Source organism: Vibrio sp. MOR3 (genome assembly GCF_001557775.1).
GTDB lineage: Bacteria > Pseudomonadota > Gammaproteobacteria > Enterobacterales > Vibrionaceae > Vibrio > Vibrio jasicida.
The window spans coordinates 115,343-230,685 of record NZ_LNRD01000005.1; the positions used below are offsets into that span (position 1 = coordinate 115,343).

Sequence of the window (115,343 nt, forward strand, 5' to 3'; positions counted from 1 at the left end):
CGGTATAACTATTAATAACGTTTGGATCGTTGCCGTCTCGGCCATCTTGATAACCTACCTTGTACCAGTTCGCCGTCTTGCACTCATCCGGAGACATGCTGGCGCAACCAGAGAGCAAAGTGAGTAAAGCTAGGGGGATTAGCGCTCTTTTCATCAGTTACTGTCCTTTAAACAAAATCGAATTGATAACTCGAGTGTAAAATGAACACTGTTCATATCAATGGTTGAAATCATTGTATTCACAATTGTAGTGACTCATCAGTGTGAGTGATAAGTTCACCACGCTGAATGAGAGGGTGTTTGATTAATATTATTCACGGATTTTGCCTTTGTGGTATCAATTCGATAGCCTTTGCGCCAAAGTAAGTGAACAAGATGTGTATCTAAACAAGTATCGTCAGTGAGGTTAGAACATTGAGCGACCAATCAACCGTCGTCATTATTGAGGATGAATCTTCCATTGCAGAGAACCTGATTCATGTATTAGAGATGGATGGCTACCACGCAGAGTGGTTTGCAACGGCAGGAGAGGGCTTAGCCTTTTTGCAGCATAACTCCGCAGCGTTACTTGTGTTAGACGTAGGCTTACCGGATGGTAATGGTTTTGAATTGTGCAAAACCATCCGCGAGTTTTCTGATATTCCCATTATCTTTCTCACCGCAAGAAACGATGAAATTGACCGCGTAGTGGGCTTGGAGATTGGCGCGGATGATTACGTGACTAAGCCATTTAGCCCGCGTGAAATGCTGGCGCGCATTAAACTTCGAATCAAAGCTAAAGCGCCAATGATGGAGCACAAACCAGAGCCTGTGGTTGTTCCAGAACAACCTCACTTGAGCCATGATTTGGTTGCGCAAAACTTCGACTATGGTGTGGGTGGGCAAATGCTTGGGCTGACCGCGGTCGAATTTAAGATCCTCGATAAACTGATTTCTGTTTCTTCCAATGTATTGAGTCGAGAGCAGCTCATGGTCGCTGCAGATATGGCGCCAGAGGCTGCATACGAGCGCAATATCGATACCCACATCAAAGCTATTCGCCATAAGTTGAAGCCGTTTGAGATGTCTGAACGCATCTGTACCAAACGTGGCTTTGGTTACTTTTACTGCATTAAAGGTGAATGATGAATCGCTGGCCGAAGATCCCGCTTGGACTCAGACTGTTTTTTCTCTACTTCATCTTAGTCGGAATGACGGCTTACATGGTGAGCAAAACGGTCGTCCAAGAACTTAAGCCAACCGTGCGTCAAACCACCGAAGAAACGCTGGTGGATATGGCGAACTTACTCGCGGTATTGGCGGAAGAAGACGTCGCGAACGACAAGTTGTCTGAGAGTCGCTTCTCCAAACTATTAACGGCTTATGGACAGCGAGAGCCTCAAGCGCGCATTTGGGAAATTGGCAAAAAAGCGATTAATCATCGAATTTACATCACCGACAAACAAGGCATTGTGATTGCGGATTCTTGGCAGCAAGACGTAGGCAAAGACTACTCGCAATGGAACGATGTTTATCTCACGTTGCGTGGTCAATACGGCGCGCGCAGTACCATCGAAGACCCGAAAGATCCACTCTCAACCGTTATGCACGTTGCTGCGCCCATTTATCACAAAGGCGAAATCATTGGCAGCGTGACGGTGGCAAAATCCAATCGCTCAGTACAACCCTTCATCGATCTTTCTAAACGCAATGTGTTGTTTTGGATGGTGTGGATGAGTGGGTTAGTGCTGCTAGCAGGGGCATTGTTTGCTTGGCGAATTCACTCGGCACTGAACAAGCTAGAAGACTATGCGACCAAAATGGGTGAAGGCGAAAAGGTTTCTAAGCCGACATTTCGTATCTTCTACGAGTACGGCACGCTAAGCGACGCATTGGAGAAAATGCGCAATCAGCTCGATGGTAAACAATATGTGGAAGAGTACGTACAGACGCTGACTCATGAGCTGAAAAGTCCGTTATCAGCGATTAAAGGCGCGAGTGAAATATTGCAAATGCCGTTGCCTAAAGAAAAGGTCACACGCTTTGCTGGCAACATTGAGCGAGAAAGCGATCGCATGCAGTCATTGATTGATAAGCTGCTAGAACTGGCTCGTCTTGAAAAGCGCCCCGAGCTAGAGCAAGTCGAAGCTATCTCGCTAAAACAAATGGTCAATGAAGTGGTTGAATCGGCGGATGCGCGTTTGAGTGCTAAGTCGGTCACTGCCAACATCCAAATTGATGACCATCTCTCCGTGCTTGGTGATGCCTTCTTACTGAAACAAGCCGTTTTTAACTTGATGGACAATGCGCTGGATTTTGTTGATTCAGAGGGATGCATTGAATGGAAAGCGGAGGTCACAAAAGAGAAGGTGTGCTTGTCGATTTTCAATTCAGGTCCTCACATTCCCGACTACGCGATGTCGCGTTTGACCGAACGCTTCTACTCCCTCGCTCGGGAAAATGGCGTTAAGAGCACTGGGCTCGGGCTGAATTTTGTTGAGCAAGTGATCAAGCTGCACAAAGGTCAGTTGCAAGTAGAAAACGTCGATTCTGGCGTGAGAGTTACCCTGATTTTACCAACTCCATAGAAACTCCACATTAGCTCCATTCGTTCTCCAAATTGCTGATTTAGATTACTCCCATCAGCAAATGGAGAATGAAACATGAAAAAGATCCTCAATAACCAACTCGGCACGAAGTTCGCCTTCGTGCTGTTTTTGTTTGTCTTACTGCAAATCCCGCTTTCAATGGTCACAGGGTTGATCTCAGAACGCTCATATCGCCAAGATGAAGTCAGAAACGACATCGCACGCAGCAGCAGCGGCGAGCAGCGCATCATTGGTCCATTCATCATGGTTAACTACACCGAAACCAGTTACCGAGATGACAAAGTACAGATTAAAGAGCGTCGTAAATTTCTTTTACCTAGCACTTTTGATATGAGCGCGAATCTGGACAGTTTTGAAAAGTACCGAGGCATTTACCGTGCGCGTTTATACAAAGCACAAGTAGCACTGAAAGGCACTTTTGATGCAGACGATCTCGCGGCGTTGCAGGGACTTGATATTGAAAATATGAGCCTAGTGGTTGGCATTGAAGACAGCCGTGGATTGATTCGTTTGGATGACATGACCATGGCGAGCTCTGATATCGAAGTCGCACCGGGAACAGGGTTAGACCAGTTGCCACAAGGCTTCCATAGTGATCTGACACTTGCAGACCTAAACCCAGCACAACCTTTGGCTTTCGATCTTAACTTCTTGCTGCAAGGGATGGGTCAGCTTCAAGTCACACCAATCGGCAGTCAAACAACGGTTGAACTCTCTTCAACTTGGGCACATCCGAGCTTTATTGGTGATTACTTACCGGTGTCATCAGAGGTATCTGAAGATGGATTTAATGCACAATGGGCGAGCAATAACTTCTCTACCAATATCGCGCAGCTGTTCCAAAGCTGTTTGTCATCGAATCACGCTTGTCACGAGCTTGAACAGCGACAAATGGGCGTAGATTTGATTGATCCTGTGGACCACTATCTGAAATCTCACCGAGCTGTGAACTATTCACTGTTGGTTATCACATTAGTATTCGCGAGTTTCTTCTTGCTGGAGCTGTTCCAAGCGCGTCCGGTTCACCCAGTGCAATACGGTTTTATTGGTCTGGCTTTAGCACTTTTCTATCTATTGCTGATTTCGATGAGTGAACACCTCGGCTTTAACTGGGCGTATGTGGTGTCAGCAGTCGCATCGACGGGGCTTTTAAGTGTGTACGTGAGCGGTATGTTGAGCAACACCAAACACGGCGCGATATTCGGAGCGTGTTTGCTCACTCTCTACGGATTACTGTTTGGCTTGCTACAAGCAGAAAGCTACGCATTGGTTATGGGGACATTGCTGTGTTTCGCGATTTTGAGCTTCACTATGGTTATTACACGCAACATCGACTGGTACGCACGAAATAAGAAAGCAGAAGAAAGTGCAAAGGCGAATCATGAAGATGTTTAAGCGAGCAATTCTCACTGGGCAGCCAAGCAATATGGTGGAAGAAACGTGCGCTATCCACCTGCGATTTTCGGTAAAAAATGGACTGAAAAGCTTGGTGTGTTTTATCGCATTGGTCGTTATTGCACTCTATGTTCGAGACAGCTTTATTCGTCCGACATTTGGTGATGTTCTCGTTGTGGTTTGGCTCTACTACTTTCTTGCAAGTATGTTCTCTATGCCCGTTAACTGGCTGGTTTCATTGGTGGTGTTGATTGCGTTTGCTGTTGAGTTAGGGCAACTGCTTCAGGTCGCAGCTTGGCTTGGTATCGAATCTTCATCGCCTCTGGCTGTAATTTTTGGCGCCACATTTGATTGGAAAGATCTGCTGGCTTACTGCATCGGAGGTCTACTGTGTTGTTGGATGGAAAAGAAATGAAAACCGAGATGAAAGCCATCGCGCTTCCAAACCGACTCCGCTATTCCAAACGAGGTATTCGTAAGAGGCTCAAAATCAGTTTACTCAAGCGCGTGTACCTTTGGTCACTGACCAATAGAGAGCTGCTGTAAACCTCACCTCTTTATATGAAATACAAAAGGGAATCTTAAACTCACCGGCGCACAGGGTGAGTTAAGATTCCCTCTATTGTTAACTAAGAAGTCTACCTGCTACTTTTAACTAGCTTTCAAATGAAAGTTTATCGCCGAACGTCTCTTTCCAGTCTTTATCGAACTGTTCAACCGCAGGTTTTACTGCTGGATGTGCGAACATTTGTGCTGCCACATCGGTTGGCAATGTAATGGCTTCGATGCCCAGTTTCATCACCTCCATCGCTTGTTGAGTGTTCTTGAAGCTGGCTGCCAAAATCTTCGCTGGTAGTTGGTTTTGATCGAGCAACAATTGAAGATCCGCGACCACTTCAACACCGTTGCCGTTCATCGCATCAATGCGGTTTACGTAAGGTGCTAGGTAGTCTGCACCGCACAGTGCCGCTAGGAAACCCTGTTGAGCTGAATAGATAGCGGTAGCAAGAACCTGAATTCCCTCTTTTTTCATTAGCTTAATTGCTGCTAAGCCGGTTTCTGTTGCTGGCACTTTTACCACCATGTCGTAAGGCAATTCATTCAATTGGCGTGTTTCTGCCACCATACCTTCGACGGTTGAACTCACGACTTGAGCGTGAAAGCGAGGTGCACCGCCAAGTGCTTCTTGCATGCCTGCTAGGGTTTCATTCAGTCCTTGTTTTGACTTCGCCAAAATGCTTGGGTTTGTCGTCACGCCTTTTAGCGGTAGGCACTGGTTAAAGCGTTTTACTTCTGCCACATCAGCAGTATCTAAATAAAGTTCAATCATGGTTTCTACCTTAAACAAAATCTTCGTTTTGATGATGGGATCACTATAGATCTGACAATCGAACGAGATCTTGATTTTGATCAATTGAAATTTCATTTGAAACTATAATAATTTCATTAAATGAAAGCTAAGTGAAACTTGTAAATGCTCAAATGAAGCTTTCAGTTCGAACAAAGAAAAGCCGTTCATAAGACTTAACCAGCACAAAAAGAAACGAATTAAGTAAAAGCGGTAGCACAGACCAAGAGGCAAGCAGAGATGTATTTCAATATTCAACGATTCTCTACCCATGATGGCGATGGCATTCGTTCCATTCTTTTTCTTAAAGGATGCAGCTTGTCTTGCCCTTGGTGTCAAAACCCAGAAAGCCGCAGCGAAAAGCATTCACTGTTGTTTGATCAGCGAAGCTGCATGGAAGATTGCCAGCTGTGCGTTTCTGCTTATCAAGCCACAACTCAATCTACAGCGGATAGTGAAACGGTGGGTGATGGTATTCAACGTATCGATAACCAGATCATCATTAATCGCAAAGCCATCAAAGAAGACCAACTGATCGCGCTGCGAGACGTCTGTCCTACGCAAGCACTGACCGTCTGCGGTGAAGAGGCGAAATCAGACATGCTGTTCGACACCTTAATGAAAGACAAACCTTTCTATGACCAAAGCCAAGGTGGCGTGACCTTCTCCGGTGGTGAGCCTCTCATGCAAGCGGATTTAGTGGCAGAACTCGCACAGCGTCTGCATGACAACCAAGTCTCTACCGCCATTGAGTCGTGCATGCATGTGCCGTGGAAGAACGTCGAAAAAGCCGCGCCGCATATTGATTGCTGGTTGGCGGATTTAAAACACACCGATGAAGAAAAGTTTCTTAGTTGGGCGAAAGGTTCACTAAAACGCATCAAAGACAATTTCCGAAAACTGGCACCTATCGCGAAACGCATTGTGATTCGCGTTCCCGTTGTGCCGGGGTTCAATGACACCATCGAAGAGTTGAAAGACATCATCGATTTTGCGGCTTCACTAGAAAGCTGCCAAGAACTTCACTTGCTGCCGTACCACACGCTCGGCATCAATAAATACCGTTTGCTCAATATGCCTTACGAGTGTTCTGACAAGCCATTAAACAAACCAGAACTGCTAGAAAGCGCCATGCAATACGCAAGCGAAAACACCCAACTTAACGTGATTGTCAGAGGTTAACTATGGACCTGAATTACCTTCCTGAGCGTATCAAAGCGCACAAATCGGCACTGGTAAATATCGTAACGCCACCTGTCTGTACCGAGCGTGCAGAGGCATACACTCGTGCTTATCAAGCAAACGAAGACAAACCTGTGATTGTCCAACGTGCGCTAGCACTGCAAGAGCATTTACGCACTCGTACGATTTGGATTAAACACGATGAGTTGATCGTCGGTAACCAAGCGAGCAAAGTGCGCGCTGCGCCTATTTTCCCAGAATACACTGTACGTTGGATTGAAGCGGAAATTGATGAGCTAGCCGACCGTCCTGGTGCAGGCTTTGCTGTCACTGAAGAAGATAAGCAAAACATCCACAGCATCACACCGTACTGGCGCGGTAAAACCGTTCAAGACCGTTGTTATGGCTTGTTTACTGATGAGCAGCAAGAAATCTTAGCCAGCACCATCATTAAAGCCGAAGGCAACATGACTTCGGGTGACGCGCACCTTGCGGTGGATAACGAGAAAATCTTGAAGCTAGGCATGAACGGCTTGTTAGAAGATGTTCGTCAGCACCGTGCTAACAATGATGTTTCGACCTTTGAAGGCTTGAAGAAAGAGCAGTTCTACAAATCGGTCGAAATTGTACTGCTTGCCATTCAAGACCACATGGTGAGCTACGCTGAATTGGCGGCAAAAATGGCGTTAGAAGAGACACGCCCGCTGCGCAAAGCTGAGTTAGAAAGCATTGCGGCAAACTGTCGTCATGTCGCGAGCCACACGCCAGAAAACTTTTGGCAAGCACTGCAATTAAGCTACTTCGTTCAGTTGATGCTACAAATCGAATCGAACGGTCACTCGGTTTCTTTTGGTCGTATGGACCAATTCCTCAACGAATTTTATGTTCGCGATATCGAAAACGGCACGATTGAGAAAGACTTCGCACTAGAGCTTTTACAAAGCTGCTGGTTGAAGCTACTTGAAGTAAACAAGATTCGCTCTGGCGCGCACTCGAAAGCCTCCGCAGGTTCTCCGTTGTATCAAAACGTGTGTATCGGCGGTCAGAAGTTGAATGAAAAGGGTGAGCCTGAAGACGCAGTGAATCCTCTTTCTTGGGCGATTCTGGAATCTTGTGGTCAGTTACGTTCGACGCAACCTAACTTGAGTGTGCGTTACCATGAAGGTTTAAACCAAGAGTTCTTAATGGGCTGTATTGAAGTGATTAAATGCGGCTTCGGTATGCCAGCGTTCAACAACGATGAGATTGTTATTCCTGAATTCATCAAGCTTGGTGTAGAGAAAGAAGACGCTTACAACTACGCATCTATCGGCTGTATCGAGACCGCAGTTCCGGGCAAATGGGGTTACCGTTGTACGGGCATGAGCTTCATTAACTTCGCCCGTATCTTGCTAGCTTCATTGAACGAAGGTGTGGATGCAACAACGGGTAAAGCTTTCTTGCCACACGATAAGTCATTAGCAAAAGGCAACTTTGAGAACTTTGAGCAAGTGACCGCTTCTTGGGCAGAGCAAATCCGCTACTACACCCGTAAATCGATTGAGATTGATACTGTAGTCGACAGCGTACTTGAACAGCAAGCTCAAGACATTTTCTGTTCAACGCTGGTGGATGACTGTTTGGCTCGCGGTAAAACCGTGAAAGAAGGTGGCGCGAAATACGATTGGGTATCTGGTTTGCAAGTCGGTATCGCGAACTTGGGTAACAGCCTAGCTGCCATCAAGCACCTTGTTTTCGATGACGCGCAGATTACTCAGCCTGAGCTAGCAAAAGCATTGGCAGAAGATTTCGATGGCATGGAGAACGAACAGTTTCGCCAACGTCTTATCAACTTTGCACCAAAATACGGTAACGATGATGACGCAGTAGACCAACTACTGGCAGACGCTTACCAAGTGTACATTGATGAGCTAGAGCAGTTCGTTAATACGCGTCATGGGCGTGGTCCAATTGGCGGCGGTTACTACGCAGGTACATCAAGTATCTCGGCAAACGTCCCATTTGGCGCTTCAACCATGGCAACGCCAGACGGTCGTAAAGCGAAAACGCCATTGGCAGAAGGTGCGAGCCCGTCATCTGGCTCAGACCGTTTAGGTCCAACAGCGGTATACAACTCGGTTGGTAAGATTCAAGCGAATAAGATCCTTGGTGGCGTGCTGCTTAACCAGAAGTTAAGCCCGGCAGCGGTTGAGTCTGAAGGGGATAAGCTCAAGCTTTCTATGTTGATTCGCACCTTCTTCAACCACCACAAAGGTTGGCACGTGCAGTACAACATCGTCTCTCGCGAGACCTTGTTAGCTGCGAAGAAGAACCCTGAACAATATCGTGACCTTGTTGTGCGAGTTGCAGGCTACTCGGCCTTCTTCACTGCACTATCACCAGATGCGCAAGACGACATCATCGCACGTACTGAGCACGAGCTGTAAGTACACCAGTTTGAGACGTTTATACGTCTTGGCAGAAGCGCCTAAGCATGCTGTGCGGAACTTAAAAGCTCGCGAGGCGCTTAAAGTGACATATTAGTAAACGCGTTAGAGCGTCACAAAGGCACCGATTGGTGCCTTTTTCTATTTGAGCTGTATCGTGTTTAGTTGCATAACTGATTGATTAATTGGGTGGTTTAAATAGGGTGGAAGAAAATTAAAAAGAAGGGTAGAAGAACGGATGTTTTTACTCATCGCAATACTTGCAGGGGTAGCGGCGTTAATTTGGTTTTATCGAGAAGGGCAAGTCATTGGCTTGAACCGGATCCTCGGCATACTTTATTTTATTACTTATGCTGTGGTGTATTTGTACGTTCCACCATTTCTCGAAATGGGGCATCAATACATTAGCAAAATCTACGAGCTGATCCCCATCGCCTGCCTTTACGGCATTTTGTACCCAGATCCTGAGGAAGCAACGACTGAACAGAAGGCGATAACCTTTTTTTCATGGTGTGGCTTGATCTTTATCAGCTGTTTCTTGTTGTATTTCAAAATGAATGTCTGGTGAGAAACTAAACACTAAGTGCAAGGAAGATAAATGATTTATGAATTATTTATCCTGTTGATTTTGTGAGAAGGATTATTGAGGTGTTGAATTAAAACTGCCAGAATCCAATATTCGATGCTGATTATTCATTTGGCGTCATTGGTTGTCATTTAAAAACAGAGAAAAATATGTTTAAAAAAGCACTCGTTCTGGCTCTTCCGGTTGTATTAGCAGGTTGTTCTGCTCCTAAATTCACTGCTGAGCCTATTGCACAGTCGAATCAAAGCAAAGAAATCACTATCGTAAAAGATGATGCGACAAGGGAAGTGTTCATGGATTCGTTGCAAGAATGGTGCTTAGACACAGCACGTAAATGTACTGTTGTAAGTGACGGTACAGCGCCTAAGACAGACGAACTGACGTTAACTTATGTTTCACGTTGGAGTTGGGATTTGAGAACGTTTATCGCTGATGCAAAAATTAACGCTTACAAGAATGATCAGAAAGTCGGCCACGTTGAATTTAAAGCGTCCAACAATGGTAATTTAGACAAATTTGGTGACGATACAAAGCGTATTGAATCGATGATTCAAATTCTATTTGGTGAGCAAACTATTAGTGACGCTCAGCAAAAAATTAAATCTGGCGAAATCTAAGCACACAGTTTAAAAATGTAAGAGCATCGATACTCTAGTAAAGCTCAAAAGTAATGTTTTTCTTTTGAGCTTTATTTTTTATGTCATTTAAGGCGCATATGAAATAAGCCTGAATAAGTGGAATGATATGGAAATAGCTAAAGCTAATCTCAGCCATTTTGAAGCGTTTGAGCAGTATGTTGAAAAGTGTGCTCAGGCGGGAATGGAAATGTACGTCGCCGCCCAACGCGACAGTGACGCGCTGCTGAAAAAACGAATTGGATACGCGAAAGGCGAAGGTTTGCCGGAAGGTTGGACGCCGTCTTCGACTTACTTTTGTATCAAGGAGGGGATGATACTTGGTTCGATTCGAGTTCGTAACGGTAATAACGACTACCTTGAAAATGTGATTGGGCACATTGGTTACGAAACCGCGCCAGATGCTCAAGGCAAAGGCATCGCCACATTTATGTTGAACTGGGTGAAAGCTGAGGTTCTTGAAGGCAGCGCAATCGTCACTTGTGACGTGAACAATATCGCATCAAGACGCGTGATCGAAAAAGCGGGTGGCGAGTTCCTCAATACGTTTTATTCAGAACAAGATCAATACGAAGTGCGCCGCTATCGATTGTCGGCAGAGTAAACTCATTGAGATGAACAAACGCCCTCGTGACTGAGGGCGTTTGTTATTGAGAATGTTCCATTCTGAAGTGAGAACCTAGAACTCTTCTTCTTCAAAGCGTCCTGTGTTCTCTAGCCATAAACCATTGATGACACCAAAGGCGCAGGCGAGTAACACGCCAAGTACCCAACACATGTACCACATACATGCCTCCTTAATAGAGCGATGAGCTGTTGCTGCGGATGTAGTTGTTATCCAAACGTCCGAACATTTTGTAGTAACACCATGCGGTGTAGCCCAGAATCACAGGTACAACGATGATGGCAACGATAGAGATAATGCCGAGCGTTTTTTCACTCGATGTGGCATCCCATAACGTTAAGCTGTGCGATGGGTTGATGCTTGATGGCATGATCATCGGGAATAACGTGACGCCTGCGGTTAAGATGATGCAAGCGATCGCAATACTCGACATAGTAAACGCCACCCCAGCGCGGCGAGAGACCGTTGCCCAAAAGCACACGAGTAAGCTCGTTACCGCAGTGAATGGAATCAACCAAAGTTGCGGCATTTCGCTGAAGTTATGCAATAAATCACCCGCAATGCTCACCACTTGTTTGTTGAGTGGGTTTGAAATGCCATCTTTAAGCATTGCGCCTATGATGATGTAACCCGATTGCGATGCCGCGAACAAACCGCCAAACATAAACAGCAACATGGTTGCCCCCGCGCCCCACAACGTGATGTTTTGTGCTCGAGTGCGTAGCTCATGTTTGGTTTTCATTTGAAGGAAAGCAGCACCTTGTGTCACCACCATGGTTAAGCTCACCAAGCCACACAGAATTGGGAATGGAGTTAGCAAGTCAAAGAATCCACCTTGATAATCGAGCATCAGCAAGTTGTTTAACTCGAACGGCACACCGACTAACAAGTTACCGAAGCCAACCCCAAAGATAATCGGTGGAATCACACCGCTGATGAACAAGGCGATATCACATGCGTTGCGCCATTGCGGATTATCGATTTTAGCTCGGTAATCCATACCGATAGGACGCAACCAAAGGGATGCGAGCACCAACAGCATGGCAATGTAGAAGCCGGAAAACGCTGCGGCGTATACCAAGGGCCATATCGCAAAGATGGCACCACCTGCGGTAATTAGCCAAACTTGGTTGCCGTCCCAGTGTGGCGCGATAGCGTTAAGCATTACGCGACGTTCGAGGTTCTTTTTCCCCATAACTGGGAGCAGCGCGGCCACCCCCATATCGAATCCGTCAGTGATGGTGAAACCAATCAACAGCACACCAACGATCGCCCAAGTAAATAGGCGTAGGTTTTCGTAATCAAACATAGTGCCTCCTTAGTGCTGATCAATCAGTTTGAATGTGTCGGATTGTTTGTCTTTTTCGTTGTTCTCTTCATGGTGATAGCGACCCGTTTTAAGCACGCTTGGTCCACGTTTGGCAAACTTCACCATCAAGAACATTTCTACAATCAAGAACGCTGTGTAGAGCACATAAATAAAGCCGAGCGAAATCCAAATGTCACTTGGTGCGAGGTTAGATACTGCCATATTGACTGGAAGCACCTCACCAATTGCCCATGGCTGACGTCCGTATTCGGCAACGAACCAACCTGCTTCACAAGCTATGAAAGGCAATGGAATCGCCCATAGTGCCGCTCTCAATAACCAAGGGCTCGAACCTAATTTTCTGCGGCAGACTTGGACGAAAGACAAACCGATAATGGCGAACATTAATACCCCACACGCCACCATGATTCGGAAGCTCCAGAACAGTGGTGCTACTTGAGGAATCGTGTCTTGCGCCGCTTGCTTGATTTGGCTTTCGGTCGCGTCGGTGACGTTATCGGTGTATTTCTTCAAGAGCAGACCGTAGCCGAGGTCTTTCTTCATCTCATCGAATTGAGCGATGTTTTCAGGGCTGTCGTTACCTGCGCGAAGTTCCTCTAGCATGCCGTAAGCTTGGATACCATCGCGGATACGATCTTCGTTCTGCGCCATCAGATCGCGTAAGCCCATCACTGGTTCATCCAGCGAGCGAGTTGCGATGAGCCCCATTAGGTATGGAATCTTAATGGCGTAGTCGGTTTCCATGGTTTCTTGGTTTGGTAAGCCAAATAGCGTGAATGAGGCGGGTGCTTCTTCCGTGTGCCATTCGGACTCAATTGCCGCGAGTTTTACCTGTTGCACGTCGCCAAGCTCGTAACCCGATTCATCACCCAGCATCAATGTCGACACAATCGCCGCCATACCAAATGCGGACGCCACCGCAAACGAACGGCGAGCGAACGAGATATCTCGACCTTTGAGTAAGTAGTAAGCACTGATGCCCATCACAAACAAAGCACCTGTGGTGTAACCGGCAGCCACGGTATGAACAAACTTCACTTGCGTGACAGGGTTAAACACCACATCAGCAAAGTTGATCATCTCCATTCTCATGGTCTGGTAATTAAATTCTGCGCCGACTGGGTTTTGCATCCAGCCATTCGCCATCAAAATCCACAACCCAGAGAAGTTAGAACCTAGCGCTGTCAGCCAAGTGACCGACAAGTGCTGGCGTTTTGATAATCGATCCCAACCGAAGAAGAACATGCCGACTAAGGTGGATTCGAGGAAGAAGGCAATCAAAGCTTCGATGGCAAGCGGCGCCCCGAAAATATCGCCCACATAGTGAGAGTAATACGCCCAGTTGGTACCAAATTGAAACTCCATGGTAAGACCGGTCGCGACGCCCACGGCGAAGTTAATCCCGAATAACTTACCCCAGAACTTGGTCATGTCTTTGTAGATGGTTTTTCCCGTCATGACGTACAAAGACTCCATAACGGCCAGCAAGAAAGACAAACCTATGGTCAGTGGGACGAATATAAAGTGATAGAGTGCGGTACTAGCGAACTGAAACCGCGACAGATCAACGACATCTGCAAACATAAGGACTCCTTCCCGCTACCAGAGTAGCGGGTTAGATAAGGTTATTATTAGTCTGTTTAATTAAGCGTTAAAGCTTGATGCGCTTGAGTTACGCTTTTGCTGGTGTGCGAGAGAAAGGTTTTCTCAACCAGTAATCCAAGCTTACGTAGCGACCACCTCCGTAGAAGAACAGCACCAGCAACATCACAAAGTAGGTCGCTGCGAACTCCATACCGTTGTTGAGCATTACTGGGTCACCCAATTCGGTGATGTAGTTGTATCGACCTGGGAAGTTGGTTGCTAACCATTCAATAAAGCCGTTCAAACGTACCGTTGCCTCCATGCCGCCAGTGGCGATGGCATCCCAACCGTGTTTCCAGTGCACCATTGCGCTCGCAACACTCATCAAGAAAATCATCGGAATCGACATCACTCGGGTAAACAAACCCAATGCGATACAAATACAGCCAAGCACTTCCGTACCTGCGGCAAGAAACGCTAACAACTCGGGAAATGGTAAGTTCAAACCACCATCTGCGGTGGACGCGCCAAACCACGCGACGGTGCCAGAGAAACCCAGCACCTTAGAGCGAGCGCCAACAAAAATGACCGGAATGAGGTAGAGACGAATCGCAAGTAACGCTAAGTAATCGTATCTTTTGCATTTCTCGACGAGACCGTCGAACCAATTGAGGGCTGACTTAATCATAATTTTTCTCCTGAAGGGCGGACGCTGACGAGTCCTAGTTCACTGAAGTGTTGAGCCCACTCCATGAAACTGAATCTGGCGAGTTGCTGAGCAATCATTTGTTGTAGTTGCGCCAGAGTCAGGTTTGGTTGCTGTTGTAATAGCTGAATCAATGCGACATCCACTTCTCTGAGCTTTTGCGATATCACATGATGCTGTGAGTTCCGAAACACGCCATAAAACACAGGGTGACGGCTGTCAGTTAAGAAGGTCACGGAGTCTTGATGCAGCAAGAAAGGCACTTCGACCAGCTTTAATGTTGGGTTGAGTTGCAGCACTTGATTCTCTTCGAATATCGGATTCGAGGGTGAATTGAATGCCGCGACTAAGGTGTCAATTTCTACATTGAACGCCACCCATTCATATTCCAATAACGCCTTCTGATCGGCAGAGATGGAGCTGGAATCTTGATGCGCTTTCTGCTGCAAAAACTGAACAAACTCGGTGGCAATATGATGAAACTCAGGCTCGGACGCGCCATGCATCACCACAAAGTCATCCACCATGCGTTCAAGTTGTTCATCAGCGAACTGCGAAGAAAATAGAGGGAACGTATTCGCAACGACACCCAAGATGTTGTCGCGGATAAATTCGCTATATCGACACAGCGCATGCTGATTCATAGGCGTGCGAATTAGAGCCGTTAGGGACTCGGTTTGCGCGCGCATTTTGCTCGGAGGATTAAGCATTGAGCACCTCCTTACACAACACTTCGAGTGTTTGACTGAAATCCAAGATCTCGCCATGAATGCTGCGAAGCTCTTCAGCCAGAACAAGCAACGACGGCACATTGTGGTCGCGCTCAAGCAGTAAAGGTTTGCTGCCATGCACCGAGTAGGTGTAACGAGCCAGATCAATCACTTCATCAGGCACTGGCTTTCCATGGGTATCGAGCAAGAAGTCATCACGCTCTTTCAAGTGACCCGCAATGTGGTAATAACGAATCGCGTCGCTTGGTAAAGTACTCAGCATGTCGTAAGGGCAGAAATGATGATTTCGGCTGTTGACGAACACATTGTTGATGTCGATAAGCAGCTCACATCCACTGCGGTCACTCACTTCAGCGATAAACTCGCCCTCTGGCATTTCATGTCCGTAATCGTGGTAGTAAGAGATATTCTCTAACGCCAATGGACGCTGAATAATGTCTTGCACGCGTTGAATGCGTTCGACCAAATACGGAATGTTCTCTTTATGTCGAGGGATCGGAAGCAGTTCATACAAATAGCCCTGATTGTCTCTAGAGAAACTCAGATGTTCGCTATAGATGTCGATATTAAATTCATCGAGAAAGCGTGCGACGTCTCGTACAAAAGACTCGTTTAACGGTTGGCAATCACCAATCGATAAGCTCAAGCCATGAGCGACAAGCGGATAATATTTCGCAATGTCTTGCAGCTGTTCACGTTTCAAGCCGCCAATATTCATCCAGTTTTCCGGTGCCAATTCGAGGAAATCGATATCTGGGTGCTCGGGCAACTGACACAGCAAATCAACGTGTTCGCTGCGCAGCCCAATCCCTTTTGATGTATCGGTTATTGTCCGCATACCCCACCTGTGATTTTGCTTTTGGTTAATTTGATGGTTTCAGCCGAAGGGTTAATGCCCTCGCCAGTCACGCCACATTTGCCGTCACGAGCGCGTACCAAACGGCCTTGCGGATCATCTTTTAACTCTTGTTTCTCAAAGCGTTTCTCTGTACCACATTTACCAGCCGCACACTTACCGCCATGTTGAGAGCTGGATTGAGCCTCTACGGGAGCTTCGGTGGGTGCATCGGCAAACGCCATGCCTGAGTTCAAAGTAATGACAGACGTCATCGCGATAGATAGAGCGAGTTTATTGTTCATGAGACATCTCCTTCGCTGCGCTCATTGGGTAGCTAGATAAGTCGTGACCAGCGATAACTTGACCGCGGTAGTACTCTTTAACGATCTTGATGGAAGCGGGTTTGAGTTTTAAACCTAAGCCCATCCAGTGGTTAAGCACCAAGAGTTTTGGATTTACTTCTGCGGCGATCTTGCCGACAACCGATGGCTTAGCGTGCATGAATGACGAGACTTCGTCGGCTTCTTCATGAATGGCTAGTGGCATCAATAAAATGTCCGCACCTTTAGCAAAGTCGATGAAGTCAGGGTTACTGCCGTTTTGGTCGGCGGAAATCACCATCACGCCTTCGGCACTTTCGATTCGGAAAGCGAGACAAGGTACGTCGCCGTGTGGGATGCCGAGAGCGTAAATGGTCAACCCATCTTGCTCGTACACCTTGGTGCCTTGGGAAGTTTTGTATGGCACATCAGTAATGGTGACTGGGAACAAGCCATCGCTGCCATCAAACAAACCGTTCAGATATGCGTAAGCACCTTCATCACCGTCGAAAAGCGCTTTCATATAACCGGTTAAGCTAGGAAATGCAGAGCCTGCTTCTGGGCCTGCGATATCGAGGGGATCTTGACGATCAAAGAAGTAGCCACCTTTTAATAAGGCAGGAACGTCAGCGACGTGGTCGGTGTGAAAGTGGCTTAAACCAAGGAAGTCTAAGTCTTCCAGTTTGCCGCCCGCTTGACCAAAACGCAGATAGACACCGCCACCGGCATCGATCATCACGCGTGATTTTCCTTTCCACCAAATCAGTTCACCAGACGAGGCACGCAGGTCATCAGAGATTGGTCCGCCGGAGCCGAGTAGCTGCAAAGTAAAATCTTTTTCGAGCGGTTCGACAGTTAATGCGTAACAGTTAGCTGCACCTAAGGATAACCCTAGAGCCAGCACTAACGCTTTTAAAGGCTGTTTCATATTGAATACCTATGAGTTTGATTTTTCTTATTTATTTTCTTTGGGTGAGCATCCAAAGAAGTGTTGAAGAGGCAGGAAAAACGATTTGTTTTTGATGTCCGTCAAAGCACGGGAATAAGATATCCAATATGAATGGTTAATTATATCTAGTAATTTTAAAGTTTCGTTCAGGTAAATTGAACGTTATTGGTTTGAGCTGAACAAGCATCAGAATGTAAAAAGGCACCGCGAAGGGTGCCTTTTGTTTGTGTTTTGCAAGAACAATCAGGGCATGCATTGTCGTTTTACCATGAAACCGATAAGCTGTTTGGCATCTTGCCAAAATAGCAGTATTAGGAAGCGCATCATGGATCTCGATATCTACCAAGTGGACTCTTTCACCACCGAACCTTTCAAAGGAAACCCTGCAGGAGTCTGCCTCTCACAAGAACCGTTACCAGAAGCATTGATGTTCTCTATCGCTGAAGAAATGGCGGTATCAGAAACCGCTTTTCTCTGTTTGAAAGACATGCGACTGCGTTGGTTCACACCTAAAGTAGAAGTGGCGCTATGTGGTCATGGCACATTAGCCACAGCGCAAATCTTAAAAGAACAAGGATTGGCGAAGGTTGGCGATACCATTGCCTTTCAAACTCTCTCTGGTGAGCTTCATGCAAAAGTAAACGAGTCGACAATTGAGCTCGATTTTCCTTCGACTCATCTTGAAATGGATGTTGAGCAAGATGCTACGTTACTAGCGGCGCTTGGATTGAAAGCGGAGCAGGTGGTTTCTTACGCTCAGTTTGATAGCAAGGGCTTTATTGAAGTCGACAGTGAACAAACCGTGTTGGAACTCGAGCCTAACTTTGATGCATTAAAGAACATTCAAGGGCGCGGCGTGGTGGTCACTGCTCAATCGAACTCCCCAGACCTCGACTTTATCTCGCGCTATTTCGCTCCTTGGGTAGGCGTGAACGAAGATCCTGTTACAGGCTCAGCCCATTGCGCACTGACTCAGTTTTGGGCGCAGAAGCTCGGTCAAAATCAGTTTAGAGCTTATCAAGCCTCAGCGCGTGGCGGCCACTTACAAACCGAGTTGTTAGAAAACGGACGCATTAAACTGATTGGCTCCGCAAAGACGGTAATCAGCGGAAAACTCAAGGTATAACGCGATGAAACAATCCATTATCCATATTGCTTTGGTCGTAAAAGACTACGATGAAGCGATTGATTTCTATGTGAATAAGCTGAAGTTTGAGCTGGTGGAAGATACTTACCAACCAGAGCAAGACAAGCGTTGGGTTGTGGTTTCTCCACTGGGTTCTAATGGTGTGACATTATTGCTAGCCAAAGCGTCTAAGCCAGAGCAGCATGACTTCATCGGTAATCAAACCGGTGGACGTGTGTTCCTATTTTTGAATACCGATGACTTCTGGCGTGACTACAATCGAATGGTAGAGCAGGGCATTAAGTTTGTTCGCCCGCCAGCGGAGCAAGACTACGGCACAGTCGCTGTATTTGAAGATCTCTATGGCAACCTGTGGGATTTGCTAGAAATGAGTCCAAGCCACCCAATGGCTGCGCGTTCATAGATTCATACTAATTGATATTAACAGCGTCTTTCGGGGCGCTTTTTTGTTTCATGTGTCCGCCTCTTGCATTTCTTTCTTCTTCTCCTATTTCGCTTCACTTTGCCTATCAGCTTCATTCTCAAAATGATAATGATAAAAATATTTAAATAAGATTTTGTTTTTTAAGGGTTTAAACTCGGCACTATATTTGCGTTATCCCCCTTACAACCAACGATTCAGTTGACGAGGGGAATAATATGAAAACAAGGAAAATGTTCGTGCTAACGTGTTGTTGTGCATCTGCGTCAGCATACGCACTTACTACCAGTGATTTGACATATGAATCTGGCAGCGATAGCTCAAACTACTCGCTAAAAGGCAAGCCGAATAATATGTATTCTATTTCTGGGACATTGCCACAAGATACACTCAGTAATGTTTATTCAATGCTGCCAGAAGGTACAGCCGTCAACAATGCCTTTATCGCACCAGAGCGTTACTCGAACATCGATATTGACGATGAACTCGATGGAGCCCCTTATGCGACCGCCTCAATTACGTTTCTGAATGAAGGGGCTGGTTATAGAAATGCATTAGGGTACTTCGTTTACGACACTGATAATCCACCGTCAAACAAAGACGAAGTTAACGCACATGTGATTGTATTCCCTAATGCTTCCAAGGCACCAGATGGTGAGATGGCTGAAGGTGATACGATTGACCTCAATGTGCAGTTGACAGCAGGTCAAACATTGGCGTTTTTCGTTATCCCAAATGGATGGGGAGCCAGTACTTACAACAATATTTTGAATTTAGGTCCTTGGAACACGCCTTTCTATAGTTATTCGAACCTTAACCCTGAATCAACAGCGCTCTATCGTAGACATAATGTTGCGTTTATCGATACGCAAAACGAGTTTCTTGTGTTGGGGTTCGAGGATCTTCTTCGCCCCTATGGTGACAATGACTTTAACGACTTACTGTTTACCGTTGATGTTTCACCATTCTCCGCAGTAGACGGTGTAAACCCGGATGGAACGACGGATTCTAAATACGAAGTGCTGGTACAAGAAAACGACCCAGATGTTACCGTTACTTCTGTTTATCCAAGTTCTAATTCTTATGCGACCATGGCCTTTGAAGATCGCTGGCCATTAATGGGCGATTACGATTTTAACGATGTGGTGTGGCGCTACCGCGTGACTGAACTGTTGAATGGTCAACGTGAACTGAAAACCATCACCGTGGATTACACCTTACAGGCAATGGGAGCAGGGTTTTCAAACGGCTTTGCTGTAAAACTGCCGAATGTTGACCCGACAAACGTTGCTTCTGTTACGCTCACGAAAAATGGGCAGGCGGTTGAACATACGGTCTTACAATCTGGTAGTGAAACGATTCTTGTGGTTTCAGAAGATCTACGAGCAGAGTTGGAATCGCTTGGCGTGCTCAGTGAGACTTGTACTTATTACCGAACGCAAAGTGGTTGTTTGAACCAACAAGCTGCTGAGCTCCTCGCATACCAACTTGTTGTTGAGTTAACCACTCCTGTGGAGAGAGATTTGGTTGGCTATCCACCTTATGACTCTTTCATTTTTGCGGCTGAAAATACCTACCATGGCGACTTTGTGGCGACATTCCCTGGTATGACATGGCAAACGCACTTTAAGTCGTTCTCCGGTACTGCTGAGATGAACAATGCAATATTCAATATGCATGATGACGATACGGGTGGTTCGGAATACTTCCTGACCGATAACAACATGCCTTGGGCGATCAACATTCGTGCTGAGTGGGAGCATCCTATCGAACTTATGGACATCAGCCATGCTTATACCGGTTTTCCAGCGTGGGTATCGAGCAATGGTGAAACGGATACCAGTTGGTATAGCACGCCAGTAAGCGGAAAAACCATTTCAGTAGCGGAATAATAAGGAGCTTCACATGAAAATTTCAACAAAACTGCTGACCATCATGTTCGTTCCTGTGTTTATTGTCGCTTGTGGTGGTGGAGGCGGCGGTGGTGGTGGTTCTTCAACGCCTGCACCAACGCCCACTGTTGAAACCATCGATAACACTCAAGATATTGTGGCGGAACGTGATTTTTCATTTGATGTCGGAGAAACCATTACTATATCGATGAACTATCAAGGTTCTGCGGATGGCGCTTTACACCTTTACACCAAAGCGGCATTTACCACAGAAAATGGTGTGGTCGTGGCCGATCCAATGTCGCGCATTACCACCATTTATCCAACACGAACCAGCGAAGTGGAGTTAGAGGTAAATGGTAACTGGAGCCAGTTGTATGCTCAGTGGGTACCCATGAGTGCGAATGAATCAGAGAAGAATTGGGTCGTATCATTAAATCAGTCCAACAATAATTACCACATCGACTTTTAATAGTGATGAGTAGAAAAAACGAAAGCGCGGCAAATGTCGCGCTTTTTGTTTTTCGAAAAATTCGGCGCAATATGAATGTGACCTATATCACCTTATGAATGAATCATATAGAATGGCGGCCACATTCAATATGACCTTTTTTAACAGTATCTCGAAAGTAAATTAAGAGCTTGTTATTAAAAGAAATTTACTTCGAGGGCACTGCTATCATTAGTACAAACAACATCACCATGCAATTTGGTGCCGAGCCATTGTTCGAAAACATTTCCGCTAAATTTGGCAACGGTAACCGTTATGGCCTGATTGGCGCGAACGGTTGTGGCAAATCTACGTTCATGAAAATCCTGAGTGGCGCGCTCATGCCAAGTTCAGGCAACGTTTCTATTACTCCAGGATTAAAACTTGGCGTATTGAGCCAAGATCAGTTTGCGTTTGAACAATACAGCGTGATTGACGCCGTGATCATGGGTGATCGCAAATTGTGGGAAGTGAAACAAGAACGTGACCGCATCTATTCATTATCAGAAATGAGTGAAGAAGACGGCATGAAAGTCGCTGAGCTTGAAAGCGAGTTCGCAGAAATGGACGGCTATACAGCAGAAAGTCGTGCTGGCGATATTTTGCTGCAAGCGGGTATTGAAGAAGGCCTGCATTTTGGTTTGATGCAACAAGTTGCTCCGGGCTGGAAACTGCGCGTGCTTTTGGCGCAAGCTCTGTTTGCTAACCCGGATATTTTGTTGCTCGACGAACCAACCAACAACTTGGACATTCATACCATCAACTGGTTGGCAGAAGAGTTGAACCAACGTAAGTGTACAATGATCATCATCTCGCACGACCGTCACTTCCTAAACTCTGTGTGTACTCACATGGCAGATATCGATTACGGCGAACTGCGAATTTACCCTGGTAACTATGAATACTTCCTTGAGGCATCTGGTCTTCGTCGTGAACAGCTATTGGCTTCTAACGCGAAGAAAACCGCTGAAATCAACGAACTTCAAGATTTCGTAAACCGTTTTGGTGCGAACGCATCGAAGGCGAAACAAGCCAGTTCGCGCGCTAAAAAGATGGATAAAATCCAACTCGACGAAGTGAAAGCAAGTAGCCGTGTTAGCCCATCGATTGATTTCGGTGAGGGTAAAAAACTGCATCGTTTAGCCTTGGAACTGCAAGACCTTGGTCACTCGTTTGGTGATGAACTGTTGTTTGAAAAAGGCAATTTGTTACTTGAAGCGGGCACTCGCCTTGCGATCATCGGTGAAAACGGTGTGGGTAAAACGACCTTGCTGCGTTGCCTAGTGAACGAGTTAGAGCAAACTCAGGGCGTAGTAAAATGGTCTGAAAACGCTTCGATTGGTTACTGTCCACAGGACAGCAGTGCAGACTTCGATAATGATCTGACCATCTTTGAGTGGATCTCTCAGTGGCGTACCGTGAAGCACAATGACCTAATGGTGCGTGGCATTCTGGGTCGCTTGTTGTTTACCGCTGATGATGCCAACAAAAAAGCGAAAAACTGCTCGGGTGGTGAGAAGAACCGCCTTCTGTTTGGTAAACTAATGATGCAAGACATCAACGTTCTGGTGATGGATGAGCCAACCAACCACATGGATATGGAAGCGATTGAAGCGTTAAACAGCGCATTAAAAGACTACACTGGCACTTTGATTTTTGTCAGTCATGACCGTGAGTTCGTATCGTCATTGGCGACGTCGATCATTGATGTGAAAGACAAACAGTTAGTGAGTTTCCAAGGTACGTTCGAAGAGTACATGGCACATCAGCAAAAAGTGTTGAGTGCCGCGTAACCAACGTAGCTAAGCCATATAATTGTGAACAAGCCAAGAAGGTATACCTGTTAAACAGAACTTTGATGGCTTGTTCACTATGATGAATTAATCTAAACCTGATAGAGGTAAGGTAGTGAGTACCATGCTCGCTACCCATAATTAAGGAGCCGTTCATGAGCCATGAATTTATGACCGACGAAGAACGTATTGAACTGCAGAAGAACAACCCACTGCACGGTCTAAAATTGGAAGACATGTTGCAACAGCTTGTTGACCATTACGGTTGGGAAATCCTCGACACAGCAATGCGTATGAACTGTTTCAACACCAAGCCAAGCATTGCGAGCAGTGTTAAATACCTGAAGAAAACAGAATGGGCTCGCGAGCGTGTAGAAAACTTCTATCTATACCGTTACAAGCGCATGCCAAAGGCGTCTGAATACGAGTACAACCTGCCACCACGTGCACGTACTTTCCGTCATGGATTGGAGCCGCGTGAGCCAATGGAACTGACGGTTGAATCGATCCTGGCTTCACAAGCGAAGGCAGCATCTGCCCACAAAGAGCGTTCGTCTAAACAGCGTACAGATCGCGCTCGTTTTAACAACCGCCGTCGATAAACTTTCAGTTCTCTTGTTCTGTAGTCATCAGGTACAAGAATGATTTTGATGAAAAGCCAAACTATTTAGTTTGGCTTTTTTATTGCCTTTTCTTTGGCTAAATATTTTGCTCAAGACCCTAGCTTGATAATCGAAGAGTACATCTGCTGCGGATCTGACTGACGGTTGAATCGCGCTTGGAAGCTCTCCACCACATAATCAATAAAGGCTCGTAATTTTTGCGATTGCTCTTTGTGGTAAGGGTAAACGATGTACAGCGCGTGCTTTTCCATCTGCCACTCAGGGGTAATCTCGACCAATTCACCTGAAGCTAACTGAGGTTCGACAAAGAAATCTGGTAGTAATGCGACACCGAGTCCGGCGCATGCCGCTTGGGTAAGCGCAAGACCACTGTTGACCATATAAACACAAGGCGGAATCGCAACATCTAAAATCTGATTGCCGTTATTAAAAGTCCAACGACGTGATGCCGATGACAGGCTGTAACTCAGTAGGCGATGATTTACCACATCACTAGGCGAGAGGAAGGGCGCAGATGCTTCCAAGTAATTAGGAGAGGCACAAAGCACACGCCGAATGTCTAACAGCTTTCTCGAACGTAAAGTTGAATTTCCAAGCTCTTCTCCACCACGAATGGCGATATCAACCCCTTGTTCAATCAAATCGAGGTGCTCGTCGCTCATGATTACCTCTATGGAAAGTTCTGGATGCAGCTTCATAAACTCGCAAATGATAGGGTTTAGTTCAATCAACCCTAATGACATCGGCATGCTGACTTTTAGCGTGCCCTTTAATGTGTGCGAAGACTCAATCACTGAACGATCGGCATTGTTGAGTGCATCGAGAACCTGACACACTTGCTGATAATAGAGCTGACCATTATCGGTAATGTGTAAATTGCGGGTAGTGCGGTTAATCAAAGGGCTTTTCAAATAGCTCTCTAATTCATTGATGTTCTTACTTATTGCGGCTTTTGAGAGGTTTAAATCTTCTGCAGCTGCGACGAAGCTGCCTAGCTCCACGACTCGACGAAATACGGTTAATGCTCTGATCTTATCCATGTAATTGCTACCTTGAACTTATTATTGTTCACTATTGGTGAACTATATAGACACTATTATAGAGTTTATTCACGGTTTGGAGTTAATTAATATCACCTCATTCAATGAGTGCCCGCTGAGTAGGGGCAAGTGTAACTAGGATTCCACTATGAAAAAGATCGTCGCATTTACTGGTAGCAACAACAGTCACTCAATCCACAGCCTATTGGTTCAAGCATTAGCAAACCAAGCTACCCAAACAGAAGTAAACACAATTGACCTAAACGATTTTGAATTGCCAATGTACGGTTTGGACGTTGAAGGTCAGGGCATCCCAGAAAACGCACACAAACTGCGTGCGACGTTAAACGAATACGATGCGATCATCATTGCATCACCAGAGCACAACGGCTCAATGCCAGCATTCCTGAAAAATGCGATCGATTGGCTATCACGCGTTGCGCCTCAAGGTACGTCTTTCTTTGGCGACACTAAGAAACCAGTTCTGCTAGTGAGCACATCTCCAGGTGCAAACGGCGGCGCGACAAATATCAAAACCATGGCTGAGTTGATGCCTTGGTGGGGCGGTGATGTAAAAGGCACTTACAGCTTGGGCGGTTTCTACGACAAGTTCCAAGAGGGTGAATTTGATACAGCGACCTCGGCGGAATTGAGTGAGCTAATGGCCTCTTTCGAACATGCTATTAATTAGTTTGATTATATTTCTATACAAACTATTAAATCACTAACCTAGTTGCTAGTGAATTTTTAATAACAACTAGGTCATTCCTTACAATTATTGCTTTTTAATTGCGAAATTAAATCTTACTGTAAATTTATAGTAAGTTGTGTTTTGTTGTCTGTGAATATAAAAATAATATAAAGGTTTATATTATGAGTACTATTAAATATCCCATATTATTTCTAAGTTTTTTTGCCTCTCTTCCTGCTGTCTCTCAAGAAAATAAAGATGAAAAACTGCAAGATATGTCTGATCCACTTGCGGTATATACACAAGCTGGTTTTGGCATCAGTGATAAAGGCATTAATATTAAAGTCGGCCAAGCCTATGATTCAAATAAGCCAAATACGCTTGCTATGAATGTTATTGAAGTGAAGGGGATCGGTGGTGACTTATTAGGTATAAGAGACAACGATGAACCACTCTACAAAAGTGTAGACGATAGCATTGACTCACTTCGTCTTCGTAACTTTCAATCTGACTTAACAACAGGTCGAGGCCGCCAAATTGATATCAATTATGACGTTGATAACGACAGACTTGACGCTTCTTACAGTTATGTTCAATCGCTTCCCAAGTTTGGCATAGTGCAGCTTTTTCCTCTAGGTGGTGTTGGCGTGACTGTCGCGAACGATTATAGCGGAGAAGATAATGGTTACGAAATTCCGGGCACGTTTATGGTGGTTGGCATGTACTCTAAAATCGACATCACAGATAAAATCTGGATTAATTATAACCCAATGTACATGCATACATTATCTGGTTCGAGTGAGTATAAAGATAACTATTATGCAGAAGAGAAGGATATTCTAACCCATGAGTTTACGCTCTCTTATCAATTAAATAAAAGATCGAATATTCGTTATTATGCAAACTGGAGTGAAAACGTTGATTTTAATGATGGTGATCATCGTATTGAATACAACTATCAATTTTAATTACTAGTTTTTATTGGTAACGATGTTAAAGTGATTATTGAAGTAAATATCTAGTTATGGATATTCTCTTTTTATCACTAATGTTATTACTTGGGCTGTACGCTAGGATAGAAATCCAAACAACGCTCTGTAAGCCACTGCATAACAGGACCTGATTCTTTTGCTTTGCCTGTCACACGGTCAATTTGTAAAAGCCAATCTTTTTCTTCCCCTTGTAGCTTAAGGGGAACGATATCTAAGTGCTTTTGAAACAGGTGGTCAGGTATCAAGCTCCAATTATTATTCAGTTTAATCAACTCTACTAGGGATTCTAAATCATTCACTTTGGTTAGTGAATTCGATAAGTTTGCGTTGTAGTGAGCAGGGTGGTCTTTTAATACGATTTGCCGATACGCCTTAAGCGCTTCAAAAGAAACGGATTCCTCAGCCAATAACGGGTGTGATTGATGTACAGCGATAGAAAACGGCACATAGCCAATCGAACCTAGAATCACGTTCTTAGGCTGTGTACTGCTCCACAACATAAAACCGATATCCACTTCATTACTCGCGACAGCATCAGCAATGTCATTGTTTTTCAAGACATTGAGATTGAGCTCGGTGTGCGGAAATTGCTGATAAAACTCATCAATGACGCCAAAAAACTGCGGTGTTAGTAAAAGCGCATTAATTCCTATCGAGATCCTATCTTCTACTCCTACATTGAACGTTTGCAGCATATTTTGTATGTGTTGTGCATGCTCTAACAAGGAGATGGCTTGAGCATGCAGTCGCTCGCCTTGTGCCGTTAAGGTAGGCAATCGAGAAGTACGATCAAAAATGGTCAGTCCTGTGTCGATTTCCAAGTTTGAGATCGTAGTACTGACCGCAGATTGTGCTTTACCAAGCTTTCTTGCCGCCGCAGAAAACGAACCACATTCCACGCACATGACTAACGTTTCAAGTTGTTGAAGGTTGAACATAACGATGTATCTAATTTTTAGATGGTAGCTAACTATATCTTATAAAAACTTTAGATGAAAATCGCTCCATTAATCGTTAAGTACAAGTAGAGAATAAGATGAGTAACCACCAATCTACGGAATTATCGGATACACAAAAGGAACTAGAAGCATTGCGTGAACGCTTGCGTCAAAATACTCAAACCATGCAAAGTTCGGCTAAGAAATCAGACGCTAACGAAATGATGTCTGGCGTGATTAAGACCGTAGCGACGTTCGAAAAAGACTAATAAGACCCTTCTTAGAAAATAGAAAATAGAAGAAAGGCACCAATTAATGGTGCCTTTTGTTTTTATAGCTGCGCCGTAATTTCCTCTATCTCTTGCTGCCATTGCTTTTGCATCGCTGGTTTTTGATGTTTGGGTTTTCGCCCTAAATCGGCTTCCAGCAAGCTTTCCAGCTCCAACAGTCTTTCCAGCATTTGCTCTTCGGATTGCGCATCAGACGCGGTGTTTGTTTCCATCGACATTACTTCATTGCAATGATGCGATATGGCTGATTTCGGTGCAGTATCAGTTACGCGTTGATAAACCTCTTCCGCGCTTAAATACTCCGTCAGTAAGCCATTTTCAATAAACCAGAATCGATTACAGCTTTGCTCTATCAGGCTTCGGTCGTGACTAACCAATAAGGCGGCACCTTCGAAGTTTTGCATAGTTTCAATCAACTCCTCTTTGCCTTCCATATCCAAATGGTTGGTCGGTTCATCTAAAAACAACATGTGATAACGAGCCAGAGTTAAGCCAACAAACAGCAGCCTCGCTCGCTCTCCACCACTTAGACTGACGACTTTCTGTTCGTGTCTTGCGTACTCGAATCCTGCACCAATAAGCGAACGTTTTGCCTGTTCACTGCTTATGCTGGCAAACGACTGCAACGCATCTGTTATGGATTGATGATCGTCGAGTTGCCTTAGAGATTGATCGTAGTAACCCAAGCGACAGCGATCGTGAAAAGTCACACTCTCATGTTGGTTGCCTAGGTCGGTTTGGATGACTTCATACTGACGATAAAGCAGGTTCAACAACGTCGATTTACCGCAACCATTACTGCCTAGAACGGCAATTCGGTCGCCACTTTTCACGCGCATTTCTGCCATATCAAACAAGTGATAATCACTGTTTGGTGGCGTTACCGAGAAAGGCAAAACCTCAAGCAGTCGATTTGCTGGCATTGACTCACCTTGAAGTTGTAGCGCCCACGGTGTGCCTTCTGTCAGTTCGGTTTGTTCTTCCTCCAAACGTTCTTTGCGCGCAAACATCGTCTTGGCTTTTCGAGCAAGATCCTCGTTGTCGTAGACTTTGCCCCAAGTGGCTAAACGCTTGGCGCTTTTCTCGATTCGGTCGATCTCTTTCTGCTCGATGGCATGGCGAAGTTGATCGGTTTCATCTTTCTCTTTCAATGCTTGTCTTGCTTGAGAACAAGGCAGAGAGAAATGATGCAGAGAGCGATCTCGCATGACCCAAGTGGTGTTGGTGACGCGATCGAGTAAGGTTTGATCGTGAGATACCAATACGAATGAGCCTTTCCAGTTTGATAAGAATTGCTCTAACCAAAGGAGCGATGGCAAGTCCAAGTGGTTGCTTGGTTCATCCAGAAGCAGTAAGTCAGGTTGATGGATAATCGCACGAGCAAGCAGGAGTCGCATTTGCTGACCACCACTGCAATTTTCAACCGGCATGTGTCGTTCTGTGGTTGAAAATCCGAGTTCATCCAATAAGAGTTCGGCGCGCCAAATCTCATCATCGGATAAGGATTCTGCTAACGCGTCCAATACGGAATGTGTACTTAAAGACTTAGGTAAATGCTGCTCAACATAACGCATCAAACATGAACTGGCTTTGGCAACCGTGCCTTGGCTTGGTTCAAATTGACCGCTAAGCAGTTTGAGTAGGGAGCTTTTACCACAGCCGTTATGACCGATAAGACCAATTTTGTCGCCACGATGAATCGTAAACGTTACATCTTTGAAGATTGGTGTTGCTGTGTGAGAAAGGGTTAGTGATTGTGCAGTTAAAAAAGTACTCATAGTGTTCTCAAGAATTTTGGGCGCAAGACGCCGTTGTCATAGCTGACAATAATTCTTCGAGCTTGAGGGAAAGTACTCGGGTGACGTGTTTTCGTCGAAAGGTAATTATTCGCTCAAGTCGAGATTATCGCAGCGCGAAATCTGAAACTCTTGAGCGGTCCTTCATGCCATAAAAACGTGGGTTGATTGAACACCACAAAGACATAAATTCCTCCTTAATTTCGTTGTAAGTGTTGCCACTTTTGGTTGATAGATGCGTTAGATTCTAACCCTAAAAGTGGCAATGTACAGATAGCTTGATGAAAAAATGATGAGAGGATCACCAATGTATCACGTGCTTTTAGCGATATAAGCTGAACTTCTTGGTCAATTCTCGAAGTGTTTCAGTCTCGCCGAACAAGCAAATACCCAAGTATTCTAACTCGGCTTCTGGTGTGTTTTTGGTGGTTTGCTGTTGTATTTCAGAGCCGCCTTCTACCATGGTGTGAGTAAAGTCGGAGAAGGGGATGCTTCTATCGAGTGCTTCTTGGCGAAGCTTTCTGATTTTGTTGGAGTTGTCCGCTCTCAAGACGATAAACGGATAGTGGGAGATATTTGGATGAAAACTACCATCAAGGTCGTGATAGTCGGTGTAGACTGCGTCGCCATCAGAAAGTTGATTCGCAAGGCTTACGCTCAAATGTCCTAATACGTTAACGGCGCGTCCCACTTCGACTTTTTTACTGATTACGGCAACAAATCGTTTTTGGTTTTCGTCGGGAAGTTGATTCATGGAGGACCTCGTTTCTCTAATGATCTGGCTATTGTTTAACTGCCTCCATTGTATTTCCTCGCACGCGCAATTTTGTTTCTAACATTGCTTTCGAAAAGTTAAATTTGCAATAAACGACCGATGTAATCGTTTTTCATGCAATAAGATTCCTCAGAGTTTGCAAATAGACAAGGCACCAACGGATTGTCGGTGCCTTAGGTCTATGGCGAACCAAGCTCTATTGTTTGTTTAGCTCTGCCGCGGTATCCACAAAGATGCCTTGGATGTCTTTCGCTTCACGTTCTGTTTGACCACCGTGTTTTAGGAACGCGTCGATGATCGCTGCGGTTTTTTGCTCTTTTGCGCGCTCTAAGAAGTAACGTAACTCTAGCTCTGCACCTGTGTCTTCATCTTTGATAGAGGTTGCGATGATCTCTTTGTACATTACGATGTCACGCACTTCTAATTGGCTAATCACGCCCAATGTTGCCGCTAAGAACCCATCCAACTCTGCTTTAGGAACGAACTGAGTAATGATGTTTAACTGCTCCGCTTGTTGTGCCGTAAAGTCGTTACCAAGTAGCAGTGCTTGAAGCGCTTTGTTTTTACCCATGCGACGAGCGAACTGAACCGCGCCTTGACCACCCGTTGGGATGTTAACGTGGATCTCTGGCTGAGCAAATGCTGCGTTTTCAGTGCCGTAAGCCAAGTCACACGCCATCACAAACTCGTTACCGCCGCCACGAGCCACGCCATCAACCACAGCAACCGATACTTGTTTCATCGCTTTGATGTTGGCAATCATATGATTGAATTCAATTGATGCTGCCTGACCACCTTGTGTGCCGTTGATAACGTTCAAATCTAAATGCGCCAAGAAGAAAGACTCATGAAGCGATTTGAAGACCACTACTTTCGTATCGCGGTCATCTTTAAGTGATAGGACAAATTCGTTGATTTCATTAATCAAATCGATAGTCAGTACATTCACCGGTGGGTTGTTGATTTCAACAGTAGCGATGCCGTTTTGTTGTGTGATTGATAGAGTTTTCATAGCTGTTTCCTCAGCGTTAGTAAGATCAGCAGACCTCGGTAACGCGAATTTATTGGTTTGGTATTGAGGAGGTTTGTCTCTCTCCCGTTGTGTGCAGCTACTATAGATTTGTTATAAGATGAGAAAAATAAGCTAAATGGCATATAATTGGTGCCATAAAAGCAACAATGGTTTTTTAGGTAAGACGTTATGGATTTCTCTAGTCGTTTATTGCTGTTACTTGAAGTGGTCGAGCTTGGCTCGTTCACCAAGGTATCAGAACAGAAGAATGTGGATCGTTCGGTGATCTCAAAACAGATCAGCCGTTTGGAAGATGAGTTGGGTGTTCGATTGCTCAACCGAACTACGCGCTCCTTATCATTGACGGCTGCTGGGAATGAAATGGTCAACCAAGCCAAATCCCTTCGGTCACTTCTCAGTGATACTCACCGTTTGGCGCAGAATTTTCACGAAGAGCCTCGTGGTGTCTTGCGTATTACCAGCTCGAACATGTTCGGGCGTCAATATGTTCAAGATGCGATTTCGGTGTTTCAACAGCAATACCCAGATGTGGAATTTGAACTGCGCTTAGAAGATCGCATGGTTGATATGGTGCAAGAGGGTTTTGACATTGGCTTCCGAATTGGGCGACCTAAAAACTCAAGCTTGATTACCCGTAAGATTGCACGAAGTCGCCTGTTGATTGTTGCCGCTCCTGCGTTTATAGAAAAACATGGTGAGGTGAACAGTCTTGAGAAATTGGAATCTTTACCCGCTACTATCTACGCCGCTCCTGGTTTGTTATTCGATAAATTCGGCTATCAAGATGAGCAAGGCAGACAACAGCATTTTCAGCTTAATGTCGCTTATAAAGTGAATGATGTGGAAATGTTGGCAAGAAGCGCAGCAGGAGGAAATACGCTCGCTGTGGTGACCGCACAAATGGTTCAAGACGAAATCAAACAAGGCAAGTTAGTGCCAATCATGACGCACTTGAACATTGATGATTTCGGCACCTTTTATGCCGTGTATCCGCACCGAGATGCGCCGATCAAAACCAAGTTATTTATCGACACACTCAAATCCATTGTGGGAGAAGAGACGCCCATTTGGGAAAAGAACATCCCAAATTTCGACAAGATGTATGGTCGAGAGAAGTAAGGCAAACGGCAGAGTGTTGCTGACTCTGCCGTTTGTTTAAAACTTTTGTATGGCGATTTAGCCATTACGGCGAGATTTAATTGCTTGGCGTACTTTTTGGCGTTGTTCTTTGCTCAGAGAGCGAACTTTATCTCGAATGGGAACCATTGCGGCACCATTCCCCCATTTAACATCAGGCACTTCGATGATGTTACCGTCAGGCCCTTTTATTTGGACTGAGTTACGATTGCTACCTTCAACGTAACTAATTTGATACATGGCTTCGCCATTGATTTCACTGATGACAACATAGTTTTCAGCCACCACATCAACTTCCCATTTAACATTTGGGTTGTCACATTGAATGCAGATAGGGTTGTCCCAATCGTCGTCAACGATAGGTAGATCGTTATCTGGTGTTGGCATTATTCCCCATTCGCCATCAACAATAGGTAATTCATTATCTGGGATACTTGCTTCTGGTGCGTTTCCACCTGATGAGCCTGAAGATGAGCAACCCATTAGTAGGATGGAAGAGATAGCGATTGCGATATATTTTTTCATCAGTTTTTCCTATGGAACAAGATTTAAATGACCGTTCTCGCGCTAGTCTGATCCGTAAGTCTGTAGGAGAGCGTGACACTATTTGATGGGAAAAATATATCGAAACAATAGATGTTTATCTAAGCACCTATTGTTATTCAAGTCATAACTGTGGGTTATTAATGTGTGTGGGGGGGGCTGTTTTAGCTCGGGACTTAAGTGTTAAGCAAAGCACATGATAATCAAAATACATTATGCAACTTTTTACATGAGAGCTAGTTTAAGATACGCTCAACCTGCTCAATAACATGAGCATCTTCTAGCGCTTTACCCAACATCAATTGATGGTTCAGTAGCCCTAGCATAAGGGTATAAAGCGATTCTATGTGTTGCGCGGAAACGTAGTTTTCTAGCATCGTCATGTACTTTTGATTCGCTAGTAACATGCATGGATCGGTAGCTACGTTTTCTTGTCCAATCACATCAATGTAATCAGAGACAAGCTTCATTTCTTGAAAGAAACGCGGAGCCATTTGTTCGAAGATCAATACGAAGTTTTCGATTTGTTGCCCTGTATTCGCTTCACTTGAGTTTGGTCTATCTGCTAGCACTTGTGTATCAGAGTTGACGATGGCCTCTGTTGCGGCTTTGAACAGTTCATCCTTACTTTTGTAATAGTGATAAACCGCACTTTTGCTCATTCCTAACTGTTCGCACAGTTGTCTCATACCAATGTTTTTGTAACCGAACTCAAGGAATACTTCGGTTGCTTTTAAGGCAATGTCTCTACGTCTGCTCTCATGATCGACGATCTTCGGCATGATTTTCTTCTCAGCTTTTGTTACCGCAATGCCCCGCAGTATAACACAAGATCTTTTATTTAGACCGAGTGGACAAAAAAGATCTTTACCTAGCTCTCAAAGCGTACTAATTTAAAAAGACCAAGTGGTCGAAATAAGGTTTTAGTATGAAAATTGATTGGAGTGTTCCTCAAGCAAGAGCGGGTTTCTGGGGTGGAATTGATAAGCTGATTGGTCCGGGTGCAACGAAAGCAGAAAAGAATTTACAGCTGTATGTCCCTTTCGCTGCTGGTTTTGTCATGGTGATTTATGCGTACTTTGCACAACTGGGTTGGACTGCAACTCAATATGTTATCGCGGGTTTGCTCACAGTGGATATTATTGGCGGCATTATTACCAATGCGACGTCTACGGCAAAGCGCTGGTTTCATCGTGAAGGACAAGATTTTAAGCAGCACATGAGCTTTATTCTGACTCATTTCGTGCAGCTTTCTCTCTACAGTTGGGCGTTCTTGAATTTCGATATCATGTGGATTGTTGTGATCGGTGGTTACATGGTTCTTGCATGTAGCCTAGTCATGAGAACACCGTTGTATTTACAACGTCCTGTGGCGCTAACTCTGTATTCTCTTAGTGTGATTATTTCGATTTATTGGGCACAAGCACCACAAGGTTTGGAATGGTTTTTACCGCTGTTCTACCTAAAGTTATTGGTGAGCCACGTATTGCGTGAAGAGCCATACCGACCAGAGCAAGAATAGGACGTCATGTTATGAAAACGCACCCTCGAATTTTAATTGCGGGCTCAACGGGGTACTTGGGTTCGAACATTGTTGAGCTACTTCTCTCTGAGCACATTGATTTTAAAGCCATTGCGAGAAACAAAACCAAATTACTCGCAATGGGTGTGGAAGAGTCACAAGTGATAGAGGCGCAGGTTACTCATCCCGATGAGCTTAAAGGTGTTTGCGACGGTGTCGATGTTGTTATCTCATGTTTGGGCATTACTCGCCAACAAGACGGATTAGGTTATTTGGATGTCGACTACCAAGCAAATTTGAACTTGCTTGAAGAAGCAGAGCGAGCAGGTGTCGGTAAATTCATCTACATCTCTGCATTTAATGCTCAGAAATGTCCTCAAGTTCGTCTTTTAGAGGCGAAAGAACGCTTTGCGAGTCGACTTCTGCAATCAACAAAATTAACCCCTTGTGTGATTCGCCCGAATGGTTTTTTCTCTGATATTACCGAGGTGTATAACATGGCGAAATCGGGTCGAGTGTTTAATTTTGGCGATGGTGAACACTTGCTTAATCCCATTCACGGAAAAGACTTGGCGAGGTTTTGTGTAGAAGCGATTGAACGAAATGACACAGAACTCGATGTCGGTGGTCCAGATGTTTTGTCAGTCAATGATATTGCTCGGCTCGCGTTCAAATCTCAAAACAAAGTGGAGAAAAATACGCACCTACCAGACTTCCTGCGCGCAGCAGGCTTATCGATAGTACGTCACTTGCCGGAGAAATGGGGCGGTCCTGCTGAGTTCTTCCTGACCATGCTAGGTGGAGATAACATCGCGCCGATTTATGGTCATCATCGACTAGAAGACTACTTTGGCGAGCTGGCTTCAACCGATAACGAATAGATTGTGAAAAAACAAAAAGCACACGAGAGGTGTGCTTTCCGTTCAGTTGGCTAGGTAGGTGCTAAGTTGTGCTACTTCGCTTGTTGCATCTCAACCAAGCCTCCCGCGTTATGAAGGTTGGTAAACCCTTGTGATTGTAGGTACTGATACGCTTGCCCTGAGCGATTACCACTGCGGCAGTAGAGCACGATCTGCGTGTCTTTATCGACATCAGCAAAGTGTTTATCCAACTCTGAAAGCGGGAAGTTAACCGCATTGTCTAAGTGACCATCGGCAAACTCTTGTGGCGTGCGTACATCGACAATCATTGCGCCTTGCTCAATCCATTGCCAACCCTGCTCTGCTCGTTCAGAAGCAAATACCGATGGTGCGGTGAAAGCTAAGCTCAAACAAGTGAATACAACCGGAAGTAGTTTTTTCATTGAGTTCCTTTCCTCAAGGTCAATTGCCCTTATTCGTTCTGATGAAGATTATACGTGCGATTATCAAACTTCGATGTGGCATCGGTCGAAATGTCGTAACTCAGCCGTGTTATGACTTCAACCCTAGCATGGCACCAAACACTAATAATCCTGCGCCACAAGCTTGGTTCAACCTGTGTTTCACGCGCAGTAATAAGCTCTGTAATCGCGGAGAGGTAAACAAGATGGCAACCATAGAAAACCAAATCCCGTGTAGCGCGATCATGTAGACACCGTAACCTAAAGCTAGGTGCTGTGATTCTGCATTCGGGTCGATGACTTGGCTAAAGATACTCAAGAAGAACAACATGGTTTTTGGGTTAAGCACGTTGCACAAAAAGCCTTGGAAAAAGAACTGCCAAATGGAGATGCTTTGTTGTGTTTCCCCCTCTATCTTCTGTTGAGAATCAGTCCCAAAAATCCCTTTCAATCCGAGATAGATCAGATAAGCCGCACCTAAATAGCGAATCAAACTGAACAACCATTCGTTCTGTGAGATTAAGTAACTGATACCAAGCAATGAATAGGTAATGTGCACCGAAATCGCAAGACTAATGCCCACGGCACTCCAAATTCCCGCTTGTCTGCCATTGTTGAGGCTGTTTCTAAGAACCAATACAAAATCAGCGCCGGGACTGATAACGATGAGTATGCCTAATAAGGCAAGGCTGAAAAGCTCCATGGTGTTTCCTATTTTTTCGTTGTTATGAATGGGGCAATTGTAGGTCGAGAGTTCGGAGACTATAATCGAAACAAATTCCACTAAGTGTGAGAAAAATTCACAGATGAGGCATCTTAAATCCTTCCATGTTTTCCATGTCGCGGCATCGTCTGCGAGTTTTAGTGAAGCAGCAAACAAGCTCAATATTACGCATGGCGCAGTGAGTAAGCAGATCAAAGTGTTGGAAACCTATCTGGCTCAACCTCTGTTCTACAAACAGGGGCGTAATATGCTGCTCACTAAAGAGGGTGAGATGCTGAAAAGCTACACCGAGCAAGCATTCCAAGCGCTGGAAACTGGCGTGAACAAGCTGGTGCAGGAGAAGCATCAATACCTTGAAGTCTCTTGTGAGCCAACGTTAACCATGCGTTGGTTGATGCCAAGGCTTTCTGCGTTTAATGATGGTTGTGACGCAGACGTTCGTCTTTCGACTGCGGGAGGGCCTGTAACGCTTGGTTCAACGGGGCTTGCTATGGCAATTCGTCGAGATGACTTTGAACCTTTGTATCACTACCCAAAAACCAAGTTAGTGGAAGAGTGGGTAGGTCCGGTGTTTTCACCCGACTACTGGCAGCAAGTAAAAAGCGATTTGGACTCCGTGAAGCTATTGCACAGCCAAACCAGACCTGAAGCTTGGCAAGAATGGATTCAGCGCTCTGGTGAAGCGTCGATAAACGGAAAAGCAGAACAGTCTTTCGCGCATTTTTATTTCTGCATTCAAGCTGCAGTCGACGGTTTAGGCGCGGCGATGGGCTCTTATCCTTTGGTGATGGACGATCTCAAACGTGGCAATCTCGTTGCACCATTTGGTTTTGTGCCGTCAGGGCATGATTATGTCTTATTGACTCAAGACAAGGCTCGCTCTGAACTGGAGCAAAAATTTGTCCATTGGCTGCAAACCCAAATGGCGGAGTGTGTGCCTTGCACCTAAGAAACAGAGAGAGCCTAGTCAGAGCGCGTTGAATTACCTAGAGTGGTTGAACACGTGCTACACAATGGAAATTTAGGAAATGGAAAACCTCAATATTGTTGAAATTAAATCTTTTGTTCCAGCGAAAGATTACGAGCTATCAAAGCGTTTTTATCAGGCGTTGGGTTTTGAGATGCCCTCGGATTTTGGTGGTGTGGCGTACTTCTTCAAGGGCAGTTGCTCATTCTTGTTGCAAGATTTTTATGAGCCAAAACACTGCAATAATTTCATGATGCATTTGTTGGTGGAAGATGTTGCCAGCTGGCATGAACATGTTTCGAATGTCGATCTGGAGCCATTCGGAGCCAAAATGACGGAACTGGTTGATCAACCTTGGAAGATGCGAGAATTCTGTTTGCACGATCCTAGTGGCGTGCTGTGGCGAATTAGCCAGAATATCGATTAATTTCAACACGATAAAAACGACAAAGGGAGCGAGCGGCTCCTTTTTTTTTAAAGCTCTAGTGTAAAAGTGCGTACATAGCGCCGCGATTGGCGGTCGGGTTCTCGGTGTAAATCCAATCTAAAAACTCAGTGGCGTTCTTTCCTACCTCAGGGCAATAAAGATCTTTGTTTGCCCCTTGCTGCATTAGCCATTTAAACGCCTCGAAATCATCATGAATGATGGAGGAGCGCAGAGGCGGGTTGTTACTTTCGTTTAGCCAATTTACGTCAAACCCATGTGCGATTAAGGTGTTTGCCATACGAAAGCGGCTTTGACTGTCGCCACTTAGAATCGATGAAATACCGTATTGATACTCGACCAAGCTCAACAAGTCTTGCGAGACGCCCAACGTCTCAAAATAGAATAGGCAATCTTCGCTAGTAAACACCGGATTATCATTTCCTAATGCGCACAACATCATTCGTTCTTCGGTGAGTGAATGCTTCAAAAACAGTGCGAATGAAGTTGTGATAAACGATAGGGTAAAAATTGTGGTTCTGATTGTTGTATTGATGTCCATATCTACCTGTATTTAAAAAATAAGAAGCCTCAAGCGCACCTGACGCTTGTTGGTATTAGGTAAACTTGGAAACGGTTTAATTGTGGAAATAAGGTGTCACTACGCGGTTTACGCAGCCATGGTTTGGCGTTCTTCTTCTAGCAACCAGCCGTACCACCAACTCATGAATTCGAGCGTGACAATCGGGTATGGATTCTCGTCGAAAGGCGTGTTGTGAAGGTAGGCACTACGTCCTTCCGTGACGACTTCATCCACTAGTGGAAGTCCGCCATCGTCATAGTCTTTCATGATAGTTCGTCCTTTTTATCATTCGGAAAACTATACATTACAGAGTTCTCTAATTTTCTAGACGGCATTGTAAAAAGAGCCAAAATTGAAAATGCCATTATCAAAATAAAAGGTTTTTATATCAGTGGATTATCTATGTTTAGTTTCTGGTTTGACGGTTAACCCAAGTCACCAAGTCCTCAACCTGTGAGGGATAAAGGAAGTGAGACCCAATTTTGACTTCTTGACCAGTAACGATGAAGTTATGAAGAAATCGATAAATCGTTTGCCATTGTCTTATTCTTGCCAAGCTTAAGTGGGACGCATAGTGTGGCGGCAACCAATGAGAGTAGCGCAACCAGAAAATGGAATTCCAATCTGGATGCGCAGGGAAAAGGGAGTGAATAGCGGCATCATCGAGCTCGCCTTTTTTGGTCAATAAACCCAAGCCGATTTGCCACTTGCCCAGTGCATTTTCAATATTCACTCGTCGCCACGTTTCATCCCACCAACTCATGTTTTGTTTACCGCTGTTGTTAATGTCGAACGCGTTGCGCGAGGCGACATGGCAGTAGTACAGATGTGTGGTTCCATTGGTTACAGTTGGTGTAAATGCGGTAATCGCAGCGCCGCGAATAAAGCTTTCATGTTCGAGCAATAAAGCTATTGGTGGCTGAGATTTTAGATATTTTGCCAAGTTCTGCATGTGAGCGTGAGCGGCAAATACAGGGCGCGTTAGAAACACTTCCTTGGATTGGGCATGTTGGGCATCGCAGTAACCGAGTTGATCAAATTGGCTGCGATTTAAGATCTTGTCGTACGTCTTCTGCGCTTGAAGCAGTACGTCTTTTTCTGTAGGAGCGAGCTCTTTCTTGGTGAGTCGATAGCGGCTCTGCTCTTGCACCTCTTCAGGTAACGAATCTTTCTCCATCAGTGCATTATCACTGATCAACAGTACATATCCCGTCTTGGCATCGGCCGTCGATAGTGTCCAAATATGCGCGCTACTTTGAGAGCGGCTATCGTGTCTAAAACCAGATCGCGCGACTTGAAGAAACGAATGAGTTTGTAGGACTGAGAAATCAAGCTGTGATTCAAACAAACGGCTGAAGGTATTGAGTAGCTCAGCCAATTGTTCCATCCGCAGAGAAAACGCGCGGTGATTGAGCCCTAAAGCTTGTTGTAGCTCTTGGGGAGGAACGTCAGAAATCAAAGCATCTAACATTGGTTGCAGGTTTGATGATGCTTTACTTGAGTTGATCAGCGTTGCGGTTTTTTTGCATTGCCGACATTGCACACGTTCGGTGCCAGAGGTTGTGCGTCCGAAACGTTGCCAAGACGCTTTTGAACAATGGCATTGAGGCAATAAATCGAGTTTAAAAGTGTGCTGTTCCAGTTGATTGGCTAACGCGAGAATGGGCTCGTTAACCAAAACAGGAGGATAAGCACCACACTCAGGACAATGCCAGGCATCGTAACCGAGTCGGTTTGAGCGCGAATACAAGCTCAAGTCGGGTACGCCGCAATTGGCGCAACCAAACGACTTACAGCCATTGTATTCTTGACGAAATGTCATGGTGCTTATTCTCCGAGCTAAGTCCGTATTGGATTTAGTTTTGGCTTACGTCTACTTGGCGACCGAGTCCTGGTACGGTCACTTGCTTCTTCGCTTTGAACTGGTCAATCAGTACTTGTGTTACTGAATCGCCTTCTGATTCAAATGTGCCTTTCTCAAACACATGATAGCCGTCACCGCCACTTGCTGCGTAAGAGTAAGTCGCGACTTTGTATGAGTCAGCATTGTCCACTGGTTTGCCGTTTACATTTAGGCTCACCAAGCGTTGATCCTCTGGTTTTTCGTTGTCATAACGCGCTTCGATACCAGAGAATTGCGCCAGACCGTAAGGCAAGGTGTAGCTGTATTCCAGCAACTCTTTCAGCTGTTCACCGCTTAATGTCACGACCGAGAGTTTATCCGTGAATGGGAAAAGATCCATCACGTTTTCCATCGTTACTGGGCCTTTGTTTAAGTCGACACGAATACTGCCAGAGCTGATCATGCCCACATCGGCATTGGCAGCTTCACGCATCATATCGGCCACCAAGTTACCGACGTTTGATTCGCGGTAGTAACGGCGGTAAGCAGTATCGTTGATGGTCGCCAGTTGCTCATTTAACTCAGGGAACTGGTTGCGTGCATTAGCGATAAGGTCGCTGGTTTTCTTGTCTCGTTCCAACTTGTCTGATTCAACAGGGATGAGTTTGCCATCAAGCAGTTTTACGTCGTGCTTTTCTGTATCCACCGCGAACTTGGTGTAACCCAAGTATTTGCCTTGACCGAATGTAAGACCAATGACGGTGCCAGTTTTCGGGTGTACAACTGGCTCCCACAAGCCATGGTCTGAGTGACCACCAAAGATCACATCCACGCCTTTTAGCTTGCCAGCCATGTCGTAGTCTTCATCAAAACCGCGTTGCACTTCTGGGTCTGCTTCTTTGTCGGTTTGCATTGGCGCCGTTTTGTTTTGGTGAGTAAGTACGACAATCATGTCCACTTCATCACGAATCTTATCAACCCAGTATTGAGTGACTTCGATAGGGTCATCAATGGTTAAACCCTTGCGGTTTCCTTTCCACATGGTGTTGTAAAAAGCATCCACGCCCATAACACCTATCACGCCTACACGAACGCCATCACGCTCAATAATGGTGTAGGGCGAAGCAAATGGGGCATTGTTTTGCTCGAATTTGATGTTGGCGTTCAGTACTGGGTAAGCCGCTCTTGGCATGTTCTCTTTCAGCGTTTGCCAACCGTATTCAAATTCATGGTTGCCGAGTGTAATCGCGTCGTAGCCCATTGCGCTGTACAAATCGAAAGAGAGTTTGCCTTGAGTCTTCTTAGCAAGTGACCCAGTGAAAATGTCACCTGCATCAAACAAGAAACTTGTCTCTTCCTGCGCTCGGGTTTGTTTGATCAAGGTGGCTAGATATGGAATACCACCGATGTGTGAGATGTCTGGATTCCAAAAGGCATCAACAGGTTCGTAAACGCTCTCGATGTCGTTAGTATGCAGTAGCGTGACATTGCGAATTTCCGCAAATGAAGAAAATGAAGCACCGATAGAAATTGCAGCCAAGGCGCAAAGTAACGGCTTTTTAGAAAATGTGTTCATAGCTGATCCGGTTAAGTCGAATGAATGTTGGGTTTCGCGAAACGGGGCAACTTTAAAAAAGCAAACGTTTAGTTCGCTTGAATTGGATCACATAAATTTACTGAGCTTATGATTAATTGTCGCGGAGTGATTATTTGTGTTGGTGAGGATTAAAGGCTAAAAACAAAAGGCCAGCTCTCGCGAACTGACCTTTGAAGAGGGAAGAGTGACAGAGGCTTATTGAGGCGCTTTCATCGCTTCTGATTGATCGCCCGTCATCACGAAGTGCAACTCGCCACCCGGTTTGAACTCGGAATGGTCGAAGAAGAAACCATTATCCAAAGCTTTGCCATTGATGGTGACAGACTTGATGTACATGTTGTCATCGGCGTTGTTTTCTGTGGTGATGGTGAACGTGCCGCCTTTAACCGGAATCACCGCTTTGTCGAACAGCGGACGACCCACAGTGTAAATCGGTTCTGCTGCGTTCACTTGGTAGAAGCCTAATGCAGACATCACATACCAAGCGGACATTGCGCCTACGTCTTCGTTACCAATGACGCCTTCTGGCGCAGCGAAATACATGTCATCAAGAATGTGGTCGACGACTTGTTGTGTCTTCCATGGTTCTGCGGTCCAGTTGAATAGGTAAGGAATGTGGTGCGAAGGCTCGTTACCAAACGCAACTTGACCAATCAAACCAGACATATCCGGTGTTTCTGTACCTTGGCTTTCTGCGGTGAAAGTTGCTTCTAGGTTCTTCTGGAACTCAGCATCACCACCCATGATGGTCTTCAAGCCCGCGATGTCATGCGGTACAAACCAAGTCCACTGCCACGCGTTACCTTCGGTGTAGTTGCCTGTCTCGTGTTCCGTACCGTATGGGTCGAATGGCGTCATGAAGGTTTCATCAATCATCACTGGGCGCATAAAGCCCGTCACGCCATGTTCTGCGTATTCCGTTGGGTTGTAATCGAAGTACTTCTTGTAGCCTTTCGAGCGTTCAAGGTATTGCTCTTCCGCTTGAGTATCATCGGCTGCTTTGGCGATTTGCGCGATAGCCCAATCGTAGAACGCGTTTTCTAGACCGTAAGAAACAGACTCAACCGTGTAGTCTTCAAATACTGGCTCACCATCGACACGTTGGATAGCTGGCGTGAAGCCGTTTTTCTCAATGTAATCGATGTGCTTGGTTAAAGTGCGATCCAATACGCCCTGATCCCAATCGGCTTGCAGTGCAGGGTAGTTGTCGTAAGTCGAAGAGTCGATCGCGGCTTTCAGCGCCAGCTCTTTCTCTTGCTGAGTAAACTCTTCTGGGAATTTGGTCATTGCATCCGCAATCACTGCTACCGCTGGGTAGCCGACCATGGTGCCTGTCTCGTCACCTAAGTGTTCCCACTTCGGCAGCAAGCCGCTTTCAGTGTACTTCTGAACTAGGTTCTTCGCGTATTGCACCGCGCGGGTTGGTTCTGTGATGGTTTTTAGTGGGTGTAATGCACGTTGGGTATCCCATAGAGAGTAAACCGAGAAGTTTGGCTGTTCTTCCGTTACTTGACCGTAAGCGATGGAGTATTCCCCTTCGCCTTCACGAATTGAGCCTTTGCCCATGCCACGGAATCGACCATCTACGTCTTGATGCACCATAGGTGCAATTTTGGTGTGGTAAAGCGCAGTGTAGAAGATCTCTTTCTGATCTTCCGTGCCCCCTTCAATTGAGAAGTTGAGTGCTTTTGCCCATTTCTCACGTGCGTTGTTGCGCGCAGTATCGAAAGAAACATTCGCTTCGGCATCGTAGTTGTTTTCTGCGCCTTGTGGGTCAACCGCAGATAACGCCACTTGCGCATTCAACTCTTGTGAGCCTTCATCTTCAAATTCGATGTAGGCAGTGACGTCCGCTTTTACACGCTTAACTGGATTACCTTGGTCATCGTAAATCAATTCAGAAACGTGCTCTGCCGTTAGACCGTCAACAGGCTCACCATTGGCAAGGATGTAGACGTCTTTGATCTTCTTATCGAAAGTCGCATAGAAGAAGATTTTTTGGTTTTTCGCCCAGCCAGAGAAGTGCGCTGCATCGCGCTCGCCTGTGATGGTATGACCGTCTTCGCTCACCGTCAGTTTGTTGCGAAGAGAGGTCGAACCCCAGTCACTGTTGAGGATGGAGTTGAGGTCAATCTTCAATCGTTGTGGTTGACCTTGCGGGTAGGTGTAGCGGTGGAAGCCGACACGTTCAGAAGCCGTAAGCTCAGCTTTGATACCGTTCTCAGCAATCTTCACCGAGTAGTAGCCCGCTTCTGCCACTTCTGAAGTTTTGTCCATCTTGACTGAAATCGCTTCGCGGTAGTCGTCGCTGTCTTCGATGTACTTAGCTTTGTCTTCGGTAAACGGCAGGAACAGAATGTCACCTAAGCCGCCCATCCCCGTGCCGGATAGGTGAGTGTGGGAGAAGCCAAACAGGGTCTTTTTATCGAAGTGGTAACCTGATGAAGAGTGCCAGCCGATAAGCTCGGTATCTGGAGAAAGTTGCACCATGCCTTCTGGCACAACAGGCCCCGGGAAGGTGTGTCCGTTAAACCCTGTCCCAATGAATGGGTCGACGTATTTTAGATTGGAAGTATCGACGCTTGGTGAGGTGTTATCGTCGTCATCGTTGCAGCCAGCCAAACCAATAACACTTGCAATCACTGCGGTGGCGATAGCGGTTTTCGTAAAGTTCATAATTTTGATTCCTTAGGCAGGAAGCGCATCACTTCCTGCCACTGAGTTAATCTATCTGTGTATTCTTTAAACACGAATTACATAAAACGTTACTGAGCTTGAAGCGCTTCTTGCTTGTCACCCGTCATGACGAAGTGAAGCTCGCCGCCCGCTTTGATTTCGCTGTGTTTGAAGGTGAAGTTGGCATCCAGCGGTTTGCCGTTGATGGTTACGGACTTCACGTACTTGTTGTGTGGGCTGTTGTTGTCTGCGATGACGTTGAACTCGCCGCCTTCCACTGGAATGGTGATTTCATCAAACATAGGGCGACCGATGGTGTAGACCGGATCCGCAGGCGTCACTTGGTAGAAGCCCATTGCCGACATCAAGTACCAAGAGCTCATCTGACCCACGTCTTCGTTACCAATCAAGCCGGTTGGCTCGCTGGTGTACATCTCAGACATGATGCGGTCTAGGTACTCTTGTGCTTTCCATGGCTCATCCGTTAGCGCGTATAGGTAAGGAATGTGGTGCGATGGCTCGTTACCGTGCATGTACTGACCGATGTAACCCGTTAGATCTGGTAGCTCTTCGCCTGTGTTTGAAGAACGCGCGTTGAATAGCTCGTCCAAATCTTCACGGAAGGCTTTCTCTGGTGTGGTGTCTTTGCCTTGCGCCAAGTCTGCTTGGTAGATTTCTTGTTTCAAGCGGTTGAAATCGTGCATTGGTTGGAACTTCCATTGCCACGCGTTCCCTTCGGTGTAGGCAAACTCGTCCACGTAGTAAGGGTCAAATGGTAGCAGTGGGCATTTCTCTTTCATCACGCCAGAGCCTTCTGGCCATTCAACCATTTCACACTCATCCAAACGATCTTCATCAATCGGTTGGTTGAACTCCAAAGGCGGTTTGTTTGGTGATGAACTCAGCGGGTGGTTCTTCGGACGTAAGAAACCAGTTTCTGCATCCCAATGGTTAAGCCAGTTGTCAGCACGAGTCATAAACTCTTCTTGCAGTTTTACATCGCCAGCCATGCGCGCGATTTCTGCCATTGCCCAGTCGCCATAAGCAAACTCAAGTGTGTAAGACGCACTGTTCCAATAGCCATGATGAACAAAGCCGTTTTCTTCGTACACCTTCACTTGCACAACGTTTGCTGCGCCGATGTTGTTGTCTTCCGTCCAATCTGGGAATTCAGATGCCTCGTGGTAACGCACCGTAAACTCAGCCGCTTCTTTGGCAAGTTGTGGGTCGATGTCTAAACCTTTCGCCATCGCGTCAGCAATGATAGAAACCGCAGGGAAGCCGATCATAGTGCCCGTGTAATGGCTGTGCAGTTCCCATTTCGGCAAGATGCCACCGTCTTCGTATTTACGAATCAGGTCATTGGCAAACTCTTCGGCACGTTCCGGATCGATGATGGTTTTCAGTGGATGCGCTGCACGGAAGGTATCCCACATGGAGTACACAGAGTAGTTTGGTGTGTCGCCCGCGTCTTTTTGAATGCGAGTACGCATCGCAGGGTATTGGCCGTCGACATCTTGGAAAATCATTGGCGCGATAGAAGCGTGGTAAAGCGCGGTGTAGAAGATCTCTTTTTGATCTTCTGTGCCGCCAGATACCATCATTCGGCTAAGCTCTTGGTGCCATGCGTCGTTGGCTTGAGCGCGCGCAGTATCAAATGACACGTCTTTCGCTTCTGCTTCTAGGTTCTTCTCCGCACCTTCTGTGCCTGTTGGTGACAAGCCTACTTGGATTTCTAGCGGTGTTGATGATGGTGCGAATTCTAGGTAAGCGATGGTTTTCACTGCGTCGATGTTGTCGTTGTTTACATCGATTTCGGTTTCTGCGCCGTCAACTAAAGCAATGGCTTTGACGATAGGTTGGTTGAAGGTGGCGTAGAAGTAGACGTGCTGGTTGTTCGCCCAGCCGTTTGAGCTACGTAAACCGCGGATGGTGTAAGCGTCGATAAACTCCAAGTCGCCCTTCATGGTGCGGTTGTTGAAGTGACCTTTATTGAGAGTGTGGTCTAAATCGAACTTGATGTGTGGCGTAGTGCCTTCTTTGAAGGTGTAGCGGTGGAAGCCAACACGTTGCGTGGTAGTTAGCTCAGCTTTGATTTCGCCTTTGTTCAGTTCAACCGCGTAGTAACCCGCTTCTGCGGTTTCGTTGTCTTTATCGAAGGTATTGAAAACGGCGTTTTCTTTCTTGGTGAAAGGCAAAACTAAGATGTCACCAAGGTCGGTAATGCCTGTGCCAGAAAGGTGAGAGTGGGAAAAACCATACACTGGGATTTCAGTCAGCTTACCGTGGTCGAAGTAACCTGCAGCAGAGCCCCAGCCTTCCATTTCGGTATCAGGAGAAAGTTGCACTAAACCGTAAGGCACAACCGCCCCCGGGAAGGTGTGACCATCTGCGCCTGTACCAATAAATGGATTGACGTATTGAGTTAGTGTGGTGTCGAGGGATGGAGTACCAGATTTGCTGTTGTCGTCATCACTGTTACAACCAGCAAGACCAAACATGGCAGCGAGTATAGCGGTAGAGATAAGGGTTCTTTTTAGTTTCATTTTTATGGTTCCACTGAAGTGAAGTTTTTTAGGGGGCTAGATGCCCCCTTTCGTTATTTGGATGTGTATCGGCTACTGCGCTTTCATCGCTTCAGATTTGTCTGAAGTCATGACGAAATGCAGCTCACCACCGTCTTTCAAATCGCTGTGCGCGAAGCTGAAGTTGTCACTCAATTGTTTGCCGTTGATGGTCACCGACTTCACGTAGATGCTCTCTTGGCTGTTGTTTTCTGAGGTGATGGTGAATTTACCGTCCGCGACTGGAATCACGGCTTTGTCGAACAGAGGACGACCAATGGTGTAACTTGCTTCTCCCGGTGTGACTTGGTAGAAGCCCAATGCAGACATCACATACCACGCCGACATCTGACCGACGTCTTCGTTGCCAATCAGACCTTCATGCGTTGGGTGGTAGAACTCGTTCATCGCTTGGTCGACGATTTCTTGTGTCTTCCAAGGTTCTGCCGTCCAGTTGTATAGGTAAGGCACGTGGTGATCAGGCTCGTTACCCATAACGAACTGGCCGATGTAGCCAGACATGTCGTGTGATTGGCTCGTATCAGCGTTGGAGTCCGCATTAAACAGCGCATTCAAGTTGGTTAAGAATGCCGCTTTGCCTTGTTTGGTTACGTCTTCTGGAAGAGAGAAGTCAGTACGGTCGATGCGCTCGCCACCCATCACGTTAGCCAGACCGTTCAAGTTGTGCGGTGCAAACCATGTCCATTGCCATGTGTTGCCTTCGGTGAAGTCTTCGCCTCGGTGCTCAGCACGGTAAGGCCAGAACACGTCACTTTCGTTGAGTGCTTTGCGGTCTTTACAGGCGTTGTAGTCCATACTGTCTGGGATAGACAGCGCCATGTTCTCGTCCAAACATTCGGCTTTCAGGTTGTTTGCCCAAACCTTGCTGCCGCTGTTCATGTAAGCCGGACGCATAAAGCCCGTTGCACCCAATGCGTTGCCTTTGGTGTCTTGCAGTTTGCCGTATTGCTCTGGGTTGTAATCGAAGTAGTTCTTGAACGATTCAGAGCGCGCCATGTAGCGGTCGTACTGCTGGTCGTTGCCCGCAAGTTTAGCGAACTGAGCGATACACCAGTCGTAGTATGCGTTCTCAAGACCGTAAGACACCGACTCGTTCACGAGCTCGTCGTATTTATCGACTTTTAAGCCTTCTACGTAACCCGGTTTGTCGCCAGAGTCCGGCGCCCATTTAGTGTTGGCTGGAATAAAGCCGACGTCTTCTTGGTAGTCGTTATGACGCGTCATTACTGTGAAGCGTTTGTCGCCGTTCCAAGCATCTTGGTAAGGCACCCAGCTTTCAGTTTTATCAAGGTTAAAGTTGACCGTTTCGTCAGCGGCTTTTAACGCCAAATCAAACTCAGCTGCGGTAAAGGCTTCTGGGTGTTTGACCATGATATCGGCAATAACCGAGACCGCAGGGTGACCGACCATTTCACCGGTGTAATCTGAGTGCAGTTCCCATTTTGGCAGCACGCCGCCCGTTTGGTATTTGTTCAATAGATCGCGTGCGTGTTCAATCGCGCGGTCTTTATCGATGATGGTTTTCAGTGGGTGTGCGGCGCGGAAGGTATCCCACATTGAGTACACTGAGTAGTTCACTAAGCCATCTTCTGCTTGGTGCACTTTGCCATCCATGCCACGGTATTTGCCATCCACATCTTGGTATAGGAATGGAGCAACGAACGTACGGTAGAGCGAGGTGTAGAACATGGTTTTGTCGGCTTTGTTGCCGCCTTCCAGTTCAAACTCGCCAAGGATGTTTTCCCAAGCCAAGCGGTTTTGTTGTACGACGTTGTCGAAATCCCAGCCGTTAGTGTCTGCTTCTAGGTTTTTCAGTGCGCCGTCAACGCCAGTACCAGAAATCGCTACTTTGACCACTAATGGCTCATCGCTCTTACCAAAGTTCAAATGCGTCAGGACATCGTTTGCGCGTTTTGCCAAACGTTCTGGGTCAGGTTCTGGTTCGCCCGGCATTGGTTTGTGTTCTGCGTAACCACGGTAATCTTCCAAGCCGACTTCAGTAGCGTCAGTTGGAGTCAGTTTGCTCTCAGAAGCCAGCTTGGTGTACAGATTCTCTTCAATGATTGGATCAGAGAATTCTGCCGCGAAGAACACAGTTTGCCATTGACCCCATTCGTTTGAGGTACGCGCGCCTACGACGGTAGTGTCGTTAACGCGTTTGTAGTAAATGCTGCGAGAGTGGTTGCCGTATTGTTCCAACAGTTCGTGTTGAAGATCGATACGTACTTTGCGGTCTTCACCCGGTTTGAAGGTGTAACGTTGGAACGCCACGCGGTCGGTTGCAGACAGTTCAGCTTTTACGCCGGTTTCTACAAGGTCAACCGAGTAGTAACCAACTTCTGCCACTTCCGAGCTTTTATCCATGGTCACGGTATCGGTATTGAAGCCTGTGTATGGCAAGAAGGCGAAGTCATTTAGGTCGCCTTTACCTGCGCCAGAAATGTGGGTCATTGAGAAGCCAGAAAGCAGGCTGTGCACAGGATCGTATTCAACAGGTGAGCCTTTGCCATTCCAACCGTTTGGATCGAAGTTATCTGGTGACGGTTGAATCATACCTTCTGGCATAACTGGAGATGGGTTGACGTTGCCAAGACCTTTAGTGCCGATCAAGGTATCAACGAATTCCAAAGTAGGGGTAGAGATAACTGGAGTTTCTGGATCAGAGTCGCTGCCACAACCAGCAAGACCAAGCATGGCGGTTAACACTGCGGTAGAGAGTAGGGTTCTTTTTAGTTTCATTGTTTTTATTCCACGAGAAAAGGGGACACGAGGTCCCCTCAAAATCTTATTCGCCTAGGTTGGCTTGCATTGCTTCAGACTTGTCAGCCGTCATCACGAAGTGCAGTTCGCCACCTGCTTTGAATTCGCTGTGCTGGAAGGTGTTGTAAACATCCAGAGGCTTACCGTTGATGGTTACTTCTTTGATGTACATGTTGTCTGGGCCGTTGTTTTCAGCCGTTACCGTGAAGGTGCCAGAACCAATGTCTACCGTCGCTTTGTCGAAGATTGGACGACCGATGCTGTAGGTTGGATCGGTTGGCGAGATTTGGTAGAAGCCCAGTGCCGACATCAAGTACCACGCCGACATTTGACCTACGTCTTCGTTACCAATGATGCCGTCTGGCGTCGGTTTGTAGAACTGGTCGTAAACTTGGTCTAGGTATTCCTGCGCCTTGTAAGACTCTTCAGTACGGTTGTACAAGTAGATAACGTGGTGCGAAGGCTCATTACCGTGAATGTACTGACCGATGTAGCCTGTCATGTCTTGGTGTGCTTCGCCGCCATTTGGATCTGCAGTAAATAGGTTGTTCAGCTTGTCGTTCAGACCTTGCGTGCCGCCCATGATTTCAGTCAGCTTGTCTAAGTCTTGCATGAACGCCCATTGCCACTGCCACGCGTTGCCTTCTGTGTAGTAGAACGCGTCAGACTTGTAAGGGTCGAAATCAGTTGAAGCGTATTTCAGCGCACATGGGGCGCCTTCTTTCAGTTCTGTCGGTACGAAGAAGCCCGTGCCGTCTGCGTTACCTGCTTTTGCATCCCAGTGTTTCAAAGAGTTGTAAGAACGAGCTTTGAACTCTTCATACGCGTCCATATCGCCAGCGGCTTTTGCCATCTCTGCGATCGTCCAATCGTAGAATGAGAATTCCAATGAGTACGACACTGAGTTCCAGTTCGGGTAACGAACACACTGTTCTTTCTCGTGGTAGTTCAACTGACCTGCCATGAGTGAGCTTAGGATGTCGTCATGAATCTGTGGGTACTCATGCGGTGTGTAGCGAGCTGATTTCACTGAAGCCGTGTAAGCCTGCTCTGCATCAATCAAGCCTTTGGTCACTGCATCGCCCAGAATCGCTGCCGATGGGTAGCCGATCATGGTGCCGGTTTCTGAGCCGTGACCTTCCCATTTCGGCAATAGACCAAACTCGTCGTTAGACTTACGAATCAAGTCTTTCACGTAAAGAGTTGCTTGATCTGGGTCGATGATGGTCCACATTGGGTGAACGGCGCGGAACGTATCCCACGTTGAGTAAATCGAGTAGTTTGGCGTGTCGCCATCTTTCAGTGTGCGCACTGTGCCAAGCATATCAACGTATTGACCATCCACATCGTAGAACTCGATTGGCGCGATCATCATGTGGTACATACCAGTGTAGAAGTTGGTTTTCTCTGCTTCTGTGCCGCCTTCTACTTTGATTTTTGCTAGCTTCTCAGCCCACGCGTATTCCGCGTCTTCTTTCACTTGTGCTAGGTCGAAACTTGGTGCTTCTGCTTCTAAGTTTTTCTGGGCACCTTGCCAGTTAACTGGAGAGATACCGACGCGGATTTCAATTGGCTCTTCGCCTGTGCCGAAGTTTAGGTAAGCCGTCAGATCATCGCCTGAGTAAACCGCGCCATTGCGCATTTCACGCGTTGGTTCTAGATCTTGTTCGCCCAATAGTGCTTTGGCGATTGGTTGGTTGAATTTCGCGTAGAAGAAGATGTCCTGACCTTGGTGATCTTGCCCTTGGAACCAGCCTGTTGAGGTTTTACGACCGCGAATGGTGTATTCGTCCACCACTTCTACTTTGTTCTTCAAAGACTTGCCGTTGTTGTTCATTAGGGTATGACCCAAATCGAACTTCACGTTGCGATCTGCGCCATCAGCAAAGGTGTATTTGTGTAAACCAACGCGTTTGGTGGCGCTCAGTTCTACTTCGATTTGACCTTGGTTTAGTTTGGTTTTGTAGTAGCCTGCGCTTGCTTCTTCATTGGCTTTGTCGAAAGAGTTCAGTTGTGTGTTCGCCATGTCTGCGTATGGCAGAACCAAGATGTCGCCTAAGTCCGTTGCGCCTGTACCTGAAAGGTGAGTATGGGAGAAGCCGTACAGCGGAACGTCAGTGTTAACTACTTCGCCAGTTTCGTAGTTGGATGAATCCCAGTAGCCAGATGCCGAGTGCCAAGGGTTAAGCCCTGACTCATGGTCTGTGTTAGAGCCGATGAAAGTATCTGGAGACAGTTGAACCATACCTGCCGGTACCGTCGCGCCCGGGAATGTATGACCAGAAGCTGCTGTGCCGATCATTGGATCGACGTATTTCAACACCGCAAGATCAACAATTGGATCGCCAGGCAGTGAAGAGGAAGAATCGTTGTCGCTGTTACAGCCAGCCAAGCCACCCGTCAGACCAACCAGGATAGCCAAAGAGATAAGATTACGTTTAAACATGTGCATACCGTTTTGTCGTTATTCGTATATAAAAAGTGTTTATAAGAGACTGTTTATAAGAGACTGTTTATAAAGGACTGCTTATAAAATTTTCTTGTAGGGATAGCCGGGAGATGCGCTCCCCCGGCTGAGTTGTCACTATTGGGATTAACGAGAACCTGCTGGCATCTCGTCTTCATGCAAGAACTCACCGATGCCTTGTGCTGGTGGAAGATCTTGCTCTAGAGAGCCCCAACGTTGATTTGGTTTGTCGCCCATCACGAACTCCAACTCACCGCCGTACATGATTTCGTCATGAGTTAGGTAAGTGCGGTTGAAGTCTTTGCCGTTGTAGCGAGCCGATTGAATGAAGATGTTTTCGCGGCTAACGTTCTTCGCGGTAACCGTGAACTTCTGGTTGTTGCCGACATCGATAGACGCGCTTTCAAACAGCGGAGTACCGATTTCGTAGATGCCAGAAGAAGCGTTCACTGGGTAGAAGCCAAGCGCACGGAACACAAACCACGCAGAGAGCGTACCGAAGTCGTCGTTACCACAAATGCCGTCAGCGGTGTTCTTGTAGCAAATGTTAGTTGCTGCGGCGATGGCTGCCTGACCTTTCCAAGGTTGACCCACGTAGTTGTACAAGTACGGCACGTGGATATCTGGTTCGTTACCTTGAACGTGCTGACCAACGTTACCTGTGTTGAACACTGGGAATTGGTTGTCGCCTGCGTTGCGGTCTGGGTAGGTTGACCAGTACTCATCTAAGCGTGCTGCGAACAAGTCACCGCGTTCTGCTTCAGGGTTTTGTGTCTTATCGAAACGTGTCATCAGGTCAATCAAGCCATGAATGTCGTGCTGAACACTGAACGAGTATTGCCAGCCGTTCGATTCAGAGAATGACCAGTTGAACATGTCTGGACGCCAGTCTTTACCAACTGCACGACCGGTGACTGGGTCTACCCAACCTGCATCGATAAACTCGCCATCGTAGTCACGGGCTTTGAACCAACCTTGGTATTGCTTACCGCCGAAGTCGAATTGCGCTTGCCAGTTTTTAGAACGGTTAGCGAACTCGGTGTAGCGTGGGTCTTGTTCACCGAAGACTTCTTTGATCGATTGTGCGATTGCCCAGTCGTTCATTGAGTATTCAAGCGAGTAAGATGCTGTCCAAGAGTCTTTAAATGGTGAGTGACCGCCGTAAGAATCTGGTGGAGTGTCGTGCAATTGCGCTGGCACGTAACCTTGTTCTTCGTACTCTTTGATCCATGCTACGCCTTGGCTCGTTGCGGCGCGCGCGTCTGTGATCATCGCTTCAACTAAGCGCTCTTTGACATCTTTGCGCTCTGCTTCTGTGAAGCCAAGATCGATCATGCGTTTTTCTAGTGAGCCTTTCGACAATACATCATGAATCACAGGCGTTGAGTGCATGCCCATCATCATGCCGGTTTCGTTGCCTTTGAATGTCCACTCAGGCAGGCGACCTTTGCGCACGTTGCCTTTGTCATCCACCCATTCTTCTTCGGCGTAAGACAGCATAGACAGAACCACGTCTGCTAGGCGGTCTGGCTCAAGAATCGAAGACAGCGGTTGAACCGCGCGGTAGGTATCCCACAGTGAGAAAGTGTCGTAGCGCGTGAAGTCTGCTTTGCCATCTTTGTTGGCATCGGCAGTGCGGATCGACTCTTTCAGCGTATCGATCTTGTCGCCCCAAGGTGTGTTGCCATCTGGGTAAGCGTTACGACCTTGGTGAACTTGGCGGTAGCGACCATCTAAGTCAGAGTGAATGGTTTGACCTAGGTACGAGTGGTACATCGCGGTGTAGAACGTCTGTTTGTAATCTTCGTCGCCAGAGACTTGGATCTTGCCGAGTTCGTCTTCCCATTTCTTCGTTGCCGCTTCGCGTACTTGGTCGAAGTTCATGCCCGCAACTTCTGTCATGTTAAGAGAAGCACCAGACTTGCCGTTTTCGCCAATCTCAACGTTTGATAGCGCTAATTTGGCTTCAACCGTTAAGCCGTCTTTTGAGGTATCGAACTCAACGTAAGCGCGTGCGTATTGGTACTTGCCGCGTGTCTCGTTACCGATTTCCGTAATGCCTTCTGGCACGTCCATGTAACGACCTTGCTCTTTATCGTAGTAAGCAAAGCGAACGTTTTTGATTGGTTGGTCGAATTCCATCACGAAGAATTCTTTTTGGTTTGGTGCCCAACCATCTGAGAAACGGTGACCTTCAAGACGGTTATTGTCTTTGTCCCATTTCAAGTATGAATCTGAGGTGTAGTCCCAGTTAATTTTGAAGCCAGTGTTCACGATGATTTCTGACTTCTCATCACGAGGGAAGGTGTAGCGGTGGACACCAACGCGATCCGACGCCGTCAACTCAGCTTTGATGTCGTAATCCAATAGATCGACTTTGTAGTAACCTGCTGTCGCTTGCTCGTCACGATGTTGGAAGCGAGACGCTTCTAGGTTTAGCGTTGCTGAACCTTCATCAATCATGTAATCCGAACGCGAGTTGATTGGCATGACGAGAATGTCGTTCAAGTCGCCAGCACCTGCTCCGGAAAGGTGGGTATGAGAGAAACCGGAAGTACGTGCGTCGTGGTAGTAGTAGCCTGAAATGTATTCCCAACCGTTAGAACCGTTGTTTGGAGAAAGCTGCACCATGCCGTGTGGTGTGGTTGCACCAGGGTAGGTGTTGCCTAGGTTACCTGTGCCGATGAATGGGTTGACGTAGCGTGTTACGTCCATATCGGCGAAATCTACTGGGATGTGAACACCCATGTCGATTTCAGGTGTTTCTGGGTTTGGCTTGTCATTGCAGTCGCCATCGCCAACTGGAGGACATACTGGCTTGCCGCCGTCAGGAATATCCGGCAGTGCAGGGTTGGTGTCACCGCCTTCATAAATGTTGGTTGTGTCGTCGTTACAGCCAGTCAGACCGACTAGACCACTGAGAACTGCGCAAGCGAGTAGGGAAGGTTTGAATTTCATTTTTAAAGCCTTGTAAATTGTAGGGTTATATAATTAAAAAAATCAGGGGTATTACTAAAACTTAAAAACTTAAAAACTTGAAATAGAGCCCTTTGGGGGAAAGGGCTCTTAGGGGGAGGAGCTTAAGGTTTAAGCTTTCACAAGAGTCGCTGCGTTACGCATCGCTTCTTTCGTTGAACACTCAACAACGTTTGCTTTTGCAAAGCGGTGAGCGTCTTTTACTTGGATATCGTGAGCTAGAATAACCAGCTTCGCGTTTGCTACATCTAGGTCAGTGATGCGGTTCTGGATACCGTTTTGACCTTGAGTTTCTACTTTGATTTTCAGACCAGCTGCTGCACCTGCTTTCTCTAGTGCTTTCGCTGCCATGAATGTGTGTGCTACGCCAGATGGGCAACATGTTACTGCTACGATGTCGTACTCGCCTTCGCCTGCAGCTGGAGCCGCTTGAGCTTGTGCAGGTGCAGCTTCAACGATTTCGTCTTCTGCTTCTTCTTCAGCAACTGGTTTCCAGAAGCCAACGATAACTGCTGTTGTTAGTGAGCCTAGTGCGATACCCACAACGTACATTGGGATGTTGCTTGATACAGGAGCTGTGATTAGACCGCCCCATGGTGCGTGTAGTAGTACGTCTGTTAGGAAGCCGAACACACAGCCAACGATACCACCAGCAACGATTGAAGGAAGAACGCGTACAGGGTCGTTTGCTGCGAATGGGATAGCACCTTCAGAGATACCGATAGAACCCATGATTGCCGCTGCTTTACCTGCTTCTTGCTCTTGCTTAGTGAACTTCTTCTTGAATAGGAATGTTGCTAGCGCCATACCTAGAGGAGGCGTACAGATTGCGATACCAACACCACCCATTAGCCATGGTTGAGTATCAACTTGAGTTTGAGCAAATAGCGTTGCTACTTTGTTGATTGGACCGCCCATATCGAATGCAGTCATACCACCAAGAATCGTACCTAGAACCACTTTAGAAGCGCCAGCCATAGAAGCTAGGAATTCGTTCATCGAAGCCATGAAGATCTTGATTGGCTCACCGATACCCCATAGAACGATACCTGCAGAGATAAGCGTACCTAGTAGAGGGTAGATGAAGTAAGCGCCCAACGCAGTCATGTTAGCAGAAAGAGGGATCTTCTTAAGTTGGAATACCACACCACCTGCGATGAAGCCCGCTACGATACAACCAAGGAAACCGCCGCCCATGTCAGCCATGATGCCAGAAGAGATCATCGCTGGTGCTAGAGCTGGTTTGTCTGCAATTGAGTAACCGATGAAGCCACCAAGAATAATTGGGAACAGCACTAGACCTTTAATACCGATATTAGAAATATCAGCCAATAAACCGTCCGCAGGAACCGCACCTTTACCTGATGCCATTACCGCTAGCGCCAGTAGTACACCACCCGCAACGATAAATGGAAGCATGTGAGAAGTACCGAATAAAAGGTGACCTTTCATGGTACTTAGGATTTTTTTGAAATCGCTATTATTACTAGCTTGAGCTGTGATTGTACTCATAATTTCACGCCTTATGAATTAATTAAAATATTTAGTATTTGGTTTTCGTCTTTTGCGTTATGAATATCTTCAATAAATTCTTCGCTAAATTTACCGAATAATTCTTGAAGAACATAAATGTGGTGGTCGGCACCGTTATCTGGTGAGGCAATCATGAAGAATACGGTCGGTTTGACTCCCTCTTCGTCGCCATACTCGATGCCTTCGCGCTTTACGCCAACAGCGATTGCAGGCTCTGTAACCGCTTTGCTTTTTGCGTGTGGGTAAGCGATGCCGTCCATTGAAGTGACGCTTAATGCTTCACGTGCTTCGATGTCGGTTAAAAAAGCCTCTTTGCTGCTGATTCGATTATTTTCGAATAGCATCTGTGCTAGCTCTTCAAAGACTTCTTTTTTATTATTTGCTTGAAGGTTGCCTTTAATTAAATTGACGTTTGTTAGTTCTGTAATCATTTTTTGACTCATTGGTACTGAAGTAATGAGGCAAATTTAATTAATGTTACGGTTTTCTGAAATAGTAAAAAAAATCCAATAACTATATTTTTGTATCACTGAGAGCTAAGTGTGATAGAAGTCATTAATATCAATGAGCTAGAAGGTAATTAGTATTGTGACTTATATTCCATTTATTTTGAAATTAATAATGAAGCTTGAAAATAAACGAGAAGGGAATCAAATATGGTTCAATTTTGCTATAAAAAAGAGGCTTTGTGCTAAAGGCTATCTATACCCAAGTAACCTCGAGATGCTAGGTTCAGCGAGAATGACTTGGTTTGTAGACGCGGCGGCGATTTAAAGGTTTGGTGGGCCCAATTCGAGAATCGACAACAAAGTATACAAGCCAAGACAACTCGCCCTTTGGGAGCGTGTCATTGACTCGACTTCTGCGTCAAACAACTTGGAAAGAGCTGGCTATTACGCTGCGTTGTTTTCCTTGACCTCGAATCAATGACAACGCTCTGAATCCTGCATCTTGAAGTCACTTGGGTATAGTAACCCTTTTAATAGCTTCATTTTCTATCTCTATGAGAAAAGAAATAAAGTGCTTAGGAGAGCGGATTGTGAACTTAGCTAGTTTCTCCCCTTGAGACACATTGGCGAATGTAAGCTCCGAATTTGAAGTCAAGGGGAGGTTAGGAAGGGGTGTTACGCTGAATTTGGCTAATCCATTAAGACGGATTTTTGTACTTATGCAGCAAATCTAACGGGATATGGCAGTAGTCGTTTGGAAAGCGTGTGAGTCGGTCTTGATGCTCATCATCACTTGGCACATAGTTTGTAAGTGGCAGTACTTCTACGGCGATCTTCTCAGCATCCGGTCTTGCTGCGATAAACGCTTTAGCGATGGCTAGGTGTTGTTCGTTTTGGCTGTAGACACCAGTACGGTACTTCTCACCTACGTCTTCACCTTGCTTGTTAACACTGTGTGGGTCGATGATCTCAAATAGATACCCCATTAAAGTTTCAACCGAAACCTGCTTAGGGTCGAACTGGGTTTTCACGCATTCTGCGTAGCCATCGTATTCGGATTGAGTGTTATCTGTTGAGCCATTTGCTCGTCCTGCCTCGGTGCTGATTACGCCCGGAAGGTGGCGCATAAATTCTTGAACGCCCCAAAGGCAGCCGCCTGCGAAGTAAATTTCTTCCATCATTCTGTCCTGAAAAACTTTGTACCATTATGGGCATCACTTCCACTCAAACACAACTCCAACCATAAAACAGGAACAACTCAGAAGTGATTTGCTCTCTTTTTTGTGCTGCGTTTCCTCGTTAGATTGAACGCAGTTAAGAGCTAGGGGGAATCCTAATGAAAATTGAACATATCGCGATTTGGACTGAACGTTTGGAAGAGTTAAAAGCCTTCTATGAGAAATACTTTAACGCGGTGTCTAACGAGAAATACCACAACCCAACTAAGCAGTTTTCATCTTACTTTCTTTCGTTTGAAAGTGGTGCACGATTGGAGTTAATGTCGATGGAAGGTGTGACCGCTTGTGAAAAATCTCATGCGATGCAGGTAACAGGATTAGCACACTTTGCCTTTGCTTTAGGATCAGAGCAGGCGGTGGATCAACTAACCAAAACCTTAGTGGATGATGGCTACCAATGGATCGACGGTCCGAGACACACAGGTGATGGTTACTACGAAAGCTGCATCTTAGATCTGGATGGCAACCGTCTTGAGCTTACGGTGTAACGCAGCTTAGCTTACTTCTATAGTTCACAGGCTGCTTTCATATGAAAGTGTTCGGGCGTATACTGCAAGCTCATCAATAAGGAGCGAGCCTGTGAACTCAAGACAAAATGAAATCCTGCAGTTGGTTAATGACCGCAAACGCGTTCAAGTGACGGAGCTTTCTGACATCATTGGCGTGTCGGGCGTGACCATCAGACAGGATTTGAACTTCCTTGAGCAGCAAGGCTACTTAAAGCGTGTACATGGCGCTGCGACGGCGCTGCAAAGTGACGATATTGATACGCGACTCGAAGTGCGCTTCGACATCAAACAAGCGTTAGCCAACAAAGCGGCAGACTTGGTATCACCAAACGAAACCGTATTAATCGAAGGCGGCAGTGCCAATGCACTCTTGGCTCGCACGTTGGCTGAACGTGGTGACGTCACCATCATTACCCCATCGGCGTACATCGCCCACCTCATCCGTAACACCTCAGCGAACATCATCTTGCTTGGTGGTGTGTATCAGCATCAAGGCGAGAGTTTGGTTGGACCGCTGACTAAGCTGTGTATTGAGAACATTCATTTCAGCACGGCTTTTTTGGGTATTGACGGTTTCCAGCAAGACACAGGCTTTACTAGCCGAGACATGATGCGCGCAGAAATCGCCGAAACCATTATTGCGAAAAAGCGTCGTAACATCGTGCTGACGGACTCAAGTAAGTTTGGGCAAATCTACCCATCTTCGATTGGTAAAACGAGTGAAATCTCGGTGTTGTTAACCGACGAAGCCGCTCCGAAAAGCGACCTCGAACAACTGAGAAAGCAAGGTGTGGAAGTGGTGTTGGGTTAAGCCGACTCACGAACAATGAGTTTGGGAGGCAGGATCAAGCTGTAAGGCTCGCTGTCTTCTTGCTTCAGTTGATTGATCAATCGTTTTGCCGCTTGTCTTCCCATCTCTCGTGCATTGGAATTAACGAAGGTGAGCGGTGGCTCAATTAACTCGGCTTCTTCAACATCATCAAAACCAATTACCGATACTTGTTCGCCGATAAACTGATCTTTACCGATGGAACGTCCTGCTCGATGTATGCCATAAACCGCGCCTAATGCTGTCGATGAATGGTGACAAAGAACCGCAGTAATCTGTGGATGCTCCAACAGCAATTGCTGCACAGTTTGAGCGGCAGAAGCTTGGCTTTTTTCACACTCGACCACCCACTCTGGTTTGAAAGGCAAACCAAACTGCATCAGGGTTGAACAATACCCACCAATACGCTCAGCACGACACAAAGAACTGCTCGCGCCACCGACATAAGCGATTCTGCGATGCCCTTGCTTAACCAGATGCTCCGTCGCCAACTTGGCGGCGTACATGTTGTCTGGTCCCACGTAGTCGATTTGCTTATCCACCGAAGCGCGTGAAATGCAGACCATTGGCAGATTGTGCTGCTTGAGGTTTTCGACATTGAACTGCTGGCTTTCACCAATCGGGCAAAATGCGATACCACCGACACCTTGGCGTGCCATGGTTAATACACACTTCTCAAACTTTTCTTGGCTATCCCCACTTTGAGCCAGAAACAGCATGTAACCTTGCTGCTCAATTTCCTCACTCAATCCTGCCGCGACTTCTGCGTAATAGGGATCACTGATGTCTTTGAGGATCAATCCAATGATTTCACTCGAATTGGATCGTAGGTTGGCAGCGGCACGGTTACGGATATAGCCAAGCTCTTCAACCGCAGCGTTGACCTTTTCTATTGTGTCTGGAGAGATCCGCCCTTTATTCCCCAACACCATAGAGACGGTGGTAACTGACACGCCAGCATGTTTAGCGACTTCTGTAATGGTCACTTTTTTTGACGACATAGATTCACTTTATGGATTAGAAAAACGTTTTATCATTAAACTGTAACCCTATTAGGTTGATTTTAAAAGCCCTACACAGTTTGTGGAAAAAGATATCTAACTCGATCACAGAATTTTTGGTAAAACGTTTTATCAAAATTTTTAGCAGCGTATATTGAGTGCATAAAAACAACACTTCATGCGCACATAATGTGATGTGTATGAGCCCTACAAGTTCTCAATTTCCGGAGACAAACTATGTCTAAAAGCAATAAATCGACCATGTGGGAGTTCTTGCAAAGCCTCGGCAAGACCTTCATGTTGCCAGTCGCGCTGCTGGCATTCTCAGGTATTCTTCTTGGTGTCGGCAGCTCGTTTTCTAGCGCCGCTATCAAAGAAGCCATCCCATTTTTAGACAACACCCCTCTGCAATACCTGTTTATGTGGATGACCAAAATCGGTCTTGTCGCATTCATTTACTTGCCTGTAATGTTCGCCGTTGCTATCCCGCTTGGGTTAGCACGTGAAGAGAAAGGCGTGGCAGGTTTCGCGGGTTTCGTTGGCTATGCTGCGTTCAACCTTGCGATCAACTTCTTCCTAACCGTCGCTGGTGTACTAGATAGTGAAGCGGAACGTGCCGCTTACGGTGTGAAAAGCATCATCGGTATTGAATCGATTGATACTGGTATCCTCGGCGCGGTGATCGTTGGTGTGATTGTTGCGAAACTTCACCAACGCTTTTACACCTTCAAAATGCCAGATGCGCTAGCGTTCTTTGGTGGTGCTCGTTTTGTTCCAATCATTTCTGCCTTGGTACTGGGCGTTGTCGGTGTGTTTATCCCATTCGTATGGCCTTACTTTGCTGCGGGCATCAATGGTATCGGTCATGTGATTGAAGGCGCGGGCGATTTCGGTCCAATGCTGTTTGGTACAGGCGAGCGTTTATTGCTGCCTATCGGTCTTCACCATATCTTGGTTGCGCTGATTCGATTCACTGAAGCAGGCGGTACTATGGACGTGTGTGGTCAAACTGTGTCTGGCGCACTAAACATCTTCTACTCTGAATTGTCTTGTCCTGACACAACGGCATTTACACCGGAAGTCACGGCATTCTTGTCTCAAGGTAAAATGCCAACCTTCCTAGGCGGTCTGCCGGGTGCGGCTCTTGCGATGTACCACTGTGCTCGCCCTGAGAACCGCTCAAAAATCAAAGCACTGCTTATCTCTGGCGTCGTAGCTTGTGTGGTAGGCGGTATCACTGAGCCGCTTGAATTCTTGTTCCTATTTGTTGCGCCAGTGCTTTACTTCGTCCATGCGATTCTGACAGGTCTGGGCTTTATGGTGATGGGCTTGCTTGATGTCACCATCGGTAACACAGACGGCAACCTGATTGACTTCTTGGTGTTCGGTATCCTGCAAGGCACGGCAACGAAATGGTACTTAGTACCGCTGGTGGCGGGTGTTTGGTTCGTGGTTTATTACTCAGTATTTAAGTTTGCGATCACTAAGTTCAACCTAAAAACACCAGGTCGTGAAGTCGACACGGCGGAAGTGGACAAAGAGCTTGAAGCCGCTTTCATCAATGAATCTGGCAAAGGTGCCGCAGTATTGGCAGCTCTTGGTGGCAAAGAGAACATCACGGCTCTGGATAACTGCATCACTCGTCTTCGCTTGTCTGTTAACGACATGAGTTTGGTCGACGACGCTAAGTTGAAAGCCAACGGCGCTCTGGGCGTAGTGAAGCTTGATGAGCACAACCTGCAAGTCGTTATTGGCACGCAAGTTCACCTTGTGAAGAACGAAATGCAAGCCATCATGTCTGCAAGCTAATCACTGCCTTGATAGATGCTCCCCCTCGGCACAATCTCCATCCTCCCCCCAATGAGATTGTGACGAGGGACCTTAATATTGGAATATTCGTATGACTCAGAATTTCGACTTTGATACACCGATTGATCGCACTGGCACTTACTGCACGCAGTGGGACTACGTTCAGGATAGATTTGGTAAAGCGGGTCTGCTGCCGTTTACCATTTCAGATATGGATTTTGCTGCGCCAGAACCCGTGATGAATGTGCTTAAACAACGTTTAGAGCATCCGGTATTAGGTTATAGCCGCTGGAACCATGAGGATTTTAAGTCCGCGATTCGCTACTGGTATCAAACTCGTTTTGACTGCGAAATCGACACTCAGCAAGTGGTGTACGGACCATCGGTTATCTACATTGTGTCAAAGCTGATTGAGCAATGGAGTCAGCCGGGACAGGGCGTGGTGTTCCATACACCAGCTTATGATGCGTTCGACAAAATGGTTGAAGGGCAAGGTCGTGCGTGCGTTCGCAGTCCGCTCATCAAGCAGCAAGGTCGATTTGAAATTGACTGGCAAGATCTGGAAACCAAACTCGCTGACCAGAACAACACTGTGCTGTTGTTATGCAGCCCTCACAACCCAACAGGGCGAGTGTGGAGCCAAAGCGAATTGGAAAAGATGGCGGAGCTTTGTAACCAACACCAAGTCAAAGTGATATCGGATGAGATCCACATGGACGTGAGCTTTAAGCGTCACATCCCTTACGTGGGGTTTGGCCGTTCACAAGATTGGGCTGTGGTTACATCGGCGTCTAAATCATTCAATATTCCAGCTTTGAATGGCGCGTATGCGTTGATCGCGGATTCACCAACGCGCGAACGTTATCTGCATAAACTCAAAGAGGTGGATGGTCTTTCATCGCCTTCTATCATGGGTGTGCTTGGCACGATGGCGGCTTATCGTCACGGAGAACCTTGGTTAAAGGCGCTCAACGAGTATGTGTTGGCTAACCATCAATACGTGAAAGAAGCACTGGAAAGCGCCTTTCCTGAAGTGAGTTACCTTGTCCCAGACGCGACCTATTTAGCATGGATTGACTTATCTGTTTTGAATCTAGATATGACGCTGCTTAATCAAGCGTTAATTGAGCAATTCAATGTCGCCATCATGTCTGGAGATGTTTATGGCGATTCTGGTAAAGGCTATCTCAGACTCAATCTGGGTTGCCCGAGAAGCAAAGTCGAGCAGGGCGTTTCAGCCTTGATTCAAGCTATCAAATTGCAACGTTAAGCCATCGCGGGAGAGTGTGAGATGTCACTGTTCAAGCTAGATAACGTGATTCAAAACTACGCTTGGGGAAGCAAAGAGTCGATTTCTAAACTGTTTGGCATCGACAATGCGAACCATCAACCTCAAGCTGAAATTTGGATGGGAGCGCATCCTAATGGTTGCTCGCGCCTTGCAACAACCGGTGAGTTATTATCTGATGTGATTGCGCGAGATAAAGCAAGCATGTTTGGTGATTACACCATGATGCGTTTCGGAGAACTTCCTTACCTATTCAAAGTGCTTGCAGCGGATTCTCCGCTCTCGATTCAAGTTCATCCTAGCAAGCGTAAAGCTGAGCTTGGTTTTGCAAGAGAGAATGAACAAGGTATCCCGCTTGATGCTCCTAATCGCAACTACAAAGACGCCAATCACAAGCCTGAGTTGGTCTATGCGCTGACTTTTTACAAGGCGATGAATGGCTTTCGTCCGATAGAACAAATACTGACGCTGTTCCGCCAATTCGGTATTCGTAGTTTAGACAGCGAGGTGACCGCGTTAGCCGAACACCCAAATCAAGATGGGTTGAAAGGTTTCTTCACGGCGATAATGACGTTGAACGAAGCTCATAAAATTCAAGCCTTGGCAGAACTGGACGCAGCGTTAGAGCGTGGTCCAAAGACGGCATTGGAAAGAGAAGTGCTCGGTTATGTGGCGGAGTTTCAAAAGCATTACCCGCAAGACATTGGATTGCTGTCTCCGTTGATGTTGAACACGATAGAGCTTGCGCCTGGGGAAGCGATGTTCCTCCATGCCGAAACGCCTCATGCGTATGTTCAAGGCACAGCGCTGGAAATAATGGCGAATTCAGACAACGTCCTCAGAGCTGGTTTAACGCCCAAATACATTGATGTGGATGAGCTTATCGCCAATACAGCATTTCTCACCACGCAACCGGAACTGATTAAGCTGTCGCCAATTCACAAAGAGGACAAGTTGAGCTATCCAATTCCGGTAGACGATTTTGGGTTTGATATTCTCTCTTCCGATGACGAATGTAAGCAACAGTTTGTGCGTGGTGCTGAGATTGTTTTTTGTGTTGAAGGCGGTGTTGAGGTCATGACATCAGAGACAAGTCTGACTCTTAAAGCCGGAGAATCCGCATTTATCACTAACGATTGTAAGTTCTACCAATATCAAGGGAATGGTACGTTGGCGAGGGCGTATAACTAGTCATTTCGTTGTTAATATTAAAAGGCCGCTTGAACAGCGGCCTTATTCGATTTTGTGACGACTAAAAACGTCTACGCGACTTCTCTTTTCGTTTCGCCAACATTGCGGCAGGAGAGAAGCCTGTCACCAACATTGTCCCATTAAGCACCAAAATGGTCCCTATGATGGTGTTGAAACCGACAGGTTCACCCAGAATCAAGTAACCCCATAGAATGCCAAAAACGGGCACAAGGAAAGTGACGGTGAGAGCCGAAGCTGGGCCAATTTCAGAAACTAGGCGGAAGTAAAGCAAATAAGCCAAACCTGTACAAACCACACCGAGAGCAACCACAGAGCTCCACTCTATACTGGTTGGTTCTGCACGCATTGGTAAAAATGGCAGTAGCGGAAGTACCCAAATAACTGCTGCCCACATACTGCCGTGTGCGTTGTCAAAAGCTGGGACTTGTGGTGCATTTTTAGTGTAGTTGGTTGCAATCCCATAGCTGAAAGAAGCCATTAAGCTTGCCCCAATAGGGAGGGTAGCCTCACTGCCGATGATTGAAGAATCCAAACCGACAAGTACAGCGACACCGCCAATACCAATCATCATACCTAGAATGGCTTTTGCCGTTAAAGGGCTGCGATACCAAACAAAACCAATTAATGCGCCCCATATCGGTGCGGTTGAGTTGAGAATGGCTAAGGTCGACGCATTAAGTGTTTGAGCAGCGTAAGCAAAAAGCAGAAAGGGCACGGCGCTATTAAATAAGCCAATAATGAAAAAGTGCTTAATATGTTTTGTGAAGGCAAGTTTCTTTTTGAGATAGAAAGCTATCAAGAGCAATGCTATTGCCGCAAATGCAACACGAAACTCGATTAAGTAAGCCGGTCCGAACGTATTAGCAGCGACTCGCATAAACAGAAACGAGCCACCCCAAATAGCAGCGAGACAAAGTAAGCGAAAAAAACTGGCTGCAGTCATGATACATCCTTGGTCGAGGTCTAGCGCCCCATTGATTAATTGTTGCGCTAACAGTGGATTAAACCAAGGATGAGATCAACCAGAAATGCAACGCCAGTTCCGAATCTGGCTACCACTGACTTATTTTGATGGTCTTAAATTTCTTCTTTTGGAAACAAGATTGGGAGGCTGTCCCTGTAGGTGTGATACCACATTTTTCCATGATCTAAATTTTTATACTCGATAAGAGTCGGTAAATTGAAACCCATGTAGTTCTTGGTTTGTATATGTTTATAGAAAGCCTCAACGGAGGGGTGATTTCCTATGTGTGTTGAGCTGAATATAGCGGTGACTTCTAACCATGGCGAAGCCTCGTAACGTTCCTCTTCCAAAGGATAGATGGTGTCTTCAATACGCCAGAACGAACCGTCGGCGATAATAAAATTCTTGAAAAACTGGCTCCCAATATCTTCTGATACCATGATATGTGCTGTTTTTGCACCTCCAAATGAATGTCCAGCCAGTGTGCGTTCATTTGGATCGATATCGTATTCGGCTTCGACAACTGGGATGAGTTCTTGGGTTAAGAAAAGGTAGAAGTCATCGACCCCTGGTGGCAAATAATCAATATTTCTGCGTCCAGGAGGACCTTCATGAATGGCGATTAGAATGACATCGAGTTCGGCATTGGCGACAAGGTTGCCAAACCCCTGACCCGTCCCATTACCATCGGAAACGTAGATAACGGGCAAAGATGTTGTGCGCTCTTCATAGTTTTCTGGCAAGTAGATGTCGTAGGGATAGCTGACGCCAGTGATATTAGAAAAGATATTGTCTTGTACTTTTTCCGCAGGAACATACGCGGAGCTGCTGTCAACAGAGGAGCCATCTCCCCCACCACATGCTGATAACACAAGCCCCAAAGAAAGGGCGATGAACCAACGCTTCAAAACTTCCATGTTTTACCTTTGCTTTTGATTTAAAGAACAAAAACAATTGTATAAGATTTGAGCAATCAAGAAGCCTCGCGTTATCAACAAATGAAAAGGCGGGGCGAGCGGGTTTGTAACTCTTCGAGTCAATTATCGAATGCGGTGGTACGTTATTGTTTTACCTGTCATTAATTATTGGCTTTCAGACCAGACCGCGAACTCATTGCCACTTGGTTCGGTAAAATGGAAACGACAACCTCCCGGGAATTCGAAGATAGGGCGGATGACTTGCCCTCCGAACTGTTCGACTTTGGCTAACGTAGCGTGAATATCTGAGCTATAGAACACCAACAGTGCTGCCCCATTTGTTGTTTGGCTGACTTGCTCTGCTGCATAAAAGCCACCGTCCAAGCCTTGACCTGAAAAGGCGCTGTACTCAGGACCATAATCAACGAAGCTCCATCCAAAGGCTTGCTCGAAAAACTGTTTAGTTGCATTGATGTCTCTCGTGCCAAACTCAACGTAATTTAACTTTTCATGTTGGTGCATTCTGGTGTCCTTTTCATCACTGTGCTTTTCTGTCAGTGTATTATCTCTTCCATCGAGTTTCTCAGCCCGAGTCTAGGTTTTATTAATCAAACTGATAAAACCTCAAAAATTTCATTGGTTATCCCTATTAAATCTATCGTTATTTCCCATTAAACAAATGTAATCATTGAAGATATATTCTTCGTGGGCAGAAAAGAGCTTTTGAGTATCCATTGACCACTCGACTGGTCAAATGGTTAGCACGCATTGGAGAGCAACCATGCAGATGTCAAAAAGCTTTTTATTAATTACAGTTGGCTTAGCCAGCACATCTCTGCAGGCGCAAACCCTGACAAGAGACAACGGTGCACCAGTCGGTGACAACCAGAATTCAATCACAGCAGGTGAAAACGGCAGCGTATTACTGCAAGACGTTCACCTGATCCAAAAATTGCAGCGTTTTGCCAGAGAGCGTATTCCTGAGCGTGTTGTGCATGCTCGTGGTACAGGTGCTCATGGTGAGTTTGTTGCATCGGGTGATTTTAGTGACTTAACGGTTTCCGCTCCTTTTACTAACAAAGGAAAGGTAACCCCTGTTTTTGTTCGTTTTTCGACCGTTATTCACTCAAAAGGATCACCTGAGACACTTCGCGATCCTCGTGGTTTCGCCACTAAATTTTATACTGAACAGGGTAACTGGGATCTGGTAGGGAACAACCTGCCTGTGTTCTTCATCCGCGATTCAATTAAGTTTCCGGACATGGTGCACTCTCTAAAACCGTCTCCTGTTACCAACGTTCAGGATCCAAACCGATTCTTTGATTTCTTCAGTCATGAGCCGAGCGCGACCAACATGCTGACTTGGGTTTATAGCAACCTAGGTACGCCAGCAAGCTATCGCACGATGGACGGCTTTGGTGTGCACGCTTATAAGTGGATTAATAAGCAAGGCGATGTGAACTACGTAAAGTTCCAATGGAAGAGCCAACAAGGTATCGAAAGCCTGCGTCCTGATGAAGTAACCGCAATGCAGGGTAAAGATTTCAATCATTTAACCAATGATCTGTATAAAGAGATTGGGCGTGGTAACTACCCTAAGTGGGATCTCTACGTGAAGGTGCTGTCACCAGAAGCTCTGAGCAAACTGGATTACAACGGGTTGGATGCGACCAAAGTATGGCTGAATGTACCGGATCAAAAAGTCGGCACTATGACGTTGAACCGCCTACCAGAAAATTTCTTTTTAGACACTGAACAGTCGGCATTTGCGCCTTCGAATTTGATTCCTGGTATCGAGCCATCGGAAGACCGTTTGCTACAAGGCCGTTTGTTCGCTTATGCAGATACACAGCTGTACCGCGTGGGTGTGAACTTGTTCCAACTGCCAGTAAACCGTCCTTTAGCATCAGTGAACACCCATAACCAAGATGGATTGAGCAACAACGCGAAGCAAGGCAATGGTGATGTGAACTACGAACCAAGCCGTAAATTGGCGCTGGCAGAAGACACGCAATTTAAAGCGGTTGAAACCAAGCTGGTTGGCACTGTTCAACAGAGAGCGATCAGCAATCCTCGCAACTTCTACCAAGCGGGTGTGTTGTTCCGCAGCATGAGCGAGCAAGACCAGAGTGATTTGATTGCTAACTTAGCGGGTGACCTGAACAAGGTGATAGATAAAGACGTTAAGGAAACCATGGTGAGCTATTTCTATCGCGCAGATAAAGAGTACGGTACGCGTCTGGCTGAAGCGACAGATACCAATCTTAAGCAAGTGAAAAACAAAGCGATGATGTAAGCAATAAGTTTTGACCTGCGGGAGATTTATCTGCTCTTTTCTGCCCGAAAATCAGGGCTCCCGTGGGTCATTCTCAAATTCTGTTAGTGAGGGTGAGTAAATGAAAACCGTGTTTTTGCTCAGTGCCGTTCTGTTCTCTTTAAGCTTCTCGCTGAGCTTATTAGCTGCCGAAGACGAACTAGAAGAGGAATACCAATCTTTGGTTGAACTGTTCTTTGACGCAGCGCGAATTGGCAATAACGAAGTGGTCGATACATTTGCTTCTCAAGGCTTCCCAATCGACCAACGTAACACTCAAAGTTATACCGCATTGATGGTGGCAGCGTATCAAGGACATCGAGAAACCGTTCGCTTGCTGCTCGATTCTGGCGCTAACGCCTGCCTGCAAGATAAACGTGGTAACACTGCATTAATGGGAGCACTCATCAAGCGTGAAATTGGCATAGCGAAAGACCTCTATCAAGCGGACTGTTCACCAGAGCTGCGCAATAAAGCAGGGTTAAATTTGAAAGAGTTTGCCGAAATCTATGGTCAATCCAATGTGTTGAAATCACTTCAACAATGATAAATAACAATAAATAGGACCCACAGTATGAATAAAACAACATGGCTTGCTGCACTTACGCTTCTCTCTTTCCCAACTTTTGCCGAGACAATAAGCGTAGAAATGATTGACCTTGGCTCTGGGCAATCAACCGGTAGTGTGATGATCAGCGACAGTGATTACGGCACCGTTTTTACGCCGAAACTACAGGGTTTACCTGCTGGTACGCATGGCTTCCACCTACACACTAACGGCTCGTGCGACAGCATTACCAAAGAAGGTAAAACGATACTTGGCGGTGCTGCCGGAGGGCATTATGACCCAGAAAAAACAGGTAAGCATGGCTTCCCTTGGACGGACGACAATCACCTTGGCGATTTACCAGCACTTTATGTGAATGCTCATGGTGTCGCGGATCAGCCAGTATTGGCACCACGAGTAAAACTTGATGACGTAAAAGGTCGTGCTTTGATGGTTCATGCGGGGGGCGATAACCACTCTGACCATCCGGCGAAACTTGGCGGCGGCGGTGCTCGCATTGTGTGTGGTGTGATTAAGTAATCCCCTTCTTAGATGCCACAAACAAAAAACGGTCCAGATAAGTTGGACCGTTTTCTTTTTAAGCAAAAGCTGATGGGCTTAGGTTCAAACCGACGCAAATTACGCGAAGTTCTCAACGATGATGTCATCTGCATTGTTAACAAACACTGCGCCTTTCTCTGCCATCTCCGCAATCACTGCATCGATAGTATCTGGCAATACCGCGCGGCTAGAGGCTAGGTTCACAATCACTTTGAAACCTAAATCGAGAGCTTGAGTGACGGACTTCTTCACACAAAAATCAAGCGCTAAGCCGCCGACAACCACCGTATCGATGTGGTTGAACTTGAGGAACTCATTCGCACCTGTAGTTTTGGTATCAGCCACGTCGTGGAAAAAGATGCCATAAGGGTGTGCGTCTGGGTCCATGCCTTTGTTGACTTGGAAATCGTATTCTAGAACAGGAGGTAGGCCGTCCAGCAGTTCAACGCCTGTAGTACCAAGCACGCAGTGGCGGTTCCACTTAATGTCCACATTAGGTAGGCCGACAGGTTCAAGCATATTCGCTGGCGTTTCTGCATCCCAAGCTGCTTTTGGTGGGTGCAAATCACGGCTAACGAGCTTTAAGCGACCTTTAGTGTGGTTCTTTAATAGCTCTGGAACGATTTCTAATGCGCCAGTGACGGGCAGCTCGTCAGGACAAAGTTCGGTGAAGCCTTTTTCAGGATCCACGTCGATCACTGCGGTAGTTTGGTAGTTAACTCGAACGGTCATGGCAGACTCCTTGTCTGTCTTTTGTGCTTGCGTTAACCACGCAAACAGTTTTGGAAAAAGGTCACTTCGTCGCTTGCTAGGGTGTACACCATGGCTGGCTTACCGCCTTTACCTTTATTGGTGGAAGCGACTTTGTTGGTTGGCTTGAGAACACCAGAATCAATCAAGCGGCGTTTGATCGTCATTCGACTGATATCAATACCGAACTCTTGGTATGCGGCAATGATGTCTGCGACCAAAAATTCCTTATCGAGTGCGAACAACAATACTGAGGTGTATTCAATAGAGGCACGCAGCTTCTGCCATGCCTTTTCAATCATCTTTTGGTGATCAAAAGCGAGGGTTTCTTCACCATCAAGGATTGCTTGCAGTGGGAACCACTTCAAATGGCATTCTGGTACACCAGCGTTGTCGATTTGTTCTTTGTTATTGCGGTCTACTAAGGCGTAGTGGGTGATGTTCAGGCTCCAATCTTCAGGGTCACGCTTTGGGTCGCCATCGACAAAAGCTTCGCTAAAGTGGCGAGGGTAGGTGTGAATTTTTTCACGGCAGATTCTACGTCGCGCTGCTTCGAAGTTTTCGTCTGCTGCTCGTCCACCTTCGTGCGTCATGTCTTTATCAAACACAAATCCACCAGGCAAAGCCCACACACCGTGGTAGGGGCGTTCTGGATTTGAGCGTTTAATCAGCAACACTTCCAATCCTTTATCGGCACAGCCAGATAGTCTGAATGGAATAATGTCGACAGTTACGATCATGATTGGGTCCTGAGATTGATTTGTAAGTAATCTAGCGCATAACAAGTAGTCAATCAATGGGTAAGTAACCGATTGTTAGAAACGTACATGCATTTTTCTCGTAATACTGTTTAAGCATGAATGTGCGTATGTGTTCAGGTTATCCACAATAGCTGTTGGATTATTGCGCGTAAAAACCTTATAAAAAAGAGTGGTTAGTAACAAAAGTTGACAAACTAATAGTGGGTGTTTATTGTTTACGCAATTTAGTTAGTAACAACAAGTTATATACCCAAGTTTGCCTTGTTGAGAACTTCCCACCAACTTCGTTGGGAAAACAATAAGATGCGGTTTGCACCGTGCTGAGGGAATTTGGGTATAAACGAAAAAGGGCGTGTAGAAGGGCTCCGAATGACCACCAATTTATTTTCGTCTCGCATCATTCAAAGTGCGTTAGATTTTGACGTATACAAAGTGAATATGATGAGTGCTGTTGCAACGCTTTATCCAGATGCGATGGTGTCCTACAAATTCATTGTTCGCAGTGAAGAAGACCTGTCTGAACTACTGCCAGATGTGAAAGCGGAAGTTCTAAAACTGCAAGACATCACTTTCTCGGCAGAAGAAATCGAGTACATGAAAGGCGTCGCGCCTTATCTTAGCTCTGAGTTTGTTGACGCTCTGCATGCATTTCGTTTTAACCCTCAACGTGACGTTTCTTTCAATACTAAAACCATGGCTGATGGCACAAGCCAATTACGCATCACCATCAATGGTCTTTGGAAAGAAACCATTCTCTACGAAACCATCATCATGAGTATTGTGTCCGAAGTGCGCAGCCGTGCACGTTGGGCAGACATTCCAGTCGAGCAATTCCAATCTGTTCTTAAAGAGAAAGTTAGTCATCTAAAATCTGAACTAACACGCCGCAATATCACTAACTTTAAGTTTGCGGATATGTCGACGCGTCGTCGTTTCTCGTTTCAAGCACAGCGATCAATGCTGCAGTATCTGAGCGAAGAGTTGCCTGACAGCCTAACTGGAACCAGTAACTACCATTTGGCGAAAGAGCTTGCTCTCACGCCAATCGGTACGGTGGCACACGAATGGTTTATGGGACATCAAGCGCTGGTGAATGTTCGTGATTCACAAAAGGTAGCATTGCAGCGTTGGCAAAAGATGTTTAATGGCGCGTTAGGCATTGCTTTAACAGACACCATTGGTATTGATGCGTTCTTAAAAGACTTCGATGAAGAGCTAAGTAATGCTTACGCTGGTGTTCGTCATGACAGTGGCTGCCCTTACACATGGGGCGAGAAGATGATTGAGCATTACCAATCGCTTGGCATCAATCCTATGACCAAAACCTTGGTGTTTACAGACGGCTTGAACTTTGACCAAGCATTGGATATTTGTGAGCACTTCCAAGGTCGAGTACAAATCAGCTTTGGTATTGGTACGTTTTTGGCCAACGATATGGGCGAGTACGTGAACGCACAAAGTGTTGCGTACAAACCTCTGTCTATCGTTATTAAAATGGTGTCATGCAACGGCTCACCTGTTGCGAAAATCAGCGATGAGCCAGAGAAAGCGATGTGCGAAGATATCTTCTTTCTGATGAATTTGAAGCGTCGTTTTGAGCAACCGCTCGATCTTGATGAGTGCCGTGTTTTGATTGATCGCCTCGAAGACGAAGGCGATAACTACCTTATCGACGCTTAAACTATCGATGAATAAGGGTGATGTTTTGTCATCACTCTTTCTCTGTGGCGCAACTTTCGTTGTATTTTATTTCGCATAGTGCGCCACATTTCATGCGATAGGGAAGACGCTTACTTCCTGTGTTCGCACGTATCCTCTTTACAATAAGCCCTTCTAGATTGGTACTTTTCAGGTGCTTTTCGCGCACTTTTTTCCAGTAGTCATCAAAAGCCATACGTCACCTTTACTATCGCTGTCATTATTTTTATAAATATGCAGCCATTTTATGCAACACAACGCGGTTTCTGATGTCAGAAAAATCCTAAAAATCGTTAGGTAAAAGGCGAATTGTTGTAACGCTCTCGTTTCTTGATTTTTACCTTCTATGGTTTCGATAAATTAATATCGGCAAACCTAACAGGCGATTTGGTTATAGTACAAGCAAAGGTCAAGTCAGGAATGAACGATGAATTTGGTTGTGCATCTACAGAAAAAAGCGATCAACAAACACGGCTATGAGTGGGCAACGCGCCAAGCTTGGAGGTGTGGAATAAAAGCGAATCTTGTGAAACGAGTGATCGGGATCTTCAAAGGTCAGATTGTTTGTGTTGTTGAAGGCTGTCGTGCAGAGCTTACTACGCCAATCAATAACCCACTACATGAAGAAGAGAAACAAGGGCGTTACGTGTTTGTTGGCGGCATTTTTTGGGAGCCGAACAATATGATTGCACCAGGATTTCCTGATTTTATGTTTATGCATTTGCGAACGCTCAGCCATCGTCATAAATACCTGACGGATGATGAATTGTTCTTGAGTTTAGCGTAGTCACTTTATTAACCTATTAATGACCAGTCTATTTTTAAAATCGATACTCGGAGCTTGCGCTGTGTTGATCATTGCCATGCTCTCTAAATCAAAAAGCTTCTATATTGCTGGTTTGGTGCCTTTGTTTCCGACCTTCGCATTGATTGCGCATTTTATTGTGGGCAGTGATCGAGATATGGAAGCACTTCGCCAAACGGCATTGTTTGGCATTTATTCTTTGATTCCTTACGCCGCTTATCTGATTTCGGTATTTTACTTCAGCTATCGTTTGAGCCTTATTGGCACACTCACCGCCGCAACTCTGGTCTGGATACTTTTTGCAACCATGCTGTTAGCATTTTGGACTCGCTGGATGGTGCCTGCCTAAAGTTTGCTCAACTTAGCGTTGTATTTAACGCAATATTCATTGTTCAAACTGATGTGATCTCGTTCCAATTGACCTTTCTCTGAGTTTTCTCTAACACAGCCTTTATAAAACGCCGTATTTTAACCTGCTAATGACCGGATGTTTGTTTTCACCTGATGTGAATTTTTCTTCTAGATTTACTATACCGCCAAGCAAAGATAACCATACTGGGAAGTAAACCATGAATATGAAATCTATCGCAATCGCAACTGCGGTTGTAGCCGTTCTCGCAGGCTGTAAAGACAAGACACCACCAGCACCAACAGAAGCAAACATCACGCTGGTTGAAGCAGTGACGGAAACGGTGAAGAACCCGCATCAAGTATGTAAAGATGTAGTCGTAACTCACAAAGTTGAACCAACAGACAACAACAAGATACTTGGTACTGTCGGCGGAGCAGCAGCAGGTGCAGCCTTAGGTAACCAAATTGGTGGTGGTTCTGGTAAAGTGATTGCAACTGCAGCCGGTACTGTTGCAGGTGCAATGACAGGTCGTAAGATTCAAGACAATGTGCAGAAAGGTGATGTAGTCACGTCAACTGAAAAGCAATGTCACACTGAATACACCACTTCTGAGAAAGTAGTAGGTTACGATGTCACTTACGAAGTTGCTGGCGCGCCAACAACCGTTCGTATGCAAAGCAAGCCAGCAGGTAAGACATTCCCAATTCAAGATGGCAAAGTAGTACTACCGCAATAATTGCCGACTTAGTTGAACCTAAAAGCCCTTTAGATTAAAGGGCTTTTTCTTATTTCAATGAAAATTAAGATTCATGGCAACTCGACATTACTTATCGGCAAAGTAATCGACTAACGTTTTGCGCCATTTCCGTGATTCACGAATTTGCAGAAGCGCACGGTTAATTTCTTCTTCATACGTGTTGTTTTCTGTAATGATGAAGCCATAGTTCTGCTTTTCTAACTGGTAAGGTAGCACCTCTAAATTATCAAATTGCCCTGATATTCTGCCATTACCAATCATGTATTTGAGTACGACATCATCGGCAACGATGGCCTCGACTTCACCATTCTCTAGTGCAGCAAGCAGTGTGGGCATATCTTGGTATGTTTTGTGACGAAGTCCGAAACTCGTCAAAAGCAGAGAGGAAGTGGTGGCATTCTTTGCACCAACCTCAACGTTGGCAAGGTCGTTAATCCCTTTTATCTGTGAAGCGCCTTGGCTGAGAGTGAGCTTACTGGCTAATACCGCGGTAATACTCGCGATGAAAAGCATACTGAACACTCCAATAAACACGGTAACTATTCGTCCGGTTAAACTTTTAAATTCGAAGTAGTTAAACGGCCCGCGAGTGATAAAGAGTAAGCCGAGAATAAAGCTTTCTATCCAGCGGCCTGAGCGGCTTTTCATTGAGTAGAGCTTCTCATTATTCCCTTTCTCTAATGCATAGAAGAAGGCACCAATAACACCAGCAATAAGAACAATGACACCAATGATGAGCCATAACGCAGGGTTTAAAAATATGGATTGTAGGGTATGAAAATACCCCTGATTTTTTACTGCTATGGCGAGGTGGGTTTCATAAAAAGAATGCGAGAAATCAGCGAAAAGTTCACGCTCTGGTGTGATGGATATACAGGAGACACCAATGTCTATTTGCTCAGCTTCAATGGCATTGAGCAGATCATCTAACGGGTGATGCTCGAAGGAAAACTCCACATTCATCTCCTTAGCAATCAATTCCCACAGCTCAACACTTAAACCATTCAGTTGAGTATCGACTGAGCCGATCACAAAGGGTGGGCATGGATAGGTCCCAACTTTTAATTGAGCTGCATGAGAAAAAGTACTGAATAAAACAAAGAAACAAAGTGTTGAAGTGACTAGGTATCGAAGTGTCGTTTGGAAACCATTTTGCATGCACAGGCCCTCAAAGGAGAGGCAGTGAATGAATTGTATCCACGGCGATGAGTCACCCTAGAATGCAAACATGATCAGAAGTTAATGGAAACGATGACGAATTCAGCACTGCCCTAGTTTTTATTTACTGTTTTAACTATAGCAGTTGATGCTAACAACGACTTTCACCAGTGACTGACATGCAAGCACTTACATTGCTCACTTACAAAAACGCCATTACTGAAGGTTTCTTAAGCGCGTGTAAGCGAACGTAAGAATCAGAAGAAAGTGCAGTTTTTTTGTTTATCATGCTCCTCAATATTGAACGGTGTTTTATTGGAGAAAGGAATGAAAAAACGAGTATTGGCCATGAGCATTGCCTTGGCGGTGTCTGGTTGTGGTTCAGAAGGGAAAGGTGGAAGCGCTACGGAATCTAACACATTTACGTCCCAGTGTGGTGACCAACTGTCAGCTCAAGAATCTGGCTTGTCATTTGTGGTGAAAGGAGACATCGCAGAATTGCAAGGGGTGATTTGTCAGGGCTCCCCAAAGGCGTTCGAGCAAATGATGGCGAAACACAGTAACGTGAAGCAGCTTAAGTTCATCAGTATTGATGGTTCCGTTGATGATGAATCAAACCTGGAACTGGCTTACCAAGTTCGTGCTAAACAGCTGGATTCCCATATTGCGAGCAGTGGGCAGATTGCCTCTGGCGGTACAGATTTATTTTTGGCTGGTGTAAATCGAACAATTGAAAGCGGTGCAACGATTGGCGTTCATTCATGGGCAACCGAAGACCAAGTCGCAACGGATTTCCCTGTCGGTCACAAGTATCATCAACCTTACATTGATTACTACAAGAAGATGGGTTTGCCAGACCCTGAAGGTTTCTACTACTTCACGATTAATGCAGCGTCGGCACAAAACATACACGATATGTCTGAGCAAGAGATAACCAAATACGGCCTAGGTAAACTTCTCTCCCCTGAAGGCGAAACGTCTTTGACCAGTGAGGTTGATAGTAAGCTTTTCGAGCAACTTAATGCCTCTGTGAATGCACTGAAATTCCAATCCGTTTGGAGCGGTTATGGGGACTACTTATCAGGTACGCCAGCTTACTTTCTAAGTTTGGATGAAAAGAGCAGCACGCCAGTCACTGCCTATTTGGTCAATCCTTCCAAAGTCCCAGGAGAAGCACAAAAGTTAGGCGTCAATGAAAGTGGCGCACTGAATATCTATCAGTACGAAACCAATATGCACGTCTTTCATGACGTAATAAACAAAGGTAATGGGGCGTATGAAAGGCAATATACGTTTAACGGAGCGAAGTACTATCTCCAAGTGTATAAGCCCTCAGAGACCTTCGTAAAAGGTGAGCATCAACGCAACACCATTGCATTAGCTGTGCATGAGATGTTTCATGATTATCAACTGGAGCACTTTAGCGACCCTGCCAATTACTTCAACGAGCTCAACGGTTACCCTGTGAATGTAGAGCAGATTACTTACAAGCTAGCGGTACTAGACCTGTTTAAATCTTTGCCTAAAACAATGACCCAAGACGAAGTGAAAACCATGCTCAAGCAATACATCGCTTTGACTCAGGAGCAAATCAATATTGATACCAGCAGTAAGCGTTATGCGAAGAATATGGGACTTGGCCAAGAGCTGTTTGAAGGCAGTGCTTGGTATGTTGAAGTGATGGCATTGAGAAATGCGCTACCGAATTTCTCCGAGCTCAAGTTTGTTGATAGTTACGCGTTTACGACTCAGTATCAAAACCGTGAAAGTGTGGAGTCTCAGTTTGGTTGGGGGTACTTCTATCCAAGTGGTGCTGCCGCAATTTATGCGTTGAAGGCGGCAGGCTATGACATCCTTCAATTGGAAAAAGGAGTGACACCCTTTGAGGCCGCAAAGCAGGTGGTTGGTACGTTTGATGTTACTGACACATTGAACCAAATTAAGCAGAGCGCTGACTTTAAAGCGTTAGAGCAAAAAGCGGTAACCATTAACGCCATCAAAAACTAATGAGTCGATAATCCACGAAAGACAAGGCTCATCAGTGTCACCCTAAAACAAAAAGCCGAGCGATGAATGCTCGGCTTTTTTGGTTGTTTACGCTGCTGGCGCTTGATGATGTTTTTGCTCTTCCGCGAGTTTGGCTGCTTGGGCTTGCTTTTGTTTGCGGCGTTCGCGCTTAGATAGCCAAACCAGAGGCACCACAATCATCACTGTGCCAATTGCCATAAAGATATCTGGCACTTCACCAAACCAAATTAAACCAACGATTACCGCGCCAATTAAGCCGCTGTATTCGGCGCTGGCGATTTTGTTGCTATCGATGGAGCGATAAGCCAATACACAAGTTGCCGCGTAAATCATGATGAATAGGCTTGAGCCTGCCGCAACAGGGAATGAGCTCCAATCCCACGCTTCACCTTCGATAAACACCAGCAATAGAGACACAGGAATGCCGGCTAGGTTAGTCATCAATAGCGTGTGTGGCACTGATTGGTTCTTTGGCAACTTGCGGATCAACAGGTTGTTGATCGCTAACGTAACCGCGACAACCAGAGCAGATAGTGCCGCCCAATCAACTTGGTCTGGACGAATAATCACAAGCACGCCAGCAAAGCCCATTACTGCCGCCGCTATAGATTGTGCAGAAAGCTTCTCTCCAAAGAAGATCGCTGCCAGTGGTAACATGATCAAAGGAGCGGCATAAAAGATCGCATTTGCGGTGGCGAGTGGCATAGACGAGATAGCAAACACCATGAAAATCGCGCCGGTTAGCCAAACGTGGGCACGCACTGCATGCCATTTAAAGCCTTCCATTAATGGCGCTTGTTTGGTGAGCAAGAATACAGGTAACAAAATCATCACTGCTGACAGCTGTCGGTAAAACACAAACTGAAAAACCGGCACCTCGTTACCGACGCTTTTGATCAAAGCGTCTGAGAGCACCGCAATTAGGTTACCAACAATTAATAGCAGCATGGCTGCACCGACAGATGTGACTTTCACGTTATTCCTCTCCTGTTTCTTTGCCAAAGAGTAGGGGATGTCATAGGATGAAGTGAAATGATATTTATTAGTTTAAGTATGAGATTTTTAGATAATGAAACTGCCACCTTTAAGAGCGGTGCACTGTTTTGAATCGGTCGCGCGCAATCTAAGCTTTTCACTCGCTGCAGAGGAGCTTAACGTGACTCAAAGTGCGGTAAGCCATCAAATACGTTTACTCGAAGATTATCTCGGTGAAGCTTTGTTTATTCGTCAAGGACGCAAACTGTCACTCTCGGAAACGGGAGCTCGTTATCTTGAAGACATCAGCCCCGCCATCAGTTCGATCGCAATGGCTAGTCAGAAAGTGAGAGAGGGCGAGAAGGGCAGTTTAAGGTTGGCGATATACAGTTCGCTAGCGGTGAAATGGTTGATACCACGTCTGGCGGATTTTAAGCGGTTACACCCCGATATCGACCTTACCTTGAATATGGTTGCGGGTGATCCTGAACAAACGGACAGTGTCGGAGACTGTTTCATTACGGTTCAAAAACCGAAGCGTAATTACATGGCGGTACGTTTGTATGATGAGACTTTGTACCCAGTTTGTAGTTTGAATCTTTGGAAGGAGATTCAAGACCAGCCGTTGCCGGATGCGCTTTGGAACTATCCGATTCTTTCTACTGACTCCATCTATCGTGAGCGTGGTAAAGATTGGGCAGAATGGTGCAGCGTGGGTGGTTATGAGCTTCCAAAGAACATCGACATGCAACACTTCAGCCACATGTTGCTGGCTATCGAAGCCGCTCGTTACGATCAGGGCATTACGTTTGCCAATGACTTCATGTTGAATGAACGGGATAAGGCTCAAGATTTGGTTTATATCCCTTCGCACGGTTTGGAGACGGGAGATAGCTTTTACTTTGTGCACAAAAAGAGCCGAGCCCGTCAGACCGAAATTATAAAACTGACAAACTGGCTCAAGCAGCAGTGCCTATAAATAGGAAAGGGAGGCGTTGTGCCTCCCTTTGCGATTCAAAAAAGCGACTATTGCTTTTTGATCAGCGCTTTAATCACATCAATCGTGTATAGCTGACAATCGACAGCGGTTTGCGGGTAAAAGTCTTGTTTGTGCTGGTCAGTATTCGACAAGATGCGAATCCCAACAAATGGCACTTGGTAAGCTTGAGCAACCAAAGCCGCTGATGAGGTTTCCATCTCTTCAACAGATGTACCGTACGTTTCATGGAACCAGTTGATGCGGTCTACTTCGCGGTTCCACTCGTCCGCTGAACCAATCAAGCCTTTTACAACTTTGCCTTTGTTGTATCCTTCAGACAAAGAAAGAGCAGTTTCAACCAATGCCGGATCCGCTTTGAACTGTTTATGTTCAACAAACTCACCGTCTTCACGTAAACGCATGGTTACGTCGAAGTTCTGCCATTTAGTAGGGTCGATACCTTTACCTTTTTCCGTAAATTCAGACTTGTAAGAGCCCATATTGAAGCTTGCTTCACCGACAACAATATCACCACGGTAAAGCTTAGGGTCATGACCGCCAGATGTGCCTTGGTTGATGATGTATTTAGGATTGAAGTGTTCAATCGCAATCGTGGTAGAAGCGGCTGCGTTCGCTAAGCCAACTTCGGTACGAGATACCACGACTGGGTAGCCGTCGATTTCACCTTGCCAGAAAGTCCAAGAACCAATGGTGGTTTCTTTTGCGTCATCTAGGGCTTCTACAAGCGTGCTGGTTTCAATATCCATTGCACCTTGAACTAGGATTGGTTGAGTTTGAGCGAAAACAGAGAATGAAAGCACGGCAGGAACCAGTGCGGCGAAACGTTTAAGAATTTGCATACGACATACTTACAAAAGGAAAAGATGGCGCAATCTATCAATAGCAAACGTTTGCGTCAATTGATGAATTTGTTAATTTTCTTAATGGATGACTTTTTTTGATTTTCATTCTAAATAACGAGAAATAAAAAATCCGAGCGGGGGAAGCTCGGATTTATGTTCTATCAGGACTAAATTGAATGATGAATTAGCGCTAAGGCATTTTGCTTAGGTTGTAGAATGACGCTAGCTCGCCTGTTGCTTTTTCGCCATTCATATCCAGTTTCATTAGCATGTTTTCACCAACGAAATACTGGTTTGGACCTGACTCGTCGACCAAAGTAATGGTATTGCCAGACTCGTTCCAAGTGAACTTACCTTCAGATTTGATTGGTTCACCTTCTTTACCCTCATACAACTCTACCAATGAGTAAGTGCCGTCTTCGTTCAGGGTTAGCGTGGTATCGATACCCGCACAATCTGCACAAGGAAGCTTGCCTTTGTATATGCCGTTCCAATCCAGTGCATTTTGCGCATTGTGGCCAGAATCGACAAACGTATCAGTCGTGATCACTTGCTCTTCTTCAATAGGAGTTGCATCAACCGTACTTTCAACTTCTGTCGCTTGAGGAACGTCAACTGTGGTTGTCTCTGCTGGTTTCTCGTCCTGACAACCGGCTAAAATAAATACGGCACTGGTGAGTGCTAATAGTGTCTTTTTCATTTTATTCCTCTTTTAATCAACAAGTTGATATACCGAAATGATCTCGAAGCATGTATGCTAAGGTCACTTGGGTATATGGTCTTAATAATAGACTCGTTTCCTACACCTGCGTCAGAAGAAAGCAAACCATTGATCTGCCTTTGTTAGAAAAACTCTTTAACGTCAGTGATTTGCAAATAGAAAGACAGGGAAGTAAAAATGGAAGAATTACTTATAGGAACTGCCCGAGTATTGGGTTCGCTTATTCGTTGGCTCATGTTTGAACTCATTTTAAATAGCGTTGTTTATCGTATTGGGTATGCGGGATTGTATATTCTGACGCTAGGTAAACGGCCTCATCGACCGGTATCACCAGAGATGAAAGGGCGAGTTCTTCTGTTTGGTATTGTGTTGTGTCTGTTGGTTTTTGCCTTACTTATATGGTTGCACTCTTAATGAGAGCCAGTAGGTAACAAGACAGAGATAGCTAGAAAAATAGAAAAGGCTCATCAGATGATGAGCCTTTAACCTATTAGGACGCCTTATCCATTGGCGGAGGGTTTTTGACCTCCTTTGATGGTGCTTCCTCTTCTGAAGCATCAGTGAAGATCTCTGCTACGGCGCTGCGTTCTAGCTCACCTTGCAGGTTACCTTCGTCATCAACCACTGGGAGTGAGTAATCGCATGACATGGTATCAGGCAGAACTTGTTCAATAACCGTATCTGGAGAGACAACAGGTACCTCCTCGTAAATCTCGTCATCCAACTCTTGCGCACCGTCAGTCTTCGCTGCGTCCAATAAGCTTTCTTTGGTGACAACACCTTGATAGCCTTCGTCGGTCACGTGGTAGGCATAATCTTGCTTCACACGCTTCATTTCGATGAGGGCTTCCTCGATAGTTGTTGCTGCAATGCGGTACGCTGGTGGTTGCATTACGGTTTCAACTGTGAGCGCGCGGGCACGGTTCACGTCTTTAACAAACGCCTCTACATACTCATCAGCAGGATGAAGCAGAATTTCGTCTGGAGAACCTTGCTGTACTAACTCGCCGTCCTTCAAGATCGCAATGCGATCGCCTAAACGAAGTGCTTCGTCCAAATCATGAGTAATGAAGATGATGGTTTTGTGCAGTTTCTCTTGCAGTTCGATAAGCTGATCTTGCATTTCACTTCGGATCAAAGGATCGAGAGCGGAGAAAGCTTCGTCCATCAATAGGATCTCTGCATCGGTTGCTAATGCGCGCGCTAGCCCCACACGTTGTTGCTGACCACCAGAAAGCTGGGCTGGATATTGGTTCTCGTAGCCTTTTAAACCAACGGTTTCTAACCACTCGTTCGCTTTTGCAAGGCGCTCATCTTTCTTGAAGCCTTGAATTTCAAGGCCATAAGCAACGTTGTCTACGACAGTGCGGTGAGGGAGCAGCCCAAAGCGTTGAAATACCATCGACATCTTGTGACGACGAAATTCTTCCAACTCTTTTGGTGAAAGTTTCATCACATCGACACCTTCAACCAAAATCTGCCCCATCGTTGGGTCAATCAAGCGGTTGAAGTGGCGAATCATTGTCGATTTACCAGAGCCAGATAGACCCATGATGACAAAAATTTCGCCTTTTTTGATTTGTAGATTGATGTCTTTCAATCCGACCGTATGACCCGTATCAGCAAGTATTTGGTCTTTGCTTTGTCCCTGTTTCACACGATCAATGACGGTTTGTGGTTTCGGGCCGAAGATCTTATACAGGCCGCTGATTTCGATAAGAGGCTTAGTCATGTTTCAGATCTCCTAAATGCGCTTGAGTTCGTTTCGCGTAGGCTTGTGATGCACGGTCGAATAAAATTGCCAATGCCACAATGGCCAAGCCGTTTAACAAACCAAGTGTAAAATATTGGTTGGTAATCGACTTCAGTACAGGCTGACCTAAGCCTTTTACGCCAATCATCGAAGCGATAACGACCATAGAAAGCGCCATCATAATAGTTTGGTTAATGCCCGCCATGATGGTTGGCATTGCCAGTGGGAGTTGAACTCCAACCAAGCGTTGTTTCTTGCTCGCGCCAAAAGCGGTGGCGGCTTCAAGCACTTCTTTGTCTACAAGCCGGATACCAAGGTTGGTAAGGCGAATGACAGGCGGTATCGCATAGATGACCACCGCAATCAATCCCGGAATTTTACCGATACCAAGCAGCATAACGACTGGAATCAGATAGACAAAGGCTGGCATGGTTTGCATTACGTCCAGCAGTGGTGTTACGACGGATTGCACTCGGTTAGAGCGGGCCATCGCAATACCAATGGGGATGCCAAGGGCAATGGCGAGCATAGTACACACAGTAATGATGCTGAGTGTTCGCATGGTGTCTTCCCACATGCCGAAATAGCCAATGAGCAAGAGAGAGCCAAAGCACGCGACACCAAGTTTCCAAGATCGACTTGCTGCATAAACTAATGCGGTGCAGACGGCGAGAATGATCACCCAAGGGGTAGAGATAAGCAGTTTTTCGAACCAAACGAGGAATGAGAGTAATGGGTCGAAGAAGGATTCAATAAGGTCGCCATATTCACGAGAAAAATCACGGTAGGCACCATCGAGCGTTTTACGGATGGCTCTAAGATCGGAGCGATCCATCTCTGGAAATTCGCTCAGCCAGTTCGAGTCAGACATGTTTACTTCCTTTTCTTACCGAGGCTCTATTGAGCCTCGGCATACAACAAATGCGGTATTCCTATACCGTTTACGAAACGTCTAAGTCTTACAGTGCGCCTTGCACTTTTTTAGCTACGTCTTGAGGAACCCATGCGGTCCAGATTTGTGGGTAGTTTTCTAGGAAATGGAACATAGTTTCTTCACCGTCAGCTTGATTGTCTTCCATCCAAGCCAATAGCTGGTTCATGTCCGCATTCGTAAAGCCACGCTTAGAGAAATAGTTATAAGCCTCAGGAGAACGTGAAGCGAACTCTTCTGTAGTAATGGTATGAACAGGTGAAGGTGGGTACATGGTTGGTTTTGGTGCATCACATTCAGGTTGAGTTGTACAGTTCACAAACTCTTCTAAATCGACGCCGCTACCGAAATCGACTTTCACCATGTCGTATTTCCCTAACACAGCCGTCGGCGCCCAGTAGTAGCCAAACCACGCTTGTTCACGTTCGTAAGCTTTTGCGATAGAACCGGATAGGCCAGCGCTTGAACCTGGGTCGATAATGTCAAAACCGGCACTTGCAAGATCCATCGCTCTGTATAAGTTACCCGCACTGATTTGGCAGTTCCAGCCCGCAGGACAACTGTAGAAAGCAGACTTACTTTTATCTTCTGGGTGAGAGAACAGCTTAGCGTGCTTCTTCACACCTTCGATGGTTTTCATTTCAGGGTATTGTTTAACCAGATAAGCAGGAATCCAGAATCCTTCTTCACCGCCATCAACTAGAGCTTTGCCGGCATAACGAAGGCGCTTTTCTTCCACACCTTTATCTAACGCATCTTTGAGACTGTTACTCCAAAGCTCAGGAGCAACGTCTGGTTGGCCTTTTTCGATCATTGAGGTGCCGGTTGGCATGGTGTCGCCAGGGATGAGTTCGGCATCACAGCCGTAGCCGTGCTCAAGAATAAAACGGTCCACGTTAGCAATCAGTGTCGCAGAGTTCCAGTTCATGTCTGCGATGGTAACCGTTCCACACTCACTTGCGTTTGCGTTGGTCGCTGCTAGCGCACCAATCGCTAGTAGTAAGGGAGTTTTGTACGTCATATTGAGTTTCCTTTCTCTAAATAGCCTACTTAGGGTAACTAATTAATCATTAGTGTTCAAACTAATGTATTAGATGAATTATAGTTTCAATTGTTAATTGGTGTGAATGTGTTCGTGAGAATTAGATGAAAATAGCCACATAAATTAAAGGTTTTTCTGATGTGAAGTGCGATGAATCGTATGGTGGTTTGTAATGCTGAGTGCTAATTTGTTAGATGTCTAAAGAATATTTCGCTTAGGCGTCGATTTTTGCAAACTAAGATATTGGCATATGCTAAAAACTGTAATTGGCATATGCCATAAACGGGCGTAATGTGAAGGCGTTATGTAGAGAGGTTGTCATGGCGAGACCAAAAATAGAAAGACGCATATGTGGACGTGCTGCACACCATTGTTTTAAACCCAATGGAGTTCCATTTTATGAACTTGAAAAAGTCGATATTTTGCCAGAAGAATTGGAAGCGTTGCGTTTGTCTGATTTTGAAGGGTTAAGCCAACAGCAAGCGGCCGAGCAAATGGGCGTCTCTCGCCAAACCTTCGGAAATACGGTGAAAAGCGCACGTTTTAAAGTTGCGAAAAGCCTAGTTGAGGGTCATGCATTAGTTTTTCCTGACCAGGAGTCAAACTCATGATTTATGCCATTCCGAACGACGGCGAACGTGTCGCCAGCCATTTTGTCAAAGCACCGTATATTGCGATTTACTCAGATTCCGACGGTTTACTAAAGAACTTAGCAAACATCGCTTCTATGCCTCAAGCTGGCTGCAAAGCGAAGTCTCAGCTTATTCAATCCTTGCATGAGTACAAAGTCGACGCGGTCTTGGTTCGCAATATTGGTGAACGCGCTTTAGGCAAGTTACTAAGTAGTGGTAAGCAAGTGTTTAAGTTGTCTACTCGCAGTTCACTTGATGATGTTTTAGGAGTACCACGTTCACCTCTCACGGTTGCCACGCAGGGTCGACCTTCAACCAATCACACCAAAAAAGACAGTTGTAGAGGTTGTAGCAGTAAAAGCAAAGAAGTGCCTTCGTTATTACTCAATCCCAAACCTCAATCAAAAAAAGCACTCATGGCGCTTCGTCCGGCTAAGCTTGAAGCATTGGTTTCTTCTTACGTGAAAGAGGTGAAGTAATGGTTTGGCTATTCACTTTTTTAGGTTTCCTAACCATCATTTTGTTGATGTCACTGGGCGTGATCTTTCACAACAAACGCATTCAAGGCAGTTGCGGTGGCTTGAATAACGTGGGTGTGGATAAGGTCTGTAACTGCGAAATTACATGTGCTGAGAGCGAACGTCGTTTATATCAGATCCAAGAACCACGCTCGAAACGCTAGCGCTTGGCTCAAAGTTCGACGGCTTCACGTCATTTTAGTTATGAGCGTCTAATCCATTCAATGTATTTGCTAGCTTGTGTGTTGTCCGTGCAAATCAGTATTGAGCGAATTATGGAAATGAAATTAGATTAATATTGTCTAGAAGATCAAATTTTCGCTGGTCGATTTTTGCGCATTTTTTGTTCGCATCTACGCTTTAAGTTCGTCTTAATAAAGGAGAACCAAAATGGCATTTATGAAACAGGATATCCCAAACCGTGTAACGGTGTACCATGACAATGTCGATCAGGAAAAAGAGTTGAAAAACGCGATGTTGCCAGAGAAACCTCGCTACTTTAACGGTTCTCCAACTTATCAAGCCGAAAGTGTGGAAGCGTTCGAAAGCAAGCTCAGCCAGATAGGTTTGTCACTTGATAAGTAATTTGATTAGTAATGAGAACGCCCTCTAGATTGAGGGCGTTTTTGTTGAAACCAGTGCTAACTTAACTTAACTTTACTGCGTTGCTTCGTCGCACACTTGTTTTTGTATGGCTGGCGGCGCTGGTTCGTAATGGCTGAGCGTCATATTGAAACTGCCTTCACCCCCAGTTATTGAGCGCAATCGTCGAGCATAATCTTGCAGTTCGTTAACTGGAGATTTTGCTCTTAGCATGGTGAAGTTCGCATCGATAGGCTCAGTACCCTCAATCAAGCCTCGGTTCCCTGAAAGATCGCCAGACACATCACCGACATTCGATGTCGGAATATGCAGTTCCATTTGAACAATCGGTTCCAATACAATTGGTCCGGCATTATTGATGGCATCTAGAAAGGCTTTTTTACCGGCGATCACAAAGGCGATCTCTTTTGAATCAACCGAGTGGTATTTACCATCGTAAACAGTCACTTCGACATCTTTGATTGGGTTACCAGAAATCGCTCCTTCTTCAAGAGCTTGTACAATGCCTTTTTCTACAGCAGGGATAAGTGAGGTTGGAATCGTTCCGCCGACCACTTTATTCACGAACTTAAAGCCAGTTCCCCGTTCTAGGGGGCGCACTTTCAACTGCACTTCACCAAACTGACCAGCTCCGCCACTTTGTTTCTTATGACGGTAATGTCCTTCAGCAGGCTTAGTAATGGTTTCAAAATACTCGACACTTGGTTGGCTGGTCTCCACTTCCAGTTTGTAAACAGAAGACATTTTCTCTAATGCCACTTTGAGGTGGAATTCACCCTGTCCACTAATGATGGTCTCGTTGGTGCGTGCGCGATGTTCAATTCTAAGCGATGGGTCTTCACTGGCGATTTTATTAAGCACATCGCTGAGCTTTTGCTCATCGCCTCGTTTGAGCGGTTTGAGACACAGTGAGTACATGGAATCTGGGAAGTTAAGTGTTTTAAGTTGAACACCATCTTCTTCATGGGAGTCATGCACAATGGCATCAAACTCGAGCTCATCCACTTTGGCTAACACACAGAAGTCACCCGCCAACGCTTTAGGGATTTCACTACGGTCTTTGCCTTGTAATTGGTATAGGTGTCCGACTTTAAATGCTTTGTTGTTTTCGCCTATGTAGAGTTGAGAACCGGCATTTATTTCGCCTTGATAGACGCGCAAATAGGCTAACTTACCCATATAAGGATCGACGCTGATTTTGTATACATGCGCGACGCTGCGTTCGAGTGCTTCACAATTTACTTTGACCTTTTTGCCATTTTTTTCAAGCAGTGGTGGGTTACCTTCATTTGGCATCGGCATGATTTCTGCCAACGTTCTTAAGAGCAGTTCGACGCCTGCGCCCGTTTCAGAAGAAACAAAACAAATTGGGATGACGTGACCTGTTCTTAACGCTTCCTCAAATGGGTCGTGCAGTTGTTCTGCTGTCAGTTCTGAGCCTTGTTCGAGATAGAGTTCCATTAAGGCTTCATCGACCTCAATAACCTGATCAATCAGAGTTTCGTGAGCATCTTCAACTCGTGAAAGCAAAGTGTCACGTTCTAATTCTGGCTCAAAATAACAGTCGACCACGGATTTGGCATCGGCTGAAGGTAAGTTGATTGGTAAACAGTTATCGCCAAAATGCTCAATGATGTTTTCCATCACGGCTTCAAGCTTATTACCGTGATTGTCTAGCTTGTTGATGATGATCATCTGGCATTTTTGTTGCTGTTTCGCGAAGGTAAATAAGCGATCAGCTGTTTGGTTGATGGGCATTTGAGGGTCGATGATCAACGCTGAAGTTTCCACGGCAGGGAATACGCTGAGCGTGCGTCCGAGTAATTCGTTCTGTCCCGGAGTGTCGATGAGATTAAGGCGATGTTTATTCCAACTTAGGGCGACTGGGGTGGCTTCGATACTGTGTTGATATTGGATGGATTGTTGGTCGAAATCGGTCACCGTATCGCCTTTTTCCACACAACCTAAATGGTTGGTAGCTTGGCAGGTGTAGAGCAGTTTTTCTATCAGTGTGGTTTTGCCGGTACCCGTTTGACCGACAAAGGCGACGTTGCGGATCTTATTGATAGGCATAGAGCCTCCTTGCAAATGACGTGCGAAACCGAGTGAGCCTTTAGCGGCCAATCAACGGTTCCAAAGCAAACCTGATATCAGGCACGAACTGCATTGGAGTAGGGCGGGTTTACCGCCTTTTCGTCTTCCATGTCATTTTTCGGATGACTCTATACATACAACCACCACCTTGCTGAAAAAGCGCATTAGAGGTTACTACGGTATTAGCATGCCGTAATAACCCCGTAATTTATGTGACTTATTTCATGCTGACGGTGATTGCTTTTTAATCTAGGTCATGAAATGGGTGATGGGGTGATCACTGATCCTTTACAGGACGATTTCACCTTCTCGATATACCAAAGCAGGCTCAACATCTTGACCCAGTAAAACCGGACCATCTAAGTCGACCACTTTCGATTGAACAGCGATAGGTAGTGCTGCTCGCATCGCCAATGAAGTGCCTAGCATGCAACCAGACATCAAGGTAAAGCCAAGGCGTTTCGCTTCTTCTGCAAGCAGTAGGGCTTCGGTTAGACCACCCGTCTTGTCGAGCTTGATGTTGACCATCTCGTATTTGCCTACCAATTCATGCAATTGTTGGCGCGTATGGCAACTTTCATCGGCACAAAGTGGAATAGGGTGCGAAATGTCTTTTAGCTTGTCATCGTCATTCGATGGCAAAGGTTGCTCAATCATTGCGATATTCAATGGCGCTAGCGCGGCAAAGGTGGCGTCTAAATCCAGTTCTTGCCATGCTTCGTTCGCATCCAGCACGATCATCGCATCGCCTGCCGCTTCACGAACTGCGCGAACACGCTCAATCACTTGTTCGCCATCGAGCTTCACTTTAAGTAGTTTTGCGCCTTGTTCGATATAACTACGGGCCTGGTTTGCCATTGCCTCTGGCGTGTTAATCGACACAGTCATCGCAGTGACAATCGATGCTGGCAGTTCAAATAAATCTTGAGTGTGTTGCTTGCCCGCTAGCTTAGCTTGTAAGTTCCACATCGCACAGTCGAGTGCATTACGTGCCGCACCACCAGGGAGAAGGGTTTGCAGCTTTTCTCTGAGGGAGACTATGTTCGCGTCACCTTTGACAAATAAACCTTGTAGTTCATGAGCAGTTTGAGAAATGGCTTTGATCACCGATTCCACCGACTCGCCGTAACGGGGGTAAGGCGTACACTCACCTTGGGCACTGATGCCACTCTGCTCTATGGTTACTCGCACCACGTGACATTCGGTTCGACTGCCACGGGAGATCCGAAAAGGCGTCGCCATTGCAATGGTGACCGGCTCTACATGAATATTCATCGCGTCTACAATCCTTAAATCGCAATAATTTTTTTGGCTATTTCAACTACACCAAATCGCACAGGATCGGTCACTGGTACTTGGTATTGCTTACTCCAATCTTGGCAAAGCTGCGCGGCCTCTTGTTCACTCACCGCAGAAGTATTCAAGCATATTCCGACAAGACGTGTGTCAGAGTTTGTTAAACGTGCTGCTTGTAAATTCGCTTCGATGGTTTGCTCAATCGTTGGCAACTTAGCATGAGGAAGGTTGCGAATGTGCGGGCGACCGATCTCGTGACACAATACCAAAGCGTCTGCTTGTGCGCCGTGAAGCAAGCCTAAACTCACGCCAGCAAAAGACGGATTGAATAGTGAACCTTGTCCTTCAATGATGTCCCATTCGTGGTCAGTAAACTCAGGGCTGATGGCTTCCACCGCACCAGAGATAAAGTCCGCGACAACAGCATCAATCGAAATACCACTGCCTGCAACTAAGATGCCCGTTTGACCTGTGGCTTTGAACTCAGCTTTACAACCCGATTGCTGTAAGGCTTTCTCAATCGCGAGAGCTGAGAACATTTTGCCAACCGAGCAGTCGGTACCAACCGTTAGTAAGCGTTTACCCGAGCGCGCTTTACCATTGCCCACTTTTAGCGGTTCATCGTAATGGCGTACATCGTGCAACTTGGTCAAGCCACGTTGCTGTAAGTCATTCAAAGGCGCGAATTCAGAAAGACGTTGGTGCATACCTGAGGCAATTTCAAACCCCATTTTCGCCGCTTCGAGCAAGGTTGATTGCCATGATTCAGGAATAACACCACCAGGATTTGCTGTGCCAATCACCAAGGTTTTTGCACCTTGTTGCTGAGCTTGTTGCAGCGTCATATCTGTTAAACCTAGGGAGACGGTTTCTGATGTAAGGCGAAGTTGCCCTAAGCAAATTTCAGGACGCCATTGATGAATGCCTCGCGCGGTTTTTGCGGCGAGTGGGTCGGTGACGTCGCCGAGAAATAGTAGGTAAGGTTGAGCGATTTGCATGATGGTTCCCTCTGTCATTCAATATGTTTTCAAACAATACGTTTTCAAGTAATGGCGTTTTCAAACAATGTAGCCAGTTTGAAGAGGGAAGCCGAATGCCTATTTGTTGTGCGCCTATAACTTGAAGTTATGGACAAAGGTAAGCACTAACTTACTGATTCACCTGATGCTTTACGGAATCGATAAATAGCTTGGTAGAAATGGACTGTGGGGTGTGCTCAGCAAATAAGATAGACACTGAAAACGACAATGTAGGAGAGAGTGAGCGCACGCTGACTGCTTCATCATGCTGATATTGTTTTGCGGTCCAAGGATCAACAATGGCGAAACCTGCGTGGTGTTTGACTAACTCTGCCGCAGCAGCGTAACTGCGCACCGTAATTGGATGTTGGTAGTGTTCGTCGCGAGCGGTTAAGGTTTGGTGCAGCAATAAACCAAGCGGGTCACGACTGTCCAAGCCGATGATTGGCAATTCGTGCTGAATCAAATCATCAAACGAAATGGTGTCGTTGTCCGAATTGAGCGCTTCTTTTGGTGCAATTAGAACAAGTTGTTGCTTAAGTAAAACCTCACTCAAAATCGCGGGAGGGGCTTCTTCGCCAAAGGCAATCGCCACATCCAATTCGTGCTTAAGCAAGCCTGAACATAGCTCATCACGGTTTGCCGTTAGTAGTTCAAACGAGATACTTTGTTGCTTGGAAAGAGTGGCAACGGTTGGAGCAAGCAATTGGGAAGCCAATACGGGGGGAGCTCCAACTCTCAAGTGTTGAGTGCCTTGTTTCACCTTATTGGTGAGCGAGCGAAATTGGCCGAGTTGCTGATAGACCTTCTCTGCTTCTGGTAACAGTGCTTTGGCTTCTTGCGTTGGCACTAAACGACCTTTGACGCGTTCGAATAAAGCAAAGCTAAGTTGTTGCTCCGAATGGGCAAGCACCCGAGTGACGTTTGGTTGAGAGACATGTAACAAACGTGCAGCGCCAGAGACTGTTCCGGTTTGCATGATGGCATAGAAGACTTCCAGTTGTCTTAAGTTCACTGCGCTTTCCTTTGCGTTTATTGAGCAAGATGAGAATCTCTAATTTACTTCATTAAGGATTGCATCTCTATATGGATGTGCGGTTCTGGTTTGTGAGAGGAAATCATATCGCATCAAACATCGTTGAAATGATTGTATTTTCTTCGTTTTTGTCTGCTTGAATATGTTAACGTGGTGTAACTTTGAACCTCAAGCATACTTGAGGTAAAGCGTTTTTAGAAAAAGGATGAAGAGATGGAAATCAGTGTTGGTGAAGTGGCAAAGCGTTCTGGCGTTAAGGTATCTGCATTGCACTTTTACGAGCAAAAGGGGTTAATTTCAAGTTGGCGGAATCAAGGAAATCAACGCCGTTATCATCGTAGTGTGCTACGTCGTGTAGCGGTCATTAAAGCCGCGCAGCAGGTGGGCTTGTCATTAGAAGAGATAAAGCAAGCACTTGAAGAATTACCTAAGCACCAAGCACCGAACAAAGTTCAATGGGAAACCATGGCAAGCCATTGGCATGAGCAGTTAGAGCAGAAAATTCAGAAACTCAAGGCATTGCAAAGTGACTTAGGTAGCTGTATTGGCTGTGGTTGTTTGTCATTAGAAACTTGTGCATTAAGAAACCCGGAAGACGTATTAGGGAAAGATCATGCAGGGTCGAATTTGACGCTAGATGAAGAAGGGTGAACGCCTTCTCCACCTGCATACTTTAAGATTTGAATGTGGATTATTGTTCTGCGGCTGAGTACAGCAAGCGTTCGAATCGTTCATGGCCATGAAGAAGTTCAAGGTCTTGCTCTTCCGCTAGCAGATCGCGAATTGATGGGCTGGTGTCTATCGCACGTTCAAGATCTTCAATCGCTTGTTCTTCTATCCCTAAGCGAGAGTAAGCACAAGCACGTTGATACAACGCTGGGCCGTTGGTGTCATCAACTTCAAGTACGCGGTTACAAAGGCTCAATGCCCAGTGGTACTCTTTGATTTCCATTGCTGCGTCTGCTTTGTATGTAAGTGCTTCTAAATCTCCAGGTCGAACTAGTAAGATCTCATCGTAAATATCGATACGCTGCTCAGGTGTTTGTGAGCTCTGTGCACGCAACCATAAGTTGTGGATTTCGTTGATTTTCTCAATCTCTTTGTTGTTCTCACTGATGATACGCGTTTTGCGTTTTAAATCGCGTTCTAATTCTAGGAATTTTTTCTCATATTCTTGAGCAATTTTTTCGAGGCGTTTGTCTGCCATCTCTTTGGTGTTGTGCTTAAACTCGCGCAGAGATTGCCAACCAACAAAAGCAATGAGTGAAGCGACACCCGCAATGATGTAGAAGAAGTAGGTAACCGTCACGTTAGCGTAGTTCAACGATTTATCAGCCACCGTTAACTCACGATCGGTGATTTCGACGATCATTCGTCGCTCCAGATCTTGTTGTTCCTGACGCAGTGATTTCAGTTCATCGAGGATGTAGCGTTCCATCAATGGTCTGTCTAGCATCTCGGACTCTGAGTATTTTTCTTCTGATGCAAGAGTTGGAAAGGAGAGCAGAGCAGCGAAGAAGATGCCGATGATTAAGCGCATAGAACGTCCTTTTGCGTCGAGAATGGATGGATCTCTGAAACCATAGCAAATACAGACAAGGTTTAGCAAAAATCAGATGAAAAATGCTTGTTTTATAAAGTGTTCTGATGGGCTCATATCTTGTTCTTTTGATCATGAATGGATACTCTTTCCGGTTAGTAAAGCGATGGAAAAGCAGAACCAAGGAACAGAAGTATGGACGCCAAAGCACAAGCTTATCTCACCCAATATATGGAGACACTCTCTGAACAAGCGCAATCAGCGATTCCCTCAGTAAGCGCTGATTATTATTGTGCTGACGAGTACAACGCCAATACTTGTGCTGAGCTGGTTAGAATTGGCCAGAAAACGGCCTCTTGTAGTATGGAGCTCTGGTACAGCGAACACGGAGAGGTGATGCCTCAAGTCGGGCACTTACAAGTTGTGACCAATTGGGACGGCGAACCTGTTTGTATTATTCAAATCACAGACGTCAGTACCTGCCGATATTCGGACGTGAGTGAAGAATTTGCCCAAGCTGAAGGGGAAGGTGATCGCACGATAGCTTGGTGGCGAGAAGCGCACACTAAATTCTTTAAAGCGGAATGTGAGGAGCTTGGCATCGAGTGGCACGATCAACGTTTATTGGTGCTTGAGCGTTTTAGAGTGGTTTACCCTATATCCAAGTAACCCAATTAAAAAGGTTTGGCGCGTTGCCAAGCCTTTTCACTAAATATGATGATTTACGCCAATTGTTCTTGGCTATAGAGTTGTTGGAGCAGCGCTTGCCATTCTTCTCTTAATACGCCGTATTTGATGGAGTCGTAGTACTCGCCTTGGTAGTAACGTACTTTACGAATCCGGGCTTCCTGTTGCATGCCAAGCTTTTCTGCGCAACGCATCATTCTTGGGTTACCAGACCACGTTGTTAAACCAACTCGTGCTATGTCTTGGGTTTCGAATATATGGCTAATCCAAGGTACTAGCGCACAAAACCCCAACCCTTTGTCCCAAGAGTTTGAATCGTAAATGACGATGCCAGCTTCAAGCCAGCGAGTGCTCTCACATTCCCAATACCAACTCACTGAACCAACGGGCTTACCTTCGAACTCAATCAATAACATGTCTTCACCTTTCAGTAGGCGTTGAAAGGTGTGGTTACGAAAGCCTTCTAATGTCGGTGTTTGATAAGGGAAGTAAGGACCGTTGAATTGCGCCCAGCGTTCATCCTCAGTGATGAGCTTATAGAGCGCTTTGGCTTCTTCCGGAACGGCTCGTCTTAATGTGACGCCTTGGAAATGGTACATAACACTCCTTTTAGTACGAATAAGAGTAACTAATTAACGTTTGACCGCAGTGACGCTGAACATGTGCCAATGTTTTGCATTGCCGAGAGCAGTGCTGCCATCTTCATCCCGCTCATGGAAGTGGAGAATGTCATATCCTTCAAACAATGCTTCGACTTGCTCTCTGGTGAACGCACTGATGTCTGGATGCGTTTTGGCTTTGACCCAAGAGTCTTTCACGCCCAGTAAATCCCCACAAAAAACACCGCCGGAGACTAAGGCTGAGTCGATTCTTCGCCATACGCTTTCAAAGTGCTCACTAGGGCAAAAGAACAAACTCGCACTGGCAATGAACAAGCTGCATGGCGGGTAATCAAAGTCACTAAAGCAAGACTGCGATATGGAAAAGTTAGGATTGCCTTCGAAACGCGTCAAGCAAGTTTCCACCGCATCTTGATGAGTGTCAAACGCGTAAACGGTAAAGCCTTGATTGAGGAGGTAGTTGGAATCTCGACCGGTACCGCATCCTGCATCAATGGCGATTTTGTTGTCGAGCGTAAGCAGATTGGCGGCACGTTCTACGTTTGGTCGGTGAGGTTGGCTCGCAACCTTTTGGTAGTATTCGTTCCATGTTACTGACATTGAGATTCCTTTCTTATGTGTAAAAACGCTACTCAGTGCTGAATAGCGTTTTGATTTAGACTAGCTGACGTTATCTTTCGCTGGGAAGCTAAAGCTGATCCTCGATTGGCAGGATGCCCGAGAACCAAGCGCCCATTTTTCTCCACACACTGGCTTCTGGCTCTGAATCAAATTCTTCGCCTGTTGCTTGATCAATCCATGCGATATCACCATCTTTGATGATGAGTTGATAGGCATTTTCTTTCAACTGCTCTGGCAAAACGGTTTGTTGTTTTTGCACGTACTCTGGTTGCTCTATAACTACGCCCATCTCTGTATTGAGCTCAGCCGAACGCGGATCCCAGTTCATCGAACCTACAAACAAGGTTTTCCCATCGATCATCATGGCTTTGGCGTGCAGACTCGCTCGGCTGCTACCGGTTAAGCTCCATTTACTTTTAATTTTCGCACTGGCTTTTACTTCCCAAAGTTTAATGCCCGCTTTGACCAAATCTTCTCGGTACTTGGCGTACCAACCGTGCACAGCAAATACATCGTTTGATGCCAAGCTATTCGTCACGATGGTGATATCTATCCCGCGTTTTGCCGCATCAGTCAGAGCTTTTGTTCCGGATTCTGTCGGCACAAAGTAAGGGGAAATTAGAACAAAAGAATCTTCAACGTTCTCAAGGAGTTCACCTAAGTTTGCGACCAGTTGGCTTTCTTGAGTGGCAATCTTATCGGGTAAATCGAACCATACTTGGCCTTGTCCCCAATACAGTTTCAGTTTGCCTTGTTGGAGCTCCTCGTACAGGTCTAACTCTTTGAAGTTATAGGGACCGGTAGAAAACTTCTCTTCCAATTTGAGTTTTTTTACTTGCGCTTGAATCGCATCGTCTGCCACTTTTTCAGACTCAGGCACAATCCATTCCATTGGGATGGCATAGAGACTATTCCAATACAAATCGAATTGGTCAGCAGTTTGCGTCACGGCCTCGCCATAAAGCATCAAATCGAAATCACCAAACTCGACATTGGACTCGAAAGAGAAGTATTCATTACCAATGTTTCTGCCGCCGACAATGGCAGACACACTATCGGAAATCAGAGCCTTGTTGTGCATGCGACGATTAAGGCGGTCAAAGTCACTTGCCAGTGCAAATACACGCGCATCTCGATATTGGTGTGGGTTAAACAGTCGGATTTCGATGTTTGGGTGAGCGTTCAGCTCTGCCATTCCTGCATCGTTTCGCTTTTGCATGTCATCTAGAAGCAGGCGAACGCGTACACCACGTTTTGCTGCTTCATACAAACGCCACGTCATTAGCTGACTGGTTTCATCACTGCGGTAGATGTAGTACTGCAAATCTAGGCTTTTTTCGGCAGATTCAATCAGTGCGATTCGAGCTAATAGCGCATCGTTTCCCTGATTAAGAGGGTAAAAGCCAGTGTCTGAGTTCGGGTCTTTGTCGTAGCTTTCAAAAAATTCTGCCAAAGATGAGTCATTTTGATAACCGAACTGAAAGCTGGTGGATTTCTCACTTGGATCTCTTGGCTGAATTGAGGAGCAAGCCGAGACAAGTACAAGCATTGAACCGAGTAAGGCTTTAGAGAGAGAACGTAGCAATGCACACTTCCTTGTTAATACACAACGTAACTCTTTGATTATATATCAAGCTTTAAATCTGGGTAATGCGAGTGATTGTAGCCAAGTCGCAGATTTCTCAATAAACCAACCGAATCTGAATGACTCGATATGGCTTTTGGAAGGCATATTATTCGGGCGGACAATATCATGTTTTTTACTTATGTTTTGCTCGGAAATGGTCAATATCACTAATATCTGGTGGTAATTACCGATACTGCACTGAGAAAAATTACCGTTTCAGCTTAACTTATTGATATTTAAAGGGTAAAAGTTTGGCATGACGATTGCGTATAAACAGTGAGCGTGAGAGGTCGTAACTTGCGGAGATGGTTAAGTTTTTGTTAATTTTATTAACTTGCCATGGATAGTTCTTTTGTGATTGATAATCGCGAAACACAGCGTAAGCACGGCGCTCTTATAAAGTTGTCTATTTCAGATGCAAACACTCACTGTTTGTCCGCGGGGAGTAGGAGATTGGGTTATCGAACGTTTCGTTTGTTAATTCATCTCTAAGGCTAAGGCCTGACGGGGATGAACAGGAGAATACAAAAATAAAAAAGGATTTTTGATGTTAGCAAAACCAGTATTACGTTGGCTTTTACCCTTCGTCGTAGTTGGTGGTTCTTATGCGGGTTATGCCGCGATTGCCGCTACTGCGCCCGAAAAAGAGTCAATCAAAGACACCATAACTGAACCCACAGTACAAACCTCTTCACTTTTTCCTACCGATCATAAAGTTGTTATCACCAGTCACGGTGAAATGCGTCCATTCGAAAAAACGCACTTAGCAGCGCAAGTTAGCGGTGAAGTGATCAGTTGGCACCCAAATTTTGTGACGGGTGGAATCGTAAAGCGTGGTGAAGTGTTATTCACGATTGAAAGTGATAACTATGAAGCGGCTGTTCTACAAGCAGAAGCGGGCTTGGCAAGTGCACGTGCTGCGTTGATCGAGGAACAAGCCAAAGCGGAAGTCGCAAAACGCCAAGCGAAAAAGTTAAGCGACAAACAAGTCACAGACCTTTACCTACGTAAGCCCCATGTCTTGAGTGCTCAGGCGCAAGTCAAGTCTGCTCAAGCTGCGTTGAAGCGAGCTAACCGCGACCTAGAAAACTGTAAAGTGATTGCGCCATACGATGCACTTGTTGTTGAGCGTGATATCGGTGTGGGGCAGTTTGTCTCTTCCGGCTCTCGCGTTGCAACCTTGAACAATATCGAAGTGGCGGAGATCCACGTTCCTATCGCTGGTTTTGACAGTGCATTCCTTCCTGAATCTTTGAAAGAGCTACGTGCGACTGTAACCCAGCAAGGCATTCTATCGACCACTCGTGAAGGTAAAGTGGTTCGCGATCTCGGCATGATCGACAGTGCGACGCGCATGATCAATATGGTGATTCAAGTTCGTGACCCATATGGTCTAGACAATAATCAGCCACCGATTAAGTTTGGTTCATACGTTGAAGTGAGCTTTACCGGTAAAGAGCTCAAGCACATTTATCGTCTCCCTCAGGAGTTAGTAAAGAACCGCACCGTTTGGGTCGTGAATGGCGAAAACGAACTGCAACCTAGAACAGTTAACGTACTTCGTGCAGAAGGTGAGTTCCTACTTGTGGGGGAAGGTCTTGAGCAATCAGACAAGTTGGTTCTGACGTTACCTGAGTACCCGCAAAAAGGCATGGCTGTCCAAGTCGCAAAAAAGAATGACGACTCCGAAACCGTCGTACAGTAAGTAGGAGTCAATCATGGAAGAGAATCAACAAAAAGGCATCATTGCCTATTTTGCGAACAACTCTGTCGCCGCGAACCTAATGATGGTGTTCATCATCGTAATGGGTATCGTGAGCTTCATGTTCATTCAACGACAAATGTTCCCGAACGTTGAAGTTAACTACATCAACATTCGAGCAGCTTATCCTGGTGCCTCTCCGCAAGAGATTGAAGAGAGTATCTTGGTTAAAGTCGAAGAATCGATCAAAGACGTCACTGGCATCAAAAAGACCGTGGCACGAGCTTCTCGAGGCAGCGCTTATGTATCGATAGAAGTGGATGTGAATGCTGACATCAAACGCGTATTGGACGATGTAAAGCAACGGGTAGATACCTTATCTAACCTTCCTGCAGGCATGGAACCCATCAACGTTTATCAGGTGGAATGGCGACAAGAGGTGATAGAAATGGGCTTGGTGGGTGATAGACCACTGGAAGAGCTCAAACCTATCGCTAAACAAGTCGAAGACGAATTACTCCAACTGAAAAATGTCATGCTGGTGGATCTTAATGCACCAGAAGAAGAGATTGCTATCGAAGTTGATCCGCTGATTCTTCGTAAATATGACTTAACATTAAGTGATGTGAGCAACGCGATTCGTCGTTACTCAGCGAACTTTTCTGCAGGTGAAGTAAAAACCAACGCAGGCATGATCGCAGTACGTATTGAGAACCAATACTACCGTGGTGATGAGTTCCGCAATATTCCAGTTAAGCTTGGCGCAAACGGTGCAAAAGTTCTGCTACAAGACATCGCAACGATTAAAGACGGCTTCACAGAAGAAGACCGTTACTTCGAATACTCGGGGCAAAACGCGATCTACATGGCGGTTCAAGCCACGCGTGATCAAAACATCATCCCAGTTGCTGAATCCGTTCGTAACTACATCGAAGCAAAGAACAAAAACTTACCTGATGACATTCAACTGAAAGTTCTCGTTGATATGACCTACTACCTAAATGGTCGTCTCGACATGATGCTGAAAAACCTTCTTCAAGGTGCCGCGTTGGTTGCCATCATGCTCTCGGTATTCCTTCGTTTCCGCTTAGCAATGTGGGTGATGTTGGGGCTACCAGTGTGTTTTTTAGGCGCAGTAATGATGATGCCAATGCTGGGTATCACCGTGAACATTGTGTCTTTGTTTGCCTTTATCATGGTGCTCGGTATCGTGGTGGATGACGCCATCGTAACCGGGGAAAGTGCCTACAGTGAGATCGAAGAGAAGGGCGGTGGTGTTGAGAACGTTGTGACGGGTGTTAAGCGTGTCGCGACTCCGGCAACCTTTGGTGTGTTAACCACGATAGCGGTGTTTGCCCCATTCCTACTCTCAAGTGGGATTGATAGTGCCTTCTTCTACGGCATTGCGGGTGTGGTGATCCTGTGTCTAATCTTTAGTTTGATTGAATCGAAGCTGATTCTTCCCGCTCACTTAGCGCACACTAATTTCAAACCGATTAAGCCTGGTGGTTGGCGTGATAATTTCAACAAGCGCTTCTTCGGCTTTGTTAATGGTCCTTACCGAAGCTTCGTTAAGGTTTGTACTCATTGGCGTTGGACCGTGTTTGCTTTCTTCTGTGGTCTGTTGTTGATTAGTGCTGCTTTAGTTAGCTCGAACTATGTGCGTGTGATTCCAAGCCCTAAAGTACCAACGGATTATCCGGCGATTACGATTGAGATGAATGACACGGTATCGAGCGAGCAAACCATCAATGCGTTAAAAACCATTGAAGGCGTGATGCAGAAAATCGAAAACCAGATCATTGATGAGCATGGTCAGGGGATGATTCGTGATGTGCTTTCTTATAACCGAAGTCGTACTGAAGGTCGTATTCTTGTACCGCTTGTGGATGAAGAACTGCGTCCATTCAATACCTTTGAACTTGCACGTCGCTGGCGTGAGGCAATGCCAGTTATTCCGGGCATGAAGAGCTTTAAGATCCGTGAGCAAAGTGCAGGTGGCGGTGACCGCGACGAGTTTGGTTACTTGCTGTTTGGTTCGGACATTAACGAGCTAAACGAAGCAGGTCGCTATTTGATTGGTCGCCTCCAGCAAGAAGAAGGTCTGTACGATATTTCTTCGTCTATCGATTCCGGTAGTAAAGAGGTACTGCTATCACTAGCTCCTGTCGCTTATGATTTGGGCTTGGATCTCACGATGATCGCAGAGCAAGTGGGTGGCAGTTTCTACGGTGGTGAAGCGCAGCGCATTATTCGTGATGGCGAAGAAATTAAGGTTATGGTGCGTTACCCGCAACTGACGCGTGAAGCCTTCTCATCACTGCGTTACGCTGTGATTACCACACCAGCAGGCAAAAAGGTCATGCTTGGTGATGTGGTGAAGATCAACGAGCAACCGGGTGTGAGTACCATTCGACGTGAAGGCGGTTATCAAACCGTTTATGTCTATGGCTCTATAGATGAAGAGTTGGTTGAACCTCAAGAAGTCGTGAAAGTCATCGACGACAACATCTTACCGGACATGAAGCAAGCCTTCCCAAGCGTGAAAACGGAATTGGGTGGTGACATCGAAGAGCAAGCTGCGCAGCGTAACGAGCAAATCATGTTCTTCATTGCAGGCATGATCATCGTATACATCTTGCTGGCTGTGCCGCTTAAGAGCTACACCCAACCGCTTATCGTCATGTCGGTGATTCCGTTTAGCTTAACGGGGGCGATTTGGGGACACTTCTGGCTAGATATGGACATCAGCATGATGTCGACTTTTGGTTTAATCGCGGCAGCGGGTGTGGTTATCAACGATTCCTTGGTGATGACAGATTACGTTAACCAAGTGCGAGAAAAAGGCATGAGCATTAAGCAGGCGGTTGTTGAAGCTGGCTGTGCACGTTTTCGAGCGATCACGCTGACGTCAATTACCACCTTCGCTGGTGTACTTCCTATCATGTTTGAAACCAGTTTGCAGGCGCGTTTTGTTATTCCGATGGCGGTCGCGCTTGGTTTTGCCGTTCTGTTTGCAACTGTCCTTACCTTGATTCTGGTACCTTGTTTGTACCTGATGCTAGAGGATATTAAAAACATCTTCCGCATTATTAAACGATTCTTTGGTCGTTTGATAGGTAAGTTCAAATCACAGTCATCAAACACGGTCGGTAACGAAGGCACGCAAAGCTAGTTTCACCTAAAGCGAAAATCTAAAGCAGCCTTCGGGCTGCTTTTTTTGTGCCTTAAGCGAACTGAAATGGACTATCTATACTATAAGTTGTGTGAATGGTTAAATATTCATAAATACCGTTGGTTAATTTGACACTGTGTGTGTGAAATTCGCCATTGAGCAGATGGTAGAAAAATAAACTTTTGTTTAAGTTGTTGATATTAAAGGTTTAAAAAGTTGGCATTCTATGTGCAATGTATAGAATGCAACCCAATGAACTGCTAATCCCTAAGGAGCTTATTATGCAAAGCGTATTTCTATCTACTCTAGGTCTTATTGCTGTAATGTCATCACCAATCGCTGCTGCTAACACTCTAGACAAAGAAGAGTGGAGTGCGGATTTACGTCAAGAATTTACAACAATGAAGCATGAGGCGGTTGCGGACATCCAACAAATGAACATGGACGCTATTGATGAACGCGATGAACGCATTGTTAAACACATCAAAGAACAACAAGCTCAACTGGTAAAGATCAAATGCCAGAAGACAGAGGCAACCAAGTCATAGCCTCTGACGACAAAGATTCCGTGTTAGTCACAAGGACGAGTGATTAACCAGAGTGCATCCGATACAAGCACGACGTTAGTGAGCAGTCAGCGTCAACCTTGTTGCTCTATTTGCCAACCTATTAATGGGTTGGCTTTTTTATGCCTGTTGGTTGAGGAGGGGGCGCTAAAACTGGGAATTGAGTAGGAGAAATACGGCAGATAGAAAAAAGCCCGCGAAGAATACCTTCACGGGCGAAAAAAGGGCACCAAATTGGGTGTCTATTCATTTTGGAGATGGTCGAACGTCCATATCATACTGACAATAGGCTTGGTGAGAGGCTTACCACCAGTGCGACCAACGAGGCTAAAGTTAACATTGTTGTAATCATTGTTAAAATGTTAATTCTTCAATCAATGATTTCATTATCGTTAGTTCAAATTGTGAATGTGTTGTCTGTGTGTATTTATACTGTGCTAAATGTCGTTTTTGATAATAAAACTTATCATAAACCCTATAGTGATCATTGGGGTTGGTTATATAAAACTCGACATACCGCATTCTCAATTGTTCATATTTGCACTTAATGCCACATAATAACTCTGCATTTGTTAAGTGTTTGTGTTGTTTTTAACGCTTTTCACTGAAAACAAAAAGAGCGACCTAAGCCGCTCTTGTTCATTTTGATAAATTTACTTATCAGTCGTTTTAGATCTCTTCGTGTTTATGGACTAGGCCGAAGTCAGCTAAAATGGCATACGCGGCAGGGATCATAAATAACACCAGCAGAGTGGATGCGAAAATACCAAACACGATGGAGATAACCAGTGGTTGGATAACCTGTGCTTGCAGGCTGGTTTCAGTCAGTAACGGAAGCAAACCTGCTGCAGTGGTCATTGATGTCAGGAATACTGCTCTAAAGCGTTCCCGACTGGCTTTGACTACCGAGTCGTGCACATTATCTCCTTCATCGACATGATGGCGTATGTACTGAACTAACAGAATCGAGTCATTCACCACAATCCCCGCTAGTGAGACAAAGCCCATCATACTCGGCATACTTAATGAGTGACCGAGTAGGATGTGTCCCCATACCACGCCAATAAAGGCGAGTGGAATCGCAAGCATGACCACGAATGGTTCCAAATAACTGCGGAACTGGTAACTCAAAATCGCAAACACGCCAAACAAACCAAGCAAGAAGCCTTTACCCATTGATGCGCCAGTTTCAGCGGTATCTTTGGCTTCACCTTCAAAATCGAAGCGAAGGCCAGGATACTTTTGCATAAGCTTTGGCGCTTCATCCTGTTGGAACTGACGAATGATAGCTGTCGAGTTGGCTTTCGTATTGTCGATATCGCCGAATACGCTAATGGTGCGCAAGCCATCGATGCGCTGGATACGTACGTAGTTTCGCTGGAAATCCAAAGTTGCAATGGTCGCGAGTGGGATTTGACTGCCATCGGACAAGATAATTGGGAAGTTTGCCAATTGCTGTAAGTCGCCGGCTTGTGCTTTATCGAGACGAACTTCGATGGAAATGTTTTCTACTCCAACTTGGATCTCGTCTGCAGTTTGGCCAAAGAATGCTGCACGCAATTGATTGGCGATGAGTTGGCCGTTAATCCCGTAAGCTTCTGCGCCCGGACGCAGTTTAACCAAGACTTCTTCTTTACCCATACGCATGTCGTCCAATACGCCATGGACACCGTCAAACTCATTCAGGTATTGCTGAATATCGATAGAGGCCGCTTTGAGCGCATCCAGATCATCATGTTTTGCTCGAATTTCAATCGCTCGTCCACCTGGCCCCATGGTCGGTTGTTTAAATACCAGTGAGATAGGATCGGCAAGTTCACCAATGTCTTCGCGCCATGCATCGATAAATTCATCGATAAGTGTGTTACGACTCTCGGCGCCCAGCAAATCCAGACGCACCGTGGCAATGTGAGGGCCAGATTCATTAGCGTCGGCGTTAGCATTGAATTGACTGGTGATGTGCAGAACCAATGGATTGCCGTCTTCCACTTTTTCTGTCCATTCTTTATCTAGCTTTTGAGCGGAAGCGACGATCTTATCGACGACAGCTTCAGTTTGAGACAGAGAAGAACCCGGAGGAAGAATAATGCGCGCTTCTGCAATGTCGCCATCCAACTCAGGGAAGGGTTGAAACTTAAGCAAACCACCTACTAGCGTGGCAGCGGAGATAAGAAGTAATGCAACCACGCCACCCATAAAGGCATAGCGATACTCGACCACTTTATCCACTGCGTTGACCAAGGTGGTGTTGCGGAAGTTTTCAAAAGAAGCGAGCAGCTTTTGTTTGAACTTCGGTGTTTTTCGCTCTTGCTTTTGTTTATGCAGTGAATGAGAAAGGTGGTTAGGTAGGATCAAGAAGGCTTCCACCAAACTTAAACTCAGTACGAGGATCAGAACTTGAGGAACCGCTTTAAGTACCGCACCCATTTCACCTTGCAGGAATAACAAGCTACCGAAAATACACACCGTGGTTAGGAAGGAAGAAATCACCCCCGGTAGTACCTTTTTCACCCCTTTAATTACGGCATCATCTATCTCTTCTCCTCGGTCGAGGTGAGCGGCAATCGATTCGGCAATAACGATGGCATCATCCATCATGATACCGATGGCCATGAGTAACCCAACCAAAGACATGATGTTGATGGACAGACCAAGTTGCGCCATCAGAAATAACCCACCTAAGAAGGCAACGGGTAAACCAGCTGCGACCCAAAAGGAATAGCGAAAACTAAAGAACAACCACATGGTGGCGAAGACCAAGATGATACCCTGCCAACCGTTTTTGACCATCATGGTCAGGCGATCCCAAAGTACGGATGAAAGATCATTGGTCATTTGTAGCATCACACCGTCTGGCGCAATAGCTTGTTGTTCTTCGACAAATTGAGCAACACGTTCTTTGATGCGCAGTGCATCGTCTTCTTTGTTTTTGCTGACTTTTAGTAGGGCAGAAGGGTGACCATCAAAGAGGACTTTTTGTTCGTCTAGCTCGAAGCGGTCTGTGATGGTGGCAATATCGCGCAGTCGAATGATAGAGCCATTAGGGCCTGATCCGACAACGATCGTTTCCAGCTCTTCTGGCGTCACGCGTCGTTCGTCAAAGCGGATCAGAAAGTTCTTATCTGGCGTTTCGACATTACCACTTGGCAACTTGACGTTTTGACGACCAATCTGCTCAGCAATATCGCCAACACTCAAGCCAAGTTGGCGAATAGCTTGAGTGTCTAGCTCTACTCGGTATTGGTGGTCGGAAAAGCCAGCAACTTCAACCAAAGACACATCGTAATCGAGCTTTAACGTGCGCTTAAGTTGTTCTGCATAGGCTTTTAGCTCTGGCCATGTGGTGTCTGCGGTAATGGCAACGTCGACAACGGGCTCGTTCCAATCAAGCTCTTGCACCATTGGAGATTCAATCTCTTGAGGGAAGTCGTTAATAGAGTTGATTTGAGTTTGTACATCGACCAGCATGCGGCCAATATCAGCATCTTCATTCAGCTTTAAAATCAGTCTTGCTGAGCCCTCTATCGCTTCACATTGTGTTTCTTCAATGTTCGCGAGTCCATCGACGGCGTCTTCCATGCGTACACAGATGCTCTCTTCTACTTCTTGTGGAGAGGCTCCGGGATAAACTACGCCAGCCATGATGTAGGGCGGATCAAACTCCGGAAAGGTTTCACGCTTAATCGTAGATAGTGAAGATATCCCCAATATTAATAGCGTCAGCATCAACAAGTTGGCTGCGGTTGGGTGTTTGGCGAAGAATCGGATCATGAATCAGACTCCTCGGCTTTCTGTTCTGACTCAGGTGCGGCTTCTTTTAACAACATACCGTTAATCGCAGGCAGCAGGTCGTTGATGATAAGCTTTTGACCTTGCTCAAGATCGCCGTCGATCACCACGTGATTATCACGGCGATAGAGAACTTCTACAGCCACAATATTTAAGCGATTGTCTTCACCCATCAAGTAGATTTTGTCGCCATGTAAGGCTCGTTCAGGAATAACCCAGCTCGGATTCTCTTGCCCTTCAATGAGCGAGCGTACAAACATGCCATTAACCAGTGGCGGCGCAGAAGTCGGATTGAGTGAGCGGTAGTCTTGTTCGATTTCCAGAATCACTCCAGCGGTGGCTTGGCTTGGGTCTACCGTTTCGCTGATTCGAGCAACTTTAGCTGGCCAAGTTGCGGATAAATTGCCGCTGTTAAGCTCAATCGTGGCATGAATGGCTGACATGTCTGGGCGCGGAATACCCGATTCATCACGGCCAAATTCCCCAATACTGGAAGTCAGTGTCTGCATGTCATGAATGGACAATTGCGCTTCAACTTCCATCACGTCAATGCCATGCGCCGTCACCATGGTTTGTTGAAGGTTCACTACTTGGTTCTGTTCTATCTCGACTTCCGAGATGCGCAAATCGTAAGGCAGAGTAATGATGGTTTTATCGAGAGAGCGCTTTGTCTCGTCAACTTTTGATGCATTGACTTTGACTAACGCTTCCGCAACCCGCTTTTCATCTGGCATTAATCCGATTTGGTTTTCGATGTCCAAAACCAATTTGCGTTGAGAGAGTGCGCTTTGCTCTTGTTGATCAACATCCGATTGAGACGTTAAGCCTTTCTTACGCAGGTTTTGTTTGCGGTCTAACTCTTTGTTGGCGATAACCAAACGGTTTGCTTCGATCTTGAGTGTACTTTTGAGGTTGGCTTCTTCTTGAGTCAGCTTAGCCAAAGAGGTTTCGGCAGATTTGAGGTCGGCTTGAGCTTGAACCAATTTCAATTCGTAATCGAGAGGATCGATTCGCAAGATTTCCGTTCCTGCTTGCAACACCTGTCCTTTTTCCAGTTGCGGATGACGGTAAACAACTTTACCGGTCACTTCGGCTATCGCTTTCCATTCAACTTTCGGAGCGATTTTACCAAAGCCAACTGCGACAGGTGCTATCGCCTTAAGCTCTAGTGGAATTGTCTCGACCAGCCTTGCTCTATCACCTGCGGGTTTAACGGGTAAGTCTGGTTTAAGGCTAATCGCAAGAAAGAGGATAATGACGCCGACAGCAAGAGCAGGAAAGAACAGAAGCTTTTTATTGATTTTCATATTGGTCGCCCGAGTCTAGAAATCCATGTTTCATCAGTTGTATGTTGTGTTCGAATAATCGGTTCAAGAAGGCTTCAGAAAGCTCAATGCCATGAATCGCAAGTAAGGCCGGTGGTGCCATAAATGGGAACACCATGAGACTAATATAAGAAACGCGGCACAGTTGTGGGTCGGCGTCTTTTCGCAGAACGCCACTATCGATGAGCTTATCGAACATAATGCCTTGCATCGGCTTGCTGATGTCAGCAAAGACTTTTTCTAGTAACTTACGTTGAGTCTCTGAGGGGGGCATATGCATGACTTGAGCAATCAAGCGGGGGAATTGCGGTACTTTGATCATCTCACGATAGTAGGTACGCATTAAGTCGAGGAAGTTCTTTTCATTACTGTCAGACAATAAGGCCTGCATTTGCTTTTGCATCGGTGACAGCGTTTCACGCAGCATGGTCTCAAATAACCCTTCTTTGTTGCCAAAGTAGTAGCGAATCATCGCCACATTCACCCCTGCCTTTTGTGCCACCAAACGGGTAGACACTTTGTCGTAGGCCATGATGGTGAAGAGTTCGCGTGCATGGAAAATTAGCTTTTCACGTGCGTCGACTTTATCTGTGGGTCTTCCCGCCTTTCGATGAACTTGCGTCACAATCGTCTCTCAGAATATTAAACATATGATTAATTATAAGGTGCTGATTTCTTATACGACATGTGAAAAATTAATCAGTATTTAATCAAGTGATTAATTTGTGAAGGAGAGACACAAAAAAAGAGCAGTTAGACCTGCTCTTGGATATTTGGTGAAGAGGGTAAGTGATGTTGAGCTGTTTTACCCCCAACTCAACACAGTCCAATTCGGTCTATCGGCTTGTTCTTTTAGGCGAGGGCATGGATTGACCAGATAGGCGTAACCGGCGTATTCACACAGTGGGAAGTCGTTGATCGAATCTGTATAGAAATGAATGTCTGAATAGGTCTCAGGTTGAGTCTCTAGCCACTGTTTTAAGCGTGTAACTTTGCCTTCGCGATAACTCGGGATACCTTCTATTTCAGCGGTGTAGCCGTTGTCTTGTTCGACTAAATCAATCCCGAGCGCGTTAGGGATACCGATACGTCGACCAACCGCTTCAACCAAAAAAGTGACACTGGCAGAGATGATGACCATATCAATCTCATCACGAGACAGTTGTTCAATCAGTGTTTTGGCTTGCGGGAATTGTTTAGCCAGAATATGGTTTTCAACGCACTCTTCCACCAAGGCGTTGACCTGTTGAATCGGCATGTTTTCTAGCGGCTTCATGGAGAACGTTAGGTAATCTTCCATGTCCATTTTGCCTTCTGCGTACAAGCCCATTAGACGCTTATCTTCCTCAATAAAGTTAGGCGCAATGGCGATACCTTTCTCGACCATAAATTCATTCCAAATCATTGCGCAGTCAGCGTTGATTAAGGTTTCATCCAGATCAAAAACATACAAAGGCTTGGACATAGTTGGCTTCTCACAGTTTGGATTGAGGTCGATGTAACGTGTCGGTCAGTATAGAGCGAGGTTTACGAGTGTGGGACGTATGCTAACGACAAACTGTGACGGTTTCGTTGTACTTTTTCTGACCACGACAAAACTTAATGACTAAGTCGTGGGATGAAGCATTTCTGACTTGGTGATAGAAGGCTACAATACAGAGGTACTTTAGAAACCGCGTACTTTAGATATATGGCGTCTTTCGAACCTGATCTCAATATTGTGTACTGAATACAGTCTTGTCTTTGAGTGATAATAGCGCCACTCGCGCAAAGCGAACGTTAAGAAAAATACAAAAAGAATCCCCGATATGAACCAGTATGTAAATGATCCATCCAATTATCAGTTGTTAATTAAAAACTTGCTGTTTTCCCCAGTTGCTTTCAACCCCGAGCAAGAAATCGTCTACGCGAACCACCGTCGTCACAGCTATAAAACGTTTCATGACCGTGTGAGACAGTTTGCAAACGCACTAACCAAAATGGGCGTGAAGAAAGGTGATACGGTAGCGGTAATGGATTATGACTCACACCGTTATCTTGAATGCTACTTTGCCATCCCGATGATTGGTGCAAAGCTACACATGATCAACGTACGTTTGTCTCCAGAGCAGATCCTTTACACCATCGACCATGCAGAAGATGACATTATCTTGATCAACGAAGAATTTCTGCCAATTCTGGATCAGATCAAAGGTCGTATTGATACTGTTACGCGTTACGTGGTTTTGCGCGATAACGATGAATGTGAATACGAGCGCCTTCTGGAGCAAGAAAGTACGGAATACAACTTTCCTGATTTCGATGAGAATACCGTTGCGACCACTTTCTACACGACAGGTACGACGGGTTTCCCTAAAGGCGTGTTCTTTACTCACCGCCAACTGGTTCTCCATACTATGGGTATATTGAGCACCATCGGCACCAATGCGTCACAAGGTCGACTGCATCAAGGTGATATCTACATGCCGATTACGCCAATGTTCCACGTCCACGCATGGGGGCTTCCGTACATGGCGACCATGCTTGGCGTGAAACAAGTCTACCCGGGCAAATATGTACCAGATGTTCTGCTTAACTTGATTGAACAGGAGAAGGTGACGTTCTCGCACTGTGTGCCAACCATCCTGCATCTGTTGTTGAGCTCACCAAAATCCAAGTCGATGGATTTCTCTGGTTGGAAAGTCGTGATTGGTGGTGCTGCGCTACCGAAAGCATTGTGTAAATCAGCTCTTGAGCGCGATATTGATGTGTTTGCGGGTTACGGCATGAGCGAAACAGGACCAATTCTGTCTATTGTTCAACTGACTCCTGAGCAACTCGAACTCGACCTAGATCAGCAAGCGGAGTACCGCTCTAAAACGGGTAAGAAAGTCGCGCTGGTAGACGCTTACATTGTTGATGATGAAATGAACAAGCTCCCCCACGACGGCGAAAGTGCGGGTGAGATTGTGGTTCGCGCTCCTTGGTTGACTCCGAGCTATTACAAAGACAACAAGAACTCGAAAGCCTTGTGGCGTGGTGGTTACCTACACACTGGCGATGTCGCGCATATCGATCATGAAGGCTTTATCAAGATTACCGACCGCGTAAAAGACATGATTAAGATTTCTGGTGAGTGGGTCAGTTCTTTGGAGCTGGAAGACATTCTACACCAGCATCAGGCCGTGTCGGAAGTCGCCGTGATTGGCATGCCTCATAACAAATGGGGCGAGGTGCCGTTGGCATTAGTGACGCTAAAAGATGATGCAGAAGTAACGGAGAAAGAGTTGTTAAGTTTCGCCAAAGACTTCATCAGCAAAGGCATTCTAGCCAGAGAAGCGTTACTACTGAAAGTGAAGATGGTTGACGATATTGCGAAAACCAGCGTCGGTAAAGTGGATAAGAAAGAGCTGCGTAAACTTCATCTGTAAAGTAGTGAAGCTGTTTGCATCCAACCCATAATATTCGGCCCCGATACATAACTTGTATCGGGGCCGATTTTTATCTAGTGACGCGAAAGTCTTGGTCTTGGTTGTGTATTAAATCAAACCTTGTTCTTTCGCCATGTGGTTAGCGATGCTCGGCGCTTTCCAGATGCTTGGAAGCAGTATGAAAGACACAGGAACAGCTGTAATCACGATGAAAGACTGCAATGCCGAGATACCGCCAGAGCCCATCGAGATAAGCGCGATCGCCACCACACCCATCATTAAGCCCCAGAACGAGCGGATCACTGCGTTTGGTTCTGTAGAGCCAGTCATTACCACACTTATGGTGTATGTCATTGAGTCACCTGTTGTCACGATGAACGTCGTGGTCAGGATCAAGAACAATACTGAAATCACCATCGGAAATGGTAGCTCAGAAGTAATTGCAAGCAGAACGGCAGGCAAGTTAAAGCCCTCAAATGCCGATGAAATCAAACCTGGGTTTTCTAGCTCGAACGCCAAGCCACTGCCACCAACGATGCTGAACCAGAAACACGTGATCAATGGTGCAGCAATGCTGATAGAAAGGATTAATTGGCGAATTGTACGGCCGCGTGAGATTCGCGCGATGAAAATTGCCATCATCGGACCGTAACCAATGAACCAGCCCCAGAAGAAGACTGTCCACCAACTTAGCCACTCGGTGTCACCACGGTAAAGCGCCATTGGGAAGAAGTTATCTACCATGCGGCCAATGCCTTGCACGTAACCATCCACAATAAAGCTGGTTGGGCCGAAGAACAGGATGTAACCAATTAGAGCCACAGACAACACGATGTTGTAACGGCTCACAAGCTGGATGCCTTTGCTCACGCCGCTTAGCGCTGACAAGGTGTACATCAAAATCGCAGCGACGATCACTAAGCTTTGAGTAACAAAGGTATCAGGTAAGCCAAATAGCGAGTTCAGGGCGTAACTGATCTGCAAACCTAAGAAGCCAATTGGACCAATAGTACCTGCGGCTACAGCGATAATGCTGCATGCGTCAGCGACGTCGCCAATCCAACCGTTGATCGCTTTGTCACCAAATACTGGGTAAAGCAGGGTACGAGGTTTGAGTGGTAAGCCCTTATCGTAGTGAAGGTGCATCAAAACGACTGAAGAAAGACAACCTAGGATAGCCCAAGCAAGGAAACCCCAGTGCATGAAAGACTGAGAAAGAGCATTGATTGCAGATGCTTTTGGCGACGCTTCGCCATACAGAGGTGGTGCAGAAACAAAGTGGGCGATAGGCTCTGCAGCAGCCCAGAATACACCGCCACCAGCGAGTAGGGTACAAAGTACGATCGACAGCCACTTGAAGGTGTCGATATCAGGTCTCGTTAAACCGCCTAAACGTACGTAACCCGTACGACCTAGTGCAATAGCCAAACCAATGAGGAAATTCAGAAGGAGTAATACTTGCCAGAAGGCACCGAAGTATTGAGTCGCAAACCCAAAGCCTGCGTTGACCATCGCGGTCAGAGATTCTGTATTTGTTAAAGCGAGCAGAACAAAGACAGTAAGGAAGCTACCACTTAACCAAAATACAGGGTTAGTGAGTTCAAGGCGCTTGATAAGGGAAGGAGGATGAATAGCAGAATAGTCTGCCTCCTGAATAGGAGCATGAGAGGCGGCATTCGTCATATTTGACATAATTACTTCGCTTTTTAGGGCTCGGAAGCCGTGCATTTCCCTCACACAAATAGGTCGAAAAGTGTGAGGATGATCAAAAAGCCGCTGATACTAGCACGTTGAGCACCTCAATATAACCGTAGATTCGGAATAATTGTCTACGTAAGCGGCAAATTACTGATTTCTAGGTAGAGATTTTTTGCGTGAAGTGCGCCGCATTTCGTATGTAAATGACATTTCCCTTATTCTTGTAAGGACACCGCAGGATTACATTGAGCCAACCTGTTCTAATAAAAATTAAAGGTCTTACCCTATGGCTCATTTTGAACTCAATGGACAGTGGCAACTTACCTCGCCACAGCGTCCAGACATCAATATTCCGATGACTTTACCTGGCGATAATGTCTCTGCACTTTTGCAAGCAGAGCTTATTCCTAACCCATATGTGGCAGATAATGAATCCAAGGTTCGTTGGATTGAAGAATGCGATTGGCATATTGAACGCGAGTTTGCTGTCGATGGTTCTGTGCTCTCTGCCAAACAAGTGTGGATGACGCTAACCCGTGTAGACACCTTAGCGACCTTTTATATCAATGGTGAGCAAGCACTAACTAGCAGCAATATGTTTACCCAGCAACGTATTGATATCAAACCTTACTTAAAGCAAGGCACTAACGCGATTCGAGTTGAGTTTGTCCGTGTGGATTTAGAAGGGCTAGAACGTGCAAAGAAACTGCCATTCCCTATTCCTTCGGCGATGGGGAACAACCAGATCCCGCACATGAACTTGATTCGTAAAACCCAATGTCATTCAGGTTGGGACTGGGGCATTTGCTTGATGGTCTCTGGTATTTATGACCCGATTCTAATTGATGTCGTTGAAGATGTGTGGCTAAAAGGATTCGCGACAGAGCAACAATGGAAAGCTGACGGCAGTGTGCAGATCGATGTCTTAGTCGAAGTTGAAGCGGATACCCAACATCATGAAATTGTTGTTGAATTTGATGGTCAGCGCCAATCGATTCAAACCGAAGGAAGTGGTCACTATCACTGTCAGTTCCATATTTCCAAGCCAAAACGCTGGTGGCCTGCGGGTTATGGCGAAGCGCATCTTTATCCGATAACGGTCGCTTGTGGTGAGCAATCACTGTCACGCATGATTGGTTTGCGAGAGCTGAGTCTAAACAACCAAGCTGATGAGCATGGCTCGGCGATGGAGTTTGTCGTTAACGGTGTACCAATCAATGCTAAGGGTGCAAACTGGATTCCGGTGGACGCCATGCCGGGGCGAGAGTGTGAAAGCCGATACCGCAATCTGTTACAGAGTGCTATCGATGCCAATATGAACATGATTCGTGTCTGGGGTGGAGGCCAATATG

At 45.9% G+C, this 115,343-nt stretch carries 107 protein-coding genes (2 of these 107 running past the window's edge); 49 read left to right on the top strand and 58 right to left on the bottom strand.

All coding sequences use genetic code 11. The features are described from left to right. Positions 1–154, bottom strand: partial view of a DUF2799 domain-containing protein gene (locus tag ATB76_RS12345; protein WP_061035328.1) — the 5' end (the start) only. The gene continues 359 nt to the left of window position 1, outside the view; 154 of the gene's 513 nt are visible here — the first part of the coding sequence; its start codon is at positions 152–154; its stop codon lies off the left edge, out of view. A 260-nt stretch (positions 155–414) separates the two neighbouring features. Here ATB76_RS12345 and ATB76_RS12350 point away from each other — a divergent pair, with 260 nt between their 5' ends. From ATB76_RS12350 to ATB76_RS12365, 4 genes are all read left to right on the top strand, one after another. Then, positions 415–1,125, top strand: coding sequence for a response regulator (locus tag ATB76_RS12350; protein WP_061035329.1), 711 nt, complete (start codon positions 415–417; stop codon positions 1,123–1,125). Continuing rightward, positions 1,125–2,567, top strand: a complete 1,443-nt coding sequence (gene creC / locus ATB76_RS12355) for a two-component system sensor histidine kinase CreC (protein WP_061035330.1) — start codon at positions 1,125–1,127, stop codon at positions 2,565–2,567. The genes ATB76_RS12350 and creC overlap by 1 nt, the downstream gene beginning before the upstream one ends. A gap of 75 nt (positions 2,568–2,642) precedes the next feature. Next, positions 2,643–3,983 (top strand): cell envelope integrity protein CreD, encoded by a 1,341-nt coding sequence (creD, locus tag ATB76_RS12360; RefSeq protein WP_061035331.1) that lies wholly within the window; start codon positions 2,643–2,645, stop codon positions 3,981–3,983. Next, positions 3,970–4,398, top strand: coding sequence for a DUF2809 domain-containing protein (locus ATB76_RS12365; RefSeq protein WP_061035332.1), 429 nt, complete (start codon positions 3,970–3,972; stop codon positions 4,396–4,398). The genes creD and ATB76_RS12365 overlap by 14 nt, the downstream gene beginning before the upstream one ends. A gap of 240 nt (positions 4,399–4,638) precedes the next feature. Here ATB76_RS12365 and ATB76_RS12370 read toward each other — a convergent pair whose 3' ends face one another. Further along, a complete protein-coding gene (locus tag ATB76_RS12370; protein ID WP_061035452.1) occupies positions 4,639–5,313 on the bottom strand; it encodes a fructose-6-phosphate aldolase in 675 nt (224 codons plus the stop codon). 258 nt (positions 5,314–5,571) lie between these two features. On the opposite strand from ATB76_RS12370, the gene ATB76_RS12375 reads away from it, so the two are divergent. The 5 genes from ATB76_RS12375 to ATB76_RS12395 all read left to right on the top strand — a co-directional run bounded on the left by ATB76_RS12375 (position 5,572) and on the right by ATB76_RS12395 (position 10,764). Next, positions 5,572–6,513 carry a glycyl-radical enzyme activating protein gene (locus ATB76_RS12375; protein WP_061035333.1) on the top strand — a complete coding sequence of 314 codons (942 nt, stop codon included), beginning with the start codon at positions 5,572–5,574 and terminating at the stop codon, positions 6,511–6,513. 2 nt (positions 6,514–6,515) lie between these two features. Next, positions 6,516–8,939, top strand: a complete 2,424-nt coding sequence (locus ATB76_RS12380; protein WP_061035334.1) for a formate C-acetyltransferase/glycerol dehydratase family glycyl radical enzyme — start codon at positions 6,516–6,518, stop codon at positions 8,937–8,939. A gap of 238 nt (positions 8,940–9,177) precedes the next feature. Then, on the top strand, positions 9,178–9,507 hold the full coding sequence (locus tag ATB76_RS12385; RefSeq protein WP_061035335.1) for a hypothetical protein: 330 nt from the start codon (positions 9,178–9,180) through the stop codon (positions 9,505–9,507). A gap of 167 nt (positions 9,508–9,674) precedes the next feature. Beyond that, on the top strand, positions 9,675–10,142 hold the full coding sequence (locus tag ATB76_RS12390; RefSeq protein WP_039977538.1) for an Sbal_3080 family lipoprotein: 468 nt from the start codon (positions 9,675–9,677) through the stop codon (positions 10,140–10,142). A gap of 127 nt (positions 10,143–10,269) precedes the next feature. Further along, positions 10,270–10,764: a GNAT family N-acetyltransferase gene (locus ATB76_RS12395; protein ID WP_042601982.1), complete on the top strand. Its 495-nt coding sequence runs from the start codon at positions 10,270–10,272 to the stop codon at positions 10,762–10,764. 75 nt (positions 10,765–10,839) lie between these two features. Here the strand turns inward: ATB76_RS12395 and cydX are convergent, their stop codons facing one another. The 8 genes from cydX to ATB76_RS12430 form a co-directional block, all read right to left on the bottom strand. Continuing rightward, complete coding sequence (cydX, locus tag ATB76_RS27215; RefSeq protein ID WP_010453186.1) at positions 10,840–10,947, bottom strand: cytochrome bd-I oxidase subunit CydX; 108 nt, start codon at positions 10,945–10,947, stop codon at positions 10,840–10,842. Between the two features lie 10 nt (positions 10,948–10,957). Further along, a complete protein-coding gene (gene cydB / locus ATB76_RS12400) occupies positions 10,958–12,094 on the bottom strand; it encodes a cytochrome d ubiquinol oxidase subunit II (protein WP_038869084.1) in 1,137 nt (378 codons plus the stop codon). A 9-nt stretch (positions 12,095–12,103) separates the two neighbouring features. Beyond that, positions 12,104–13,699, bottom strand: coding sequence for a cytochrome ubiquinol oxidase subunit I (locus tag ATB76_RS12405; RefSeq protein ID WP_045421717.1), 1,596 nt, complete (start codon positions 13,697–13,699; stop codon positions 12,104–12,106). An 88-nt stretch (positions 13,700–13,787) separates the two neighbouring features. Beyond that, positions 13,788–14,387: a DoxX family protein gene (locus ATB76_RS12410; RefSeq protein WP_005429408.1), complete on the bottom strand. Its 600-nt coding sequence runs from the start codon at positions 14,385–14,387 to the stop codon at positions 13,788–13,790. Beyond that, positions 14,384–15,115: a putative DNA-binding domain-containing protein gene (locus tag ATB76_RS12415; protein ID WP_061035336.1), complete on the bottom strand. Its 732-nt coding sequence runs from the start codon at positions 15,113–15,115 to the stop codon at positions 14,384–14,386. The genes ATB76_RS12410 and ATB76_RS12415 overlap by 4 nt, the downstream gene beginning before the upstream one ends. Further along, complete coding sequence (locus ATB76_RS12420) at positions 15,108–15,974, bottom strand: DUF692 domain-containing protein (RefSeq protein ID WP_010453176.1); 867 nt, start codon at positions 15,972–15,974, stop codon at positions 15,108–15,110. The genes ATB76_RS12415 and ATB76_RS12420 overlap by 8 nt, the downstream gene beginning before the upstream one ends. Beyond that, positions 15,962–16,276, bottom strand: coding sequence for a hypothetical protein (locus ATB76_RS12425; RefSeq protein WP_005436274.1), 315 nt, complete (start codon positions 16,274–16,276; stop codon positions 15,962–15,964). Before ATB76_RS12425 ends, ATB76_RS12420 begins: the two co-directional genes overlap by 13 nt. Further along, the gene (locus tag ATB76_RS12430) at positions 16,266–17,222 is read right to left on the bottom strand and encodes an MBL fold metallo-hydrolase (protein WP_061035337.1); all 957 of its coding nucleotides are present in this window, start codon (positions 17,220–17,222) and stop codon (positions 16,266–16,268) included. Before ATB76_RS12430 ends, ATB76_RS12425 begins: the two co-directional genes overlap by 11 nt. Before the next feature lie 346 nt (positions 17,223–17,568). Between ATB76_RS12430 and ATB76_RS12440 the strand changes: the two genes are divergently transcribed. The 6 genes from ATB76_RS12440 (at position 17,569) to ATB76_RS12465 (ending at position 23,588) form a co-directional block, all read left to right on the top strand. Continuing rightward, a complete protein-coding gene (locus tag ATB76_RS12440) occupies positions 17,569–18,369 on the top strand; it encodes a PhzF family phenazine biosynthesis protein (RefSeq protein WP_061035339.1) in 801 nt (266 codons plus the stop codon). Positions 18,370–18,373: 4 nt separating this feature from the next. After that, the gene (locus ATB76_RS12445) at positions 18,374–18,793 is read left to right on the top strand and encodes a VOC family protein (protein WP_061035340.1); all 420 of its coding nucleotides are present in this window, start codon (positions 18,374–18,376) and stop codon (positions 18,791–18,793) included. 236 nt (positions 18,794–19,029) lie between these two features. Beyond that, the gene (locus ATB76_RS12450) at positions 19,030–20,703 is read left to right on the top strand and encodes an LruC domain-containing protein (protein ID WP_038869095.1); all 1,674 of its coding nucleotides are present in this window, start codon (positions 19,030–19,032) and stop codon (positions 20,701–20,703) included. A 13-nt stretch (positions 20,704–20,716) separates the two neighbouring features. Continuing rightward, positions 20,717–21,175 (top strand): hypothetical protein, encoded by a 459-nt coding sequence (locus ATB76_RS12455; protein ID WP_061035341.1) that lies wholly within the window; start codon positions 20,717–20,719, stop codon positions 21,173–21,175. Between the two features lie 206 nt (positions 21,176–21,381). After that, complete coding sequence (locus ATB76_RS12460; RefSeq protein WP_081094911.1) at positions 21,382–22,986, top strand: ABC-F family ATPase; 1,605 nt, start codon at positions 21,382–21,384, stop codon at positions 22,984–22,986. 170 nt (positions 22,987–23,156) lie between these two features. After that, complete coding sequence (locus tag ATB76_RS12465; RefSeq protein WP_038869186.1) at positions 23,157–23,588, top strand: VF530 family DNA-binding protein; 432 nt, start codon at positions 23,157–23,159, stop codon at positions 23,586–23,588. 110 nt (positions 23,589–23,698) lie between these two features. On the opposite strand, the gene ATB76_RS12470 is transcribed toward ATB76_RS12465, so the two are convergent. Further along, positions 23,699–24,649, bottom strand: a complete 951-nt coding sequence (locus tag ATB76_RS12470; RefSeq protein WP_061035342.1) for a LysR family transcriptional regulator — start codon at positions 24,647–24,649, stop codon at positions 23,699–23,701. A gap of 148 nt (positions 24,650–24,797) precedes the next feature. On the opposite strand from ATB76_RS12470, the gene ATB76_RS12475 reads away from it, so the two are divergent. Both ATB76_RS12475 and ATB76_RS12480 read left to right on the top strand, forming a co-directional pair. Beyond that, positions 24,798–25,340 carry an NADPH-dependent FMN reductase gene (locus ATB76_RS12475; protein ID WP_038869100.1) on the top strand — a complete coding sequence of 181 codons (543 nt, stop codon included), beginning with the start codon at positions 24,798–24,800 and terminating at the stop codon, positions 25,338–25,340. A gap of 182 nt (positions 25,341–25,522) precedes the next feature. After that, a complete protein-coding gene (locus tag ATB76_RS12480; RefSeq protein WP_061035343.1) occupies positions 25,523–26,308 on the top strand; it encodes a hypothetical protein in 786 nt (261 codons plus the stop codon). An 86-nt stretch (positions 26,309–26,394) separates the two neighbouring features. Here ATB76_RS12480 and ATB76_RS12485 read toward each other — a convergent pair whose 3' ends face one another. Then, positions 26,395–27,270, bottom strand: a complete 876-nt coding sequence (locus ATB76_RS12485; RefSeq protein WP_061035344.1) for a LysR family transcriptional regulator — start codon at positions 27,268–27,270, stop codon at positions 26,395–26,397. A 98-nt stretch (positions 27,271–27,368) separates the two neighbouring features. Between ATB76_RS12485 and ATB76_RS28445 the strand changes: the two genes are divergently transcribed. Next, on the top strand, positions 27,369–27,539 hold the full coding sequence (locus ATB76_RS28445; protein WP_167391665.1) for a hypothetical protein: 171 nt from the start codon (positions 27,369–27,371) through the stop codon (positions 27,537–27,539). Between the two features lie 62 nt (positions 27,540–27,601). Here ATB76_RS28445 and ATB76_RS12490 read toward each other — a convergent pair whose 3' ends face one another. The 3 genes from ATB76_RS12490 to ATB76_RS12500 form a co-directional block, all read right to left on the bottom strand. Next, complete coding sequence (locus ATB76_RS12490; protein WP_061035345.1) at positions 27,602–29,338, bottom strand: ABC-F family ATP-binding cassette domain-containing protein; 1,737 nt, start codon at positions 29,336–29,338, stop codon at positions 27,602–27,604. Positions 29,339–29,678: 340 nt separating this feature from the next. Then, positions 29,679–30,110, bottom strand: a complete 432-nt coding sequence (locus tag ATB76_RS12495; protein ID WP_061035346.1) for a DUF2000 domain-containing protein — start codon at positions 30,108–30,110, stop codon at positions 29,679–29,681. 217 nt (positions 30,111–30,327) lie between these two features. Next, positions 30,328–31,143: an enoyl-CoA hydratase/isomerase family protein gene (locus tag ATB76_RS12500; protein ID WP_061035347.1), complete on the bottom strand. Its 816-nt coding sequence runs from the start codon at positions 31,141–31,143 to the stop codon at positions 30,328–30,330. A gap of 189 nt (positions 31,144–31,332) precedes the next feature. Between ATB76_RS12500 and ATB76_RS12505 the strand changes: the two genes are divergently transcribed. Then, a complete protein-coding gene (locus tag ATB76_RS12505) occupies positions 31,333–32,283 on the top strand; it encodes a LysR family transcriptional regulator (RefSeq protein WP_061035348.1) in 951 nt (316 codons plus the stop codon). 57 nt (positions 32,284–32,340) lie between these two features. Here ATB76_RS12505 and ATB76_RS12510 read toward each other — a convergent pair whose 3' ends face one another. Both ATB76_RS12510 and ATB76_RS12515 read right to left on the bottom strand, forming a co-directional pair. After that, a complete protein-coding gene (locus ATB76_RS12510) occupies positions 32,341–32,826 on the bottom strand; it encodes a hypothetical protein (RefSeq protein ID WP_061035349.1) in 486 nt (161 codons plus the stop codon). A gap of 254 nt (positions 32,827–33,080) precedes the next feature. Continuing rightward, on the bottom strand, positions 33,081–33,626 hold the full coding sequence (locus ATB76_RS12515; protein ID WP_061035350.1) for a TetR/AcrR family transcriptional regulator: 546 nt from the start codon (positions 33,624–33,626) through the stop codon (positions 33,081–33,083). 146 nt (positions 33,627–33,772) lie between these two features. Here ATB76_RS12515 and ATB76_RS12520 point away from each other — a divergent pair, with 146 nt between their 5' ends. Together ATB76_RS12520 and ATB76_RS12525 are read left to right on the top strand one after the other, a co-directional pair. Further along, positions 33,773–34,366, top strand: a complete 594-nt coding sequence (locus ATB76_RS12520) for a hypothetical protein (protein WP_061035351.1) — start codon at positions 33,773–33,775, stop codon at positions 34,364–34,366. An 11-nt stretch (positions 34,367–34,377) separates the two neighbouring features. Continuing rightward, positions 34,378–35,247: an SDR family oxidoreductase gene (locus ATB76_RS12525; protein WP_061035352.1), complete on the top strand. Its 870-nt coding sequence runs from the start codon at positions 34,378–34,380 to the stop codon at positions 35,245–35,247. 71 nt (positions 35,248–35,318) lie between these two features. Here ATB76_RS12525 and ATB76_RS12530 read toward each other — a convergent pair whose 3' ends face one another. Both ATB76_RS12530 and ATB76_RS12535 read right to left on the bottom strand, forming a co-directional pair. Next, on the bottom strand, positions 35,319–35,669 hold the full coding sequence (locus tag ATB76_RS12530; protein WP_061035353.1) for a rhodanese-like domain-containing protein: 351 nt from the start codon (positions 35,667–35,669) through the stop codon (positions 35,319–35,321). Positions 35,670–35,778: 109 nt separating this feature from the next. Then, positions 35,779–36,390, bottom strand: a complete 612-nt coding sequence (locus ATB76_RS12535; protein WP_045421755.1) for a LysE family transporter — start codon at positions 36,388–36,390, stop codon at positions 35,779–35,781. 103 nt (positions 36,391–36,493) lie between these two features. Between ATB76_RS12535 and ATB76_RS12540 the strand changes: the two genes are divergently transcribed. Together ATB76_RS12540 and ATB76_RS12545 are read left to right on the top strand one after the other, a co-directional pair. Further along, a complete protein-coding gene (locus ATB76_RS12540; RefSeq protein ID WP_061035354.1) occupies positions 36,494–37,360 on the top strand; it encodes a LysR family transcriptional regulator in 867 nt (288 codons plus the stop codon). Between the two features lie 79 nt (positions 37,361–37,439). Beyond that, positions 37,440–37,805, top strand: coding sequence for a VOC family protein (locus tag ATB76_RS12545; RefSeq protein WP_041056465.1), 366 nt, complete (start codon positions 37,440–37,442; stop codon positions 37,803–37,805). A 55-nt stretch (positions 37,806–37,860) separates the two neighbouring features. Here the strand turns inward: ATB76_RS12545 and ATB76_RS12550 are convergent, their stop codons facing one another. The 12 genes from ATB76_RS12550 to ATB76_RS12605 form a co-directional block, all read right to left on the bottom strand. Beyond that, positions 37,861–38,364, bottom strand: a complete 504-nt coding sequence (locus ATB76_RS12550; protein WP_061035355.1) for an ankyrin repeat domain-containing protein — start codon at positions 38,362–38,364, stop codon at positions 37,861–37,863. A gap of 108 nt (positions 38,365–38,472) precedes the next feature. After that, entirely contained in the window at positions 38,473–38,652 is a 180-nt protein-coding gene (locus ATB76_RS12555; RefSeq protein WP_045421761.1) for a hypothetical protein, read from the bottom strand. Positions 38,653–38,791: 139 nt separating this feature from the next. After that, a complete protein-coding gene (locus tag ATB76_RS12560) occupies positions 38,792–40,207 on the bottom strand; it encodes a hypothetical protein (RefSeq protein WP_061035356.1) in 1,416 nt (471 codons plus the stop codon). Positions 40,208–40,241: 34 nt separating this feature from the next. Continuing rightward, on the bottom strand, positions 40,242–41,804 hold the full coding sequence (locus ATB76_RS12565; protein ID WP_061035357.1) for a bifunctional UDP-sugar hydrolase/5'-nucleotidase: 1,563 nt from the start codon (positions 41,802–41,804) through the stop codon (positions 40,242–40,244). A 216-nt stretch (positions 41,805–42,020) separates the two neighbouring features. After that, a complete protein-coding gene (locus ATB76_RS12570; RefSeq protein ID WP_061035358.1) occupies positions 42,021–44,501 on the bottom strand; it encodes a GH92 family glycosyl hydrolase in 2,481 nt (826 codons plus the stop codon). Between the two features lie 89 nt (positions 44,502–44,590). Then, the gene (locus ATB76_RS12575; protein WP_061035359.1) at positions 44,591–47,047 is read right to left on the bottom strand and encodes a GH92 family glycosyl hydrolase; all 2,457 of its coding nucleotides are present in this window, start codon (positions 47,045–47,047) and stop codon (positions 44,591–44,593) included. Positions 47,048–47,119: 72 nt separating this feature from the next. Beyond that, positions 47,120–49,825 (bottom strand): GH92 family glycosyl hydrolase, encoded by a 2,706-nt coding sequence (locus ATB76_RS12580; protein ID WP_061035360.1) that lies wholly within the window; start codon positions 49,823–49,825, stop codon positions 47,120–47,122. A 46-nt stretch (positions 49,826–49,871) separates the two neighbouring features. Further along, entirely contained in the window at positions 49,872–52,292 is a 2,421-nt protein-coding gene (locus ATB76_RS12585) for a GH92 family glycosyl hydrolase (RefSeq protein ID WP_061035361.1), read from the bottom strand. 147 nt (positions 52,293–52,439) lie between these two features. Next, positions 52,440–55,271 carry a GH92 family glycosyl hydrolase gene (locus ATB76_RS12590; RefSeq protein ID WP_061035362.1) on the bottom strand — a complete coding sequence of 944 codons (2,832 nt, stop codon included), beginning with the start codon at positions 55,269–55,271 and terminating at the stop codon, positions 52,440–52,442. A gap of 129 nt (positions 55,272–55,400) precedes the next feature. Beyond that, entirely contained in the window at positions 55,401–56,801 is a 1,401-nt protein-coding gene (locus tag ATB76_RS12595) for a fructose-specific PTS transporter subunit EIIC (RefSeq protein WP_005453038.1), read from the bottom strand. 11 nt (positions 56,802–56,812) lie between these two features. Then, positions 56,813–57,253 (bottom strand): PTS sugar transporter subunit IIA, encoded by a 441-nt coding sequence (locus tag ATB76_RS12600; RefSeq protein WP_005436338.1) that lies wholly within the window; start codon positions 57,251–57,253, stop codon positions 56,813–56,815. A gap of 716 nt (positions 57,254–57,969) precedes the next feature. Continuing rightward, the gene (locus ATB76_RS12605) at positions 57,970–58,449 is read right to left on the bottom strand and encodes a peptide-methionine (S)-S-oxide reductase (protein ID WP_050904512.1); all 480 of its coding nucleotides are present in this window, start codon (positions 58,447–58,449) and stop codon (positions 57,970–57,972) included. 158 nt (positions 58,450–58,607) lie between these two features. On the opposite strand from ATB76_RS12605, the gene ATB76_RS12610 reads away from it, so the two are divergent. Then, on the top strand, positions 58,608–58,997 hold the full coding sequence (locus tag ATB76_RS12610; protein ID WP_061035363.1) for a VOC family protein: 390 nt from the start codon (positions 58,608–58,610) through the stop codon (positions 58,995–58,997). Between the two features lie 91 nt (positions 58,998–59,088). Beyond that, positions 59,089–59,829, top strand: a complete 741-nt coding sequence (locus ATB76_RS12615; protein ID WP_061035364.1) for a DNA-binding transcriptional regulator YciT — start codon at positions 59,089–59,091, stop codon at positions 59,827–59,829. Here ATB76_RS12615 and malI read toward each other — a convergent pair. Continuing rightward, positions 59,826–60,848 carry a Mal regulon transcriptional regulator MalI gene (gene malI, locus ATB76_RS12620; RefSeq protein ID WP_005453001.1) on the bottom strand — a complete coding sequence of 341 codons (1,023 nt, stop codon included), beginning with the start codon at positions 60,846–60,848 and terminating at the stop codon, positions 59,826–59,828. The genes ATB76_RS12615 and malI overlap by 4 nt on opposite strands. Positions 60,849–61,085: 237 nt before the next feature. Here malI and malX point away from each other — a divergent pair, with 237 nt between their 5' ends. From malX to manA, 3 genes are all read left to right on the top strand, one after another. Beyond that, a complete protein-coding gene (malX, locus tag ATB76_RS12625) occupies positions 61,086–62,657 on the top strand; it encodes a maltose/glucose-specific PTS transporter subunit IIBC (protein ID WP_005436347.1) in 1,572 nt (523 codons plus the stop codon). Between the two features lie 91 nt (positions 62,658–62,748). Continuing rightward, positions 62,749–63,927, top strand: a complete 1,179-nt coding sequence (locus tag ATB76_RS12630) for a MalY/PatB family protein (protein ID WP_061035365.1) — start codon at positions 62,749–62,751, stop codon at positions 63,925–63,927. A 21-nt stretch (positions 63,928–63,948) separates the two neighbouring features. Further along, positions 63,949–65,136, top strand: a complete 1,188-nt coding sequence (gene manA, locus ATB76_RS12635; RefSeq protein WP_061035366.1) for a mannose-6-phosphate isomerase, class I — start codon at positions 63,949–63,951, stop codon at positions 65,134–65,136. 61 nt (positions 65,137–65,197) lie between these two features. On the opposite strand, the gene ATB76_RS12640 is transcribed toward manA, so the two are convergent. From ATB76_RS12640 to ATB76_RS12650, 3 genes are all read right to left on the bottom strand, one after another. Further along, positions 65,198–66,100 (bottom strand): DMT family transporter, encoded by a 903-nt coding sequence (locus ATB76_RS12640; protein ID WP_061035367.1) that lies wholly within the window; start codon positions 66,098–66,100, stop codon positions 65,198–65,200. A 134-nt stretch (positions 66,101–66,234) separates the two neighbouring features. Beyond that, positions 66,235–67,038, bottom strand: coding sequence for an alpha/beta hydrolase-fold protein (locus ATB76_RS12645; protein WP_038876557.1), 804 nt, complete (start codon positions 67,036–67,038; stop codon positions 66,235–66,237). Between the two features lie 165 nt (positions 67,039–67,203). Further along, a complete protein-coding gene (locus ATB76_RS12650; RefSeq protein ID WP_061035368.1) occupies positions 67,204–67,560 on the bottom strand; it encodes a VOC family protein in 357 nt (118 codons plus the stop codon). A gap of 259 nt (positions 67,561–67,819) precedes the next feature. Here ATB76_RS12650 and ATB76_RS12655 point away from each other — a divergent pair, with 259 nt between their 5' ends. The 3 genes from ATB76_RS12655 to sodC all read left to right on the top strand — a co-directional run bounded on the left by ATB76_RS12655 (position 67,820) and on the right by sodC (position 70,439). Continuing rightward, positions 67,820–69,334, top strand: coding sequence for a catalase (locus ATB76_RS12655; RefSeq protein WP_061035369.1), 1,515 nt, complete (start codon positions 67,820–67,822; stop codon positions 69,332–69,334). 100 nt (positions 69,335–69,434) lie between these two features. Beyond that, positions 69,435–69,899: an ankyrin repeat domain-containing protein gene (locus ATB76_RS12660; RefSeq protein ID WP_061035370.1), complete on the top strand. Its 465-nt coding sequence runs from the start codon at positions 69,435–69,437 to the stop codon at positions 69,897–69,899. Positions 69,900–69,926: 27 nt separating this feature from the next. Further along, positions 69,927–70,439, top strand: coding sequence for a superoxide dismutase family protein (sodC, locus tag ATB76_RS12665; RefSeq protein ID WP_045421802.1), 513 nt, complete (start codon positions 69,927–69,929; stop codon positions 70,437–70,439). A gap of 99 nt (positions 70,440–70,538) precedes the next feature. On the opposite strand, the gene ATB76_RS12670 is transcribed toward sodC, so the two are convergent. Beyond that, on the bottom strand, positions 70,539–71,192 hold the full coding sequence (locus ATB76_RS12670; protein ID WP_039976459.1) for a nicotinamidase: 654 nt from the start codon (positions 71,190–71,192) through the stop codon (positions 70,539–70,541). A 32-nt stretch (positions 71,193–71,224) separates the two neighbouring features. Beyond that, positions 71,225–71,950 carry an NUDIX domain-containing protein gene (locus ATB76_RS12675; protein WP_005436370.1) on the bottom strand — a complete coding sequence of 242 codons (726 nt, stop codon included), beginning with the start codon at positions 71,948–71,950 and terminating at the stop codon, positions 71,225–71,227. 390 nt (positions 71,951–72,340) lie between these two features. Here ATB76_RS12675 and pncB point away from each other — a divergent pair, with 390 nt between their 5' ends. Next, on the top strand, positions 72,341–73,651 hold the full coding sequence (pncB, locus tag ATB76_RS12680; RefSeq protein ID WP_061035371.1) for a nicotinate phosphoribosyltransferase: 1,311 nt from the start codon (positions 72,341–72,343) through the stop codon (positions 73,649–73,651). A 31-nt stretch (positions 73,652–73,682) separates the two neighbouring features. Here the strand turns inward: pncB and ATB76_RS28890 are convergent, their stop codons facing one another. Next, positions 73,683–73,865: a hypothetical protein gene (locus tag ATB76_RS28890; protein WP_061035372.1), complete on the bottom strand. Its 183-nt coding sequence runs from the start codon at positions 73,863–73,865 to the stop codon at positions 73,683–73,685. Positions 73,866–74,096: 231 nt separating this feature from the next. On the opposite strand from ATB76_RS28890, the gene ATB76_RS12690 reads away from it, so the two are divergent. The 3 genes from ATB76_RS12690 to ATB76_RS12700 all read left to right on the top strand — a co-directional run bounded on the left by ATB76_RS12690 (position 74,097) and on the right by ATB76_RS12700 (position 75,562). Continuing rightward, positions 74,097–74,456, top strand: coding sequence for a hypothetical protein (locus ATB76_RS12690; RefSeq protein WP_061035373.1), 360 nt, complete (start codon positions 74,097–74,099; stop codon positions 74,454–74,456). A gap of 19 nt (positions 74,457–74,475) precedes the next feature. Continuing rightward, positions 74,476–74,823 (top strand): GlpM family protein, encoded by a 348-nt coding sequence (locus tag ATB76_RS12695; RefSeq protein ID WP_038869166.1) that lies wholly within the window; start codon positions 74,476–74,478, stop codon positions 74,821–74,823. A 220-nt stretch (positions 74,824–75,043) separates the two neighbouring features. After that, the gene (locus ATB76_RS12700) at positions 75,044–75,562 is read left to right on the top strand and encodes a glycine zipper 2TM domain-containing protein (RefSeq protein WP_038869168.1); all 519 of its coding nucleotides are present in this window, start codon (positions 75,044–75,046) and stop codon (positions 75,560–75,562) included. 87 nt (positions 75,563–75,649) lie between these two features. On the opposite strand, the gene ATB76_RS12705 is transcribed toward ATB76_RS12700, so the two are convergent. Then, the gene (locus tag ATB76_RS12705) at positions 75,650–76,741 is read right to left on the bottom strand and encodes a transporter substrate-binding domain-containing protein (RefSeq protein ID WP_061035374.1); all 1,092 of its coding nucleotides are present in this window, start codon (positions 76,739–76,741) and stop codon (positions 75,650–75,652) included. A gap of 327 nt (positions 76,742–77,068) precedes the next feature. Here ATB76_RS12705 and ATB76_RS12710 point away from each other — a divergent pair, with 327 nt between their 5' ends. Beyond that, complete coding sequence (locus ATB76_RS12710; protein ID WP_061035375.1) at positions 77,069–78,748, top strand: hypothetical protein; 1,680 nt, start codon at positions 77,069–77,071, stop codon at positions 78,746–78,748. Positions 78,749–78,835: 87 nt separating this feature from the next. On the opposite strand, the gene ATB76_RS12715 is transcribed toward ATB76_RS12710, so the two are convergent. Further along, on the bottom strand, positions 78,836–79,744 hold the full coding sequence (locus tag ATB76_RS12715) for a DMT family transporter (protein WP_039988494.1): 909 nt from the start codon (positions 79,742–79,744) through the stop codon (positions 78,836–78,838). 94 nt (positions 79,745–79,838) lie between these two features. On the opposite strand from ATB76_RS12715, the gene ATB76_RS12720 reads away from it, so the two are divergent. Then, positions 79,839–80,723, top strand: a complete 885-nt coding sequence (locus tag ATB76_RS12720) for a LysR family transcriptional regulator (protein WP_061035376.1) — start codon at positions 79,839–79,841, stop codon at positions 80,721–80,723. A 47-nt stretch (positions 80,724–80,770) separates the two neighbouring features. Here the strand turns inward: ATB76_RS12720 and ATB76_RS12725 are convergent, their stop codons facing one another. Next, on the bottom strand, positions 80,771–81,583 hold the full coding sequence (locus ATB76_RS12725; protein WP_061035377.1) for a 5'-methylthioadenosine/S-adenosylhomocysteine nucleosidase: 813 nt from the start codon (positions 81,581–81,583) through the stop codon (positions 80,771–80,773). A 193-nt stretch (positions 81,584–81,776) separates the two neighbouring features. Then, positions 81,777–82,286, bottom strand: a complete 510-nt coding sequence (locus ATB76_RS12730) for a copper resistance protein NlpE N-terminal domain-containing protein (RefSeq protein ID WP_042604679.1) — start codon at positions 82,284–82,286, stop codon at positions 81,777–81,779. Positions 82,287–82,484: 198 nt separating this feature from the next. Between ATB76_RS12730 and ATB76_RS12735 the strand changes: the two genes are divergently transcribed. Next, positions 82,485–82,721, top strand: coding sequence for a hypothetical protein (locus ATB76_RS12735; RefSeq protein ID WP_039975557.1), 237 nt, complete (start codon positions 82,485–82,487; stop codon positions 82,719–82,721). A gap of 76 nt (positions 82,722–82,797) precedes the next feature. On the opposite strand, the gene ATB76_RS12740 is transcribed toward ATB76_RS12735, so the two are convergent. From ATB76_RS12740 to ATB76_RS12750, 3 genes are all read right to left on the bottom strand, one after another. After that, positions 82,798–84,039, bottom strand: a complete 1,242-nt coding sequence (locus tag ATB76_RS12740; protein WP_061035378.1) for a glycine betaine/L-proline ABC transporter ATP-binding protein — start codon at positions 84,037–84,039, stop codon at positions 82,798–82,800. Continuing rightward, positions 84,032–84,931, bottom strand: coding sequence for a proline/glycine betaine ABC transporter permease (locus ATB76_RS12745; RefSeq protein ID WP_038876590.1), 900 nt, complete (start codon positions 84,929–84,931; stop codon positions 84,032–84,034). The genes ATB76_RS12740 and ATB76_RS12745 overlap by 8 nt, the downstream gene beginning before the upstream one ends. Positions 84,932–85,019: 88 nt before the next feature. Further along, positions 85,020–86,012, bottom strand: coding sequence for an ABC transporter substrate-binding protein (locus ATB76_RS12750; protein WP_038864971.1), 993 nt, complete (start codon positions 86,010–86,012; stop codon positions 85,020–85,022). 341 nt (positions 86,013–86,353) lie between these two features. On the opposite strand from ATB76_RS12750, the gene ATB76_RS12755 reads away from it, so the two are divergent. The 4 genes from ATB76_RS12755 (at position 86,354) to ATB76_RS12770 (ending at position 87,768) form a co-directional block, all read left to right on the top strand. Beyond that, a complete protein-coding gene (locus ATB76_RS12755; protein ID WP_038876592.1) occupies positions 86,354–86,644 on the top strand; it encodes a DUF134 domain-containing protein in 291 nt (96 codons plus the stop codon). Further along, positions 86,641–87,144 (top strand): NifB/NifX family molybdenum-iron cluster-binding protein, encoded by a 504-nt coding sequence (locus ATB76_RS12760; protein WP_061035379.1) that lies wholly within the window; start codon positions 86,641–86,643, stop codon positions 87,142–87,144. The genes ATB76_RS12755 and ATB76_RS12760 overlap by 4 nt, the downstream gene beginning before the upstream one ends. Beyond that, positions 87,144–87,347 (top strand): (Na+)-NQR maturation NqrM, encoded by a 204-nt coding sequence (nqrM, locus tag ATB76_RS12765; RefSeq protein ID WP_038876596.1) that lies wholly within the window; start codon positions 87,144–87,146, stop codon positions 87,345–87,347. The genes ATB76_RS12760 and nqrM overlap by 1 nt, the downstream gene beginning before the upstream one ends. 226 nt (positions 87,348–87,573) lie before the next feature. Continuing rightward, positions 87,574–87,768: a hypothetical protein gene (locus ATB76_RS12770; protein WP_038864981.1), complete on the top strand. Its 195-nt coding sequence runs from the start codon at positions 87,574–87,576 to the stop codon at positions 87,766–87,768. A 72-nt stretch (positions 87,769–87,840) separates the two neighbouring features. On the opposite strand, the gene fusA is transcribed toward ATB76_RS12770, so the two are convergent. The 4 genes from fusA to ATB76_RS12790 form a co-directional block, all read right to left on the bottom strand. After that, entirely contained in the window at positions 87,841–89,859 is a 2,019-nt protein-coding gene (gene fusA, locus ATB76_RS12775) for an elongation factor G (protein ID WP_061035380.1), read from the bottom strand. Between the two features lie 309 nt (positions 89,860–90,168). Further along, a complete protein-coding gene (gene dgcA, locus ATB76_RS12780; RefSeq protein ID WP_061035381.1) occupies positions 90,169–91,155 on the bottom strand; it encodes an N-acetyl-D-Glu racemase DgcA in 987 nt (328 codons plus the stop codon). A 14-nt stretch (positions 91,156–91,169) separates the two neighbouring features. Then, complete coding sequence (dgcN, locus tag ATB76_RS12785) at positions 91,170–92,174, bottom strand: N-acetyltransferase DgcN (protein ID WP_061035382.1); 1,005 nt, start codon at positions 92,172–92,174, stop codon at positions 91,170–91,172. A 151-nt stretch (positions 92,175–92,325) separates the two neighbouring features. Then, a complete protein-coding gene (locus ATB76_RS12790) occupies positions 92,326–93,210 on the bottom strand; it encodes a LysR family transcriptional regulator (RefSeq protein WP_061035383.1) in 885 nt (294 codons plus the stop codon). A gap of 234 nt (positions 93,211–93,444) precedes the next feature. Here ATB76_RS12790 and soxR point away from each other — a divergent pair, with 234 nt between their 5' ends. Beyond that, the gene (soxR, locus tag ATB76_RS12795; RefSeq protein WP_038864987.1) at positions 93,445–93,882 is read left to right on the top strand and encodes a redox-sensitive transcriptional activator SoxR; all 438 of its coding nucleotides are present in this window, start codon (positions 93,445–93,447) and stop codon (positions 93,880–93,882) included. A 40-nt stretch (positions 93,883–93,922) separates the two neighbouring features. Here soxR and ATB76_RS12800 read toward each other — a convergent pair whose 3' ends face one another. Then, entirely contained in the window at positions 93,923–94,771 is an 849-nt protein-coding gene (locus ATB76_RS12800) for a hypothetical protein (RefSeq protein ID WP_061035384.1), read from the bottom strand. Between the two features lie 195 nt (positions 94,772–94,966). Here ATB76_RS12800 and ATB76_RS12805 point away from each other — a divergent pair, with 195 nt between their 5' ends. Continuing rightward, a complete protein-coding gene (locus ATB76_RS12805) occupies positions 94,967–95,440 on the top strand; it encodes an ASCH domain-containing protein (RefSeq protein ID WP_061035385.1) in 474 nt (157 codons plus the stop codon). Positions 95,441–95,493: 53 nt separating this feature from the next. On the opposite strand, the gene ATB76_RS12810 is transcribed toward ATB76_RS12805, so the two are convergent. The 3 genes from ATB76_RS12810 to ATB76_RS12820 all read right to left on the bottom strand — a co-directional run bounded on the left by ATB76_RS12810 (position 95,494) and on the right by ATB76_RS12820 (position 98,284). Further along, on the bottom strand, positions 95,494–96,057 hold the full coding sequence (locus ATB76_RS12810) for a GNAT family protein (protein ID WP_038876617.1): 564 nt from the start codon (positions 96,055–96,057) through the stop codon (positions 95,494–95,496). A 33-nt stretch (positions 96,058–96,090) separates the two neighbouring features. After that, positions 96,091–96,678: a class I SAM-dependent methyltransferase gene (locus ATB76_RS12815; RefSeq protein WP_038864992.1), complete on the bottom strand. Its 588-nt coding sequence runs from the start codon at positions 96,676–96,678 to the stop codon at positions 96,091–96,093. 88 nt (positions 96,679–96,766) lie between these two features. After that, positions 96,767–98,284, bottom strand: a complete 1,518-nt coding sequence (locus ATB76_RS12820; RefSeq protein ID WP_061035386.1) for a phospholipase D family protein — start codon at positions 98,282–98,284, stop codon at positions 96,767–96,769. Positions 98,285–98,873: 589 nt separating this feature from the next. Here ATB76_RS12820 and ATB76_RS12825 point away from each other — a divergent pair. From ATB76_RS12825 to ATB76_RS12835, 3 genes are all read left to right on the top strand, one after another. Next, positions 98,874–100,031, top strand: a complete 1,158-nt coding sequence (locus ATB76_RS12825) for an efflux RND transporter periplasmic adaptor subunit (protein ID WP_009706355.1) — start codon at positions 98,874–98,876, stop codon at positions 100,029–100,031. Positions 100,032–100,044: 13 nt separating this feature from the next. Then, positions 100,045–103,203: an efflux RND transporter permease subunit gene (locus ATB76_RS12830; RefSeq protein ID WP_061035387.1), complete on the top strand. Its 3,159-nt coding sequence runs from the start codon at positions 100,045–100,047 to the stop codon at positions 103,201–103,203. Positions 103,204–103,484: 281 nt separating this feature from the next. Next, entirely contained in the window at positions 103,485–103,751 is a 267-nt protein-coding gene (locus tag ATB76_RS12835) for a hypothetical protein (RefSeq protein WP_005429553.1), read from the top strand. A gap of 687 nt (positions 103,752–104,438) precedes the next feature. On the opposite strand, the gene ATB76_RS12840 is transcribed toward ATB76_RS12835, so the two are convergent. The 4 genes from ATB76_RS12840 to ATB76_RS12855 all read right to left on the bottom strand — a co-directional run bounded on the left by ATB76_RS12840 (position 104,439) and on the right by ATB76_RS12855 (position 110,348). Further along, entirely contained in the window at positions 104,439–107,540 is a 3,102-nt protein-coding gene (locus ATB76_RS12840; protein ID WP_061035388.1) for an efflux RND transporter permease subunit, read from the bottom strand. After that, positions 107,537–108,865: an HlyD family secretion protein gene (locus ATB76_RS12845; RefSeq protein ID WP_061035389.1), complete on the bottom strand. Its 1,329-nt coding sequence runs from the start codon at positions 108,863–108,865 to the stop codon at positions 107,537–107,539. The genes ATB76_RS12840 and ATB76_RS12845 overlap by 4 nt, the downstream gene beginning before the upstream one ends. Further along, on the bottom strand, positions 108,852–109,508 hold the full coding sequence (locus ATB76_RS12850) for a TetR/AcrR family transcriptional regulator (protein WP_038876627.1): 657 nt from the start codon (positions 109,506–109,508) through the stop codon (positions 108,852–108,854). Before ATB76_RS12850 ends, ATB76_RS12845 begins: the two co-directional genes overlap by 14 nt. Before the next feature lie 180 nt (positions 109,509–109,688). Next, entirely contained in the window at positions 109,689–110,348 is a 660-nt protein-coding gene (locus tag ATB76_RS12855) for an HAD family hydrolase (RefSeq protein WP_038876630.1), read from the bottom strand. 343 nt (positions 110,349–110,691) lie between these two features. Between ATB76_RS12855 and ATB76_RS12860 the strand changes: the two genes are divergently transcribed. After that, the gene (locus ATB76_RS12860; protein WP_061035390.1) at positions 110,692–112,293 is read left to right on the top strand and encodes a long-chain fatty acid--CoA ligase; all 1,602 of its coding nucleotides are present in this window, start codon (positions 110,692–110,694) and stop codon (positions 112,291–112,293) included. Positions 112,294–112,401: 108 nt separating this feature from the next. Here the strand turns inward: ATB76_RS12860 and ATB76_RS12865 are convergent, their stop codons facing one another. Further along, complete coding sequence (locus ATB76_RS12865) at positions 112,402–113,985, bottom strand: BCCT family transporter (protein ID WP_061035391.1); 1,584 nt, start codon at positions 113,983–113,985, stop codon at positions 112,402–112,404. Between the two features lie 292 nt (positions 113,986–114,277). Here ATB76_RS12865 and ATB76_RS12870 point away from each other — a divergent pair, with 292 nt between their 5' ends. Further along, positions 114,278–115,343, top strand: partial view of a glycoside hydrolase family 2 protein gene (locus tag ATB76_RS12870; protein ID WP_061035392.1) — the 5' portion only. The gene runs 1,343 nt beyond the window's last position; the window shows 1,066 of its 2,409 coding nt (coding positions 1–1,066); its start codon is at positions 114,278–114,280; its stop codon lies off the right edge, out of view.

Coding starts and splice junctions, on each gene's coding strand:
- creC (WP_061035330.1), top strand. CDS start 1,125: ATGAATCGCTGGCCGAAGATCCCGCTTGGACTCAGACTGTTTTTTCTC.
- creD (WP_061035331.1), top strand. CDS start 2,643: ATGAAAAAGATCCTCAATAACCAACTCGGCACGAAGTTCGCCTTCGTG.
- ATB76_RS12365 (WP_061035332.1), top strand. CDS start 3,970: ATGAAGATGTTTAAGCGAGCAATTCTCACTGGGCAGCCAAGCAATATG.
- ATB76_RS12370 (WP_061035452.1), bottom strand. CDS start 5,313: ATGATTGAACTTTATTTAGATACTGCTGATGTGGCAGAAGTAAAACGC.
- ATB76_RS12375 (WP_061035333.1), top strand. CDS start 5,572: ATGTATTTCAATATTCAACGATTCTCTACCCATGATGGCGATGGCATT.
- ATB76_RS12380 (WP_061035334.1), top strand. CDS start 6,516: ATGGACCTGAATTACCTTCCTGAGCGTATCAAAGCGCACAAATCGGCA.
- ATB76_RS12385 (WP_061035335.1), top strand. CDS start 9,178: ATGTTTTTACTCATCGCAATACTTGCAGGGGTAGCGGCGTTAATTTGG.
- ATB76_RS12390 (WP_039977538.1), top strand. CDS start 9,675: ATGTTTAAAAAAGCACTCGTTCTGGCTCTTCCGGTTGTATTAGCAGGT.
- ATB76_RS12395 (WP_042601982.1), top strand. CDS start 10,270: ATGGAAATAGCTAAAGCTAATCTCAGCCATTTTGAAGCGTTTGAGCAG.
- cydX (WP_010453186.1), bottom strand. CDS start 10,947: ATGTGGTACATGTGTTGGGTACTTGGCGTGTTACTCGCCTGCGCCTTT.
- cydB (WP_038869084.1), bottom strand. CDS start 12,094: ATGTTTGATTACGAAAACCTACGCCTATTTACTTGGGCGATCGTTGGT.
- ATB76_RS12405 (WP_045421717.1), bottom strand. CDS start 13,699: ATGTTTGCAGATGTCGTTGATCTGTCGCGGTTTCAGTTCGCTAGTACC.
- ATB76_RS12410 (WP_005429408.1), bottom strand. CDS start 14,387: ATGATTAAGTCAGCCCTCAATTGGTTCGACGGTCTCGTCGAGAAATGC.
- ATB76_RS12415 (WP_061035336.1), bottom strand. CDS start 15,115: ATGCTTAATCCTCCGAGCAAAATGCGCGCGCAAACCGAGTCCCTAACG.
- ATB76_RS12420 (WP_010453176.1), bottom strand. CDS start 15,974: ATGCGGACAATAACCGATACATCAAAAGGGATTGGGCTGCGCAGCGAA.
- ATB76_RS12425 (WP_005436274.1), bottom strand. CDS start 16,276: ATGAACAATAAACTCGCTCTATCTATCGCGATGACGTCTGTCATTACT.
- ATB76_RS12430 (WP_061035337.1), bottom strand. CDS start 17,222: ATGAAACAGCCTTTAAAAGCGTTAGTGCTGGCTCTAGGGTTATCCTTA.
- ATB76_RS12440 (WP_061035339.1), top strand. CDS start 17,569: ATGGATCTCGATATCTACCAAGTGGACTCTTTCACCACCGAACCTTTC.
- ATB76_RS12445 (WP_061035340.1), top strand. CDS start 18,374: ATGAAACAATCCATTATCCATATTGCTTTGGTCGTAAAAGACTACGAT.
- ATB76_RS12450 (WP_038869095.1), top strand. CDS start 19,030: ATGAAAACAAGGAAAATGTTCGTGCTAACGTGTTGTTGTGCATCTGCG.
- ATB76_RS12455 (WP_061035341.1), top strand. CDS start 20,717: ATGAAAATTTCAACAAAACTGCTGACCATCATGTTCGTTCCTGTGTTT.
- ATB76_RS12465 (WP_038869186.1), top strand. CDS start 23,157: ATGACCGACGAAGAACGTATTGAACTGCAGAAGAACAACCCACTGCAC.
- ATB76_RS12470 (WP_061035342.1), bottom strand. CDS start 24,649: ATGGATAAGATCAGAGCATTAACCGTATTTCGTCGAGTCGTGGAGCTA.
- ATB76_RS12475 (WP_038869100.1), top strand. CDS start 24,798: ATGAAAAAGATCGTCGCATTTACTGGTAGCAACAACAGTCACTCAATC.
- ATB76_RS12480 (WP_061035343.1), top strand. CDS start 25,523: ATGAGTACTATTAAATATCCCATATTATTTCTAAGTTTTTTTGCCTCT.
- ATB76_RS12485 (WP_061035344.1), bottom strand. CDS start 27,270: ATGTTCAACCTTCAACAACTTGAAACGTTAGTCATGTGCGTGGAATGT.
- ATB76_RS28445 (WP_167391665.1), top strand. CDS start 27,369: ATGAGTAACCACCAATCTACGGAATTATCGGATACACAAAAGGAACTA.
- ATB76_RS12490 (WP_061035345.1), bottom strand. CDS start 29,338: ATGAGTACTTTTTTAACTGCACAATCACTAACCCTTTCTCACACAGCA.
- ATB76_RS12495 (WP_061035346.1), bottom strand. CDS start 30,110: ATGAATCAACTTCCCGACGAAAACCAAAAACGATTTGTTGCCGTAATC.
- ATB76_RS12500 (WP_061035347.1), bottom strand. CDS start 31,143: ATGAAAACTCTATCAATCACACAACAAAACGGCATCGCTACTGTTGAA.
- ATB76_RS12505 (WP_061035348.1), top strand. CDS start 31,333: ATGGATTTCTCTAGTCGTTTATTGCTGTTACTTGAAGTGGTCGAGCTT.
- ATB76_RS12510 (WP_061035349.1), bottom strand. CDS start 32,826: ATGAAAAAATATATCGCAATCGCTATCTCTTCCATCCTACTAATGGGT.
- ATB76_RS12515 (WP_061035350.1), bottom strand. CDS start 33,626: ATGCCGAAGATCGTCGATCATGAGAGCAGACGTAGAGACATTGCCTTA.
- ATB76_RS12520 (WP_061035351.1), top strand. CDS start 33,773: ATGAAAATTGATTGGAGTGTTCCTCAAGCAAGAGCGGGTTTCTGGGGT.
- ATB76_RS12525 (WP_061035352.1), top strand. CDS start 34,378: ATGAAAACGCACCCTCGAATTTTAATTGCGGGCTCAACGGGGTACTTG.
- ATB76_RS12530 (WP_061035353.1), bottom strand. CDS start 35,669: ATGAAAAAACTACTTCCGGTTGTATTCACTTGTTTGAGCTTAGCTTTC.
- ATB76_RS12535 (WP_045421755.1), bottom strand. CDS start 36,390: ATGGAGCTTTTCAGCCTTGCCTTATTAGGCATACTCATCGTTATCAGT.
- ATB76_RS12540 (WP_061035354.1), top strand. CDS start 36,494: ATGAGGCATCTTAAATCCTTCCATGTTTTCCATGTCGCGGCATCGTCT.
- ATB76_RS12545 (WP_041056465.1), top strand. CDS start 37,440: ATGGAAAACCTCAATATTGTTGAAATTAAATCTTTTGTTCCAGCGAAA.
- ATB76_RS12550 (WP_061035355.1), bottom strand. CDS start 38,364: ATGGACATCAATACAACAATCAGAACCACAATTTTTACCCTATCGTTT.
- ATB76_RS12555 (WP_045421761.1), bottom strand. CDS start 38,652: ATGAAAGACTATGACGATGGCGGACTTCCACTAGTGGATGAAGTCGTC.
- ATB76_RS12560 (WP_061035356.1), bottom strand. CDS start 40,207: ATGACATTTCGTCAAGAATACAATGGCTGTAAGTCGTTTGGTTGCGCC.
- ATB76_RS12565 (WP_061035357.1), bottom strand. CDS start 41,804: ATGAACACATTTTCTAAAAAGCCGTTACTTTGCGCCTTGGCTGCAATT.
- ATB76_RS12570 (WP_061035358.1), bottom strand. CDS start 44,501: ATGAACTTTACGAAAACCGCTATCGCCACCGCAGTGATTGCAAGTGTT.
- ATB76_RS12575 (WP_061035359.1), bottom strand. CDS start 47,047: ATGAAACTAAAAAGAACCCTTATCTCTACCGCTATACTCGCTGCCATG.
- ATB76_RS12580 (WP_061035360.1), bottom strand. CDS start 49,825: ATGAAACTAAAAAGAACCCTACTCTCTACCGCAGTGTTAACCGCCATG.
- ATB76_RS12585 (WP_061035361.1), bottom strand. CDS start 52,292: ATGTTTAAACGTAATCTTATCTCTTTGGCTATCCTGGTTGGTCTGACG.
- ATB76_RS12590 (WP_061035362.1), bottom strand. CDS start 55,271: ATGAAATTCAAACCTTCCCTACTCGCTTGCGCAGTTCTCAGTGGTCTA.
- ATB76_RS12595 (WP_005453038.1), bottom strand. CDS start 56,801: ATGAGTACAATCACAGCTCAAGCTAGTAATAATAGCGATTTCAAAAAA.
- ATB76_RS12600 (WP_005436338.1), bottom strand. CDS start 57,253: ATGATTACAGAACTAACAAACGTCAATTTAATTAAAGGCAACCTTCAA.
- ATB76_RS12605 (WP_050904512.1), bottom strand. CDS start 58,449: ATGGAAGAAATTTACTTCGCAGGCGGCTGCCTTTGGGGCGTTCAAGAA.
- ATB76_RS12610 (WP_061035363.1), top strand. CDS start 58,608: ATGAAAATTGAACATATCGCGATTTGGACTGAACGTTTGGAAGAGTTA.
- malI (WP_005453001.1), bottom strand. CDS start 60,848: ATGTCGTCAAAAAAAGTGACCATTACAGAAGTCGCTAAACATGCTGGC.
- malX (WP_005436347.1), top strand. CDS start 61,086: ATGTCTAAAAGCAATAAATCGACCATGTGGGAGTTCTTGCAAAGCCTC.
- ATB76_RS12630 (WP_061035365.1), top strand. CDS start 62,749: ATGACTCAGAATTTCGACTTTGATACACCGATTGATCGCACTGGCACT.
- manA (WP_061035366.1), top strand. CDS start 63,949: ATGTCACTGTTCAAGCTAGATAACGTGATTCAAAACTACGCTTGGGGA.
- ATB76_RS12640 (WP_061035367.1), bottom strand. CDS start 66,100: ATGACTGCAGCCAGTTTTTTTCGCTTACTTTGTCTCGCTGCTATTTGG.
- ATB76_RS12645 (WP_038876557.1), bottom strand. CDS start 67,038: ATGGAAGTTTTGAAGCGTTGGTTCATCGCCCTTTCTTTGGGGCTTGTG.
- ATB76_RS12650 (WP_061035368.1), bottom strand. CDS start 67,560: ATGCACCAACATGAAAAGTTAAATTACGTTGAGTTTGGCACGAGAGAC.
- ATB76_RS12655 (WP_061035369.1), top strand. CDS start 67,820: ATGCAGATGTCAAAAAGCTTTTTATTAATTACAGTTGGCTTAGCCAGC.
- ATB76_RS12660 (WP_061035370.1), top strand. CDS start 69,435: ATGAAAACCGTGTTTTTGCTCAGTGCCGTTCTGTTCTCTTTAAGCTTC.
- sodC (WP_045421802.1), top strand. CDS start 69,927: ATGAATAAAACAACATGGCTTGCTGCACTTACGCTTCTCTCTTTCCCA.
- ATB76_RS12670 (WP_039976459.1), bottom strand. CDS start 71,192: ATGACCGTTCGAGTTAACTACCAAACTACCGCAGTGATCGACGTGGAT.
- ATB76_RS12675 (WP_005436370.1), bottom strand. CDS start 71,950: ATGATCGTAACTGTCGACATTATTCCATTCAGACTATCTGGCTGTGCC.
- pncB (WP_061035371.1), top strand. CDS start 72,341: ATGACCACCAATTTATTTTCGTCTCGCATCATTCAAAGTGCGTTAGAT.
- ATB76_RS28890 (WP_061035372.1), bottom strand. CDS start 73,865: ATGGCTTTTGATGACTACTGGAAAAAAGTGCGCGAAAAGCACCTGAAA.
- ATB76_RS12690 (WP_061035373.1), top strand. CDS start 74,097: ATGAATTTGGTTGTGCATCTACAGAAAAAAGCGATCAACAAACACGGC.
- ATB76_RS12695 (WP_038869166.1), top strand. CDS start 74,476: ATGACCAGTCTATTTTTAAAATCGATACTCGGAGCTTGCGCTGTGTTG.
- ATB76_RS12700 (WP_038869168.1), top strand. CDS start 75,044: ATGAATATGAAATCTATCGCAATCGCAACTGCGGTTGTAGCCGTTCTC.
- ATB76_RS12705 (WP_061035374.1), bottom strand. CDS start 76,741: ATGCAAAATGGTTTCCAAACGACACTTCGATACCTAGTCACTTCAACA.
- ATB76_RS12710 (WP_061035375.1), top strand. CDS start 77,069: ATGAAAAAACGAGTATTGGCCATGAGCATTGCCTTGGCGGTGTCTGGT.
- ATB76_RS12720 (WP_061035376.1), top strand. CDS start 79,839: ATGAAACTGCCACCTTTAAGAGCGGTGCACTGTTTTGAATCGGTCGCG.
- ATB76_RS12725 (WP_061035377.1), bottom strand. CDS start 81,583: ATGCAAATTCTTAAACGTTTCGCCGCACTGGTTCCTGCCGTGCTTTCA.
- ATB76_RS12730 (WP_042604679.1), bottom strand. CDS start 82,286: ATGAAAAAGACACTATTAGCACTCACCAGTGCCGTATTTATTTTAGCC.
- ATB76_RS12735 (WP_039975557.1), top strand. CDS start 82,485: ATGGAAGAATTACTTATAGGAACTGCCCGAGTATTGGGTTCGCTTATT.
- ATB76_RS12740 (WP_061035378.1), bottom strand. CDS start 84,039: ATGACTAAGCCTCTTATCGAAATCAGCGGCCTGTATAAGATCTTCGGC.
- ATB76_RS12745 (WP_038876590.1), bottom strand. CDS start 84,931: ATGTCTGACTCGAACTGGCTGAGCGAATTTCCAGAGATGGATCGCTCC.
- ATB76_RS12750 (WP_038864971.1), bottom strand. CDS start 86,012: ATGACGTACAAAACTCCCTTACTACTAGCGATTGGTGCGCTAGCAGCG.
- ATB76_RS12755 (WP_038876592.1), top strand. CDS start 86,354: ATGGCGAGACCAAAAATAGAAAGACGCATATGTGGACGTGCTGCACAC.
- ATB76_RS12760 (WP_061035379.1), top strand. CDS start 86,641: ATGATTTATGCCATTCCGAACGACGGCGAACGTGTCGCCAGCCATTTT.
- nqrM (WP_038876596.1), top strand. CDS start 87,144: ATGGTTTGGCTATTCACTTTTTTAGGTTTCCTAACCATCATTTTGTTG.
- ATB76_RS12770 (WP_038864981.1), top strand. CDS start 87,574: ATGGCATTTATGAAACAGGATATCCCAAACCGTGTAACGGTGTACCAT.
- fusA (WP_061035380.1), bottom strand. CDS start 89,859: ATGCCTATCAATAAGATCCGCAACGTCGCCTTTGTCGGTCAAACGGGT.
- dgcA (WP_061035381.1), bottom strand. CDS start 91,155: ATGAATATTCATGTAGAGCCGGTCACCATTGCAATGGCGACGCCTTTT.
- dgcN (WP_061035382.1), bottom strand. CDS start 92,174: ATGCAAATCGCTCAACCTTACCTACTATTTCTCGGCGACGTCACCGAC.
- soxR (WP_038864987.1), top strand. CDS start 93,445: ATGGAAATCAGTGTTGGTGAAGTGGCAAAGCGTTCTGGCGTTAAGGTA.
- ATB76_RS12800 (WP_061035384.1), bottom strand. CDS start 94,771: ATGCGCTTAATCATCGGCATCTTCTTCGCTGCTCTGCTCTCCTTTCCA.
- ATB76_RS12805 (WP_061035385.1), top strand. CDS start 94,967: ATGGACGCCAAAGCACAAGCTTATCTCACCCAATATATGGAGACACTC.
- ATB76_RS12810 (WP_038876617.1), bottom strand. CDS start 96,057: ATGTACCATTTCCAAGGCGTCACATTAAGACGAGCCGTTCCGGAAGAA.
- ATB76_RS12815 (WP_038864992.1), bottom strand. CDS start 96,678: ATGTCAGTAACATGGAACGAATACTACCAAAAGGTTGCGAGCCAACCT.
- ATB76_RS12825 (WP_009706355.1), top strand. CDS start 98,874: ATGTTAGCAAAACCAGTATTACGTTGGCTTTTACCCTTCGTCGTAGTT.
- ATB76_RS12830 (WP_061035387.1), top strand. CDS start 100,045: ATGGAAGAGAATCAACAAAAAGGCATCATTGCCTATTTTGCGAACAAC.
- ATB76_RS12835 (WP_005429553.1), top strand. CDS start 103,485: ATGCAAAGCGTATTTCTATCTACTCTAGGTCTTATTGCTGTAATGTCA.
- ATB76_RS12840 (WP_061035388.1), bottom strand. CDS start 107,540: ATGATCCGATTCTTCGCCAAACACCCAACCGCAGCCAACTTGTTGATG.
- ATB76_RS12845 (WP_061035389.1), bottom strand. CDS start 108,865: ATGAAAATCAATAAAAAGCTTCTGTTCTTTCCTGCTCTTGCTGTCGGC.
- ATB76_RS12855 (WP_038876630.1), bottom strand. CDS start 110,348: ATGTCCAAGCCTTTGTATGTTTTTGATCTGGATGAAACCTTAATCAAC.
- ATB76_RS12860 (WP_061035390.1), top strand. CDS start 110,692: ATGAACCAGTATGTAAATGATCCATCCAATTATCAGTTGTTAATTAAA.
- ATB76_RS12865 (WP_061035391.1), bottom strand. CDS start 113,985: ATGTCAAATATGACGAATGCCGCCTCTCATGCTCCTATTCAGGAGGCA.